103 protein-coding genes, 1 tRNA gene and 3 pseudogenes (1 of these 107 only partly in view) are annotated in these 115,343 nt (G+C 45.8%); 60 read left to right on the top strand and 47 right to left on the bottom strand.

All coding sequences use genetic code 11. From position 1 onward, the window contains the following. A protein-coding gene (locus tag EAE30_RS02190; RefSeq protein ID WP_162841035.1) for a cold-shock protein crosses the window boundary here: on the bottom strand, positions 1-49 show its start. 152 nt of this gene lie to the left of the window's left edge; the window shows 49 of its 201 coding nt (coding positions 1-49); its start codon is at positions 47-49; its stop codon lies off the left edge, out of view. Positions 50-361: 312 nt separating this feature from the next. Continuing rightward, on the bottom strand, positions 362-1,702 hold the full coding sequence (locus tag EAE30_RS19115; RefSeq protein ID WP_123014460.1) for a methyl-accepting chemotaxis protein: 1,341 nt from the start codon (positions 1,700-1,702) through the stop codon (positions 362-364). 327 nt (positions 1,703-2,029) lie between these two features. On the opposite strand from EAE30_RS19115, the pseudogene ompW reads away from it, so the two are divergent. Continuing rightward, positions 2,030-2,671, top strand: a pseudogene (gene ompW / locus EAE30_RS02175) (outer membrane protein OmpW); the annotation flags it as partial. 182 nt (positions 2,672-2,853) lie between these two features. Then, positions 2,854-3,765, top strand: a complete 912-nt coding sequence (locus EAE30_RS02170; RefSeq protein WP_123014457.1) for an aldo/keto reductase — start codon at positions 2,854-2,856, stop codon at positions 3,763-3,765. A gap of 65 nt (positions 3,766-3,830) precedes the next feature. On the opposite strand, the pseudogene EAE30_RS02165 reads toward EAE30_RS02170, so the two are convergent. The 4 genes and pseudogenes from EAE30_RS02165 to nadE all read right to left on the bottom strand — a co-directional run. Further along, a pseudogene (locus EAE30_RS02165) lies at positions 3,831-4,586 on the bottom strand (anaerobic C4-dicarboxylate transporter family protein); the annotation flags it as partial. A 13-nt stretch (positions 4,587-4,599) separates the two neighbouring features. After that, on the bottom strand, positions 4,600-5,799 hold the full coding sequence (locus tag EAE30_RS02160) for an IS4 family transposase (RefSeq protein WP_123014377.1): 1,200 nt from the start codon (positions 5,797-5,799) through the stop codon (positions 4,600-4,602). A 121-nt stretch (positions 5,800-5,920) separates the two neighbouring features. Beyond that, positions 5,921-6,499, bottom strand: a pseudogene (locus EAE30_RS02155) (anaerobic C4-dicarboxylate transporter family protein); the annotation flags it as partial. 291 nt (positions 6,500-6,790) lie between these two features. Then, positions 6,791-7,621, bottom strand: a complete 831-nt coding sequence (gene nadE, locus EAE30_RS02150) for an ammonia-dependent NAD(+) synthetase (RefSeq protein WP_123014456.1) — start codon at positions 7,619-7,621, stop codon at positions 6,791-6,793. Positions 7,622-7,729: 108 nt separating this feature from the next. On the opposite strand from nadE, the gene EAE30_RS02145 reads away from it, so the two are divergent. Continuing rightward, complete coding sequence (locus EAE30_RS02145) at positions 7,730-8,251, top strand: nicotinate-nicotinamide nucleotide adenylyltransferase (protein ID WP_123014455.1); 522 nt, start codon at positions 7,730-7,732, stop codon at positions 8,249-8,251. A gap of 55 nt (positions 8,252-8,306) precedes the next feature. Here EAE30_RS02145 and EAE30_RS02140 read toward each other — a convergent pair whose 3' ends face one another. Genes EAE30_RS02140 through EAE30_RS02130 form a run of 3 tightly spaced genes read right to left on the bottom strand, consistent with a single transcriptional unit; the run spans position 8,307 to position 10,744 of the window. Continuing rightward, positions 8,307-8,939, bottom strand: a complete 633-nt coding sequence (locus EAE30_RS02140) for a response regulator (protein ID WP_123014454.1) — start codon at positions 8,937-8,939, stop codon at positions 8,307-8,309. Further along, positions 8,936-10,315 carry a sensor histidine kinase gene (locus tag EAE30_RS02135; protein WP_123014453.1) on the bottom strand — a complete coding sequence of 460 codons (1,380 nt, stop codon included), beginning with the start codon at positions 10,313-10,315 and terminating at the stop codon, positions 8,936-8,938. The genes EAE30_RS02140 and EAE30_RS02135 overlap by 4 nt, the downstream gene beginning before the upstream one ends. Positions 10,316-10,363: 48 nt before the next feature. Then, positions 10,364-10,744 (bottom strand): hypothetical protein, encoded by a 381-nt coding sequence (locus tag EAE30_RS02130; RefSeq protein ID WP_123014452.1) that lies wholly within the window; start codon positions 10,742-10,744, stop codon positions 10,364-10,366. A 315-nt stretch (positions 10,745-11,059) separates the two neighbouring features. Between EAE30_RS02130 and EAE30_RS02125 the strand changes: the two genes are divergently transcribed. After that, the gene (locus EAE30_RS02125) at positions 11,060-11,881 is read left to right on the top strand and encodes a transporter substrate-binding domain-containing protein (protein WP_123014451.1); all 822 of its coding nucleotides are present in this window, start codon (positions 11,060-11,062) and stop codon (positions 11,879-11,881) included. A 96-nt stretch (positions 11,882-11,977) separates the two neighbouring features. Here the strand turns inward: EAE30_RS02125 and EAE30_RS02120 are convergent, their stop codons facing one another. Together EAE30_RS02120 and EAE30_RS02115 are read right to left on the bottom strand one after the other, a co-directional pair. After that, positions 11,978-12,886, bottom strand: a complete 909-nt coding sequence (locus tag EAE30_RS02120) for an EamA family transporter (protein WP_123014450.1) — start codon at positions 12,884-12,886, stop codon at positions 11,978-11,980. A 429-nt stretch (positions 12,887-13,315) separates the two neighbouring features. Continuing rightward, on the bottom strand, positions 13,316-13,909 hold the full coding sequence (locus EAE30_RS02115) for a hypothetical protein (protein WP_123014449.1): 594 nt from the start codon (positions 13,907-13,909) through the stop codon (positions 13,316-13,318). A gap of 274 nt (positions 13,910-14,183) precedes the next feature. Here EAE30_RS02115 and EAE30_RS02110 point away from each other — a divergent pair, with 274 nt between their 5' ends. Continuing rightward, the gene (locus EAE30_RS02110; RefSeq protein WP_123014448.1) at positions 14,184-14,447 is read left to right on the top strand and encodes a hypothetical protein; all 264 of its coding nucleotides are present in this window, start codon (positions 14,184-14,186) and stop codon (positions 14,445-14,447) included. Positions 14,448-14,703: 256 nt separating this feature from the next. Continuing rightward, positions 14,704-16,326 (top strand): methyl-accepting chemotaxis protein, encoded by a 1,623-nt coding sequence (locus EAE30_RS02105; RefSeq protein WP_123014447.1) that lies wholly within the window; start codon positions 14,704-14,706, stop codon positions 16,324-16,326. A gap of 137 nt (positions 16,327-16,463) precedes the next feature. On the opposite strand, the gene EAE30_RS02100 is transcribed toward EAE30_RS02105, so the two are convergent. Next, positions 16,464-17,663: an IS4 family transposase gene (locus EAE30_RS02100; protein ID WP_123014377.1), complete on the bottom strand. Its 1,200-nt coding sequence runs from the start codon at positions 17,661-17,663 to the stop codon at positions 16,464-16,466. 271 nt (positions 17,664-17,934) lie between these two features. Here EAE30_RS02100 and EAE30_RS18930 point away from each other — a divergent pair, with 271 nt between their 5' ends. The 4 genes from EAE30_RS18930 to EAE30_RS02090 all read left to right on the top strand — a co-directional run bounded on the left by EAE30_RS18930 (position 17,935) and on the right by EAE30_RS02090 (position 21,761). Next, the gene (locus tag EAE30_RS18930) at positions 17,935-18,261 is read left to right on the top strand and encodes a hypothetical protein (protein WP_241967596.1); all 327 of its coding nucleotides are present in this window, start codon (positions 17,935-17,937) and stop codon (positions 18,259-18,261) included. A 21-nt stretch (positions 18,262-18,282) separates the two neighbouring features. Further along, a complete protein-coding gene (locus EAE30_RS02095; RefSeq protein ID WP_241967594.1) occupies positions 18,283-19,578 on the top strand; it encodes a methyl-accepting chemotaxis protein in 1,296 nt (431 codons plus the stop codon). Between the two features lie 30 nt (positions 19,579-19,608). After that, the gene (locus tag EAE30_RS18925) at positions 19,609-19,851 is read left to right on the top strand and encodes a hypothetical protein (RefSeq protein WP_241967593.1); all 243 of its coding nucleotides are present in this window, start codon (positions 19,609-19,611) and stop codon (positions 19,849-19,851) included. 662 nt (positions 19,852-20,513) lie between these two features. Continuing rightward, on the top strand, positions 20,514-21,761 hold the full coding sequence (locus EAE30_RS02090; RefSeq protein ID WP_123014446.1) for an MFS transporter: 1,248 nt from the start codon (positions 20,514-20,516) through the stop codon (positions 21,759-21,761). Between the two features lie 7 nt (positions 21,762-21,768). On the opposite strand, the gene EAE30_RS02085 is transcribed toward EAE30_RS02090, so the two are convergent. Continuing rightward, a complete protein-coding gene (locus EAE30_RS02085) occupies positions 21,769-22,080 on the bottom strand; it encodes a cysteine-rich CWC family protein (protein WP_241967591.1) in 312 nt (103 codons plus the stop codon). 188 nt (positions 22,081-22,268) lie between these two features. Here EAE30_RS02085 and EAE30_RS02080 point away from each other — a divergent pair, with 188 nt between their 5' ends. The 7 genes from EAE30_RS02080 to EAE30_RS02050 all read left to right on the top strand — a co-directional run bounded on the left by EAE30_RS02080 (position 22,269) and on the right by EAE30_RS02050 (position 28,712). Beyond that, positions 22,269-22,565: a hypothetical protein gene (locus tag EAE30_RS02080; RefSeq protein WP_123014445.1), complete on the top strand. Its 297-nt coding sequence runs from the start codon at positions 22,269-22,271 to the stop codon at positions 22,563-22,565. Between the two features lie 110 nt (positions 22,566-22,675). Beyond that, a complete protein-coding gene (locus EAE30_RS02075; protein ID WP_123014444.1) occupies positions 22,676-23,458 on the top strand; it encodes a class II glutamine amidotransferase in 783 nt (260 codons plus the stop codon). A gap of 170 nt (positions 23,459-23,628) precedes the next feature. Next, complete coding sequence (locus EAE30_RS02070; protein ID WP_123014443.1) at positions 23,629-24,534, top strand: siderophore ABC transporter substrate-binding protein; 906 nt, start codon at positions 23,629-23,631, stop codon at positions 24,532-24,534. Between the two features lie 59 nt (positions 24,535-24,593). Further along, positions 24,594-25,532 (top strand): iron chelate uptake ABC transporter permease subunit VctD, encoded by a 939-nt coding sequence (gene vctD, locus EAE30_RS02065; RefSeq protein ID WP_123014982.1) that lies wholly within the window; start codon positions 24,594-24,596, stop codon positions 25,530-25,532. After that, positions 25,522-26,472, top strand: coding sequence for an iron chelate uptake ABC transporter family permease subunit (locus tag EAE30_RS02060; protein WP_123014442.1), 951 nt, complete (start codon positions 25,522-25,524; stop codon positions 26,470-26,472). Before vctD ends, EAE30_RS02060 begins: the two co-directional genes overlap by 11 nt. A 2-nt stretch (positions 26,473-26,474) precedes the next feature. Beyond that, positions 26,475-27,233: an iron chelate ABC transporter ATP-binding protein VctC gene (gene vctC / locus EAE30_RS02055; protein ID WP_123014441.1), complete on the top strand. Its 759-nt coding sequence runs from the start codon at positions 26,475-26,477 to the stop codon at positions 27,231-27,233. Between the two features lie 282 nt (positions 27,234-27,515). Beyond that, positions 27,516-28,712 carry an acetate/propionate family kinase gene (locus tag EAE30_RS02050; protein ID WP_123014440.1) on the top strand — a complete coding sequence of 399 codons (1,197 nt, stop codon included), beginning with the start codon at positions 27,516-27,518 and terminating at the stop codon, positions 28,710-28,712. A 123-nt stretch (positions 28,713-28,835) separates the two neighbouring features. Here the strand turns inward: EAE30_RS02050 and EAE30_RS02045 are convergent, their stop codons facing one another. Continuing rightward, entirely contained in the window at positions 28,836-29,783 is a 948-nt protein-coding gene (locus tag EAE30_RS02045) for an IS30 family transposase (protein ID WP_123014135.1), read from the bottom strand. Positions 29,784-29,902: 119 nt separating this feature from the next. Next, positions 29,903-30,592: a DNA-3-methyladenine glycosylase I gene (locus tag EAE30_RS02040; protein WP_123014439.1), complete on the bottom strand. Its 690-nt coding sequence runs from the start codon at positions 30,590-30,592 to the stop codon at positions 29,903-29,905. A gap of 352 nt (positions 30,593-30,944) precedes the next feature. Between EAE30_RS02040 and EAE30_RS02035 the strand changes: the two genes are divergently transcribed. Continuing rightward, positions 30,945-32,654 (top strand): methyl-accepting chemotaxis protein, encoded by a 1,710-nt coding sequence (locus EAE30_RS02035; RefSeq protein ID WP_123014438.1) that lies wholly within the window; start codon positions 30,945-30,947, stop codon positions 32,652-32,654. A gap of 133 nt (positions 32,655-32,787) precedes the next feature. Here EAE30_RS02035 and EAE30_RS02030 read toward each other — a convergent pair whose 3' ends face one another. Beyond that, positions 32,788-33,558: an MBL fold metallo-hydrolase gene (locus EAE30_RS02030; RefSeq protein ID WP_123014437.1), complete on the bottom strand. Its 771-nt coding sequence runs from the start codon at positions 33,556-33,558 to the stop codon at positions 32,788-32,790. Between the two features lie 421 nt (positions 33,559-33,979). On the opposite strand from EAE30_RS02030, the gene EAE30_RS02025 reads away from it, so the two are divergent. After that, a complete protein-coding gene (locus EAE30_RS02025) occupies positions 33,980-35,389 on the top strand; it encodes a DEAD/DEAH box helicase (protein WP_123014436.1) in 1,410 nt (469 codons plus the stop codon). A gap of 120 nt (positions 35,390-35,509) precedes the next feature. After that, entirely contained in the window at positions 35,510-35,740 is a 231-nt protein-coding gene (locus EAE30_RS02020; protein WP_123014435.1) for a GNAT family N-acetyltransferase, read from the top strand. Here the strand turns inward: EAE30_RS02020 and EAE30_RS02015 are convergent. Next, positions 35,701-36,900, bottom strand: a complete 1,200-nt coding sequence (locus EAE30_RS02015) for an IS4 family transposase (RefSeq protein WP_123014377.1) — start codon at positions 36,898-36,900, stop codon at positions 35,701-35,703. The genes EAE30_RS02020 and EAE30_RS02015 overlap by 40 nt on opposite strands. Before the next feature lie 575 nt (positions 36,901-37,475). On the opposite strand from EAE30_RS02015, the gene EAE30_RS02010 reads away from it, so the two are divergent. The 3 genes from EAE30_RS02010 to EAE30_RS02000 all read left to right on the top strand — a co-directional run bounded on the left by EAE30_RS02010 (position 37,476) and on the right by EAE30_RS02000 (position 40,298). Then, positions 37,476-37,931, top strand: a complete 456-nt coding sequence (locus EAE30_RS02010; RefSeq protein WP_123014434.1) for a TM2 domain-containing protein — start codon at positions 37,476-37,478, stop codon at positions 37,929-37,931. A 646-nt stretch (positions 37,932-38,577) separates the two neighbouring features. Beyond that, positions 38,578-39,486 carry a DMT family transporter gene (locus EAE30_RS02005; protein WP_123014433.1) on the top strand — a complete coding sequence of 303 codons (909 nt, stop codon included), beginning with the start codon at positions 38,578-38,580 and terminating at the stop codon, positions 39,484-39,486. 212 nt (positions 39,487-39,698) lie between these two features. Beyond that, entirely contained in the window at positions 39,699-40,298 is a 600-nt protein-coding gene (locus EAE30_RS02000; protein WP_123014432.1) for a glutathione S-transferase family protein, read from the top strand. 46 nt (positions 40,299-40,344) lie between these two features. Here EAE30_RS02000 and EAE30_RS01995 read toward each other — a convergent pair whose 3' ends face one another. Beyond that, complete coding sequence (locus tag EAE30_RS01995) at positions 40,345-41,052, bottom strand: SDR family NAD(P)-dependent oxidoreductase (RefSeq protein WP_123014431.1); 708 nt, start codon at positions 41,050-41,052, stop codon at positions 40,345-40,347. Between the two features lie 206 nt (positions 41,053-41,258). Between EAE30_RS01995 and EAE30_RS01990 the strand changes: the two genes are divergently transcribed. Together EAE30_RS01990 and EAE30_RS01985 are read left to right on the top strand one after the other, a co-directional pair. Continuing rightward, entirely contained in the window at positions 41,259-42,131 is an 873-nt protein-coding gene (locus tag EAE30_RS01990; RefSeq protein WP_123014430.1) for an alpha/beta hydrolase, read from the top strand. Between the two features lie 477 nt (positions 42,132-42,608). After that, on the top strand, positions 42,609-44,732 hold the full coding sequence (locus EAE30_RS01985) for a methyl-accepting chemotaxis protein (protein WP_123014429.1): 2,124 nt from the start codon (positions 42,609-42,611) through the stop codon (positions 44,730-44,732). 41 nt (positions 44,733-44,773) lie between these two features. Here the strand turns inward: EAE30_RS01985 and EAE30_RS01980 are convergent, their stop codons facing one another. Next, the gene (locus EAE30_RS01980; RefSeq protein WP_123014428.1) at positions 44,774-45,757 is read right to left on the bottom strand and encodes an NAD(P)-dependent oxidoreductase; all 984 of its coding nucleotides are present in this window, start codon (positions 45,755-45,757) and stop codon (positions 44,774-44,776) included. Between the two features lie 310 nt (positions 45,758-46,067). Between EAE30_RS01980 and EAE30_RS01975 the strand changes: the two genes are divergently transcribed. The 4 genes from EAE30_RS01975 (at position 46,068) to EAE30_RS01960 (ending at position 48,372) form a co-directional block, all read left to right on the top strand. Next, positions 46,068-47,141, top strand: coding sequence for a DKNYY domain-containing protein (locus tag EAE30_RS01975; RefSeq protein ID WP_123014427.1), 1,074 nt, complete (start codon positions 46,068-46,070; stop codon positions 47,139-47,141). Positions 47,142-47,287: 146 nt separating this feature from the next. Beyond that, positions 47,288-47,731 carry a YeeE/YedE family protein gene (locus EAE30_RS01970; protein WP_390258188.1) on the top strand — a complete coding sequence of 148 codons (444 nt, stop codon included), beginning with the start codon at positions 47,288-47,290 and terminating at the stop codon, positions 47,729-47,731. Next, positions 47,728-48,159 carry a YeeE/YedE family protein gene (locus tag EAE30_RS01965; RefSeq protein WP_123014425.1) on the top strand — a complete coding sequence of 144 codons (432 nt, stop codon included), beginning with the start codon at positions 47,728-47,730 and terminating at the stop codon, positions 48,157-48,159. Before EAE30_RS01970 ends, EAE30_RS01965 begins: the two co-directional genes overlap by 4 nt. Before the next feature lie 24 nt (positions 48,160-48,183). Beyond that, positions 48,184-48,372, top strand: a complete 189-nt coding sequence (locus EAE30_RS01960; RefSeq protein ID WP_123014424.1) for a CPXCG motif-containing cysteine-rich protein — start codon at positions 48,184-48,186, stop codon at positions 48,370-48,372. A 630-nt stretch (positions 48,373-49,002) separates the two neighbouring features. Here EAE30_RS01960 and EAE30_RS01955 read toward each other — a convergent pair. The 3 genes from EAE30_RS01955 to EAE30_RS01945 all read right to left on the bottom strand — a co-directional run bounded on the left by EAE30_RS01955 (position 49,003) and on the right by EAE30_RS01945 (position 54,249). Further along, entirely contained in the window at positions 49,003-50,115 is a 1,113-nt protein-coding gene (locus EAE30_RS01955; RefSeq protein ID WP_123014423.1) for a hypothetical protein, read from the bottom strand. Positions 50,116-50,322: 207 nt separating this feature from the next. After that, entirely contained in the window at positions 50,323-50,787 is a 465-nt protein-coding gene (locus tag EAE30_RS01950) for a hypothetical protein (RefSeq protein ID WP_123014422.1), read from the bottom strand. 159 nt (positions 50,788-50,946) lie between these two features. Further along, positions 50,947-54,249: a S41 family peptidase gene (locus EAE30_RS01945; RefSeq protein ID WP_164711769.1), complete on the bottom strand. Its 3,303-nt coding sequence runs from the start codon at positions 54,247-54,249 to the stop codon at positions 50,947-50,949. A gap of 526 nt (positions 54,250-54,775) precedes the next feature. On the opposite strand from EAE30_RS01945, the gene EAE30_RS01940 reads away from it, so the two are divergent. From EAE30_RS01940 to EAE30_RS01930, 3 genes are read left to right on the top strand one after another with little or no spacing between them, the layout of a single operon-like run. After that, positions 54,776-54,991, top strand: a complete 216-nt coding sequence (locus tag EAE30_RS01940) for a DUF4177 domain-containing protein (RefSeq protein WP_123014420.1) — start codon at positions 54,776-54,778, stop codon at positions 54,989-54,991. A gap of 1 nt (position 54,992) precedes the next feature. After that, positions 54,993-55,217: a membrane protein insertion efficiency factor YidD gene (gene yidD, locus EAE30_RS01935; protein WP_123014419.1), complete on the top strand. Its 225-nt coding sequence runs from the start codon at positions 54,993-54,995 to the stop codon at positions 55,215-55,217. Further along, a complete protein-coding gene (locus tag EAE30_RS01930) occupies positions 55,217-55,609 on the top strand; it encodes a hypothetical protein (RefSeq protein ID WP_123014418.1) in 393 nt (130 codons plus the stop codon). Before yidD ends, EAE30_RS01930 begins: the two co-directional genes overlap by 1 nt. Before the next feature lie 247 nt (positions 55,610-55,856). On the opposite strand, the gene EAE30_RS01925 is transcribed toward EAE30_RS01930, so the two are convergent. After that, positions 55,857-56,732 (bottom strand): MalM family protein, encoded by an 876-nt coding sequence (locus EAE30_RS01925; protein WP_123014417.1) that lies wholly within the window; start codon positions 56,730-56,732, stop codon positions 55,857-55,859. 69 nt (positions 56,733-56,801) lie between these two features. Beyond that, positions 56,802-58,043 (bottom strand): carbohydrate porin, encoded by a 1,242-nt coding sequence (locus EAE30_RS01920; RefSeq protein WP_123014416.1) that lies wholly within the window; start codon positions 58,041-58,043, stop codon positions 56,802-56,804. Positions 58,044-58,404: 361 nt separating this feature from the next. Between EAE30_RS01920 and EAE30_RS01915 the strand changes: the two genes are divergently transcribed. The 5 genes from EAE30_RS01915 to EAE30_RS01895 all read left to right on the top strand — a co-directional run bounded on the left by EAE30_RS01915 (position 58,405) and on the right by EAE30_RS01895 (position 63,655). After that, the gene (locus EAE30_RS01915) at positions 58,405-58,869 is read left to right on the top strand and encodes a hypothetical protein (protein ID WP_123014415.1); all 465 of its coding nucleotides are present in this window, start codon (positions 58,405-58,407) and stop codon (positions 58,867-58,869) included. A 206-nt stretch (positions 58,870-59,075) separates the two neighbouring features. Next, positions 59,076-61,916 (top strand): aconitate hydratase AcnA, encoded by a 2,841-nt coding sequence (acnA, locus tag EAE30_RS01910; protein WP_123014414.1) that lies wholly within the window; start codon positions 59,076-59,078, stop codon positions 61,914-61,916. 192 nt (positions 61,917-62,108) lie between these two features. Beyond that, positions 62,109-62,468, top strand: coding sequence for a MerR family transcriptional regulator (locus EAE30_RS01905; protein WP_241967589.1), 360 nt, complete (start codon positions 62,109-62,111; stop codon positions 62,466-62,468). 44 nt (positions 62,469-62,512) lie between these two features. Continuing rightward, the gene (locus EAE30_RS01900) at positions 62,513-63,085 is read left to right on the top strand and encodes an NAD(P)H-dependent oxidoreductase (RefSeq protein WP_123014413.1); all 573 of its coding nucleotides are present in this window, start codon (positions 62,513-62,515) and stop codon (positions 63,083-63,085) included. A gap of 156 nt (positions 63,086-63,241) precedes the next feature. Further along, entirely contained in the window at positions 63,242-63,655 is a 414-nt protein-coding gene (locus EAE30_RS01895; protein WP_123014412.1) for an ACT domain-containing protein, read from the top strand. A gap of 69 nt (positions 63,656-63,724) precedes the next feature. Here EAE30_RS01895 and uxaC read toward each other — a convergent pair whose 3' ends face one another. Genes uxaC through EAE30_RS01880 form a run of 3 tightly spaced genes read right to left on the bottom strand, consistent with a single transcriptional unit; the run spans position 63,725 to position 68,642 of the window. Beyond that, positions 63,725-65,137, bottom strand: coding sequence for a glucuronate isomerase (gene uxaC / locus EAE30_RS01890; protein ID WP_123014411.1), 1,413 nt, complete (start codon positions 65,135-65,137; stop codon positions 63,725-63,727). Further along, a complete protein-coding gene (locus EAE30_RS01885) occupies positions 65,134-66,609 on the bottom strand; it encodes a mannitol dehydrogenase family protein (RefSeq protein WP_123014410.1) in 1,476 nt (491 codons plus the stop codon). Before EAE30_RS01885 ends, uxaC begins: the two co-directional genes overlap by 4 nt. Next, positions 66,606-68,642 carry a glycoside hydrolase family 31 protein gene (locus tag EAE30_RS01880; protein WP_390258190.1) on the bottom strand — a complete coding sequence of 679 codons (2,037 nt, stop codon included), beginning with the start codon at positions 68,640-68,642 and terminating at the stop codon, positions 66,606-66,608. Before EAE30_RS01880 ends, EAE30_RS01885 begins: the two co-directional genes overlap by 4 nt. 66 nt (positions 68,643-68,708) lie before the next feature. Between EAE30_RS01880 and EAE30_RS01875 the strand changes: the two genes are divergently transcribed. Continuing rightward, positions 68,709-70,243 (top strand): IS3 family transposase gene (locus tag EAE30_RS01875; protein WP_479685937.1). Its coding sequence is split into 2 segments (ribosomal slippage): positions 68,709-69,171 and positions 69,171-70,243, totalling 1,536 coding nucleotides; the frame shifts between segments, so codons are not numbered across the junction. A 147-nt stretch (positions 70,244-70,390) separates the two neighbouring features. On the opposite strand, the gene EAE30_RS01870 is transcribed toward EAE30_RS01875, so the two are convergent. The 7 genes from EAE30_RS01870 to EAE30_RS01840 all read right to left on the bottom strand — a co-directional run bounded on the left by EAE30_RS01870 (position 70,391) and on the right by EAE30_RS01840 (position 79,030). Then, the gene (locus EAE30_RS01870) at positions 70,391-71,827 is read right to left on the bottom strand and encodes an MFS transporter (protein ID WP_123014407.1); all 1,437 of its coding nucleotides are present in this window, start codon (positions 71,825-71,827) and stop codon (positions 70,391-70,393) included. Positions 71,828-72,022: 195 nt separating this feature from the next. Next, the gene (locus tag EAE30_RS01865; RefSeq protein WP_241967588.1) at positions 72,023-72,724 is read right to left on the bottom strand and encodes an ABC transporter ATP-binding protein; all 702 of its coding nucleotides are present in this window, start codon (positions 72,722-72,724) and stop codon (positions 72,023-72,025) included. After that, a complete protein-coding gene (locus tag EAE30_RS01860; protein ID WP_123014406.1) occupies positions 72,711-73,553 on the bottom strand; it encodes an ABC transporter ATP-binding protein in 843 nt (280 codons plus the stop codon). The genes EAE30_RS01865 and EAE30_RS01860 overlap by 14 nt, the downstream gene beginning before the upstream one ends. Beyond that, the gene (locus EAE30_RS01855) at positions 73,543-74,400 is read right to left on the bottom strand and encodes an ABC transporter permease (RefSeq protein ID WP_123014405.1); all 858 of its coding nucleotides are present in this window, start codon (positions 74,398-74,400) and stop codon (positions 73,543-73,545) included. The genes EAE30_RS01860 and EAE30_RS01855 overlap by 11 nt, the downstream gene beginning before the upstream one ends. After that, positions 74,397-75,455 (bottom strand): ABC transporter permease, encoded by a 1,059-nt coding sequence (locus EAE30_RS01850; RefSeq protein WP_123014404.1) that lies wholly within the window; start codon positions 75,453-75,455, stop codon positions 74,397-74,399. The genes EAE30_RS01855 and EAE30_RS01850 overlap by 4 nt, the downstream gene beginning before the upstream one ends. Further along, positions 75,455-77,038, bottom strand: a complete 1,584-nt coding sequence (locus EAE30_RS01845; RefSeq protein ID WP_123014403.1) for an ABC transporter substrate-binding protein — start codon at positions 77,036-77,038, stop codon at positions 75,455-75,457. The genes EAE30_RS01850 and EAE30_RS01845 overlap by 1 nt, the downstream gene beginning before the upstream one ends. Before the next feature lie 222 nt (positions 77,039-77,260). Then, complete coding sequence (locus tag EAE30_RS01840; RefSeq protein ID WP_123014402.1) at positions 77,261-79,030, bottom strand: alkaline phosphatase D family protein; 1,770 nt, start codon at positions 79,028-79,030, stop codon at positions 77,261-77,263. 235 nt (positions 79,031-79,265) lie between these two features. On the opposite strand from EAE30_RS01840, the gene zigA reads away from it, so the two are divergent. Beyond that, positions 79,266-80,477 carry a zinc metallochaperone GTPase ZigA gene (gene zigA, locus EAE30_RS01835; protein WP_199287039.1) on the top strand — a complete coding sequence of 404 codons (1,212 nt, stop codon included), beginning with the start codon at positions 79,266-79,268 and terminating at the stop codon, positions 80,475-80,477. 84 nt (positions 80,478-80,561) lie between these two features. Here zigA and EAE30_RS01830 read toward each other — a convergent pair whose 3' ends face one another. Beyond that, positions 80,562-81,050 (bottom strand): GNAT family N-acetyltransferase, encoded by a 489-nt coding sequence (locus EAE30_RS01830; RefSeq protein ID WP_123014400.1) that lies wholly within the window; start codon positions 81,048-81,050, stop codon positions 80,562-80,564. A 356-nt stretch (positions 81,051-81,406) separates the two neighbouring features. On the opposite strand from EAE30_RS01830, the gene EAE30_RS01825 reads away from it, so the two are divergent. The 6 genes from EAE30_RS01825 to EAE30_RS01800 all read left to right on the top strand — a co-directional run bounded on the left by EAE30_RS01825 (position 81,407) and on the right by EAE30_RS01800 (position 88,527). Further along, the gene (locus EAE30_RS01825; protein WP_123014399.1) at positions 81,407-81,832 is read left to right on the top strand and encodes an MAPEG family protein; all 426 of its coding nucleotides are present in this window, start codon (positions 81,407-81,409) and stop codon (positions 81,830-81,832) included. Between the two features lie 211 nt (positions 81,833-82,043). Next, positions 82,044-83,093, top strand: a complete 1,050-nt coding sequence (locus EAE30_RS01820) for an NAD(P)-dependent alcohol dehydrogenase (RefSeq protein ID WP_123014398.1) — start codon at positions 82,044-82,046, stop codon at positions 83,091-83,093. Positions 83,094-83,221: 128 nt separating this feature from the next. Continuing rightward, the gene (locus EAE30_RS01815) at positions 83,222-83,794 is read left to right on the top strand and encodes a histidine phosphatase family protein (RefSeq protein WP_123014397.1); all 573 of its coding nucleotides are present in this window, start codon (positions 83,222-83,224) and stop codon (positions 83,792-83,794) included. Between the two features lie 197 nt (positions 83,795-83,991). Next, positions 83,992-85,521, top strand: a complete 1,530-nt coding sequence (nhaC, locus tag EAE30_RS01810; protein ID WP_123014396.1) for a Na+/H+ antiporter NhaC — start codon at positions 83,992-83,994, stop codon at positions 85,519-85,521. A 283-nt stretch (positions 85,522-85,804) separates the two neighbouring features. After that, a complete protein-coding gene (locus EAE30_RS01805) occupies positions 85,805-87,193 on the top strand; it encodes a TldD/PmbA family protein (RefSeq protein ID WP_123014395.1) in 1,389 nt (462 codons plus the stop codon). After that, positions 87,190-88,527: a TldD/PmbA family protein gene (locus EAE30_RS01800; protein ID WP_123014394.1), complete on the top strand. Its 1,338-nt coding sequence runs from the start codon at positions 87,190-87,192 to the stop codon at positions 88,525-88,527. The genes EAE30_RS01805 and EAE30_RS01800 overlap by 4 nt, the downstream gene beginning before the upstream one ends. 204 nt (positions 88,528-88,731) lie before the next feature. Here EAE30_RS01800 and EAE30_RS01795 read toward each other — a convergent pair whose 3' ends face one another. Further along, a complete protein-coding gene (locus EAE30_RS01795; RefSeq protein WP_123014393.1) occupies positions 88,732-90,156 on the bottom strand; it encodes an alanine/glycine:cation symporter family protein in 1,425 nt (474 codons plus the stop codon). A gap of 490 nt (positions 90,157-90,646) precedes the next feature. On the opposite strand from EAE30_RS01795, the gene EAE30_RS01790 reads away from it, so the two are divergent. The 6 genes from EAE30_RS01790 to nosR are packed head-to-tail and all read left to right on the top strand — an operon-like array spanning position 90,647 to position 97,088. Beyond that, complete coding sequence (locus tag EAE30_RS01790) at positions 90,647-91,792, top strand: HDOD domain-containing protein (RefSeq protein WP_123014392.1); 1,146 nt, start codon at positions 90,647-90,649, stop codon at positions 91,790-91,792. Between the two features lie 10 nt (positions 91,793-91,802). Then, positions 91,803-92,168 (top strand): response regulator, encoded by a 366-nt coding sequence (locus EAE30_RS01785; protein WP_123014391.1) that lies wholly within the window; start codon positions 91,803-91,805, stop codon positions 92,166-92,168. Continuing rightward, on the top strand, positions 92,165-92,755 hold the full coding sequence (locus EAE30_RS01780) for a chemotaxis protein CheC (RefSeq protein ID WP_123014390.1): 591 nt from the start codon (positions 92,165-92,167) through the stop codon (positions 92,753-92,755). Before EAE30_RS01785 ends, EAE30_RS01780 begins: the two co-directional genes overlap by 4 nt. A gap of 19 nt (positions 92,756-92,774) precedes the next feature. Further along, positions 92,775-94,082: a sensor histidine kinase gene (locus EAE30_RS01775; RefSeq protein WP_241967586.1), complete on the top strand. Its 1,308-nt coding sequence runs from the start codon at positions 92,775-92,777 to the stop codon at positions 94,080-94,082. 13 nt (positions 94,083-94,095) lie between these two features. Continuing rightward, positions 94,096-95,736 carry an EAL domain-containing protein gene (locus EAE30_RS01770; RefSeq protein WP_123014389.1) on the top strand — a complete coding sequence of 547 codons (1,641 nt, stop codon included), beginning with the start codon at positions 94,096-94,098 and terminating at the stop codon, positions 95,734-95,736. After that, on the top strand, positions 95,733-97,088 hold the full coding sequence (gene nosR / locus EAE30_RS01765) for a response regulator c-di-GMP phosphodiesterase, NosR family (protein ID WP_241967563.1): 1,356 nt from the start codon (positions 95,733-95,735) through the stop codon (positions 97,086-97,088). Before EAE30_RS01770 ends, nosR begins: the two co-directional genes overlap by 4 nt. A gap of 31 nt (positions 97,089-97,119) precedes the next feature. On the opposite strand, the gene EAE30_RS01760 is transcribed toward nosR, so the two are convergent. Next, positions 97,120-98,742, bottom strand: coding sequence for an ATP-binding protein (locus tag EAE30_RS01760; protein WP_164711768.1), 1,623 nt, complete (start codon positions 98,740-98,742; stop codon positions 97,120-97,122). Positions 98,743-98,753: 11 nt separating this feature from the next. Next, a complete protein-coding gene (locus tag EAE30_RS01755) occupies positions 98,754-99,566 on the bottom strand; it encodes a phosphate/phosphite/phosphonate ABC transporter substrate-binding protein (RefSeq protein WP_123014387.1) in 813 nt (270 codons plus the stop codon). Between the two features lie 465 nt (positions 99,567-100,031). Here EAE30_RS01755 and EAE30_RS01750 point away from each other — a divergent pair, with 465 nt between their 5' ends. From EAE30_RS01750 to EAE30_RS01740, 3 genes are all read left to right on the top strand, one after another. Beyond that, a complete protein-coding gene (locus EAE30_RS01750; protein ID WP_123014386.1) occupies positions 100,032-100,844 on the top strand; it encodes a Cof-type HAD-IIB family hydrolase in 813 nt (270 codons plus the stop codon). A gap of 337 nt (positions 100,845-101,181) precedes the next feature. Beyond that, positions 101,182-101,739, top strand: coding sequence for a phosphatase PAP2 family protein (locus tag EAE30_RS01745; protein ID WP_164711767.1), 558 nt, complete (start codon positions 101,182-101,184; stop codon positions 101,737-101,739). Between the two features lie 44 nt (positions 101,740-101,783). Continuing rightward, positions 101,784-102,278 (top strand): outer membrane beta-barrel protein, encoded by a 495-nt coding sequence (locus EAE30_RS01740; protein WP_123014385.1) that lies wholly within the window; start codon positions 101,784-101,786, stop codon positions 102,276-102,278. Between the two features lie 48 nt (positions 102,279-102,326). Here the strand turns inward: EAE30_RS01740 and EAE30_RS01735 are convergent, their stop codons facing one another. Together EAE30_RS01735 and map are read right to left on the bottom strand one after the other, a co-directional pair. After that, positions 102,327-102,602 (bottom strand): YrhK family protein, encoded by a 276-nt coding sequence (locus EAE30_RS01735; protein WP_123014384.1) that lies wholly within the window; start codon positions 102,600-102,602, stop codon positions 102,327-102,329. Between the two features lie 69 nt (positions 102,603-102,671). Then, positions 102,672-103,469, bottom strand: a complete 798-nt coding sequence (gene map, locus EAE30_RS01730) for a type I methionyl aminopeptidase (RefSeq protein WP_123014383.1) — start codon at positions 103,467-103,469, stop codon at positions 102,672-102,674. 141 nt (positions 103,470-103,610) lie between these two features. Here map and EAE30_RS01725 point away from each other — a divergent pair, with 141 nt between their 5' ends. Further along, on the top strand, positions 103,611-103,811 hold the full coding sequence (locus EAE30_RS01725) for a DUF1289 domain-containing protein (protein WP_123014382.1): 201 nt from the start codon (positions 103,611-103,613) through the stop codon (positions 103,809-103,811). Between the two features lie 264 nt (positions 103,812-104,075). Continuing rightward, positions 104,076-105,047: an acyltransferase family protein gene (locus EAE30_RS01720; protein ID WP_164711766.1), complete on the top strand. Its 972-nt coding sequence runs from the start codon at positions 104,076-104,078 to the stop codon at positions 105,045-105,047. Positions 105,048-105,137: 90 nt separating this feature from the next. Here EAE30_RS01720 and EAE30_RS01715 read toward each other — a convergent pair whose 3' ends face one another. From EAE30_RS01715 to EAE30_RS01700, 4 genes are all read right to left on the bottom strand, one after another. Continuing rightward, a complete protein-coding gene (locus EAE30_RS01715; protein WP_123014380.1) occupies positions 105,138-105,701 on the bottom strand; it encodes a YrbL family protein in 564 nt (187 codons plus the stop codon). Between the two features lie 425 nt (positions 105,702-106,126). Next, the gene (locus tag EAE30_RS01710; protein WP_123014379.1) at positions 106,127-107,662 is read right to left on the bottom strand and encodes a BCCT family transporter; all 1,536 of its coding nucleotides are present in this window, start codon (positions 107,660-107,662) and stop codon (positions 106,127-106,129) included. Beyond that, the gene (locus EAE30_RS01705) at positions 107,655-108,551 is read right to left on the bottom strand and encodes a homocysteine S-methyltransferase family protein (RefSeq protein ID WP_123014378.1); all 897 of its coding nucleotides are present in this window, start codon (positions 108,549-108,551) and stop codon (positions 107,655-107,657) included. Before EAE30_RS01705 ends, EAE30_RS01710 begins: the two co-directional genes overlap by 8 nt. 391 nt (positions 108,552-108,942) lie before the next feature. Then, positions 108,943-110,142: an IS4 family transposase gene (locus tag EAE30_RS01700; protein WP_123014377.1), complete on the bottom strand. Its 1,200-nt coding sequence runs from the start codon at positions 110,140-110,142 to the stop codon at positions 108,943-108,945. Positions 110,143-110,341: 199 nt separating this feature from the next. Here EAE30_RS01700 and EAE30_RS01695 point away from each other — a divergent pair, with 199 nt between their 5' ends. From EAE30_RS01695 to EAE30_RS01685, 3 genes are all read left to right on the top strand, one after another. Beyond that, positions 110,342-110,845 carry a GNAT family N-acetyltransferase gene (locus EAE30_RS01695; protein ID WP_123014376.1) on the top strand — a complete coding sequence of 168 codons (504 nt, stop codon included), beginning with the start codon at positions 110,342-110,344 and terminating at the stop codon, positions 110,843-110,845. A 411-nt stretch (positions 110,846-111,256) separates the two neighbouring features. Beyond that, positions 111,257-112,204: an IS30 family transposase gene (locus EAE30_RS01690; RefSeq protein ID WP_123014135.1), complete on the top strand. Its 948-nt coding sequence runs from the start codon at positions 111,257-111,259 to the stop codon at positions 112,202-112,204. Between the two features lie 76 nt (positions 112,205-112,280). Next, on the top strand, positions 112,281-112,583 hold the full coding sequence (locus EAE30_RS01685; protein ID WP_123014976.1) for a GNAT family N-acetyltransferase: 303 nt from the start codon (positions 112,281-112,283) through the stop codon (positions 112,581-112,583). Here EAE30_RS01685 and EAE30_RS01680 read toward each other — a convergent pair. Then, positions 112,578-112,997: a GNAT family N-acetyltransferase gene (locus EAE30_RS01680; RefSeq protein WP_123014375.1), complete on the bottom strand. Its 420-nt coding sequence runs from the start codon at positions 112,995-112,997 to the stop codon at positions 112,578-112,580. The two genes, EAE30_RS01685 and EAE30_RS01680, sit on opposite strands and share 6 nt — an antisense overlap. A gap of 234 nt (positions 112,998-113,231) precedes the next feature. Then, positions 113,232-113,322: transfer RNA gene (locus EAE30_RS01675), tRNA-Ser, on the bottom strand. A 325-nt stretch (positions 113,323-113,647) separates the two neighbouring features. Between EAE30_RS01675 and EAE30_RS01670 the strand changes: the two genes are divergently transcribed. Then, the gene (locus EAE30_RS01670; protein ID WP_123014374.1) at positions 113,648-114,310 is read left to right on the top strand and encodes a MaoC family dehydratase; all 663 of its coding nucleotides are present in this window, start codon (positions 113,648-113,650) and stop codon (positions 114,308-114,310) included. Positions 114,311-114,406: 96 nt separating this feature from the next. Here EAE30_RS01670 and EAE30_RS01665 read toward each other — a convergent pair whose 3' ends face one another. Continuing rightward, the gene (locus EAE30_RS01665; RefSeq protein ID WP_123014373.1) at positions 114,407-115,234 is read right to left on the bottom strand and encodes a phosphate ABC transporter substrate-binding protein; all 828 of its coding nucleotides are present in this window, start codon (positions 115,232-115,234) and stop codon (positions 114,407-114,409) included. Positions 115,235-115,343 lie beyond the last annotated feature (109 nt).

Below are 115,343 nucleotides of genomic sequence, written 5' to 3'. Positions count from 1 at the left end.
TGAAACCGAAACCTTTAGTTTCGTTGAACCATTTTACTGAACCAGTCATTTTAGACATAGGTAATACCTCGATATATTGTAATTTACATGTGTGCTGTGACAAACGCTATTATCTGGATCATGAAGAAGAAGCAATCGCCGAAGCATCGATATACATCGAAGTAACACTGGGATAACACTTGTACTTAATTTTCACTTTCTAATAGCTCATTTGTAAGAGCTGGTAGTAACTATACAGGCTGCGTTAGAAATTACCAGCGTTATTTTTCTTTTTTATGAAATCGTCCGTGCGGTAGTTTAGCCTCGGTCTCTTCGCTGGGCGCAAGCCTATTATCAGGGTGAGTTTCTTGCCCTAGAAAGATCATTCTTGACGTAAACGGTCAACGATTTCAACAAAACGAGCGACCCCTTGGCTGACGTCATTGAGTCCATGCTGCACAGTATGAATATCCCCTTCTCCTTGTAGTGCGACATTATTAACGGACTCTAAATTCAGCCCCATGTTTTTGATGAGTTGGGTGTTGTCATTGACCACATTCGAGATCTCTTCTGTTGCGGTAGAAGTGCGAGAAGCCAGCTTACGCACTTCATCGGCCACCACGGCGAATCCTCGGCCTGTTTCTCCAGCGCGAGCCGCTTCAATCGCGGCATTCAAAGCCAACAGATTCGTTTGTCCGGCAATCCCGTTAATGGTCGTGACAATGTCGTTGATATTTTTGGATTGTTCCATCAGCTCTTTACCGAGTCCACTGGCGCCTTTGACTTTCTCTGCGACGGTATGTGAGGTGGCGACTGCATCATTTAACACTTTAATCGCTGAATCGGTGATGTGAGAGGTTTCTTCAGAAATGGCTGCGGCCATTTCGACAGCTTGGGTGGAGAGGTTGACGCTTTTACTGATATCAGAGGCAAATTTAATGACTTTATACACATGACCGTGGCGATCTAAGATGGGATTATAGGTCGCTTCCAGCCAGATCGCATCACCATTGGCGTGTTTGCGTTTAAAACGTCCAGTAAAGTGCTCTCCTCGCTTTAATCGGATCCAAAAATCTGGGTTTTCTTGATAGAAATCATCAAAGCAAAACAGCTTATGGTGCTGGTGTTGAATCTCGTTTAAAGCGTAGCCAACGGTATCGAGAAAGTTCTGATTGGCGGTCAGAATCACACCATCCGTTGTAAACTCGATGACCGCAAGGGATTTATCGAGTGCCTGTAACACCGCATTTTTGGCACGTAAATCGTTGGCTGACTCGGTGACGTCACTGCAAATTTTGATGACCTTGATGACTTTATTATCGTGATCGGTCACAGGGAAATAATTGGCTTGTAAAATGAGCGGTTCTCCGTTTTTACGAAACCGTTTGAAGGTGCCGCTATGAGCCTGTCCACTGGCGAGTTTATCCCAAAAGGCGCGGTAGTCAGAGGAGGCGACGTACGAGCTATCACAAAATATTTTATGGTGTTGACCGACAATGTCTGTCAATTGATAACCGCTTGTATCGAGGAAGTGCTGATTGGCATCAAGGATAGTACCGTCGGGGTGGAACTCGATATATGCCGTGTGCTGTTTAATGGCCTTGAGTTCATCGTGCTGATTAGCATTGTCTGTTTGCTTTGTTTGCTTTGTTTGCTTTGTTTGCTTTGTTTGCTTTGTTTGCTTTGTTTGTTTGTCTGACGATGTTTTTTGCGTAAACCACATAGATAAGTCTTCCTTAACTCTATATTTCGGTAATTGCTCAACACGAAAAAAATCGTGACATATATTGTGTAAAGGGCACTACCGCTTTGCATTAAATAATATATAGCCGAAATTCCCTTAAAAACAAATTGTGGCACCGTGCGCGGCGAAAGCATAAGAGTGCTGTCGTTCATAATTTCTCATTTAATGTGGCGTGCTCTCATAAATCCTCTTTTTCTTTCATAATTTGACACAAATTGATTTCCATCAAAATAGTGTGGTTTTTATGTGTTAGTCTCATTCGTGTAAAAACAATTATCCTGAGTCCAAAAAAGGAAAGGAAATCATGAAAAAACATTATGTGGGTTAGCCGTAATTTCTGCTTTATTTTCAGCCAATGTTCTTGCTCACCAACAAGGCGATGTATTCGTTCGTGCTGGTATCGCATCGGTTGTGCCATTAGATTCTAGTGATGACATTTTGGGTTCGAATGATGGCCTTAAAGTCAACACAGCGACACAACTTGGTTTAACCATTGATTACATGCTAACAGACCACATCAGCCTTGAATTGCTCGGAGCGACCCCTTTTGAACACGATATTTCGACCAATTTTGGCGGGTTAGGTGAAGTAGCAACAACAAAACAATTGCCACCAACATTAATGGTGAATTACTACTTCAATGAGCCAGCGGCAAAATGGCAGCCATATGCCGGTATTGGTGTCAATTTCACCAACTTCTATGATAATAGCTTCAACGATACAGGTAAAAATGCAGGCTTGAGCGATCTTGATATCGATAACTCTTGGGGCGCAGCTGTCGATGTGGGTGTTGATTATCAAGTTAACGAACATTGGTTAGTCAACGCCGCGGTTTGGTATACTGACATTCGCACTACCGCTCACTATAAAGTGGCTGGTGATGAGCACAGCACCAATATCGATATTAACCCTCTTGTCTTTATGGCATCAGTGGGTTACAAATTTTAATCGATATATTTCTCCACTATGATTGAACAAAAAGCATGCGTATAACGCATGCTTTTTTTGTGTATATAGTATTTTTGACGCCACACGGATTGCGAATGTGATAGTGAAAACAGTTTGGGTCAGAGAGCATTGTTTAGCACGATGAGGCTCTTTACTATGAGTGTAAATAAAAGGAGTTTTCAATGGTAAATAAAGTAGTGATGGCGCCGAACGGCCCGGAGTTATCAGAATTAATACAAGGGTATTGGCGCTTAATCGATTGGGATATGACCGCCCAAGAGCAACTGACCTTTTTGCAACAGCACATGGAGCTGGGAATAACGACTGTCGATCATGCCGATATTTATGGGTTGTATGAGTGTGAAAAACGCTTTGGTGAAGCCTTAGCGATGAAACCAGCATTACGAGAGCAATTACAAATTGTGACAAAATGCGATATCCAGTTATTGAGTGAACACTTTCCCCACCGTCATATCAAACATTACGATACCAGTGCTGCTCATATTCAACAATCGGTTGATAATTCACTGCGTTTACTCGGCGTAGAAAAGCTCGATGTCTTATTAATTCATCGTCCTGACGTGTTAATGGAGGCTGACGAAGTGGCTCAGACCTTCCATCATCTTTACCAGAGTGGCAAAGTCGCGTCATTTGGTGTCTCCAATTTTCAACCATCGCAATTTGCATTGTTGCAGTCTCGTTTGGATTTACCTTTGGTGACCAACCAGGTTGAAATTAACCCACTGAATTTCGATGTCGCCCATGATGGTACGCTGGATCAATTGCAACAAGCTCGTGTCCGTCCGATGGCTTGGTCTTGTTTGGCGCAGGGTGAGTTGTTCGCCAACAGTTATGACGCCAGAACACGTCGAGTTGTGAATGCGTTAAATGAGGTCGGCGAGGCGATTGGAGCGGACAACATTTCTCAGGTGATTTATGCGTGGATTCGACGCTTGCCTTCGCAGCCGCTGCCGATTTTAGGGTCTGGTAAAATTGAACGTGTCAAAAATGCGGTTGAGTCGTTATTGTTGTCATTAACGCGCGAGCAATGGTATGCCATCTGGACGGCATCCATGGGGCAAGAAGTGCCGTAACCGATAACCAAAAATAAAAAAGGCGAAGTCTGACTTCGCCTTTTTTATTTTAAGCCTGTATGACGTTAGCCAATAATCAATTGGCCCAGCACGTAACCCATGCACGAGCCGCTGACTACCGCGATTAAACCGACACTCATAAAGGAGTGATTGAAATACCATTTACCAATTTTCGTGGTACCTGTGGTATCAAAGTTAACGGTGGCGATATCCGATGGATAGTTGGGAATAAAGAAATAGCCGTACAATGCTGGCATTAGGCCAATCACGAGCGCGGGAGGTAAACCGAGCCCGAGACCGACGGGTAACATCATACGTGCAACCGCCGCTTGTGAATTCACCACAACGGAGACGATGAAGAGTGCGAGCGCAAATGTCCATGGGTAATCGGTGACCATATCGATGATCCCTGCTTTAAACTGAGGCATGGCATACTGGAAGTAGGTGTCTGACATCCACGCAATCCCATAAATAGCAATCGCTGCCACCATTCCCGATTTAAACACCACGCCATTTGGGACTTTTTTCGGATCGGTTTTGGTGACCAATAAAATAATCCCACCAAAACATAGCATCATCATTTGAATAATGACGGTCATTTTAATGGGTTTGCCATCGACTATCGTCCGCACATCTGGCCACATCGCCACAAACACAATGGCTAAGAGTGACAATATAAACAGGATCACCGCGTTACGGGCAGAGGTCGGGAGCACTTCATTTAACGTGGTCGCTGTGGTGGTTTCAATACGAGCTCTGAACTGAGGATCGTTCAGTTTTTCTTGATATTGAGGATCATCATCTAAGTCTTTGCCACGGCGCTGGCGGATCCCCTCATAATTCCCCCAACCCACAGGTATGCGTAAGGCGTTGATATTCGACCATTGCCCAATGATATTGGGACTCTTGTATTCGGTATCTTCGGTGGCAACGTACTTCCTTACCAAGTCTAGGAATGGAGAGCACACGGCGATGCTTGATGGTGTTGGCTTGGAAGTCATAATGCCATTTGGCTTGCATGGCGATTAAGCCATTCCACCACATGATGATTTCGGCCATCAATGCCATGAGCAACAAGATATCAATACGTTTGGTGCAACGTGTTCGGTTATGGCGAAGCGCCAACCCGTAGGCTGGACTTTTTAGATCTCGGAACGACTCTTCAATTTGCATTCTTTTGGCGTACAAACGGGTAATTTTAATGCCGTTAAGTACATGGTTGGGGATGTTAGTGACCAGAAGCCAAGGCTCTTTCGCTCCTTTATGGAACACTTTTCCAGCCGAGTGTTTCTGACAGGTTCGACTATGCCGATGGGCTTTTCTGCCTTTGGGATGACTCTTGTATAAGTAAGCAAAGCACTGAAGCGGTGAGCGCTTAGCCAGTTGGCTTTCTCCTAAAAACAGCGGCTTATCAGTCGCTTGAGGGTAAAAGGCTTTATTCCATTGCCAAGCGCTCTCGCCACACTTAATCGAGACTTCGCCCCGTACACGCCCAAGCCAGAACCAACCTTTGTTGGCGACTTGCCTGAACCACGTATTTCTAAAGCCAGCGTCGGAGATAATGATAGGGGTGCAACCTTGGGGGAGCAAGGATTGAAGCTTATCGAGAAAGTGCTGATGGCTCTTGGGTGAGTTGTAGTTTTTGTACTCAAATGCCTGTTCATAAAGCGTGACGGCGCGACCTTTAACGGATATCGAAGCTCGCAATGTCATATAGCGCAGTTGCTCACGAACATCCGACCAATCAACCAGTAGTACAGGAAAAGGATTGGCTCGGGTAATAAGGGACGCATGCCATTTATATATGGACTCTTTTTCACGATGTAGACTGCGATTACCAAGCAATCGGTCAATACGTTTGATGGCATGTTTCACCGTGGTATCAGTGTCGAGAGCTCGTCCAATTTTAGTGAGGGTGAGATCAGAGCCGCCCAGTACCGCTCTGGTTGCAAGCATAAGAGATCTAAGTCGTTTTTTGTGAATACCAGGGCATTGGTTTTCAAGAGTTTGCTGTAGAATTTGAACATCGCGCATCGTTAGGGCTCCCTATTAAATTCATTGAATCAAGTGTGTTTTTGGCGAAATTCATTAGATCAGAATGAGCGATGTGCGTCTACTCATTGTTTTATATAGAAATTATGAGGGGATTCGTAAGGCCACGGCGTAGACTGTAGAGTGACATTAACAGCACACCGAATAATGTCGACGGAATGGTCACCATCAAGATAGACAATAACGTAATGTTCGGGTTGATATCGGAGAGCTGTGCCAGGTAATACACGACTGCGGCAGAAATCGGGGAAGCGGTAATCCCGACTTGCGATGCCACAGAAGCGGCCGCCATGGGTCTTTCTGGGCGAATATTATTTTTCAGTGCCACGTCGCCAATAATGGGCATGATCGAGTAAACCGCGTGGCCAGTCCCTAACATAAACGTCATAAAGTAAGTGACAAAAGGGGCGATGAGAGTGACTCGCTTAGGGTTTTTCCGCAATAAGCGCTCCGCGATTTGTAGCATGTACTTAAGTCCGCCGGCGGCTTCTAAAATAGAGGCACAGGTTACGACGGCAAGAATGATCAGCATGACGGTAATGGGAGGAGAGGTTGGAGGCATGTGGAAGACAAACACCTCAATGACTAATCCTATCCCGGATACGACGCCAAGCCCAATACCGCCATAGCGCGAGCCGATATAAAGCATTAAAAGTAGAAATATGAACTGCATATATAACATAAGTGTGCTCTCTCAAAAAAAGCCGGATGTGAGCAGGATTATCTAATGGCTTAATGAGAAAATACCTTTTCAAAATCAAAGTTTATGCGGATTGGCACAGGTATGTTCTAAAATCGAAACCAGTTCACAATATAAAAGCCGAATGCTGCGTGACTGTTACGCGAATTTTAGGTATTTGCATTGATTGGGTAATCGGGGTGAAAAAGCCAATGCGTATCGTGTTGATAATGCATTGGCTTGGTAGGCTGATTGGCGTAAATCGGTGTATTTAATACATCGAAAGCCAATTAATCAGTCATAAATGGTAGGAATAGGTTGGCGTTTGTGCTGTGTTGCTGTATAGATTGCCACGATACGCTCGACAACCGATGATGGAACGGATTTGCCTTCCAAGAAATCATCGATTTGATCGTAAGTTAGGCTCAACGCGTCTTCGTCCGCTTTTTGCGGAGCGAGTTCTTCTAAATCCGCTGTTGGGGTTTTATTGACCAGAACTTCTGGCGCGCCCAAGGTGGCTCCAACTAGACGAACTTGGCGTTTATTGAGCCCAAATAAAGGCGCAATATCACAGGCCCCGTCCCCGTATTTAGTATAAAAACCCGTCACGTTCTCAGCGGAGTGATCGGTACCAATGACCAGTCCACCCGTGTAGCCAGCGATTTCATATTGTGCGACCATGCGTGCTCGAGCTTTGACGTTGCCTTTGACAAAATCGACTTTGGATTCATCGCTCGGCAGCAAGCCAGTATCGGCTAATGCAGTGCGGGTGGAGGCATGGATACCATCGACACCTGGTTGGACATTCACCGCAACAGAGTGAGTAGGCTTGATGAAAGAGAGGGCTAATTGCGCTTCATCTTCGTCTTTTTGTTCACCATAAGGCAGGCGCACGGCCACAAACTGATAGTCGTTGCTATTGGTTTCTTGATTTAATTCATCCACGGCTAGCTGAGCAAGACGACCACATGTGGTTGAATCGATGCCACCGCTGATGCCAAGAACTAAGGTACGACACCCGGCTTCTTGCAGTTTGTGTTTGATGAAAGCAACACGACGTTCAATCTCAAATTTAGGTTCGATGCTTGCTAGTACATGCATCTCTTCGCGTATAATTTGTTCCATTACTCTTCCTTTTCTTCCTGCATGTCATACAAAACTATCGTATTATCATACCTTAATCACTGAATTAGAAAATAGAGAAAACTGCATTCTCATTGTTTAGGATAAACTATGTCAACAATTGCTGTATTTGGTAGTGCCTTTAATCCACCTTCGCTCGGGCATAAAAGTGTCATTGACTTATTAGGGCACTTTGATCGGGTGTTACTGGTGCCGAGTATTTCTCATGCTTGGGGAAAGCACATGCTTGACTATGAGATTCGCTGTAACTTGATTGAAGCATTCATTCACGATCTCGGGCTCAGTCATGTGGTCCTGTCGAAAATTGAGCAAACCTTATTCGAACCGGGAAAAAGCGTGACCACACATGCGCTACTTTCGGCATTGCAGCAGCAACATCCTGACGATGTTTTCACCTTTATCATGGGCCCGGATAACTTGTTTAACTTTGGTAAATTCACCCAGGCTGAAGCGATTTTAAGTCAGTGGAGTGTAATGGCTTGCCCTCAGACGTTAGCCATCCGCAGTACCGATATCCGAGAACGTTTGGCGCAAGGCTTGTCCGTTGACGATTTAACCACGCCAAGCGTTGCTCAGTTATTGCAACAACACGCGTGGTATTCCGTCTCGTGAATTTGTTGTCAGGCAGGGGAAGCATGGCGAGTGCCTTCCCCGTTATAGCCTGATATTACTGAAGTAAGGTTGAATAAATTTGCAAACCTTGGCTGGTTAATGAATACACTCGGCCATCTTCTTTGGCAACCAAACCACTATTGACTAATTGACGTAAATGGAAGTTGAATTTGGTGTGATCTTCTATGCCGACTACCCGGCATAAGTCCATGAATTTGAGTTTACGATGGATTTTCAGTTGTTTTACCACGGAGCGGCGGATCGGATTGGACAGCGCGCTAAAAATCGAATCGTGCTCACTTTCATCAATCGTCGCTTTGGGACCATGCTCGGCATGAACGCGCTTTAACGTCACCGATAGCGCTTCTAAATTAAAGGGCTTCGTGAGAAATTCATCGGCACCTTTTTTCATGGCATCGACCGCGAGATTGACAGTGGCAAACGCGGTGGTAACAATGACGCCGATGTTCGGTTGCAAGCGGCGTAGCTGCGATAAGGCATCAATCCCTGTCATGCCACCCATCACCACATCAAACAGAGCAAGATCAAACGGCTGCTCAGCCGCTTTGTCCAATGCATCTTCTGCATTACTGCAGGCAACCACCTCAAACCCTTCTATGGTTAACGCTTCCAGTAACACTTCGCGTAATTGAGGGTCGTCTTCCGCTAAAAGCAGGTGTAATGTCATACTGTGTTCCTCGGTAAGCGCACTTCGACAACCAATCCAAACTGATTATTGTAGAGTTTCAGCTCACCATTATGCTGCAAAATCGTTTGTTTACATAGCGCTAAGCCCATGCCCGTTCCTTCGCCTTTTTCTTTGGTAGTAAAAAAGGGTTGTGTGGCTTTGGCTAATACGGAGTCAGGCATACCGCCACCGTGGTCAGACAGTTTGACCGTGGCAAATAATTTATCCTGATAGCCATAGATATGTAGGATCTTATCCTCTTTACTGGCATCGACCGCATTACTGATAATATTACTAAATACCTCTTCAAGTAAGCCCGCATCGCCCGAAACTTCCAGTTTATCGTCTAACGCGACGTCTAAGCTAAAGGCTTCAAGGCGGAACTGATTGAGTGAAATGGCGGATTCAACCACTTTATGCAAAGACACAGGTAAGCGCTTAATCTGTTTATGGTGCGCGTAGTTCAAGACTTCTTGGCTAATGTCTGAAGCGCGAGTTAATCCATAACGAATACGATTAATCTGGCGAGAATATTGTTCATTATTGCTCAGTTGCCGTTCGAGTAAATCGCAGCTCATCAAGGCACTGCTTAACGGGGTTTTGATTTCATGAGCAACGGCAGAGGTCAGTTCACCTAACTCCATTAACTTGGCATCTTGTTGCGAGATTTGTACACGGGTTTGCAGTTGTTTATCACGTTCGACATCGAAGACGCGCAGGGCATACCACAAGGCGATAAGCATGCCATAAGCACACACTAGCCGCAGACTTTGCAACCATATGCTCATGGAGTCGCTAATGAAACCGACACTGAAGCCGTAGCAAATAAGGGCGATCCCTAACCACTGAAAAGGCGGGGCATTACCATAACCGTCTTCTTCGATGTGCTTAGCGTAGGTGTAGACTGTGGCACCGGCGAGCACACTTGAGCCCATACCAAAAATCCAACGAATCTGGTTGAGGGTTTGCTGGATAAAGACTGGATAATCAAGCTGGGTATAGCGATATAGTAAACCGATAGTAAAGACCAACAGCACAAATAACATGGTGTTACGGATAAAGCGTACCCGTTGCCAATGGGTATAATCCATCATGCACCAAGCAAAGGAACTCAGTGTTAAAAATGAACCCCACACCTTGATGGCGCGAAAGGTGTCGATATTTTCTGTCTTGTGATATTCGTGTTGATAGAGCAGCAGATAAAAATCAGACCAAACGTGAAAGCCTTGTAACAGTCCAAAAATCGCGAACATTGGCAGGTAGCGCGCAATACGAATGCGGCTATTTTTCAAATTACGAAAGAAAATCGCGAAAAAAATCGCAAAGAAGGCGAGCCCAAAGATTAAGTAAAACTTAAAAAGAAGTAACATATCCATGGCATGAGTCTACTGTAGGGCTGAGGGACAAGCAATCGTTTTGCTTGCTTATCTCTGGAATCCCTTTTTAGACAGGGCGATCGACTCGATTTCTGAAATACGAGCGATGATACCGTCGATGAAAAAACACAGGTTTTCACGTTGATATTCATATAGGCCGTCACCGTTCGGTTTCAATTGTAAACGTTGAAACATCGATTCTTCTTCACCAAAGCCTATGGTTAATCGCGTACGTTTTTCATCAAACCAAGACGTTAAGGATAAGCATGATCCATCCGCACGAATGATATCGAGGTCAAATAATTCGGGGTATTGAGGGCTAGCGGAAAAGTGAAAGTGAGCTTGTTCAAAAAACTGACAGGTATCTTCGCCAATTCTCTTTAAAATCGAGTGGTGTGTATCGATCATTAAGGTTGCTTCTAGGCTCATACCATTTATTCCGTGTCAGGAGAGATTCTTTAATCATACAACGCTTCCTTCTGATGTGCTCATTTTTTAGTCAGTAATGGTCGTATTCAGACCGAGGGTGAGTCGATGACACTGGACTGAGCCGTATGGGAAAGACGTTGGGCGAGACTTTTTCAATGATAATACAGCCACTTGAGCTGGTGGGCATAATATATAAGGAATATGTATGGGGTGAACGGGGAGTAAACCGGTGTCTGATGGTTTATTTACCCTGTATTTTCCGCTACCTTATTAGGCCTCTACAGGAACTCTGTATATAAATGGATTAAAATTGATATGACAGCACGAACATTACAACAATATTGTCGACATTTTCTCGTAGGCTCCGCACTGGCTGGTGCTGCGCTTGCGAGCTTTTCTGCTTCTGCTAAGGTTGATACCATCAATCATATTCAAAAGACGGGGGAACTCAGACTGTGTTTTGAAGCTGGGTACATTCCTTTTGAAATGACCGCAAAGGATGGTCGTTATGTGGGGTTTGATATCGATTTAGCGAAACATTTGGCGCGTTCATTAGGGGTAAAATTTGTGCCAGTGAATACGGCATGGGATGGCATTGTCCCAGCCTTAAAAACGGGGAAGTGTGATTTTATTGCTGGGATGACGGTCACCCCGAAACGTAACTTGAATGTGTTATTTGCCGATGCTTACATTAAGATGGGTCAAACGGTTCTTATCTCGCCGAAACTGAAAGATAAAATTCACAGTTACCGTGACTTGAACGATCCTAAATATACCATTGCTACACAAATGGGAACGACGGGGGCACAAGGGGCCAAAAAATACCTTTATAAAGCCAAAGTGGATTTGTTTGATACGTCAGCCGATGCCGTTCTGCAAGTCATGAATCATAAAGCCGATGCCTTTGTTTACGATCTGCCCTACAACGCAATGTATGCGGCTCAACATAAAGGCAAAGTGATTCACCTAGATCAACCGTTTACCTATGAACCGATGGGATGGGCGATTCGCCGTGGTGATCAAGACTTTTTGAATTTATTAAATAACTACATGAAGCAAGTGCGTGGCGACGGGACTTACGATCGTATTTATCATAAATGGTTTAAAACGGATGCCTGGGTCTCGCAGGTGCAATAATCTCAATCCGCGAGCGGTCGTTCAGACCATTGAATAAGTAAAACCCAGCATTTGGCTGGGTTTTTCATTATATGGACAGGTGTCTTTGCGGCTGAGTTATGACTCCACGGTGGCCGCTTTTACCGAAGGTACTGTCTTGGCACCAAATGTATTATATACCAAGCCTGCTGCGACAATCACGGCCCCAATCCATTGTTGTAGACTTAATGTTTCACCTAATAGCAGCCATGCGGATAGTAATCCAAATACTGGAACAAGCAGCGATAGTGGCGCAATCAGTGAGGTTTGATAGCGGCTCAATAAATAACTCCAACCACCGTAACCGACAATTGTGGCCATTAAGGAAAGATACACTAATGCGCCGATATTATGCCATTGAATATGTTGTAATGCGGCTACGATGAGATCTGGCCCCTCAATATAATAAGAGCAAATAAAGAACGCCATCATTGGGAAAATGGCACTCCATACAATCAAAGACATCGTTGGGACGGTGTAATTCGAGAGAATCACTTTATTGTTAATGTTGCCTAACGCCCACGAACAGGCAGCGCCCAGAACGAGTGCCAATGTCAACCATGTGATGGAGGTTTTCCCCACTTCTGGCGCGGTTGCTAATAACACAATACCGATGGTCGCGACGAGCATCGCAATGCCATTATGCTTACGAATGCGTTCTTTAAATAACAGGGCGCTAAGTAAAATGGTGACAAAGGCTTGGACTTGCAAAAGTAATGACGCTAACCCCGCGGATAGTCCGGCACTTAAGGCCCAAAAGAGCAAAGCAAACTGGCCAAAACTGATGGTCATACCATAAAGAAACATCCATTTTAGTGGTAACTTCGGGCGCGCGAAGAAACATATCGCCGGAAAAGCCACTAAGAGAAAACGTAACCCTGCGAGCAGCAATGGGGGAACACCTTGTAGCCCCACTTTGATGACCACAAAATTGACGCCCCAGACCAAAATAATGGTGAGGGCAAGCAGACGATCGCGAACTGACATTGGGTATCCTTATTCCTATATGGCGTCTTATGATTGAGGCAATTGGGGGCGAGCGATTCTCTAGTGCCGTACCAATATGAGACAGATTGCAATAAAAGTGTGCCGTTGACAAGCCGTTCAGACTTGGAGGCGAGCTAACCATTCTCTGATTCATCCAGTGACTCTTGGTGCTTTGAGCGCTGGGACCTGATTATGATGACAGGGTGGGAGCTGCTCATTACGCAAGTTAAAAAATCATCGCGGAGAGTGTTCACTAAAGCGCGCAGTATTCGGGCTTTTATTGACAAAACTCTCACAAAAAAGAGAGGGAATGTGCTATGTTGGTTCGGCTTCACAGCGTGAATTCATCGATGTTCACTAAAAGCAAAATGACTTAGAAAAATAAAAGGGTAAACGCAGGTTTACCCTTTTTTATTGGTCAGTGGTCAATCAGCACAGTTTGAGTGACCAACCTTGGTCATTGATGAGTGCTTTTAACTGCTTTTGGACCATATTGGCACTTAAAGATACATCTTGTTGACGTTCATCGAAGAGGGTGAATTTACTATAGGTACAGCGAGCAGGCTCACTAAAACACCGTTCCAAGGTTTCGAAGGTGACGATGTCAGACGTACGAATAAATCGGTCGCTACAGTGAACCACTTTACGATGTTTATCCATGGTCAATTGCAAGACGTAAATATGCGACTTTTCTGAGGGGGCGGCGACTTGATCCAAGAAAAAGTGCTTCGGGACCAACATCATTATATCGCCTTTGAATATGGCTTTGAAGGGGACATGCTGAACACATAAATGACGCAATGCCCATTGTATATCTCGTTGTGATGATTGACGAGATGACACATGTAGGTAGCGAGAATCGATGTGATCGAACAGCCCATAACAGAGAATGCCAATGCTGGGCATAAACGCCAAAAGGGATAAGTGATCCGCGTAACGTGTGAGGATGTCGATATCGAGCGTGGTGGTTAACAACAAACACACGAGCACGGAACTGGTGATGAAAAACAGTGGATTCGTCATATTCTCTGCATTTAACCTAAGTGATACGTTATCTTATCATAGTGATAAATAATGACACTTTTATGGATAAGTATTAATTAATTTTGTGAACTTACCTTTAATTGGACCTAAGACACCGCGTTGTGTTAAAAATATCGCCCAACCAATGGATAGTCATGAGACAACGTGCAGTTAAGATTAGTTCACTTGTCTGTTGTGATGAAAGGTCTGGAGCTTCGGCTCTTTAGTGAGTAACCACTGATGGGTTACCAAGAATACAGTGTTAGGAGTATGTATGTCCCAAGCGATGCAAACCCGCTTAGAAAAAATCGTCAATATGGGGAAATGGCGCTACACATTTATTGATGGGGGATTGAAGTTTGGTTTATTGACCGCAGTGCTATTTATCGCGTTAACTAAGTTTACCGATGAAATGACAACACACGATATGATCTTACCCATCATTGTGTTTCCCTTAGTAATGAGCGTGTCTCATTTCGTCAAATGGCATTTTTTTCGTAAGAAATTGTTAGAAATTCGCAGCCAGTCATCTAAATAGTCAGTGAATACACGTGCTATTGCGTCATCATAATACGTGTGTTCATGCTGTGCATTTCATTTATCTATCTAATAAATAGAGTAAAATTATATTTTACTCTATTGAACCTACCCATTGGTAATCCCTGCATAATAGTAACGAAAGCCCACATTTCATGAGCGTATTTTTCGTTGGCAAAGTCGAGTCCGACAATCTACTCTAATTGATAGCCTTATAAATGGTATTAGGCAAGATCAATGCTGAATTGGAGACAAGCATGATTAGAAACATAAAAATAGGAGTCAGGACGTCGTTATTGTTTGGCATTATTGGACTGATAACGGTGGGACTCGGGGTTTTTGCTGCTTCGCAATTATCAAAACTTAATGATACGACGGACGTGCTCACTCTGCACCGGATGCCAGCGATCATGACCGTGTCCGAGATGTCGAATGCCGTGTTGTTGATGCAGGTGCGTATTAACACCATTTCCGATGCGAAAGATTTGCAGACGGTTGATAATTTGATTGGTCAGGTCGAGCAAATAGTGAAACGATACGATGCCAGTGAAAAGACCATGGAAAAGTATTCAGATAGCGCGGAATCTCAAAAGCTATTTGAGGATGTGAAATCGTTCAATGATCAAATGATGGACGATTTACCTCAGCTATTTGCATTAGCACGTGACAATAAGATGGACGAATTCATTCAGTACCGTGATCAATCCGTGATGCCCGCCGCCGTCAATTTAAGAAAAGCGCTGGATGAGTATATGGCGTTTCAAAAACAACGTTCAGACGATGATAATAATGGTGCCACGCGAAGTTATGAGCAATCGAAAAACGCGTTGATTATTGGTATTGCTGTCACGTTAGTTTTAATGGGTTTTATGGGGCTATTTTATACCCGCAGTTTGACGATACCATTAAACCGCTCGGTGGAAATCGCCAAGACCATTGCTTCTGGTGATCTGACGGAAAAATTCGCAGACGACAGCAAAGATGAAGCCGCGCAAATGATCAAAGCGCTTGCTGATATGCAGGCCCAATTGCAAAATGCGCTGTCATTGATTTCGGATTCATCTCAGCAGTTGGCGGCGACCTCTGAAGAATTAAGTGCTGTGACCGCTCAATCATCGCAATACATTACACAACAAAGTGATGAAGTGAACTATGCCGCGACCGCGGTGAGTGAGTTAACCACGGCGATCGATGAAGTGGCGCGCAGTGCTAACTCGGCACGCGATAATTCAGAAGTGGTGGATGAAAAGTCACAACAAGGCCGAGTGAAGATTGGCGAAACCATCAAAACCGTGGATCTCTTGAAACATGAGATTGGCGCATCAGAGCAAGGTGTGGTTTCTCTTGCAAAAGAAATACAAAATATTGGTAAAGTGCTGGGAGTGATTCGGGAAATTGCCGAACAAACTAACTTATTAGCATTAAATGCCGCCATTGAAGCCGCGCGAGCAGGGGAAAACGGCCGTGGGTTTGCGGTGGTGGCCGATGAAGTGAGAGCGCTCGCGCATCGCACGCAAACCTCTACGACAGACATCGAAGAGATGATGAATACGGTCAGCTCTGAAACCGATAAAGCCGTGCAAAGCATGAACAAGAGTAACGCCATGGCTGGTACCACGCTCGATATCGCTCGAGAAGCCGGTGAAGCTTTTGAAGAAATCTCATCATTGGTCTCGGGAATTAATGATCAGAATGCCACCATTGCGAGTGCTGCAGAAGAGCAAGCGACGGTCGCACAGAGTGTGGATAAAAATATTACCCATATTCGCGATCTGTCCGTTCAGACATCAGAAGGGTCAGAGCAGACGACGATATCCAGTAAAGAGCTTGCTAAATTGGCGGAACACCTTCATCAATTGGTCAAACGATTTACGCTGTAGTCACCACGTTGAGAGAAAACCAAAAGGGAAGCCATTGTGCTTCCCTTTTTTACGCCTGTTAGCTTGATAACGCTAGACGGTGATTGCTCCATACTTCATATTGCCCGATCGGGTATGCGACGCGCTGGCGGATCCCCTCATAATTCCCCCAACCCACAGGTATGCGTAAGGCGTTGATATTCGACCATTGCCCAATGATATTGGGACTCTTGTATTCGGTATCTTCGGTGGCAACGTACTTCCTTACCAAGTCTAGGAATGGAGAGCACACGGCGATGCTTGATGGTGTTGGCTTGGAAGTCATAATGCCATTTGGCTTGCATGGCGATTAAGCCATTCCACCACATGATGATTTCGGCCATCAATGCCATGAGCAACAAGATATCAATACGTTTGGTGCAACGTGTTCGGTTATGGCGAAGCGCCAACCCGTAGGCTGGACTTTTTAGATCTCGGAACGACTCTTCAATTTGCATTCTTTTGGCGTACAAACGGGTAATTTTAATGCCGTTAAGTACATGGTTGGGGATGTTAGTGACCAGAAGCCAAGGCTCTTTCGCTCCTTTATGGAACACTTTTCCAGCCGAGTGTTTCTGACAGGTTCGACTATGCCGATGGGCTTTTCTGCCTTTGGGATGACTCTTGTATAAGTAAGCAAAGCACTGAAGCGGTGAGCGCTTAGCCAGTTGGCTTTCTCCTAAAAACAGCGGCTTATCAGTCGCTTGAGGGTAAAAGGCTTTATTCCATTGCCAAGCGCTCTCGCCACACTTAATCGAGACTTCGCCCCGTACACGCCCAAGCCAGAACCAACCTTTGTTGGCGACTTGCCTGAACCACGTATTTCTAAAGCCAGCGTCGGAGATAATGATAGGGGTGCAACCTTGGGGGAGCAAGGATTGAAGCTTATCGAGAAAGTGCTGATGGCTCTTGGGTGAGTTGTAGTTTTTGTACTCAAATGCCTGTTCATAAAGCGTGACGGCGCGACCTTTAACGGATATCGAAGCTCGCAATGTCATATAGCGCAGTTGCTCACGAACATCCGACCAATCAACCAGTAGTACAGGAAAAGGATTGGCTCGGGTAATAAGGGACGCATGCCATTTATATATGGACTCTTTTTCACGATGTAGACTGCGATTACCAAGCAATCGGTCAATACGTTTGATGGCATGTTTCACCGTGGTATCAGTGTCGAGAGCTCGTCCAATTTTAGTGAGGGTGAGATCAGAGCCGCCCAGTACCGCTCTGGTTGCAAGCATAAGAGATCTAAGTCGTTTTTTGTGAATACCAGGGCATTGGTTTTCAAGAGTTTGCTGTAGAATTTGAACATCGCGCATCGTTAGGGCTCCCTATTAAATTCATTGAATCAAGTGTGTTTTTGGCGAAATTCATTAGATCAGAATGAGCGATGTGCGTCTACTCATTGTTTTATATAGAAATTATGAGGGGATTCGTAAGTGCGACGCGTTACCTATCGGTGGGCCACTGTGCAACTCGTTATGCAACATCGCATAAAATAACAAGAAATTAAACTTTATATTAAAGCGGTCGATATATCTGTATATACTCGCCGGAAATGATTTTTTATCTTTGTAGTAGGGACGTAATATGAAGAAACTCGGACTTAAATTAATATTGATGATGTCCATACTCTTATTAGTGAGTGTGTCGGTCACCATTTCAAATTATCTTTCTTATCGAAATCAAGAGAAGGACCTGAAAACGCAAATATTGCACGAAAATAAATTGTTGGTTGCGGATCAAGCAGCATTAGTTCAACAGTTTATTCACGAAAAGGTCATGGGGCTGAAAGGCATTGGCGAAAAATATAAATCTGCGGATTTACCAGCGAATAGCCCACAAGACTTTATCGAATTAAGTTCGATTTTTGCGACCACACTGAATACGGGCAGTTCTTTTATTGGTCTTGAGTAAAGCGGCGATGCTTATTGGAACTTGACCAGTGCCAGCTGGCCGGATCATAAATTTGAAGGGGATATTCGCACGCGCAGTTACTATAAAGATGGCCGTAATGCACAGACCCCCGCGATCACTGAGCCGTATCCTGACGAAGCGAACGCCAATATTTATTGGATCAGTATGGTACAGCGCATTCAACAAGGCATGATTGGCGCTGATATGAAATTGGGCTTTTTAAATAAATTGGTTGTGGATGTGGCTAAGCAACAAGGCACCATGGCGTTTATTGTCAATAAAGATACTACTGTTTTGGCCTCGTCGGATTTAAATACGTTAAAACCGGGCGCAAAAGGTAATGAGGTTGCTTGGTTAAAGCCATTAGCCAATACCTTGGTGAATCAAACCGCGATGACAAAAGAGTTTACTCAAGGAACAGAAAAAATTCTTTTTTCTCATCAAATTAATGTTGCTAACAAGCAATGGTATTTTGTGATTACCGTCAATAAAGCCGATGTATTTGCGAGTTTGGTCTCTGCCCGCAATGCTGCGAGCGTCACCACTTTGATCTTGGTGTTTATTAGCGTGATCATTGCCTTCTTTGTTATTCAAGTGGTTTATCGTCCAATTTTATCGTTGAAATCGATGATAGAGGGGCTCTCGAGTGGGGAGGCGGATCTGACTCAGCGCCTAGATGTCACCACCAATGATGATTTAGGACAGATCGCGCAAAGTGTGAACGTCTTTGTCGACAAACTCCAAACCATGATGATTGAGATTCGTAGTGCGACGCTAACGTTACAAGACAATGTCGGACAAATGGAGCAATTATCACAAGAAAACGCGCAGATGCTTAATAACCATGTGATTGAAACTGAGCAAGTCGTCACCGCAATTGATGAAATGAGTGCGACGGCCGCGGCGATGGCCAATGACATTTCAAACGCGGCGGATCTGGCTCAACGTACCAATGATGAGAGTTACGAATCGAGTAAATTAGTCGCCAAATCACAGAATAATATCTCTTTGCTCATCAATGGCGTCGAGCATTCGTCTGAGCGTGTGCACGAAATGAATGACGAAACCCAAAACATCAGCTCTATTTTAAGTGTGATTGGTGATATTTCAGAGCAGACGAACTTATTAGCACTCAATGCGGCGATTGAAGCTGCGCGTGCCGGTGAGCAAGGTCGAGGATTCGCCGTGGTGGCCGATGAAGTGCGTAAGTTGGCCAATCGGACCAAAGAGAGCACGGAACAAATTAGCGAGGTGCTGCAAAAATTAGTGAGCGGTAGTCACGATGTGGTGCTCTCGATGGATAAAACGAAATCTTAATGTGAGCAAACCGCACAAGAATCACAAAGTGTGCATGCTGGGCTGGAGAAAGTGATCCAATCGATTTCTGAAATTAATGACATCAGTGCGCAAATTGCTACAGCAGCTGAAGAGCAAACCAGTGTGACGCAAGATGTGAGTCGCAATATGAATGCGCTGAATGACATTGTGAATAATTTGGCCAGTAATGGTGATAAAACCGTCTCAGGCATGAGGACCGTCGCCGACGTGAATCATCAGTTAACTGAAATTATTCAAAGATTTAAAATCTAACTTACTGTTATAAACACCCGCTTTGCCTCTAGTAAGGCGGGTCGTTGCTTATGAGAACGGCCGATTGTTTACTGCCCATGCGATCTGCTTAACGAGCGGAACGTGATGTGCGTGTCGTTAATTCTCGTGAGCCCAATTCACAATCTCGTTAAGGTATGCTATCGTCTTTCGCTCATTGAGATCGTAGTGTATAAGGAGATTTTCCCATGTCAAAAGCCCGCCTATTTCATCATTTACTGTCGTTGATTCCTCTTTATTGGTTGAAATCTGAATGTACTCTGTTGCTGGGTAAATAACGTTATTTTCTCAATGCGTTACTGCCAGTGTTCATTGTTATTGATATGCATTGCGCTCTTAGGTGAGTGAGTGTCTTGTTCAATAGCTGCGCCTACGATGACATGCCCATATCGTTGTACGCGTACGCCTTCCTATTTCCTCCCCATTTAGAGACGGTCGGTTTGACTTCTGTCATTCCCAATGATGTTGGTGCTTAACCCATATTCTTACGCCCAACGTATGACCGTTACCGGATCACGATTATCGTTTCCTACTATCGGTAAAGCACCGATAGAGCATCAGTGACACGTCCTCTTTCTTGCTTTCGAGCAAGGCGACGATGCTTTATTAGAGCACTCTGATGTACTCGTTTAATCAGGATACTTATGATTCAGAAGCTGGTTGTTTCACTCTCGATTTACCGAGGGCTTCCTCGCAATATCTACTTCTTAGCTCTGGCCCGTATTATTTTAGGTCTGGGCAATTTTATTATTCCTTTTTTAGTGTTGTTGTTGACCGATAAGCTGGGGTATTCCGCCACAGCAGCCGGAACATGGGCAATGGGGATCACCGCGACCTATTTTTTAGGGGGATTGATCGGTGGTAAATTGTCCGATGTCTGGGGGCATAAATCGGTCATGGTGACCGGTGAGCTCCTAGGAGCCGGGGTGATTATTGCCTGCGGCTGGGTGGCACAAGCGCCCATACTTGTGCCGGTCGGATTAGTCATCGCGTATTTCTTTATTGGCATTGCCGTGCCAGCGAGTAATGCGCTGGTGGCCGATTTCTCACAGCCTCATAACCGTGATGCCATTATGTCATTGAGTTACCTCGCATATAATTTTGGCTCAGCGGTTGGCCCCATTATCGCGGGGTATTTGTTTTGGCATCACACGCAATGGATATTCTTTGGCAATGGCGGTGCGGTGTTATGTGGCATCGTCATTGTGGCGCTGTTTATTAATGTGCCCAGCGAGACGAGTGAATGTCATATCAATGAGCTTGAACGACCGGTAGAAGGCAGTGTGTGGCGGGTACTCAAAGCTCGCCCGCGTTTGCTGGTTTTTACGTTTCTCTGCGGCTTGTTGTGGTATGCCTTAAATCAAATGACGATGATGAGCCCTTTATATTTAAGTGCTCTGTATGATGAGCAAGGACCGTTGATTTTTGGTCAGCTAATGACATTTGCCTGTATTGCTGTTGTCATACTTACCCCTTTACTGATGAGACTCACGCGCCATCAAATAGAAACCATCAGTCTCGCTTATGCTGGGGGATTATTTATGCTTGGCTATGGGGTGATCGTACTATGGCCAACCATTCCGGCTCATTTCATCGCATGGTTATTCCTTTCGGCTGGTGAAGTTTTACTGTTGACCAAAGAGGGCATTTATTTAGCCAACCATTCGCCAGCGAGTCATCGAGGGCGTATTCAAGGTGTATTGGTAACGTTGCGCAGTGTGTTGGTGATGCCCAGTTTTATGGTTATCGGCTTTCTGATTGACCGCTTTGGTTACCACACAACTTGGCTGAGCATCATCGCGGTTGCACTGATTGCAATGTTTGGCTTTTATGTGATGTCTCACCAATCGAGGGCGAGGTCTCAGCGGGTCGATGAGAGGGTGAGCGAATAAATCGCCATTAACGCTCTGGCTGTTGGCTCAAGCAGGCTCGACAGAGGCAAGCCTGACTCGTCAGAGTTAATGGCTCGCGTTCTTCTACGGACAGGCACCAACAGCTGTCTTGACCAGCCGCACGCCCACAGAACGTGAGTTGCTGACAAGCTGGGCAGCTATGCGTGTGCTTTATGCCGTTAAGCTCATTCATTATGGCTTGTCGCTCTGCTGAGGAATAGTGCTGCCAAGCCAAGATTTCAGGCATGGTTCGGTAGCAGCCAGAGCATAAACCGCCGTCATTTTTGCATGCCGCTCGGCACGGCGTTTGGATAGTCACAATACAGGCCACCATAGAGATTGGTTAAAGCAAGACTGTCATCTGGCAGTCATTGCAAAATACGGCACATTTTAACGTGATCTCACCTATAAGCAAAAGACCTACTTAAATCCACTTGCATTGTGGGGTAAATCTTCTTATTATTAAACGCAAATGAGAATGATTTCTATTAAAGTTTAGGTGAAAGTATGATGGCAATATTAGTAATTACGGCGGTGTTTATCGTGGCACTTGGCAAGCGATTACGTCTTCCTATGAGATGGGGTATCACTACAGCGGTTATGGTCGTGGCAGTATTTGCGCCGCAGCCAACTCATGCAATCGCGGTATTATTAGGACTATTTGTGATGGCTCCTTTTCTCACTCGTCTGCGGATTTTTACCTGTGACCAACGCGTATTTCCTAGTGTCGTATTGAGTTTGTGTGTCCTGAGCATGTGGTTACCTGTGCCCATCAGCACAGTATTGGGGGGATTTGGGCACTGATTGTCGACAAAACCCACAAACCTCTGCAATACTGATAGCTTATCGTGTCAAACGCGTGGGATCAGGCTTTTGGCATGGAGTCAGTCTGGGGCGGATAGTGAGGTGCAGCGATGTGTCGGTGGTTAGCTTATCAAGGTAAGGCCATGTATCTTGATCAACTCATTTACGAACCAGAATACTCGTTGGTTCATCAAAGCTTGGAAGCGCGAAAATCGCCCAGTCGGGTCAATGGTGATGGCTTTGGCCTTGGATGGTACACCCCTGAGCGTGACACTCCTGGACAATTTCATGAGGTGTCACCCGCATGGAGTGATGAAAATCTTCGATCACTCACTCATCATATTACCTCTCACCGATTTATGGCGCACGTGCGTGCGTCAACCGGAACGCAAGTATCGCGCTCCAATTGTCATCCCTTCATTCACCAGCGATGGATGTTTTTACATAATGGGCAAATCGGTGAATATGAGCGGCTACGTTGGGGATTGGATCGTTTACTCCCTGAATATCTCTATGTGCAGCGCAAAGGGACGACAGACAGTGAGCTCATTTTTTTATTGATGCTGTCCTATGGGTTAGAAGATACGCCGTTAATGGCCATTCAAGAGACCATTCATCATATCGAACACTTACGTCACACAAAGGGAGTCGAAGAACCTTTTAAAGCCTCGATGTGTTTGTCGGACGGTGACAGTTTGTGGGTGGTTCGCTATAGCAGTGATGATAAGCCTCCTACCGTGTTTCTCTCCTATCAAGAGCAGGGGATGATTGTCGCCTCTGAACCACTGAACAGTGATAATTCATGGGTGCTTTTACCTAAACAGTCAATTCATCATCTTAAATGTGGTGAACAGACACTAACCCCACTCAGTTGTACGCCCACCATGTGTTAAGTGTGGATTGCTCTGCATGCCCCTGTCTTTTTGTTAATACTCTCACTTTTATAACGATTTAACGCCTTTTTAGTCGCTACATGCTTGCGACCAACGCAGAGCTTGAGTATATTGCTTGAATTCAAATGATAATAAATATCAATATCTTTCGTATTTAAAAAGGGAAAACTATGAAGGTTTCAACTGGCTGTGCACTGTTAGGTTTAGTGGTAGCATGCGCTGCACAGGCAAGTCCGGTGACAGTGCAACACAAATTGGGAAAAACAACGGTAGCACAGGTGCCCAAACGAGTGGTTGTGATTGGTTTTGGCGCGTTAGATGCGGTCACCAGTTTTGGTATTGAGCCGGTTGCAGTATCGAAAACGCAATTTATGCCCGCGTATTTATCTCAATATGCGGGTGACCAATACCGAGATGCTGGGTCATTGTTTGAACCGGATTTTGAGGCCATCTACAATGCCAAACCGGATGTGATCATCATCGGCCCGCGAGCAGAAAAGGCCTATGATGAATTGACTAAGATTGCACCCACCTTTGTATTCGGCTCTCGCTACAACACAGACTATTGGCAGCATACTCAAGAAGAGTGGCATAAGCTTGGTAAAATTTTTGATATTGAACCGAAAGTCGACGCGGCTATCGCCAAATTAGACAAACAGTTTCAAGCCGTGCATGACTATAACCAGCAGCATAGTAGTAATGCGTTAGTAGTGATGGCTTCTGGAGGGAACATAAGCACGTTTGGCACGTCTTCCCGTTTCTCATCGGTGTTTCATGAGTTTGGCTTTAAAACCGCGGCTCAGGTTGACAACAAAGGGCAGCATGGTGACCTCATTTCTTACGAATATATTCGACAGCACAACCCAGATAACTTGTTCATCATTGATCGCGACAAGTTAGTCAATCCCAAAGACAGCCACACTCATGAAAATTTTGAGAATAAATTGGTGCAAGCCACCAAAGCCTATCAAGACGGTCATATGTATTATCTCGATTTAAATGCGTGGTATCTAGGTATCTCAGGGGTTCATGCGACAGAACAAATGATTCAAGACGTTCAACAAGCGACACAATAATAAGACAGTTTCAAGCCGTCAGCATGACTGTGCTGGCGGCTTTTTTCGTTGAGGTTTATGTGAAAAAATTAGTGTTTTTTCTGGTTATTCTGAGCTTAAGCTCTGTCTTTGTTGGTGTCGGTAACTTGTCCGTTGGTCGCTTACTACAAGGAGATCCTCTCGCGTGGCAATTGCTTTCAACCAGCCGTATTCCAAGGTTGTTGGCCATTCTGCTCTCGGGGGCTGGCTTAAGTATTGCCGGGCTTATCATGCAACAAGTGAGTCAAAATCGCTTCGCCGCTCCGTCCACATCGGGCACCATTGAGTGTGCGATGCTAGGGTATGTTGTGAGCCTGGTTGTTTTTGGTAATGGCGATAATGTTGTAATGATTTTTGCGTTTGCCATTGCGGGCACGCTTGTTTTCGTACAGTTTATTCATCGAATTCAATTTAAAAATGCCATTTTTGTCCCATTGGTCGGCCTTATTTTTGGCAATGTCGTGTCTTCTGCCGCCAGTTTTATTGCGTATCAATTTGATGCGGTACAGAACTTAATGGGCTGGACCGTCGCCAATTTTGCCAATCTCTTGGAGGGCGATTATGAACTATTGTATATCGCTGTACCGATCTCACTGATTGGGTATGCATTTGCCAAGCGTATCTCCGCGGTAGGGATGGGCAAAGAGTTTGCCTTAAATCTGGGGTTGAACTACCAGCAGGTTGTCATCGTGGGGGTGTGTTTGGTGTCGATTATGTCGGCCACCGTTGTCATGATTGTGGGTCAATTGCCATTTCTGGGATTGATCGTTCCAAATTTAGTCAGCGCCTTTTATGGCGATAATATGCGCCACAATATTCCAATCACGGCCTTGTGGGGCGCGTTGATGGTGCTATTGTGCGATGTCGTTGGTCGGCTGATTATTTTTCCGTACGAAATGCCAGTTTCAATGATCATCAGTATCTTAGGTGGTGTCGTGTTTGTGGTTATGATTCTACGAGGGCAACGTCGTGCAGGATAAAACCAAACTGTATCTCTTAGTCATGCTCTCTGTCTGCGTGGCAGGATTATTCATTGGCGTTGGATTAAACGCCGATAACTACCAATATTTTTTATCACGCCGGATACCGAAAGTACTCGCGATGATCCTCGCTGGGGTCGCTATCGCTCAGTCATCTGTGGCGTTTCAAACCATCACTCATAATCGAATTCTCACGCCAAGTATTATGGGCTTCGATGCGTTGTATTTACTGGCGCAGGTCTTAGTTGTGGTCACATTGGGGACTACGAGCTATTTCACTGTCAATGCGTATGCCAACTTTGCGTTAAGCACCACGGTGATGGTGGGAGCCTCTGGGGTATTGTTCTGGCTGTATTTTCGTAGGGACAGACCTAACTTGATGGTGTTGCTGCTGGTTGGCATTGTGATTGGTGCCGTCCTTGGCAATATCGCGTCTTTTTTTACCATGCTTATGAGTCCAAATGATTTCGCGGCGCTGCAATCGATGATGTTTGCCAGTTTCAATAACGTTAAGACCTCATTGGTCTACGTCACTACACCGTTGATGTTATTCATTACATGGCGGCTATTTCGTTACCATCGTGTATTGGATGTGTTCTGGTTGGATCAAGATAATGCCACAAGCTTAGGGGTCGATGTCTTCCGTATTACACGTAATGTTTTGTTATTGAGCGCGATTATGATCGCCATATCCACAGCCATCGTGGGGCCAGTGCTCTTTTTTGGACTCCTCATTAGCAACTTAACACGTGAGTGGTTCCGTACCTTTCAACACCGCATTTTACTGTTCGCCAGTTCGGCGATGGCGGTATGCACATTGCTAAGCGGTCAATGGGTTGTGGAGAAGGTGTTTGCGTTCAATACCACACTGAGTGTGATTATTAATTTTATCGGTGGCATCTATTTTCTTTCTTTGCTGCTGCGTAACAAAGTGGTGTAACTATGATTGTTCTTGATAACCTGACTAAGCACTTTGGATCTCATACTGTCGTCAAGAGGGCCAGTGCCGAATTCAAATTGGGTAAAGTGACGTCAATTATTGGGCCGAATGGGGCAGGGAAGAGTACCCTGTTATCGATGGCCAGTCGTTTGATGAGTCGTGATGGCGGGCAGGTGTGGATCGACAGTAAAGAGCTGGTGGACTGGGATACCAAAGCGTTGGCAAAACGCTTAGCGGTGTTGCGTCAATCGAACTCAATCACGATGCGTTTTACCATTCGCGAGCTGGTGGAATTTGGGCGATTCCCTCATTCTCAAGGGGCACTGAACTCCGATGATCGCCGTGTGATTGACCGTTCGATTCACTATTTGGATCTGAGTGAGATTCAGCATCAGTACTTAGATGAACTGAGTGGTGGGCAACGTCAAATGGCGTTCATTGCGATGGTCATGGCGCAAGATACGGATTACGTTTTCTTAGATGAGCCATTGAACAACCTTGATATTAAACATTCGATAAAAATCATGTCGACCATTCGCCGCTTGGCGCAAGAACTGAATAAGGCCGTGGTGATTGTCATTCATGACATTAATTTTGCGTCATGTTATTCGGATTACATTATCGCCCTCAAGCAGGGCGAAGTGGTCGCCAATGGGTGCGTGAGCGAGGTGATTGACGAGTCAATCCTCAGCGAAATCTATGAAACGCCTTTTAACATCATTGAGCATGATGGAAATCGGGTGTGCTTATACTATTCTTAACTTCCTATTTATGAATAATTACATTCCATTAATGAAATCATGATCGCATAAAAACGCCACTTTTTCTATGATGTGGCGTTTTTTTGTACAAAATGATAGGGTTCACATTTATTTTTTAGAGTAAATAAAATGTTCGCTTGTTAAAGATCAACAAAAGAAACAGCGGACTAAGAGAAAATACTAAAACAAAGTTGAAAGATTCAAAAATTATTGAATAATGGGACAACTAAATGGAGAAGCGCAAGCTTCACACCCCCTGCTCAGAATATAGGATATAGCACCATGTCAAATTCTTACGTGTTGGTTATCAACTCTGGTAGCTCTTCGCTAAAATTTGCTGTCATTGACCCAGCAACAGGTGATGCAGTCATTAGTGGTCTCGGCGAATGTTTTGGTCTACCAGAAGCGATGATCAGTTGGAAATATAACGGGGAAAAAACAGAGGAAGCGATTCCAGCAGGCGGTGATCATCATCAGTACGCTTTTACTCGTATTGTGAAACTATTGGATGCACTGCACCTCAGTGATAAGTTTGTCGCTATAGGTCACCGTGTTGTTGCGGGGGGAGAATCGTTTAAAGGCACTGTACGTGTGACCGAAGACGTCGTGAACGAAGTTGAGAAGTTGGCGGAATTGGCGCCATTGCACAACAAAGCCAATGGCTATGGTATGCGCGCTGCGATGGAGGTTTTCCCATCATTGCCACAGTTTGCCACGTTTGATACGGCTTTTCACCAAACCATGCCAGCTAAAGCGTTTATGTACGCCTTACCGAAAAAAATCTACGACGATTACCGAGTTCGTCGTTATGGCGCTCATGGTACCAGCCATTATTTTGTCAGCCGTGAAGCGGCCAAGGTATTAGGTAAAGCCGCAACTGAATGTAATTTGATCACCGTGCATTTAGGCAATGGAGCCTCGGTGAGTGCCATCAAAAATGGCGAATGTGTTGATACCAGCATGGGGCTGACTCCTCTGGCTGGATTGGCGATGGGGACCCGCTGTGGCGATCTTGACCCGAGCGTGATTGAATTCCTTATCCGCAAAGGTTGGGATCATGACACCATTTTTAATACCTTGAACAAAAAATCAGGCTTACTGGGATTGTCTGGAAAAACCAGTGATATGCGTGGTTTGATTGAAGCCATGGATCAAGGCGATAAAGACGCTCAATTGGCGTTTGAAGTGTTTACCTATCGTGTGGCTAAATACATCGCTTCCTACCTTGTCGCGGTCGGCGAAGGATTGGATGCCATTGTATTCACTGGCGGCATTGGTGAAAACTCATTACCCGTGCGCAGCGCGGTATTGAACGACTTAAAAGTCTTTGGTTTTGTCGAAGACAAGCAAGGCAATGAAGCCGCTCGTTTTGGTCAGTCAGGTCAAATCGCCAAATCGGACCTGTTCAATGCGGTTGCTTTGGTGATTCCGACGAATGAAGAGCTCGTTATTGCACAAGATTGCGTGAATTTACTGTAATTGCTCCACAACGACAGTAATAACGCCGCTTCCCAAACAATGTCGAGAAGCGGCGTTTTTTTATGTCGAGTTTTAGGCGTGGTTGGCCCCGAATTCAACTGCGAAGTGCGACACTCTCCAATATCAAGAAGCTAAAGCCATCTCCTCAAATATAATGGCTGCCTGCTTGAAGCCTAAACACTTTCTCGGACGGTAATTTATCCGCGATAAAGCGAACTCTATATCGATGTCCGTCACTGTCGTTAGATCGGTTCCTTTCTTCACATATTGCCTTAAAAGACCGTTCGCATTCTCATTAGCACCACGCTCCCAAGAACTGTACGGATGAGCAAAGTACACATCAGCCTTTAATTCTTTTGCGATGGTTTCATGACCTGCAAACTCTCGCCCGTTATCTGCCGTAATGGTATGGACATGTTTCTTATAGGGCTTCAGTAGCTCTATTGTCGCTTTGGTGACATCATCCGCTGACTTAGATGGCACTTTCTTTACCACGTAAAATCGAGTCTTACGCTCTAAAATAGTCACCATTGCACCTGTACCATGCTTACCTAGCACAGTGTCGATTTCCCAGTCACCAAACCGCTCCTTACTGTCAACGATGCTTGGTCTATCATCAATCGAAACGGCATTTTTTATCGCTGGAGCTTTCTCTTGTTTACCTCGGCGATACCGCTTATGACCTTGTCTCAAGTGACGATATAACTTACCGCCCAAGCGTTTATCTTGAGCAACAAAGCGATAGATCCACTCATGACTGACAGATGCACCAATTTTCGTTAATACATTAGAAATCTGCTCTGGACTCCAATCTGTTTCTAAAAGAAGGCGGATAAAATCGACACGTTCCTTTGGTATTCGGTATTTACGTGCTGTTTTGCGCTTTTTGGTAGACGACATCTGGGCTTCGTTAGGGCAATAATGCTCTCCCTTCCGACCGCGTTTAAGCTCACGGTATACCGTCGAGCGGTGGCACTGAACTGTTTTAGCTATTTCAGGAACCGAAATTCCCCGTTCCAAAAGAGCAGAAATCTGGTATCTTCTGCCTTCGGTCAACTGTTGATAATTCATGGTAGTACTGCTTGTTTCTTTGGCGAGAAGAGCGTACCACTTTCAGCAGTTGGCTTCCTCTTCTACATATTTCCATGAATGTCGCACTTATTATCTGAAATCGGGGCTTACCTTAGCTATTAATGATCGTGCAGATCACCACTGGAATAGGCAATGATTTGGCTTATCTCGGTAAAACTGCGTCCAGACTCGGCATGCCACTGGTTAAAGGCATCATTGGCCGCGTATAAGGCGCGTTTAGTCTCTTTACCACTGTCGATAATCTTGGTGGCGCGTAAATAGGCTTCTACATCGTAGGTCATCAAAAAAGTATCCACCCCCATTTGTCGCAATGCATAAGGCCCGGTATTGCCACCGAGGCGCTTGCCATGCTTTTTCAAATGCAGCCATAAATCGACAATTCGCGCTTTGGGCCATTGCGCGACCCATTCTCCGAATGAACCGTGATCCACACGGACATCAAATATCATTTGCGCATTCGCAGGAATCGTCATCACTTTGGGCAAATAACGAATGATGCCAGGATCGCGAGCTTTTTCTTCCCACGCCTCGTCGGGCTGCATGAGTATCGGCTCAAGGCGAAATTGAAAAAAGAGCGACTCAAAATTCGGCCATTTATCACGGACAACCTTCCACTGTATACCACATTGAAATACTTTCATGGTAAACGCAGCTAACCAGCGGTCATCTGGAATAGCAGCGATCTCATCTTGGTGTAAAGGCTTTTGCAAGAGAGACTCCAGAGCTTGTTTGCCGCCTTTGCGTTGGCAAGCTCGATGATAGATATCCTCGAAATGTTCTATGGTCATAGGGATCGTACACGTCAAAATGAAAAGCACTAGCTTATCATAGACCTAGCCATCAAGTGGCGAGTTTCTTGACGAGAATGAGGAGGGGGCGCTGTCATCATCGCGTTCTCCGTATTGTTTGCCATGTTAACAGTCGCTCTCACGGTAGTGTATCGTTACTGGTGTGTGATGTACGACACAAGCATTGCTGTAAATGAGCGTATCTGACGTGCACTTTATTGCACTATAGGGAGTTCGTGACTATTAGTAATGAGTTAAATACAAATTTAGTACGAGAGCGTAGTGCTTGGCGTACTGATTAGGTATTTCCACACAAATTACAATATTGTTGTTTACTCTATAGGGTAAAAATATGCAATTTTTTAAAAACGTCTCTATCGCTAAGAAGCTGATTGGCACGATTGTGGTTATGCTTCTTTGCCTGGTTGGTGTGTCGACATTCGCGATTTACAAGATGTCCTTGGTCGCCACTGAAATTGATGTCATCGCGGAAGAAAATATTCCCTTATCCAAATTAGCGACTGATGTCACTGTCAAACAGCTGCATGGGGCCATTTTATTAGAAAAAGCATTTCGAATTGCGGGTATCGAGACCAAAGAACAGACCCAAGCCTTAACGGGGTACGATGCGAAAATTCGGCAAATCGCGCACGATTTCAATCAACAAGTGCACACCGCCCAGACGTTGTTAAAAACGTCGATTGAGCACGCCTTCCACCCGAAAGTAAAAGCACGCTTAGTCGCCTTGAATGCCAAACTAGACACGATCATCGCGAATCATCATGGCTATGAACGCTTGCTCGTTGAGGTCCTCGATGGGTTGAAAGCAGGGCGCGGGCCTGAGGAACTCAGCGACGTGGCATTTACCTTAGAGCAACAGCAAACCAAGTTTGATGAAGACTTACAGCAATTCTTATCTCATTTAGAAAGGGCGACACAATCAGCCGTTAACATGACGAAAAAAGAAGAGCATCAAGCGCTTACCTATATGGTGGGGGTTTCAGTCGCTTCGATTATTGTTGGTGTGATGCTTGGTATTATTTTGAGTCGTTATCTAGTGAAAGGCATTGCGGTGGCGTGCGACATGGCGAAAGAGATGGCAAAAGGCAACTTTAATCAATCCAGCCCAGTGCACTCGAAAGATGAAACCGGTATGTTGATTGAGAATATGAATAACGTGTGCCTGTCGCTCAGTACCATGGTAGGGCAAGTGATTGACCGTGCTGATAATATCGCAGCAACGGTGGTGGAATTATCCAGCGTCGCGGATACCAACCGTCGAGCGATGGCGACTCAGCAAGATAACACCACCCAAGTGGCATCAGCGATGACCGAAATGGCTGCCACCATTCATGAAGTCGCGAATAATGCCACCAGTTCCTCAGATGCCACAGATCAATTGGATCAGTCGGCTAAAAAAGGCACGCATGTGATTTCTGAAGCCCAAGCCTTGTCTGAAAAATTACAACAACAAGGCGAAGCATTCCGTGCGATTGTGAACGTCATTCAAGATAGTACCAGGGAAATTCAGAACTTTATTCAAGTGGTCGATGGTATTTCTGAGCAAACGAATTTATTGGCATTGAATGCGTCGATAGAAGCGGCACGTGCGGGGGAACAAGGGCGCGGCTTTGCTGTGGTTGCTGACGAAGTGCGGCATCTTGCTTCTCGCAGTCAAAAGGCGACAAAAGAAATAGAATCTCTTATTAATCAACTGGTTGGTAATACTAAAGAAGCCTCTGATGTGGTTGATAATAGTGCAGCGACCATTGAAAAAACCACATTTAATATTCATCAAGTGCAAGACGTATTTGGCTATATCGCCCAATCCATCACTGAGTTAGCCGAAGCGAATGTGCAAGTTGCGACGGCCAGTGAACAACAATCGGTCGCTTCACTACAAATTAGCTCAAATTTAGAAAGTATTCAGCATTCAGGCGAGAATGTCTTATTGAGTACCAGTGAAACAGCACAAGCGAGCGAAGACTTGTCGGTTCAAGCGAACGGATTAAAAGAACTCATGCATCAATTTCAGGTCGCTAATATCGCTACCCCGACGTAGTGCTGAGCAGTGGTTGGGTAATTTACAATGTAAACTGAAATTATTTCAATGCGTTACCTGTTATAGTTGTTCGTTCTGGCGCTTTGCTTTCTGAGAGCCTTAGTGGCGCCATGGTTTTTGCCCGAAAGACCGTTTAGCGAAGTTGATCATCCAATTGATGGCCAATGTTTTTGTCTAAATCGATCACGAGATTATCTTGGCTGACATACAGGTGGGGGAGAGCGGCACAGCGGGCTTGTATGTCTTCTAGGTATTCATCCCAACAGTGATACACACACAGATAGTCTAGATTTAACGCCTCACTAAGCTCTATGCATTGTGGTAGATCGCCATGTGAGTCACCTTCGGGCAAGGAGTCGAACGAGGCACATTCTTGAAAAGCAATCGTCGCGTTTTTCATTAAGGCGATAGAGGCATCCGTTGGTCGGCCGTCGTCACTATAAAATAAGGCATGCTGGTGGTTTGCAATGCGTATGGCTCGATTAGGCACGTCATGATCGGTTGGAGCGGTGTGAATTGTCCAGGTGCCCCAATGCATTGTCGGCAGAGTATGACACCAGTGCTGTTCAAAGCGCATCTCGGACTTGGGCCAGATTGACAGCGTAACCAAGGATTCGAGCATCACTTGTTGCTCTGGTTGACAGACAATAGTTAACGGTTTAACACGACCAAAACTGTTCCATTGGTTTAATAACGCCGGTAATCCTGCGCAATGATCGGGATGAATGTGAGTGAAGTAAATCACATCGATAGCGTTAACCGTTAATGAACGCTGCCACAACGCACGTGGTATCGTTGGACCACAATCAATGAGCCAGCATTGGTCATTTTCCGTCACTAACATCGCTGAAGTATTCGCGTGTGTTGCGAACGCGCTCCCGCTGCCAATCACGTCAATTTTCATTGTTCCTCCACAGAATCAGGTGTCATTCATTGGTTACCTTTTACAGAGACGGTATCCAGTCATTACCCGCGATACCGAGACTGGTCACTTTTACAGCATATTGAACATATTTTCGAGCTTGGCAGGTGATCTTTGTATATTCTGGATGGCAGTGAGGCGCATCATCTAAAGGCATAAGCGCCAAGCTCTACGGGTTTCAATGAGAAGATACCCTGTAACAGACAATTTGCCTAGACGTTCAAGCGGCAATGCGGTTGTGAATGAGTGCGCACATATTCAATCTAATCGCAATGCAGCAGACAGAAATAAATGAAAAAATCAGGAATTAATGGTTGCCACGTGGCCGACAAAGGCTCAGAATGGCGGACTTTTCACGTGTCACCAATACACGAGTATTTTATAATTTTAGTTGAGAATATATATGGGTTTTACCTCGTTAGGTCTTTCTGCTCCAATACTTAAAGCAATAAAGGAAAAGGGTTACACAACACCTTCTCCAATTCAGGAACAAGCAATACCCGCTGTGTTAACGGGTCAAGATATTATGGCAGCAGCGCAGACAGGAACGGGGAAAACCGCCGGCTTTACATTGCCAATTTTAGAACTGCTTTCTAATGGTCCAAGAGTGCGCAGTAACCAAGTGCGTGCGTTAATTTTAACGCCTACGCGCGAGCTTGCGGCGCAAATTCAAGAAAATGTCGAAACCTACAGTCGTCACTTATCGCTGAGTAATACCGTGGTGTTTGGGGGTGTGAAGGTCAATCCGCAAATGCAGCGCATGCGTAAAGGCGCGGATATTCTAGTGGCAACGCCAGGACGATTATTGGATCTTTTTAATCAGAACGCCATTAAGTTTGACCAACTTGAAGTGTTAGTGCTCGATGAAGCTGACCGCATGTTGGACATGGGTTTTATTCGCGATATTCGTAAAATCCTGCGGGTATTACCGGAAAAACGTCAGAACTTGCTCTTTTCTGCGACTTTCTCAGAAAGTATTCGCGAGCTTGCGAAAGACCTAGTGAACAACCCTGTGCAGATTTCAGTCGCTCCAGCCAATTCAACCGCCACACTGGTTGAACAACAAGTTTATACGGCAGACGTGAAAAAGCGCGCGCCGATGTTGTTAAAGCTGATTAAAGAGGGCAACTGGCATCAAGTTTTGGTGTTTACGAGTACCAAACGTGGTGCGAATCGTCTGTCCGAATATCTTACGGAAAACGGCATCATGGCAGCAGCCATTCATGGCAACAAGAGCCAAGGGGCTCGAACCAAGGCGCTTGCTAACTTTAAATCGAACGACGTGCGTGTATTAGTGGCGACGGACATTGCGGCACGCGGTATTGATATTCCTCAGTTGCCTCAAGTGGTCAATTTTGATTTACCGAAAGTAGCAGAAGATTATGTACACCGTATTGGCCGTACTGGCCGAGCGGGTGAAGTCGGCAAAGCCATCTCGTTTGTAACGGCGGCTGATGTCAGCGAGCTTTCTGCGATTGAACGTTTGATTCAGAAAAAACTGCCACGTTTCGAGTTAGAAGGCTATCCGGCCACCAACAAGGTGCCAGAAACCAAACTGGATACTCGTCCAATTAAGCCCAAGAAACCGAAAAAGCCGAAGAAACCGAGTGTCAATGCCGATCATAGTGATTCGAAGCCGACTGAAGGTGGTGAAGCACGCCGCAAGCAACCCAAACGCAGTTCAAACAGCAAGGGGAGTTACCGAGGTCAATCGAGCTCAGCAGCAAAATCCACGAGCAATGATAAAGGTACGACTACCCGCGCCCCACGCCGTAGAAAACCACAAGCTAAACCTGCAACGTCACACTCATAACGGACGAATTAAGGTCGCGATGGTCGTCGGTGACTAAGAATTTTATAGCCCTTGCAGCTTCGCCTGCAGGGGCTTTTTTATATTGCCTATTTATTATCATTCTGTGATTTTTAATCATATATTGCTTATTGGATTGGTACACCTTATTGGGATTATCGCTGCGCGACGGAGGCTTGCCGCTGCTTGATCGCTTTTGCAAAAGAGTATTGCAGTTTAACTACACTGCAAGTTATGCACTTAGTGGGTAATGAACGCTCAAAATCGGTGATTACTAAGCTTGGAATAGGTTATTTGGGCGCTGGCGGATCCCCTCATAATTCCCCCAACCCACAGGTATGCGTAAGGCGTTGATATTCGACCATTGCCCAATGATATTGGGACTCTTGTATTCGGTATCTTCGGTGGCAACGTACTTCCTTACCAAGTCTAGGAATGGAGAGCACACGGCGATGCTTGATGGTGTTGGCTTGGAAGTCATAATGCCATTTGGCTTGCATGGCGATTAAGCCATTCCACCACATGATGATTTCGGCCATCAATGCCATGAGCAACAAGATATCAATACGTTTGGTGCAACGTGTTCGGTTATGGCGAAGCGCCAACCCGTAGGCTGGACTTTTTAGATCTCGGAACGACTCTTCAATTTGCATTCTTTTGGCGTACAAACGGGTAATTTTAATGCCGTTAAGTACATGGTTGGGGATGTTAGTGACCAGAAGCCAAGGCTCTTTCGCTCCTTTATGGAACACTTTTCCAGCCGAGTGTTTCTGACAGGTTCGACTATGCCGATGGGCTTTTCTGCCTTTGGGATGACTCTTGTATAAGTAAGCAAAGCACTGAAGCGGTGAGCGCTTAGCCAGTTGGCTTTCTCCTAAAAACAGCGGCTTATCAGTCGCTTGAGGGTAAAAGGCTTTATTCCATTGCCAAGCGCTCTCGCCACACTTAATCGAGACTTCGCCCCGTACACGCCCAAGCCAGAACCAACCTTTGTTGGCGACTTGCCTGAACCACGTATTTCTAAAGCCAGCGTCGGAGATAATGATAGGGGTGCAACCTTGGGGGAGCAAGGATTGAAGCTTATCGAGAAAGTGCTGATGGCTCTTGGGTGAGTTGTAGTTTTTGTACTCAAATGCCTGTTCATAAAGCGTGACGGCGCGACCTTTAACGGATATCGAAGCTCGCAATGTCATATAGCGCAGTTGCTCACGAACATCCGACCAATCAACCAGTAGTACAGGAAAAGGATTGGCTCGGGTAATAAGGGACGCATGCCATTTATATATGGACTCTTTTTCACGATGTAGACTGCGATTACCAAGCAATCGGTCAATACGTTTGATGGCATGTTTCACCGTGGTATCAGTGTCGAGAGCTCGTCCAATTTTAGTGAGGGTGAGATCAGAGCCGCCCAGTACCGCTCTGGTTGCAAGCATAAGAGATCTAAGTCGTTTTTTGTGAATACCAGGGCATTGGTTTTCAAGAGTTTGCTGTAGAATTTGAACATCGCGCATCGTTAGGGCTCCCTATTAAATTCATTGAATCAAGTGTGTTTTTGGCGAAATTCATTAGATCAGAATGAGCGATGTGCGTCTACTCATTGTTTTATATAGAAATTATGAGGGGATTCGTAAGATTTGGGCGAGATGACAAACCGCATGAAGGGAAAAGCACGAGAAGTAAGCGTGTATCGATTGGAGGTTTAATAGAAGGAGTATGAATGACTGGTTTTATTTTTTATGGAATACAATTCTATTTTTTGATTTATTAATAGCGGTAATGGATAACTTTAAAATAAGAGGTATATTTTTAAGTTGAGTGGAAGGTAGACATTGAAGCGCCATTAACGAATGATTTTTCTCCCAAGCATGAAAGCTTTACCGTGTATCGTGCAGTGGAAACCAGTATAAAGTCTGTTTGCATGCGTTAACGGATTTATTGCTCTGATAAGGGTGTTTAATTACCGACAATAAAATGATTGGATAAATAGAAACATTTCTATATTATCGACTTTTCAAAGTTATCACTAAAGTTTTCTGTTTGAGTGAACTTTAGTGATAATTAAATAAATAAAAAAGGCGAGGTAAATATGAAAGGTACAATTCTCGATTATAATGATGTAGATCGAGTTGGCATTATTTCTGGTGATGATGGGCAACGATACAATTTCGATATTCAAGAATGGAAAGCGGCAACATTACCGAAAGCCGGTACTAAAGTGGATTTTTCAGCAGTAGAACAACAGGCAAGTGCAATCTATGTGGATGCAAGTGCGAGTGCAGGTCTCTCGCAAGCGGGATCAAAGAAAATCGCTGCCGCTTTATTTGCTTTCTTCCTTGGCGCATTTGGTGCACATAAATTTTATTTAGGTTACACCAAGCAAGGCGTTATTATGCTATTGCTGTTTTTATTCGGGTTTATCTTACTCGGCATTCCATCTATGATTATTGGAATTATCGCCTTTGTTGAGTTTGTTCTTTATTTAGTCAAATCCGATGAAGAGTTTGAACAAACCTACGTGGTCGGCCATAAGCCTTGGTTTTAATCCATTAGTGTAATATTCGTGGAGTAGCGTCATAGATTGACTTTGGCGCTACTCTGCAACGCGAACCCGTTTACTGATATAGACTGCTTTCTCCCTCCTAGTGATGCTCCATTCGTCGACACTTGTCTTGTTTTCTTTTTCTCTATCGCGCCACGGTAAAGTATGGTGGTATTAACTTTGGCTACGCTTTGGTATACAATCCCGCTCGCATCCTCCGAAATAAGACGTGTGAGTCGCAAACCTGACTTTCTCGGTTCTTGAACGGTGAAATACGCTTGTCCACTTTGTGCTTCATAAAGTGCGACGGCAGCGTGAGAGCGATAAAATCATCTCCCTAACAGTATTGTATGCCTAACTATTACCTTTCTTATCAACGGTCCAATCCAGCTTGCATTGGCTCGCGATGTCGTATCGCTTTGCCCTTTGTAATGATGGGCATTTGATCGCTGAGAAAGCGTAACAATCATAAAAACGATTCACTTGTTCGACCCGACATGTTGGGAATTGCCGTTTATCGCGGTAACAACCAGCCGCTACCTTCGCGAGGAATCACACCCAGATTGATGAGGGTGATGGAGCTCGCCAAGCTTTCGTTGTCGCGGATAAGTGCTCTCATTTGAAATTTAGAGGAGTTAAGTTACTTACTATGAATAAGTCATTTGCTATTTTTATTCTGTTGTTGATCTCTGCGTTATGGGGATCCCAGTTTCCTGTGATCAAGTATTTAATCAATCATGATATGTCCGCGGAATCCATCACATTTTTCCGTATTTTTATCGGCTTTTTCGTCCTACTTGTGTGTATGTTCTGGAAGAAAGACCGATTTTCCACTGATATAAAATTCTGGGTATTAGCCGCTTTGTTGGGTGTTTCCGGTGATTTCTTAGCGCAGTACTTGATTGCGAATGGTCAGCAAACCGTCACTGCAGGATTCTCTTCCATTTTAATTGCTAGCTCGCCATTTTTTACTTTTTTGCTTCCTTACTTGATTCCGGGCCGAGAGTTGAAAAAACCACAGCTGTATCAGTTGGTATCACTGGGTTTTGGCTTGTCGGGGATTGTTGTGATGAGCTATCAAAGCTTGAAAATTACCGCGGACGTTTTTGGAGTGGCCTGTATTATCGGTGCGGCATTTATGTTTGCTGTGGTGAATGTGGTTGCCGAGTATGCACGTAATTACTCGGGGCTTTCTATCAGTACGGCAGCATTGATGATCATGGTGATCCTGCTACTACCGCTTAATTATCAGCACTTATCTTTGCTCCAAACCTCCTCACTACCGGTGCTGTCAGGCGTTGTCTACTTAGCTGTGTTCTGTACAGCAATCGCCTTTTTGCTGATGTTGCTTTTAGCGCAAGGAACGAATGCGGTGTATTTGTCTTATAGCAATTTCCTCGTGCCTCTTTTCGGCATTGGGTTTGCTGTTATGTTGTTGGGAGAGACAGTGAGATTAGATATGCTGGTGTCTATCGCCCTTATTCTGTTGGGTATTACGCTATTGAATCTTCCGCGTAAAGACAAAGACGCGCTGACGGAGCTAACGGACAACGGATAAGGCCTATTGCAAGATAGGTCATACTGGCTATCTCATCGTGTGACAAAGCCAATACCGCACCGTGACAGCGTCCCTGTGCAAGAGAGACGGCGATGATGTAATGGTGCCGGCTACGTTCGCGAGTGTCAGAGTCTGATCTCAGTTTTATGGTGGCAGGAATGCTAGTGTCTGTAGGAGCGGTGTTTCAGCCACCATTACTAAGTTGAGATGATATGGATATTATTTTGTATAGCGCAAAAGGCTCGAATAGCTCTGAGCGGGTAGAGTGGGCGCTGAATTTTAAGCGCATTGCTTACCAAAGAATTGGGGTCACATCCGCAGAACTGTCCACGACCTATCGAGAGATTAATCCGTACGGTTACGTGCCATCACTGTCTGTTGATGGCACGGTATTTTCTGAATCCATGGCCATTCTTGAGTATCTTGAAGAACGGTTTCCTTCCTCTTCACTCTTGGGGCAAGACCTCAATGAAAAAACAGCCATCCGCCGCGTCTGTGAATATGTTAATTCCAGTATTCATGCGCCGCAAAACCGCACGGTCTTGGGGTTTTTACGTCCAGAACTCGATGAGGTATCCAAGCGTGAATTGCGTGGCGCGTGGATCCTACGCTGCCTTGACATCTTACGTCCCACGATCTGTCTTCAATCGAATTATGCGATTGGGCAAGCATTCAGTTTGGCGGATATATTCGTCGCTTCCATCTATAAAAAAGCCATACAGCATGGTGCTGCGAGCCAGCCTTTTTACGAGCAACACCTCACTCATATTCGGCAGAATCAACGTGTTCTCGAGGCCGAGCCTAATACGTAACTGAATACGATAGCGTCACACCGAGGTATGCCAATAAGCGCTTCCTTTACCAAGGGATCTCTTCACCGCTGTAACTGTAAAAGCGACCGGTGTTCTCGGGTGTGAGATTGTGTATCACATCTAATAAACAGTGAGCGACATAGCGGGGCGAAAACAGTTGCTGTGGTGCGACATTCTTTTGAAATGGTTTGGATAATTCGGTATCGGTGGTACCTGGGTGAAACGCGATAATACAACAGTTGGGTTGTTTGACTTTCCATTCCACACTGATTGTTTTAATGGCCATGTTTAAGGCCGCTTTTGAACAGCGATAACTGACCCAGCCACCGATACGATTATCCTCGATACTGCCAATTCTGGCAGAAAGCGCAATGAAATAAGTGGGGTATTTCGCTTTAAGATGAAGGGCAAAATGTTTGCTTAATAACAGCGTCGGGACAGTATTCGCGTTGAAGTTGTGTTGAAAAAAATCGAGGTCAAACTCATTAATGGATTTCTCTGGCCTGTGATCGGGCGAATGTAAGGTTCCAACCGCATTAATCAGTAGGTCGAACTTAGTGAGGCGCAGTGATAACGCAAACACATCCGCTTCTGAGCTGACATCGGTTTTATACCAAGTGACACGCTCATGGTCGATTGAGGGCGGTGTGCAATGATAGGTGGCATACACAGTGGTATGTTCGTCATTGCTCAGGCAGTATTCGATGATAGCGCGGCCAATTCCGCCTGTTCCACCAATGATCAGTATCTTCATAGGCCAATATTCCATGCATGTTTTCATCTAAGCATAGAGGATCGAGAGCCAAACAGCGATGGTCGTTTTTGCCCACTTTGCTGGTACGAACATTGGTGTCATGAGCACAATGATTTATAGTGGCTTATCTGGTTGCTTATCGCTAGCAACCTAGGAAAGATCAGAGTGTTGATGACAATGTATTTATTGGTTAGGGCGGAAACAGTATGAAATCACTTTTTATTGCGATGGGCAGTCTCTTATTATCCGCTTGCACAACATTGGGGCTAGAGGTCGCCAATATTCCTGCGAAATGGAGTCACAACACCATCGTGAAAAATATTGCGTTTGGTGATGATCCTCTGCAAAAACTGGATGTGTATGAGCCAGCAAAGCAGAAAGATACCTCAAAACCCGTGATCGTGTTTTTTTATGGTGGGCGCTGGGAGTCTGGCTCAAAAGACATGTACGCGTTTATTGGTAACAAGCTCGCCAACCAAGGCTTTGTTACGGTGATCGCCGATTATCGCAAATATCCGCAAGTGCGTTTTCCTGTGTTTGTGCAAGATGGGGCGAAAGCGTTAGCTTGGGTCGATGAGCATATTCAAGCCTATGGTGGGGATCCTCATCGAATCTTTGTGGCTGGTCACTCTGCTGGGGCGCATATCGGTGCATTGCTGACGGCCGATGAGCGGTATCTAAATGCGGTTGGAAAAGACCGAAGCCTGATCAAAGCCTTCGTTGGTTTAGCTGGCCCTTATGATTTTGTGCCACAAGCTAATGATTTAAAAAAGATGTTTGCGCCGCCAGAACGTTATTCACAAATGCAAGTGACTACGTTTATCGATGGTAGTGAACCACCGATGTTATTGCTTTGGGGAAGCGATGATGAGGAAGTCGCGCGTAGTAACCTCGATGCACTGGTCGCGACGTGCCATCAAAAAGGTGTGCCCGTCGAGAGTAAAATATACCCAGGGGTCGGGCATGTCGATATTTTAGCGAACCAGATTTGGTTTTATCCGGGCAGTGCAACGGCACTGCAAGATATGACGCAATTTTTCCGTTCGGTCAATAAAGCGAAGGGCCCGTCGCATCAATAAAGCGCGCCGTTGGCACGATGCTAGGAGGATCGTGCCAACGACGGGCGAGTGTCATGATGATTAGTGCCACAGTGCCAGTAAAAAAATCAGCACACCGAGGCCTAGCACCACCTTCAAAAATACGCCCAGTGGCGCCCCACCTTTTGGTGATTGATTACAACACCCCATTTTATTTGCCCCATTGTTGATGACGGTTGAGAGACTCTACACCTTCCCCCTAGAGGAAGGTCAAGACTAAGTGTTTGATTTCTAGGAATGGTTTTTGCATGGTTTTATCGATGACGGGCTGGACGCGATGATAGCCATGAAATCATGGGTAAGAAACAACGCCGATATGTGGCTTTCAAACCCTACGAAACGACGATGAAAAAAGATCTCGTATCTTTTAGATACAATTATAAATAAGTCACAACGCGCAAATTTGTGCTTAACTAACATAAGGGTTAAGACGCACTTTACAAAATTTGAAGGTATATTATGTCGAGAGTCTCTCTGAAGAACAAATTACTGCTTATTAGTATCGGATCTATCTTATTTATTTCTTTGTTATTTACATGGCAGACCTATTCCAAGATCTCTTCTTTGAGTGACCAACTGAAGCATGATGCTGCAGCTGATCTTAAAGAATCAGCGATATCAAAGCTTGAGCTCAATACTCGTATTGCTGGCGAACAAATCCAAGCGTATGTTGAGCAAAACCTAGATGTCGCGAAAGTGGTTGCCGCTCAACTGTCGGATAATTTAACGTTATCGAACCCTTTGTCGAGAGAGCAAATCTCACGTTTGATCGAGTCGGCAAAGAAAATGGCTCCGCATAGCAGTGTCTTATATACCTTTTTTGAGCCCAATGCTTTTGATAATAACGACAGTGAATACGCCGGTAAAGAGACCAATGTGAGTGCCCAAGATGACGGTTCTTTCGCCGTGACAGTGGCCTTAAACGAAAAGGGTGACACCACTTACTACCCGATTGAAAGTGCAAAAATTAAATACATCTCTGAGAAAGACGATCACGGACAACGTATTTCCGAGTGGTATTTATGCCCCAAAGAAACCAAGAAAGCGTGTATTGTGGAACCTTACTTATTTGATTTACCGAATGGCAGCCAAATGTTGATGACGAGCCTGACCGTGCCTATTATCAAGTCCGGAGTGTTCAAAGGCATTGTTGGTGCTGACATAGACTTACCAGTGATGCAAGAGTTTGCCAATGAATTGTCCAAAGGGCTATATGATGGGCAAGGGTCAGTGACGATCATCAGTAAAAAAGGCCTGATCGTCGCATCGAGTCAATACACTGGGAGCTTAGGTAAGCCTTTTAAAACGGTGGATACTGAGAATGGTCAAGCCTTGCTAGATTTAGCCAATAAAGGTGGGGTCATGGAGCAAAACGGTCAATTGATGGTTGCTCAGCCCTTGAGTCTTGGCAAGACCAGCACCCAGTGGAACTTCTTGATTAGCCTACCGATATCGGTTGCCATGGCTAAGTTAGACGCGAAATTGGATCTGATGGAAAACGTCAAGCAACGAGCCCTTATTGAACAGTTGACGCTCGCTGTAGTTGTATCCATTGTCGCGACGTTGCTCATGTTATTAATCGTGCGTTCGATTATTCGTCCACTGCAATTACTCAATGAACAAGTTGGTCAGTTATCGGGCAATGATGGTGACCTAACTCAGACACTTAACCTGAACGCGCATGCGGAGTTAAATGAATTAAGTGCTGGCTTTAATGTGTTTTTACAAAAGCTACGCGATATGGTGAATTCGCTTAAATCGATTGGTATTCGGGTTCGTGAATCTTCTGGTAAGAACGTGGATGCTAGCCATAGTTCATTAGAAGAGACCGCACAACAAAAAGCAGAGCTCGCCAACGTGGTGGTGTCGACTCAAGAAATGTCGAAAGCCGCCCATGAAGTGGCTCAAATTACAGCCGAGTTAGCAGAAAAAATGAAATTGATGAATGGTACCGTTCGTCAATCTCAAAGTAGTATCGTGACGTCAACCAATACGGTGCAAGAACTTAGCAGTAGTATGGAAAGTGCCAAAGACTCGATTGATAAAGTCTCTGCTCGTTCTGATGATATTAACCAAATTCTTGAAGTGATTCGTAGTGTTGCAGAACAGACTAACTTATTGGCACTCAATGCAGCCATTGAAGCGGCTCGTGCGGGAGAGCAAGGTCGAGGTTTTGCGGTGGTGGCTGACGAAGTACGCAGTCTCGCGTCTAAAACGCAAAATTCCACTGAGGAAATTGATAAATTAATTAATAATCTACAACAAGAAGTCAAAGTTGCGGTCAGCAGTATTGCCGACAGTGGCGAAAAAGTGGCGTTATCGGTTCAGTCCACGGAAGAGGTGAATACCAGTCTTTCTTCTATCGTGAATGACATTGACCTCATCAATGATCATATCCAACAAGTCGCTTCAGCCGCTGAAGAGCAAAGCCAAGTGAGTGTTGATATCACAGGCATGCTCAGAAAAATTGAAGATGCCGCGGAGATATTGGCACAGTTTGCTCATCAAACCAATGACAGTAGTGAGCAGGTCACCCAGCAATTGGATGAATTGGACAATCAATTAAGCAAATTGAAAAGTTAAACCAGAACCACGCAACATCGATTGAAAATGGGTAGCCAAGGCTACCCATTTTTATTGAATACATGTTGGTTGGCGCAGTTTTTTGAAATATCGCCGTTCAGAGCACAGATAAGATTGTCTACTGCACAGGATACCATCGCGAGACGAGTCTCGGCAGTGGCGGAACCAATATGCGGAAACAAGACGGCATTATCGAGTGTGCATAGCGGCGAATCACCGGGTAGGGGTTCTACTTCGAAGACATCCAAACCCGCAGCACGAATCGAGCCTGTGCGCAGCGCCTCGATCAGAGCCGCTTCGTCAATAACCTGACCGCGCGAGCCGTTGATGAAAATGGCAGTATCTTTCATCATGGCGAATTCTCTTGCACCGATTAATCGCTGTGTTTGCTCGGTTAACGGCGTCATCACACAGACAAAGTCCGATGTTTTCAGCAGAGTGTCCAGATCCGTATACGTTGCGTTTAGGGTGTGTTCTGCGTCCGGCTTACGGTGGCGGTTACTGTATTGAATGGTCATATTGAAGCCAAAATGCCCACGTTTGGCAATGGCATAGCCAATGCGTCCCATGCCGATTATCCCCAGCGTTTTGCCGTGGACATCAGTACCATAATATTCTTTGCCTATGGGTTGGTGCCAGTTCCCTGCGCGCACCATATTGGATAATTCAATGGCTCGGCGCGCGGTACACATAAGCAGCATGAATAGTGTGTCTGCGGTGGTTTCGTCCAGCACGCTCGGTGTGTGCATCAAAGGAATATTGCGCTTGGCAAGGTAGCGTAAATCATAGTGATCCGTACCAACGGAAATGGTTGAGGCGGCTTTCAGTTTCGGCGCATGATCGAGCCACTCAGGCGTCATCTTGACACTAGAGCCAATCAAGCCTTCTGCTGTTGAAAGGGCGGTGAGAAACGTGTCTTGATTGGTTTCATTGATGCCATTGAAGAAAGTAACGTCGAATTCGTCCTCTAAGCGTTGACGTTCTTGATCTGGAATCTCTGTGTATAATATGACTTTTTTCTTCATTGTAACGCTCCGTTCTATGGGGTGTTTTTCGTTAGTCCGTTATTTTGTCTATTGAATTGCTTATGAGTGCGCAGCCTGACAGTGACCACGAATTGGGATTGTTCATGAGCCGCGATTGCGACACCTTGTAACTGACTCCCTGTTTTATCATTTACTAGGGGAGATAACATGCCAAGAGCAACGCTATAGCCAGTACCTTTGCATGAGTTTAACCACTATTGCAGCAAGAAACGTATTATAATTTGAAACGACAGCCGTAAGGTCCTGCATAACTTTGAGCGATCGAGGGATCGCACTCACAAGGAATACCATGAAACTTGCTATTAATATTATCGTCACGTTCGCACTTTGCTGGTGGCCCCTTATTTTAATGATGTCGCCGATGATGTTTGATGCGCCAGATTCCGAAAACGACAAAAGTATTGTGATCGGTGGATTATTGTTTATGAGTTACCCGGTCATACTGTTCCTGTTATTAGGACTATTCGGGGCCGAGTTCTATGGTATCAACAGCTGGCGATTGGCCATCATCAGTGCGGTGATTCTTGCGCTGATATTTACCGTGTTTGGTTATGCATCGATGGTCAGTAATGTAATGCGAGGCATCCCTAACTCAGGCTACGGCGTGGTCGATGGTCAGGTGTACTATAATGCTCGCCCGATAAAGCAGGCCGATGCTGCCAGCTTTCATGCTTTTCAACGCGAAGAATTCGGTTACCTTCACAGCGCGCAATCGTACGCCAAAGATCATCAGCATTTGTATTATCAAGGCAACGTGGTGGCGAATGTGGATATCACGAACGTAGAAGGCAAAGTGCTCGGCTCTAACCTGTATTGGTTAACGGATCATACGGTCATTTATCAAGGTACCGTCATCAATGGGGCCGATCCTCAGTCATTTCAGCCGTTTAAACAGTATACCAGTTGGGCGTCATCTGGGACGGGTGATGACAAGCACATTTTCTACCAGCATCAGAGGCTCGAACAGGCAGACGCGGCGACGTTTGAAATTCTCGATCATTCTTATGCCAAAGATCGTCAGCACATTTATTATGGCCTTACGCCCATTCTTGAAGAGGCGGATCCGATCCATTTTATGTTGCTCGATGAGTATGTTGCCCGTGATGAGGATGCGGTGTACTTTCTTAATGGTACAGACAGTCATCGTATTGCACTCGCAACGCCGCAAGAATTTACCGCGTTAGGCCGCAATTATTACAAGAGTCAAGACCGCATCTTTTACATTGAAGCCTATCAAGCGGTGCACGTATTAGAAGGGGTTGATGCGCAAACATTCGAAGTCACCGATTATGACAGTGAGACAGGTTCGGATGCGCGTGATGCCCAGCATTGGTATCTTTCTGGTGAACGGATTGCGAGATAGCGTACAGGCAGGGTGGGCGTCTGAACACCAATCGTGAACCAGACCGTGATGATGCGATATTGACTAGCTATCAATACAATTAAATGCTAATTAAGCTTTCACTTAATTAATGTGGGCGGTATGATTTCTTTCTTATTTGTGAAGGGATTAAGGAGTATGTAATGACGATACCTTGGTATTCGCTTGGTGGTGGCGTGTTATTGGGGATGTCCGCCGTATTATTACTGTTATTTAACGGTAAGGTCGCCGGGATCAGCGGAATCGTGACACGTGCTATTTCGACAACGAAAGGGGATGTGCTCTGGCGTTATCTCTTTTTGTTTGGTCTTATCGCGGGTGGTTGGCTCGCGGCGCAAAGTGCTTGGGCTGAAATGCCGACGGCCTTTACTGGTCACTCAGGGTGGTACTACGCCGTCGCTGGTCTGCTGGTGGGAGTCGGAACACGCTTAGGTAATGGTTGTACCAGCGGGCATGGTATTTGTGGGATGGGGCGTTTTTCACCTCGCTCAATCGTCGCCACACTGATTTTTATGCTGGTTGCTGCAGTGACCGTATTTTGCACCGTTCATGTATTAGGGAGTGGACAATGAATAAGCTAGCTTTTGCATTGGTGGCGTTGATTTCTGGTTTATTGTTTGGTGTGGGTATGGCCATTTCAGGTATGGCAAACCCGCAAATTGTACTCGGTTTTTTAGATGTATTTGGTGATTGGGATCCACGCTTAATTTTTGTGATGGGCGGTGCACTTGCGGTTTTCATCCCCGGTTATCGCTGGTTAATTCTCCCTAGAACCACCCCAGTCAATAGTGACGAATTCTGTTTATCGACCAATACACACATTGATCGAACGCTTATCAGCGGTGCGGTGATTTTTGGCCTTGGCTGGGGATTAGCGGGGATTTGTCCGGGACCGGCTATGGCCAGTTTAACGATGGGCAATCCAGATGTATGGATATTTGTGATTGCGATGGTGTCTGGTTTAACCTTGACTCATCGACGGCTTACCCGTTATCAATAAATACGAAGCCAGTAGGAGCGCACTGTGTATCAATTAACCGAAACCACCATCCATTGCCCGTATTGTGGCGAGCCTATCGATGTATTATTGGATCCTGCCGATATTGACCAGCAATATATCGAAGACTGCCAAGTATGTTGTAAGCCCATTAACTTTTTTGTCTTTGATGAGGGCAATGAGGAATTATCGGTGACGGTTTCCAGTGATGACTAGTGATAACGCTCATAAGTAAACGGTCATTCCTTGGCATAGATGCGGTTTCTATGCGCTATTTTAAAACCCTCACATGGTGGATAAATGAGCAAGACACCATTGGAAGTTTGCGATAGCGTCATTGCAGCCCGTCAGGGTTTTATTAACAATGTTAGTGGTTTATCGTTCGAATAGTTTGAGAGAGCCCCGTTTTTTCAAAGGCCATAGTAATGGTCGTTTACTGCTAAATAAGCGTATTGCTAAAGTGAAATCGCGAGGGCTTCTGTCTCTTACTCTCCATGCCTCATAGATGGTGATGGTCGCAAAGCGTGGTCTTGAACTTATCGCGGCGATAACGGGTTTATACTTCGTCTCATTAGCTAGCCAGCGATTAAGTGGAGTTGTCAGAGTATGGTAGTGTTACACACTGCTTAACTACTCTGGTTATCCAAGTTTTTTGACTTATATACTCACACCGAAAGTCGTTCTGTGCTTTGTCGCGTTTGTTGCTTAATTTCATTGAGAGTGAGTATAACAATTTAAGAAACCTCGCAACTTAACAAAACAAAGAACGTTTGGAGCGGCAGCATTCAATCAAGCGCACTGGTTAAAGAGGTGTGCTGATGCGCGCTTCTTAGGAGCCTACTTATGTCATTTGCCTTCCAGCATGTCAGTTATCGTTTCGTAGAGCTCATTGACTTCCCATGCTTTCAACTGCGCTAAAACATTGACAGCGTAATTATCCAGATGGAATTGAAAGAAGGTCGAATAATTAGGGAAGTTTTCCAATTCTCCGTCCTGATTTTGCGTGAGATCTTTGATTAAATCAGGATCTGTAATTTGATTTTGCCAACTAGCGACGGGCGTGTTGTATACCCATATGACTTCAACGTTTCTGCCAGCTGTTATGGCGGCGACGGGGTTCGTTACTGTCGTAAGCTGTTGTTTAGCCCAAGCGATGTTATGACCTAATTGGTTGTCTTTACTTGAATGCTTGGCGAGTTGTGAGAGTAAATCAGCAAATTCACCTTGTTCATCGGAAAAGAGTTGCGCATAACTCATCGGCTCACTAGGAGACATGCCATTGTAGCTGGGATACCGTCCTTTCAGTTCGCTATAGCCCTTATATCCGAATAAACGAGAGAGCTGATCATCGGCAATGACGGTATTGTTCTCAGCCAATGAAAGGGGCATTTCACAGTTAATGAAGGCTACGGCCTTGATATCACCAGTTGTTTGCGCCAGTAGGCCAAGCAAGCCAGTATTTTCAAAGGTTCCACCATCACTGAATCCATAATTTTGACTTTTTTCGTTTGAGCCAACCGCAGTCAATGGCCAGTACAAATATTGTGGCACTAGTGCTGCGTAGCCTTGGTCATTAAGGTTTTTTCTCAATTGAATGAGTTTGTTTTGTACTTTGGGAATGTTGTGGCGATGACGTAACGCGTACTTTCTAACTAAGCGATCTTCATCTTGAGGTTGCAAGAAGTCTTGCTCGGCACTGTCTAGAAAATCCAACACGATTTTTTGCAGATCATAAGCATAAAACGCACTTGAGCATGCTGCCGTATCACATAGTGAATAGCGGCGAGTGATATCCACCGTGGCAGTCTGTTTTGTGCCTTCTATCAACGTGCTAGCGAACCCAAAACTTTCACAGGCTCCACCGCCTATGATGCTACCGTCTGGGCTTTGACCAGCAATACCCGTATTGACGGGTGTTGCTTGTACCGGTATTTGTGGTGCCTTGTCGATACTTTGCATCAGATTGTAGTTCGCGATATGTATTGGTCGACCTTGGCGAGGGTAATAAAAGTCGCTGCACTTCAGCGTTGGATTTTGGGGCGTTATGTGTTTCTCTACATAATCAGCGGATACACTGTAGAATTTATCGGGTAAGTTGGTGCCCGTTTCATAGTTAAGCGACGACAGTTTAAACGGAGCAAGAATAAAATGACTGATGATCTCTGTTCACAACTGAGATAAAGGCAAATCGTGCTCGGCGGCATCTTCAATCCATAGTTTTATAAACCTGTAGATTTTGAGCTTACTGAAATTATCCGGAGCAGTGCCCAAGCAGGTTTTCGCCATATGATTCATGTTTGCAGCATGATCATCGCTTTTAGTCCCTTTATATAGCTCTTCTGGGGACTGTGGTGACACTAATATATCCGCATCGCTCAGCGGCTTCTCGGGTAAGTACACATACGGAAGAGAGCCCCATGTCCCGCCAGAGACTGATGAAATAAAATCAGCTCGCTCCATCAGACTTTGGTTGTTATTGGCTGGGTCGCGCAGTGTATTCAGGGCGGATATCTGTCCCAGTGTACATGACATGGATCGTGTTCCACCACCAGAGAAACAAATCCCAAAAACTGGATCGGCGTTGTCATGCATGCTGTCTAAATCCGGGTATAGCTTTACGGTATAAGTCATGATTGCTTCCTTGCATTATATAGTGGGTTGTTTATTTATTGGACAATCTCCATCGGCGACATAAGTATAGGGTAAAATTCGCCCATAATAATTTACTTAGATGGGCTGTAATAAAAGAGCCTTGTGCAAGACAAGGCTCCTTTTTTAACCATTTCAATACTATGAACGGTGATGGTGATCTAAGGGAAGAATCGGGTCCGTTTTTGCTTTATTTTGCAAATAGTGGATGGCTTTTTCTAATTGTGCATCCTGTCCCATAAACGTGGCATAAGGAAGATTACTCACTTTTATGGTCGGTGATACTCCTTTTTGTTCTACCAATTGTTTTCCGGTCGCGACGGAATAGGTCGGGATATCGGCGACACGAATACTGCCCCCGTCGGTTAGTCTATTGGCATCATCAAGCCATACACCGGCACCAAAGGTTCTACGGCCAATGACTGGACCAAGGTTTAACGCTTTGAAGCCAGCTGTAAACGTTTCGCCGTCAGAATAGGTGAGCTGATTGGCAAGGACGGTTACATGGCCGCGAAATGCTTGTTGCATGCCACTTTCTGGTGAACCATGGCGTGGTTTCCAATACATCCAAGCTTTTCTAAGCAGTGCATTGAGGATCCACGGATCGATATTACCGCCGTAATTATTCCGAACATCAATAATGAGTCCCTCTTTATCGAGATCCGCGTAAAACTCTCGTGCAAAGACTTCATAGTCCTCAGTCCCCATGGCTTGTAGGTACACATACCCGATCTTGTTGTCGCTTAACTTCGCGACTTTTCTACGATTTTGTTCCGCCCAATCTTGGGTATTGAGTTGCCGACATTGCGACGTACTGGTTGGTGTCACTATGGTTGAATGCTCTTTCTCCCCACGTCGTAACGTCAATAAGACTTTTTGTCCTGCCTGGTTATTCAGTGCTTGATTGACATCCTTTAGGCTATGGATAGCATCATGATTAATCGCAACCACCGTATCGCCATCTTTCGCATCGACGCCGGGTTTATTTAGTGGGCTGGCGAAATCTGGCACTTCGGGATCCGAGCGATAGATATGACCGAGTTCGATGCCATCTTGAGTGTGTTTGAGAGTTGCACCAAGGCATGAAGGGGTCGCGGTATCTTTGGGCTCCAACGCCGGAAGATCAGATCCAAATATCAGTTGTGAATGCATGGTATTGAGTCCACCGACCATCTGTGCAAGTAAGATGCCTAACTCATAACGGTCGGACACGCGTGAGATATATGGGGTCATCGTCGTTTTGACTTGCTCCCAATCCACGCCTTTCATTGTTGGGTCATAAAACATATCACGGTGCATTAACCAAGCATTGTGAAGCATTTGTCGCCATTCATCGCGAGGGTTAATTTGCATCACCCAGTGTTTGGTGTCGACTTTAAATTCACTCATGTCTTTTGGCAGTGACAGTTTTGCTGGCGTGATGAAGTACTCTTCACCGGATTGAATAAGCAGATGGCGATGATCGTCGGAAATATCAAACCCTTGAATATCAGCAACCAAAGGCTTAATTTTCGCTTTTTTATGCGTATATTTTAGGCTGATTAAGCGCCTTTCCCCTTCATTATTCCACTCTTCAAGGATGAGGCCGTTTTTGATGCTGATGACTTTGGAATACTGCCCTGCAGCAACGGGCACTTGCCAAAGTCTATCCTTGAGGCCATTCCAGACGATATGAGTGGCAGGTGCTGCTTGAGGTTTCGTGGCCGTCTCATTATCAGAATGCGTTTTGTTGGATTTTTTCGGTTTCTCTTGCCCTTTTTTGGCTAACTGTAATTCGTCTATCGGTTCAAATGGGAAGAGTGAATTGGGTTCTAACGCCAACGCAAATATTTCCGATTGGTTTTCCATGCTGGGGGATGGAGAGCGAGGGTCCCAAGGAGAATTCGAGGTGACTTTCAATGCACGGTCGGATAAGAAATACAACCAGTGCCCATCCTGACTAAAGCTCGGTGAATAAGAATCATAACGAGGAGACATGAGTCGTTGATGCTTATCCGTTGTGACATCGTATAAGATGACGGTTGCGTGGCGGTCGGTATCAAGTTGCGTTGCGATAGCGACATAACGGCTATCATTCGACCATGTGTACTCGCCAAAAGATTGTCTATTGGGACCGTGTTTAAGCAGTACTTTCATTTTGCCTGTTTTGACATTAACGAGCCAGAGTTGACCTTTAACATCATCAGTTAATAAGTATTTGCCATCTGGAGACTCATCTAAACTCCAGCGAATCGAGTGCCCTTGATGGGTGATTTGTTTCATCGTATCGCTACCGTCTGCTGAGAAGCGCCAAATTTGTTCTTCTCCAGAGGCATCACATAACGCGTAAACCCATTGTTTGTTTTTACTTAAAATCGCATTTTTGATGCGACTGTGTGGGGGCGTGGTGATTTTGACCAGTCGAGTGCCATCACTTGCCGCAATCACCACTTTACCTCTTGCCGTAATGACGGCTTTTTCACCCTCATGAGAAAGACGGGCACTACTGATGTAGTCGGTTGGATTTTTTATCCACCGTTCTTGTACGTAAGGTTTATCCGAGATTAAATGGATAGGCAGTGTGCGGGTTTTTGGGGATGAGCTTGCCGTATCATTGATCGTATAGATAACAATATCCGCCCCTAATTGAAAGGCGATTTTGCCATCACTTAATGTGGGTGAATAGACGGGCCATTGCTTATAAAAAGTCAGCTGTTTGGGATGACGGCCATCGGTGTCCATCGACCAAAGGTTTTTATTCCCGCTTTTATCCGACACATAATAAATTTTATCATGGTAATACATAGGGTGACTTGATGAGCCACTGTCAGCATGGGTTAACAACGACGCTTCATGATGGCTACCCATCTTATATTTCCATATTCTTCCTTGCCCGCCACCATGATAAGCATGAACATTATCACCACTGGTCGAGAGTCCGAAACGTTTAAAATACAATTCTCCGTTTTTCTCATCAAGACTCGCTGAATTGGCGCCATATAAGGGAATATCTTGGCTGATACCAGTATCAAGGTTGAGGGTTTTGAGGTGATAGGAACCGCCAGGCCCAGAGGTATTGCGAGTTGAGTAAATGAGATGATTGTTCTGGGTCCACTGCATGAGTGAGACCGAGCTATTTTCAAACGTGACTTGCTTAGGTACGCCCCCATTGATTGGCATGATATAGGCTTCAGACGCGCCTTTAGTATAATTGGCGACAAAAGCGATTTGTTGACCATCGGGAGAAATAATCGTGCCGACTTCATGACCGACTCGCGAGGTTAGGCGTTCAGCGTTTTTTTCATTGAGTTTCATCCGCCATAGGTCGCCTTCTGAGGAGAAAACTAACTGATTGCCATGTAATGCGGGGGAATAGTAGTAACCTTGGTGTTCTTGATTAACAGAAGCTTGAGAAAAGCCACTCAAACTTGATAACAGTGCGCAATAGAGCAAATTCCTTTTCATGTTTGTGTCCATATTTGTGAATGAGTCATTGAGAGATAACTAAAGTGATGCATACAAAATTCACTACCGTGTCAATCATCTCTATTTGAACGTCTGAACGAAGCGGTAAGACCAAGCCAATAGACAACATATTGTACTTGCGAGCCATTCTTGTTCGGTTCTAGAGTCGTAGCATCATACTGAAAATTGTATAAAAATCAGATGAAAAAGGCTTGGTTTATATCACTTTTATGTAGGTTAAAGTCTGTTGGAAGTGATGTTTTTTAGATCTTAATAGGTAATTATGGTGCCAAACCACAAGAACGGTCTGTGGTCATTCATCAATGGCGTTGGGTGATACGCACAGAGAATGCATAAAACTCGGCAATGCACTTAGAGGACGACAGTGATTGTCTGTATTGCTCAAGCGACTGGTTTGAACTTGATGGCTCAATACCACCGTATTTGTGACAGTTGTTATTCATCTTGATGCATTGGTTTGGCCATTGTAATATCAAGTTTTTATTCCTATGAGTGGTAGATCATCATGACAAAATTTACAGAATATAAAGTGGTGCCGATTGTGGAAGGCGGATGCGGAACGATTTTATTAGGGGCGAGTGGTCTGCCGCTCCAAAAGATGGAAGCTGAGCTTAACAGATACGCACAAGATGGCTGGCAGGTTGTCTTTCAGGTCGTTGAGAAAAAACGCTTTATGCTGTTTTGGGTTCGAGAAGCGGTGATTGTGACGCTGGGCCGTTAACGTGTTGAAGTTCTTATCTTTGGCGCTGATCCATCGCTATCAAGTGCGCGGTGGTTCAAAAAAACTGCTCAATATTGACTGTAATTTTGAGCCTACTTGCTCGGAATACACCAAACAATGCATTGTCAAATACGGGGCAATAAAAGGCTGGAAATTGGGGTTGGCAAGAATCAAACGCTGTAATCAACCTGACCTCATTGAAAAAATACACGATGAGGTACCCTAATGCGTTTATTGGAACCCATTGAACAGTTAGAAAACAAGGAAGAACACTTGAGAAAACAGGTGAATGCGTTGCATGAGAATCAAAAAAGAGAATTCTACCATCGCCAGTCAAAACAGCTTAAAGATCCTGATACCTATGCAGCGTTGAATTGGTTTTTTCTCGGGGGATTTCATCACTGTTACTTGGGCAAATATGGGTTATTTGCATTGGAGCTCACTCTGCTCACCATCAGTATTGTGGGCTTTATTCTCGGCCATTCCGGCGCACTGTTTATCGTGGTATTCCTCATCATTTATGAATTACCGCAACTGTTTTTTTCGCAGAAAATAGCCAGGCAGTACAATTACCAGTTATCGTGTGACATTTTTGAAGATATCACACACCGTCATTAACCACCGCTGCGTGTTAGACCGTTCCAATGTTTACTCTGCGCGCGACACTCCCTAATCATCAATGATAGGTGTTAAACCACTTGATGTGAGAAGGCCGCTATGCCGCTTAGTTTGACGTTAAAGGCTGGTTGAGCCTCGTTCGCCTTGTCACTGAATGAAAAGCAGCGCAACGGGCCAACCGACTCAAATGCCGGTTGACGACCCGTTGCTATTGTCCAATGGCGTACTGCGCGTTTTTTTGGGGGCGCTATTTTGCCAATTGTTTAACTAAATAATCTTTTGCTTGAGTAAAGCCTTGCTGCGCCGCTTGGTTGGCAATCTTGGCCGCTTGTTTGAAGTCTTGCGCTTTGAGCGCTGAATCGATTTGAGATTGATAAAGTTCCCATTGGTCTTGCGCTTGCGGAGAGGCGGCGCGTGTTGTTTCTGTTACGCTGCCTTCGCCAGTTTGAGCGCTCAATTCATTGAGTAGTGTCAATATCGCATTGTTATGTAAAGCGCTAGCGGTGATATCGATCACGCCAAACGGTTGGAACTTCGCGGTCAGCGGCAGCTGTTTATTTCCGATGACATGCTGCGACTCTGCGTAAACTTTTTCTTGAGGCGTGCGGCTTAGCTCAGTGCCCAACTGGGTCGGGTCGGCCGTAATAATAAGATATTTCGCACCATTAAGCTGTGGGTTGATAGTCATGACGTTTTCAATACGCTCATGGCCGCGCATCCCCGTTGTATGATAGGTAAAATCGTCGGCGGAGTATTCGGAAAGAGGTTGCCAATGCTGATCGTAAACGAGCACATTCACCGCAAATAATGCATCGTTATTAACGTAAGAGCGAACCAATAGTGAGATAGGATCTTTAGAGGTGATTTGGTAGCTCATGACGGGGAGCGGTTGGGCGGCTCCTTTATAAGATGGAAATAACACGGCGCTGCTTAAACTCGGTAAGCTTGCATCCATTACCATTTGCTGGTGGAAGGGCAGTGATAGGGATGTGAGTGGCAATGCGTTTAATGTCACGCAGCAGGATGGCTCTTGAAAATCGGTGTTGAAGGTGTGCTCAGGCACGCTACTGCATGCGCCCAAAAACAGTGTGACGGTGAGTGTTGCTAGCAATTTTAGTTTCATCTGCGTAATCCTTGATGGGGTGAACAGACGATTCACCCCATGGTATTTAAAAAGAGTGCTCAGTGTGGGTTACCACCAGGTTTCGACATTAAAGCCAAAGGTCACTTCATCGACGTTTTTCGTGCTCATGCCTTGTGCGTGACCGTAGACTTCGCCGCCACGGCTCCACTCATCGCTTTTCTCTGAGTAAGTGACGAACACACGCAGTGAGGGACGCGCCCAGACTCCTTTGCCTGCTTGGAACATTTGTGCCATGGTCACTTTAAACATGTCGTTGGTGCCCGCTCCATTTTGAGCTTCAACCGATTCATAGCCGACTTCAAGTGCCGTCGCGATGAATTCCGTCCAGCTGTATTGAGGACGAGCGCCAACGCTAAACCATTTTTCACCTTCATTATTATCAAGGTGATTGTCTTGGTAAGCGATGGAATACATCACTTGAAAATCGTCACTCACGTTCAGATCGCCCGAGTTGAAAATACGCCAACTGTTGCCATCGTGCTCAACTCCAGTACTGTAATTACGATTCGAGCCACCTTCGGCACTCATCAAACCACCAGCAAGCGCGTCGGTACCATATTGGAAAGCGAAAGTGTTTGAACCGTAGTCCCACGCTTGACGATAAAGGGCAGAGAACATCGCGCCAGAAGTGGTGATGTTATTGTCCTCATAACTGGAGTTTTGAGTGAACACATAGTTTAAACCCAGCGTCAGGTCGGCGCGCTCGCTCAGTTTGATGTCGCTTAAACGAGCGTCGATATTATGGAGACTGCGTCCATCGGCGCTTGAATCGGGGGCCATCCACGCGATATGGCCTTTGGCAAAACCCAGATCCCAGTTTTCAATACCAATACCGGTACTTGAGGTATCCCAGTATTTAATATCGATCATGTGGACTTCATGACGGCGGTAAAAACGCTTACCCGCCCAGACGGTAGCGTCCTCTTGGCCTGCAAAGAGCCCATGACCTGCTGACCACATTTGGATTAAGCTGACATCCCCCCAGCTTTCACCGCTGCCAAGGTAAAGAGTGGTGTCAAAATAGGCGTCGTTTTGTTGCCAAACATCGGCTTTGACGCCCGCTTCCCACCAATTCATTTCGTTACCCAACCGGTAGTTACCGTAACCTTGGCCGGCACGAATGACATCATTGCGTTCGCCTTTTCCATCATTATGTTCATCGTTATCAGTGTAGATATTGCCCCATTTGGCATAGCCAAAGTAAGTCACGTTATCTACCGCTGCAGTCGCAGCAAGTGGTGTCAGGGCGAGGGTTAATCCCAGTGCACTGATCAGCGTCTTTTGTTTCATGAAAGAGTCTCCATTCTATTTTATGGATTTATTGTTATTGGTCTGAGTCGCCACTCGCTGCGCAGTGTAAATAATAGTGGAAACGTTTTCATGATGAGGTTGGCATTTTTGTCGTCACTCATGATTTTATGTGATTTTATGTGGAATTCATCACTAAAATTATGCGTTTTAGGTGGTTGTTTGCTGATTTGTTACTGAATGTAAATGGTAACGTTTACCTTTATAGGCGGGAGGATAAGACTTGCGGTTCATTTGCATTTAACGCTTGGCTTTTTTTGAGGGGGGAGTAAATTGAGTATTTATGGTGTTATTTCAATAGGTTCGTTTGGCTGGCACACACCGTAGCAGGAGGTATCGTTTTATGAGAGATAGCAATAAGCGGATGGTCTGGATTGAGTCTAATGCACTCCATACTCGCAAAAGTCCGTTGCCCATCGCCGTGTCTAGAATTGAAAATATACGAGTCAAAGAGTACAACATAACGGAAACCTTTAAGCGCTCAGCGCTGATTGCCCTAGTATTCAGCTTTCCTTTCATCGGTATAGTGTTAAGTGTTTCTCACTATCTTTTAACGTTAATGCTCAGTGGTTCTTTTATTGCGCCCGTGTTAAGCGTTCCTTTTTTATTTTTTAAGCTAATTTTAATCGCTTTGATTTTTGCATTGATATTTGGTGTGGCTTACCTAAGGACAAAAAAATATGAATTGCTAGTGACACTGTTTAATAACTCAGATATCGGCAGTGTAGAGTCTGGAGTCTGTCTTTCTAACGACCGTGACGAATTCGATGATGTGGTGACTCAGATAAAAGCGCGACAGAATTCTTAGAGAAAAGGGGGATTCTACGACAATCAGCATGACTGATTTTCATCAGCAACTGTTGATATCTCGCGCTCTATCACGCTTTAAATAAGGATATTCGCGTTAGAATGGTTCAATAAAAACGGGATTCATCCTCTTTTTAGTCTCCCGTTCTTTGCATAGGCGTCCTATGGTCTATGTTTAGATTCAATAACATTGATAAGGAAGTGACCATGAGTGACATTTTTAATGTGAAAAATACGATCTCAATCGATGGCAAGGAGCATACTTACTACAGTTTGCCAAAACTGACCGATACCTATAACAACATCAGTAGCTTGCCATATTGCATGAAAATCGTCTTAGAAAACCTATTGCGTAACGAAGACGGTGGTCAGTCTGTGGGCAAAAACCACATTGAAGCGGTCGCCAATTGGGATGCAGGTGCCGAAGCGTCACAAGAGATCGCATTTATGCCAGCGCGTGTCGTGCTGCAAGATTTTACTGGGGTGCCATCGGTGGTGGATCTGGCCGCGATGCGTGATGCCGTGGTCGCGCTTGGTGGTAAAGCGGAGCAAATCAATCCATTTATCCCGAGTGAGTTGGTTGTCGACCACTCGGTACAAGTCGATGCTTATGGCCGCGGCGATTCGCTCGACTTAAATGAAAAAATCGAATTTAAGCGTAACCAAGAGCGTTATGAGTTTTTGCATTGGGGTCGGCATGCCTTTGAAAACTTCGTTGTTGTGCCACCTGCGACGGGGATTGTGCATCAGGTCAATCTGGAATATCTCGCACGCGTAGTCATGGCAACCGAGGTCGATGGCCAGTTGACGGCTTACCCTGATACGGTGTTTGGTACTGACAGTCATACAACAATGATCAATGGTATTGGCGTGCTTGGCTGGGGGGTTGGTGGTATCGAAGCTGAAGCCGCAATGCTCGGTCAACCGTCTTCCATGCTCATTCCACAAGTCGTTGGGTTTGAGTTGACCGGTGAGTTGACAGAAGGCGTGACCGCGACCGATTTGGTATTGCGTGTGGTTGAAATGCTACGTGCGCACGGTGTGGTTGGAAAATTCGTTGAGTTCTACGGTGAAGGCTTGCACAGCATGCCGCTGGCCGATCGCGCCACCATTGCCAATATGGCACCAGAATATGGCGCGACTTGTGGCATTTTCCCAATTGATCAAATGGCGATTGATTATCTGCGCCTGTCCGGTCGTGACGAAGCCCAAATTGAGCTGGTTGAACAATACGCCAAAGCACAAGGTTTGTGGCATGATGCCGACACGCCTGCGGCAACTTATTCTAGTAAACTTGAGCTGAATTTATCGTCGGTACAACCCGCACTCGCTGGGCCTAACTTACCACAGCAACGCATCAATCTCGCAGATATGCATGAGAAGTTCAGCGAAACCGTGGCGAAGATGGCCAAAAACCGCGACGCTGAGAGTGATGCCAAGGGGCGTTTTGACCAAGAAGGCGGTGAGAAAGAGCAGGCCAGTCAATTAGCGGCTCAACCCAAAATAGATGTCGATACTCAAACAGAACACAGTAAAACCCATCAACCGGTAAATACGGTGTTCTCTAGCGTCAATATTGATAACAAAGCGCATAAATTACGTGATGGCTCCGTGGTCATTGCGGCGATCACCTCTTGTACCAATACCTCCAACCCTGCGGTGATGATTGGGGCTGGGCTGGTGGCCAAAAAAGCGGCGGCAAAAGGTCTCAAAGCCAAACCATGGGTGAAAACCTCTCTCGCGCCTGGGTCTAAAGTGGTCACAGATTATCTCGAAAAAACGCACCTGATGGAGGAGCTGGAAAAAACCGGTTTTTATTTGGTTGGTTACGGCTGTACCACGTGTATTGGTAACTCAGGGCCACTGCCTGATGCAATTGAAAAAGGCATAGAAGAAAACGACTTAGTGGCGGCGGCGGTGTTATCCGGGAACCGTAATTTTGAAGGACGCATTCATTCACACGTCAAAGCCAGCTATTTGGCGTCACCCCCGCTGGTCGTCGCCTATGCGTTAGCAGGGACGGTGGATATCGACCTGACCACCCATCCTATTGGCGAAGATCAAAACGGGGAGGATGTGTACCTGAAAGATATCTGGCCAACGTCGGATGAAATCAATGAGCTAATCGCCAACAACATCGACGCCGATATGTTCCGTAAGAACTACGGCGAAGTGTTCGCAGGGAGCCAAGCCTGGAATGACATTAGCTCAGCGGACAGTCAGCTCTATCCGTGGAGCGAGGAATCGACCTACATTAAAAACCCACCGTTCTTTGATGGTATGTCCATCGAGCCAGAAGGGATCCCTGATATTGAAGGTGCGCGCATCTTAGGCTTGTTCGGCGACTCTATTACTACCGATCACATCTCGCCTGCGGGTAACATCGCTCCTGATTCCCCCGCGGGTCAGTATTTACAAGAACGGGGTGTGAAGAAAGCGGACTTTAATAGCTATGGTTCGCGCCGTGGTAACGATGCCGTCATGACTCGTGGCACCTTTGCCAATATCCGTATCAAAAATACCATGATGGGCGGTAAAGAAGGGGGTTATACCTATTACTTCAAAGGTGACAACGCCAAGATAGAAGATGGCGAAGCGATGCCAATCTACGATGCGGCGATGAAATACAAAGCAGACGAACGTCCTCTAGTGATCCTTGGCGGTGCTGAGTATGGCTCAGGGTCTAGCCGCGACTGGGCGGCGAAAGGGACCAGCTTGCTGGGCGTAAAAGCGGTACTGACCAGCTCGTTTGAGCGTATTCACCGCTCGAACCTTGTGGGGATGGGCGTGTTGCCGTTGACCTTTAAAAACGGTGAAAACGCCGCGAGTTACCAGCTTGATGGCTCAGAAGTGCTTAGCATTACCGGGCTTGATAATGGTGAAAGTCAGACCGCAACCGTCACGGCCACACGTGCTGATGGTTCCTCTGAAGTCTTTGAGGTGAATGTGATGCTACAGACGCCAAAAGAGCGCGAGTATGTGCGTCATGGTGGCGTATTGCATTATGTGCTACGTCAATTGGCACGCGAGCATCAAGGCGCCGCGTAAAGCCGTCAATGATCTTACTATGCGTAAAGCCCAATCCCAGTAAAGGGTTGGGCTTTTTTGTTATCATGAGTGTTCTGTTGTCGTGCTCCGAGAAATTCAGACAGTGATAGCAAGAAACGAGAGGATGTCGTGGCCCATGACTGGGATCCATTCGATGTTGGGGTGGTTAGGCCCCGGAATATTGGAGGTAGTGTGTTTATTAAGGAAGCATCAGAGCGTTCAGGTGCGACTCAAAGGGCAATTAGATTGTATGAATCTTTGGGATTGCTGACTGTTGCCCGTTCAGGAAAGTATCGAGTGTATACCCCCACAAATATTCAGTTGATTAAAGTAATCAAAGAAGCACAGACGCTGGGGATACGCCTTTCTGAATTGGTTGCTCTTAAAGGCAGCCAAGAGGACTTTGATTGGCAGAGCGTGTTAGATTTTCTAAAAGACAAGCAACATGAGGTTGAAGGCCAGATTAACCAGTTGGAAAGACAAAAAGAGCGCATTGAGCAATATCGAGAATCGATAGATTTGTGCCTTCGCGGGGTTGACTCTGACCTATAGGTCAGACTGTAGACTGTCTTTTTTTCAGCGTGGACAGTCATCAAATGAAGAAAGTATTAGTGATTAACGCCAATCCCAAGAAGAACAGTTTTTGTGGGGCTTTATCGGGTTATTATGTACAGGCGGCGATTGATAAGCATGAAGTAAAACAAATTCACCTCAGCGACATGCATTTCGAAACCAGCTTAGATGCGGGTTACGAGACTGAAACCGCCTTGGAGCCCGACTTAGTGCGGTTTCAAGAACTCATCACATGGTCTGAACATATCGTGATTATCACGCCTGTCTGGTGGGGCTCGGTTCCTGCAAAATTTAAAGGGTTAGTAGACCGAGTATTTTTGCCGAATTTTGCATTTCGCTACGTTAAGGGGAAAGCGATGCCTGACAAGTTGTTAGTCGGGCGCAGTGCCGAGATCATTGTGACGTTAGATACACCGCCACTGTGGTATAAGTACATTCAAGGCAATATTATTTATAAACAATTAAAAATCGCCATACTCGACTTTGCTGGGATTAAAAATCGCAAGACCACCTATTTGGGACCGATTATCGGCTCAACAGTTCAAAAAAGAAAGGAATGGCTCGATAAAGTCTCAGCACTCGCCAAGCAGATTTGAGTGTTGACGGGACACATTGAATGAACGGATATCGCGAGTTCGAGAATCGCGCCGCATAACTGGCGTTATTGGTGCTCACTGCTGGATGTGTGAGTTTCAGGTAATATTCGCCACGAGATATGGTATTCACGAGAAATTATTAAGGAAAGGAATATAGTGTCAGGAATCACAGAGTTAGATGAATTATTGCGTTCCATGCGGCCCAAGCTGATTGAAGGGGAGTTCGTATTTTGTACGGTGTCAGGCCATATTGCGGATTATGTTGAGTTAGCCCCATTAGCCCCATTAGCGCTATTTAGGGAGTCTGAAGGTCTTACGCTCGTCCTTGATAAGTCAGTTGCGGAATCTGCAGGATTATCGTTTGAAGGCGTGTACCGTCAAATTACGCTGACGGTACATTCTAGTTTGGAAGCGGTCGGTTTGACGGCCGCTGTCGCCAAGCAATTAGCGTCACAAGGGATTAGCACCAATGTGATTGCGGCGTATTACCATGATCATATTTTTGTGCCAGCAAACAAAGCATCTGCGGCGTTGTCAGCGCTGGAGGCGTTTCATAGCGATGAATGCTAGGCAATCAGGCCTTTTTTGAACATCGCGCCTTATTCACTCCCCCGAGCGGTAAAACTCGGGGGAAGCTCGTTAAGATGTGATGTCGAAGTAGTGTTTGGCGTTGTGATAACAGATGTTTTGCAGCATGGTGCCAATGTAATTGATGTCATTGGGCAGTTCGCCCGCTTCTATCCATTGGCCGAGTAAGTTGGCAAGGATCCGCCGGAAATATTCGTGGCGCGTGTACGATAAAAAGCTACGCGAGTCAGTCAGCATGCCCACAAATTGACTCAGTAATCCGAGTTGAGACAGTTGTGTTAGCTGACGTTGCATGCCATCTTTTTGATCATTGAACCACCACCCCGAGCCAAATTGAATTTTACCGGCGATACCGCCGCCCTGAAAGTTACCTGCCATGGTCGCAATGACTTCGTTATCTCTGGGGTTTAAACAATAGAGTATGGTTTTGGGTAATTCGTTGGTTTTATCCATGTCATTGAGTAGGCGCGAGAGCGGATAAGCGATTAAGCGATCGCCAATGGAATCATAGCCACTGTCAGGGCCGAGCTTTTCAAACATGCGGGTATTATTATTGCGTATTGCGCCAATATGCATTTGCATGACCCAGTGGCGTTTGGCGTATTGTTTACCGAGCCAAACTTGTACTGCGGTGCTAAATTGGGCGATTTCTTGTTCACTCAATGGCTGTTCATTACGGCGTTTTTCCATAATGGTAGTCAACGTCGCCTCGCTGGGGATCTCATGATAACGCACGATTTCAATCCCATGGTCAGCCGCGACACAGCCGTGTTCGGCGAAGTGATCCAAGCGTATTTCCAGTGCTTGCAGTAGCGTCGGAAAGTTATGGATGGCCATGTCTGTGGTATGACTTAATGCGATGAGGTAATCGTTAAAGCCCGGTTGTTCAATTTTAAACACCTTATCAGGCCGCCAACTGGGTTTGACGTCAATCTTAAAGGTGGGATCGCTGGCAATCGCGGCATGGTGAGCGAGTGAGTCGATAGGATCGTCCGTGGTTCCCACCATGGTCACGTTCATTTGCTGCATAATGCCACGGGCAGAAAACTCAGGCTGAGAGAGCTGTTCTTGAGTCTGGTGCCAGATTTTATCCGCAGAGTCGGGGGTGAGCAGGGTATCGGTGATCCCAAACGGACGCTTGAGTTCCAGTGCTGTCCAGTGAAACAGAGGATTACCCATGGTGAGTGGAACCGTTTTTGCCCACGCATCGAACTTCTCTCGTTCAGAGGCGTGACCCGTAATCCGCGCTTCATCAATGCCGGCAGTGCGCATGGCGCGCCATTTATAGTGATCACCCGCAAGCCAAATTTGGGTTAGGTTATCAAATTGTCTGTCATGATGAATGTCGGCCGGCGGCAAATGGCAGTGATAATCGTAAATGGGTTGCTGGGCGGCAAAGTCATGAAAGAGACGCTTGCCCGTTTCGTTATGCAACATAAAATCGTCAGTTAAAAAGGGAATCATAGAGCCTCCGCAAGGTGTGCAATGGTCTGTTTCGCGCCATGGTCGATTAAGGATTGATAGGCTTGACTGACCGCGTCCAGAACGCTTGGGTGATGTCCGATGTCGCGCGGGAATATCGCGTCTAGAGCCAAGACATGAGGAATTACATCAACGCCCGTACCGTATTGTTGATAGATCTGATTGAGGCGGTCTTTTAAGGGATCGACGACGTCAATGGTGTTGCCACGGTCATCGGTCGCGGTGGTATAACGAATCCAAGCCGCGATGCCTGTTGCCAGCAGACGGATGTCGTTATGCTGGTCCAAGTGATAGCGCAGACTGTTGACCAAGCGATAGGCGATTTTTTGGCTACCATCCATGGCAATTTGCTGGGTACGATGATAAATACTGCGATTGCAGAATCGCTCAAGCAGTTGCTCGGCGTACGCGTTGAGGTCTAGCTCTGCCGTGACCGTCAGTGTCGGTGCTTGTACGTTCAGCATCAGCGCTTGTACACATCGGTAGATATCGGGGTTGTCCATGCAATCGGCAATGTATTGGTAACCCGCGAGCACACCCAGGTAGGCGAGAAAGGAATGACTGCCATTGAGCATGCGCAGTTTCATGGCTTCATAAACCGTGACATCGTCAACAAATTGCGCGCCGACCTTATCCCAGTCAGGACGTCCTTGCACAAAGTCATCTTCAATCACCCATTGCTTAAACGATTCGCAAGCAATGGCACACGGGTCATAGACACCGATCGCGCGTTCGACGAGGTGCAAACTGTCTTGGGTGGCCGCTGGAACAATGCGGTCAACCATGGTGCAGGGAAAGCTGGCATGTTGCTCAATCCACTGCGCCAGTTGGGGATCGATGGCCTTGGCGTACTGAAGAACGGCATGACGTAACACGTGTCCGTTTCCTTGAATGTTGTCGCAAGAGAGAACCGTGTAAGCCTCTAGACCTAATTGGCGCCGGTGAGCCAGTCCTTCGACGATGTAACCTATCGCTGAATCAGGGTCGTGCGGTGACTGTAAATCGTGCGCAATGGCGGCATTGGCGAGATCCAATTCACCGGAGGCGGCATCAATGCAGTAGCCTTTTTCAGTAATGGTCAGAGATACGATGCGCGTATCAACGTTGGCTAATTGCTCAATAATCGCCTGTGTTCCATCGCGCTTTTTACTCACTGACTTGACGATGGTTCCCACACACTGGGCGCTTTGTTGCTGATTATACTGCTCGAGCACTGTGTACAATTCATCTTGATTGGCGAGATCACTAAACAAAGGGTCGCCACTGAATAAAGACACTTCACAGATCCCCCAGTCACAGGAGGTTTGCTCAGCCAATAAGTGGGTGTACAACGCTTGATGAGCACGATGAAAGGCGCCGCAGCCAATGTGGACAATGTGAGGCTTCAACTTAGAACGATCGTAGCGAGGCCGTTGAACGAGCGGGTTGAGTGAGGTATTGGCAATGGTATTCATAGGTCATCTCGTAGTGGGTAGCGTAGGGATTGGCTGTAGTCGGTTTGTTGATTAACGACGAGGTAGCGCTGTTCCTGTTTGGCGAGCCGGATATTAAGGCAGTGATAGCTCGGTTGATAGGTTCCCTCAGTATGAAGCGTCACGTCGATCCGATCGGCGAACGATTGCACGGTAATATGCACTGTCAGGTGATGCCCATCGAGATAGCGAGTTGATTCGCCGTCGTCATCAAAAAGCGTGTCGCTAAAGCAATGTTGGCCTTTCGCCGGAAAGATCCACAGCGCGCGTTGATGATCCTTTTGGGTGTTCATCACGCTCGTATCCGGATTCATGGCGAGGATGGAGCCCGCTTTGACCAACAACGGCAGTTGTTCGAGTGGGGCAGGCACCGTGATGGTTTGCCCAGCGCTAAACCATTGATGGGTATAAAAGTCATACCAACCTAAGTGATTATTAGGTAGATACACCGTTCTTTCTCGCTGATCTGGGTGGACCACCGAGGCAACCAAGAGATTGGGGCCTAAAAGAAAATCATCGTTTTCTGCGAGTGTCTGCTCATCGTGTTCGTGGTCAAGAAACGTTGGGCGTAGCATTGGTTGATTGTCATGATGGGCTCTCCATAACAAGGTATAGAGATACGGCATCAGTTGGTAGCGCTGTTGTATGGTCGCGCGAATAATGTCGGTGACCTCAGGGTACATCCAAGGTTCATTGACGGTACCATCATCATTCCAAGAATGAATGGTGAAGCGTGGATGCATAATGCCATTTTGTACCCAGCGAACAAACAACTCAGGATCCGGTTTATCCCCTGAAAAGCCCCCCACATCGTGGCCGACATTGTATAAGCCGGATAAGCTCATGCCTAAGCCCATTTTGATGTTATAGCGCAAACTGTTCCAATTGGTGCGGTTATCGCCACTCCACGTCTGCACGTAGCGGTTCATTCCCGGACATCCAGAGCGCGAAATTAAATAAGGCCGTAGATGCGGGGCGAAATCGGTTTGCGCTTCATAAGAGGCTTTCATCATCAGCAAGGGTTGCAGAGGACGAATGAGGCGGATCGGTATGGTGTTGCCAAACCCATCGCAGCGGGCATCGCGATCCCAGATCTCGTATTCGTTATTGTCATTCCATGTGGAGTCGATACCGTTTTCCAATAACTGTGTTGTGACCTGATCTTTCCACCATTGAATGGTCTTGGGATTGGTAAAATCGAGATGCGATCCTTCATCATCCCAAAAAACCGACATCTCTGGTGTATCGGATTGGGAATCTTGAACGAATAATTGTTGGTTTTTGGCGTCTTGATATAACGGATGGTTATGCAGCAAACACGGTTTGATGTTCGCGGCGAGTTTCATATTGTGAGAATGAAAATACGCAGACATACCTTGTGGATCCGGTACTTTACTGGTGTTCCAATGAAAGACATAGCGCTTGTCTTCAATGGACGTATACCCCGAAGACAGTTGGAATGAATCACAAGGCAGCTGGTGGTCATGGCATTGTTCAACAAACCCCTCAAGCAGCTCTTGTGCATTGGGGGAATCGGTATAACGCATTGTAGAGCCGCTATAGCCCAAGCTCCATTTCGGGCCGAATAACGTGCCGCCAGTCATCGCTGTAAAGGCTTGTGTGACCTCTAAGAGACGAGGCCCGAGAATAAAGTAGAAATCTAGATCACCATCTTCTGCGCGATAACTGCGATACGGCGCATGGTAGTTGTCTAGCTCATTGCCTAAATCAAACCAGCATGAGGCGAGGTTGTCATAAAATAAGCCATAACTGATCCCAGTCTCCGTACGCGTGATATAAAACGGAATATGTTTGTAAAGCGGATCGGTGGTTTGCGCGTTATAGCCCATCGCATCGAGATTACGCATTTCAAAGCGGCGATTTTTTCGATTGAGCGAGCCGGTTTTTTCTCCCAAGCCGTAATAGTTTTCACCGGGATCACGATGCATAAAGTGGGCGATGTCTTCACGCTGTGGAGAAAGCTGATAGGCGCCGGTTTTACGATCCTGAGCGATCCCCCTCTGGCAGGATAGTTGTCACTGTTAAAATTTAACCAGTTAGGGGCGGTAACAGAGTAAATCATGTCTCGTTATCCGCAGGAAAGAAAAGACGCTATATTGAAAAAACTATTACCTCCATACTCTCGCTCAGTGGCGGAAGTCGCAAAAGAAGAAGGCATCAGTGAAGCAACCCTGTATAATTGGCGTAACGCATTAAGACAGTCAGGAGCCGTTGTGCCAGATAGTAATACTTCCTCCGATCAGTGGTCAGCGCAAACTAAGTTAGCTGTGGTTGCTGAAACCTTTTCCATGACAGAGCATGAGCTAAGTCAGTATTGTCGTGAAAAGGGGCTTTATCCTGAGCAGCTCAAAGAGTGGCGCAGCGAATGTATGCACGGCTTCATGACTCAAAAAGAACGAGAAGCGGAAGCCAAGAAACAGGCAAAAGCGGACAAACATGAAATAAAAGAGTTGAAGAAAGAACTCCGTTACAAAGAAAAAGCGCTGGCAGAAACCACCGCGCTTCTGGTGCTGAGAAAAAAGCTCAGAGCCTTTTACGGGGAAGAGCCCGAGGACGATTAACCTCAACCGATGAAAGGCAAAGCTTGGTTGCACTCATCCATGAGGCTCGCCAAAACGGCTGTCGATTAGAGAGTGCCTGTCATGAAGCTGAGATCGATTTACGGACTTACCGTCGCTGCTATCAGAGCGGTGAAATACAGGAAGATCAACGGCCGATAGCGACACGACCAGAGCCAGTAAACAAGCTCTCAAAGCAAGAAAGACAGTTGATCGTTGAAGTCAGTAACGCGCCTGAATACGCGAGTCTACCACCGAGTCAAATCGTCCCAACCTTACTGGATAAAGGTGAATATATCGCATCGGAATCGAGTTTTTATCGGGTTTTGAAAGCAGAAGGTCAACTTAACCGTCGAGGTCGCCAACGTAGTCGAAAAAAGTCATCGAGACCAACAAGTTACACCGCTACAGGGCCGAATCAGGTTTTCACTTGGGATATTACGTACATGCCGTCTGGGGTTCGTGGTCAGCATTATTATCTGTACATGATCGAAGATATTTATAGCCGAAAAATCGTTGGGTATGACGTCTATGACCGAGAGTGCGGAGAGTTGGCCGCTCAGTTACTGCAACGAACCTTGATGCGAGAGCAATGCTTCAATCAGTCTCTGGTTTTGCATTCAGATAATGGCGCTCCAATGAAATCATTGATGTTCAAAGCCAAGATGGAAGAGCTGGGCATTATCTCATCCTACAGTCGCCCACGAGTCAGCGATGACAATCCGTATGTGGAATCCTTATTCCGCACATTGAAATACGTGCCGAATTGGCCATCGAAAGGCTTTAGTGGTCTAGACATATGTCGAGCTTGGGTAGCAGACTTCGTTGTCTGGTATAACACAGAACACAAACATAGCCGCTTAAACTTTGTCACACCGTCAGAGCGCCATAGTGGAAAAGACAAACAGATCTTGGAGCATCGGGCAAAGGTGTTGATAGAACATCGTCAGAAAAGACCAGAACGCTGGTCAGGGAAAATTAGGAACTGTGAGCCGATCGGAGAGGTTCATCTGAACCCAGAAAAAAAAGCTGCTTGATAATTAAGCAAGTAGTGACAACTAGCTTGAAAAACGCCGCCAGTTAAGGTTCAAAAGGGGCAAACCCTCTAGCTTTTTTGGTGCCGTTGGCGTTGGACGTTATAACAGATGGAAAATTGTGGTGCCAACGTGGCACCACTTTGCATGTTAATTAGATTGTGCTTTGTGAAGGCGTGTCGCGGCAAAAATATGAATAATGAGCAACAGACCAATAAATCCTGTGATCACCAATAAACCGGCTTTGAGCGCGGCAAGATTATAGCTGTGGTCGTTGGCCAAATTTTGAATATAAAATGCGGCGCACAGCGCCGTACCTAGCGCAATGGAGGTTTGCTGAATGGTCGTCATGAAGGCGCTGCCGACACCAGCAAATTTCGCGGGCATATCTGATAAGCCAATCCGCAAGGAACTGTTGACGCCAAACGAATTACCGACACCAATGATTAACATAGGCGCAAGCATCGTCCACGGCGTTAAGCTATCACGATAGATCGACATCAATTCGTATAACATTATGTAACCAATCATATTGAAGAGGCAACCGCAGGCGATAATACCGGTAAAGCCGAACCGAGTCATACGTTTAGCGAGTTTGCCGACATACAAAGAGCCGGCAAAATAGGCGATACCTAAACCGATAAACGCATTGCCAGAATCGAATGACGAAAAATGAAAGCCAGATTGTAGCGTTAGGGCGACAACAAACATAAAGCCACCGTAAGAGGCGACTTGTAGCATTAAGCTCACACAGCCAAGCACAACTTTGGGGCGAGTAAAGAGCGACGGTGGCATCAATGGCGTATCACCTTGTGACTCTTTGCGTCCTTCAAGGTGCCACAGTGCGATCATCAAGGGGATACACACGGCAAGCATTGCCCAAATCACAGCGTTCCAATCATATAATGGCCCCGCGGAAATCGATGTCAGGAGTAAGGTGACGATAATGCCCAGTAATGTGGTTCCTAGCCAATCGATTCCAGGGCTTGACTCTTCTTTGGTTTCCGGTATCCAGCGCTGTCCGCTATATAAAATGAGGGCACAAATGGGGAGGTTAATATAGAACACGCTGCGCCAGCCCAGCCCTAAAATATCAGCCGATACCAGCCAACCTCCGAGAATTTGTCCGATAATGAATGACAACCCGCCGACCGAACCATAAATACCGATCGCTTTTGAGTGTCTCTCGCCATGTAACGTGACATGAATGGTGGCGAGAATCTGTGGCATGAGCAGTGCTGCGGAGATACCTTGCAGAATTCGCGCCCCAATTAAGGTATAGATATTGGGAGCTAAGCCGCAGAAAAACGAGGCGACAGCAAAACTGGCGATCCCCGATAGAAACAGTTTTTTCCTGCCATAGCGATCGCCAAGACGACCACTCATGGCTAAGCTCACGGCAAAGGCGAGTCCGTACAGGGAAACGATCAGTCCTAATTGCGTTTTATTGGCGTGTAAGGAGTCGCTAATGGCATCGAGAGCGACATTGACAATAGAGAAATCCATTTGTGGCATCAGTTGTCCTGCGACTAGGAGGATTAACCCTGCTGCAGTGAGATCCTTGGTGGTTCGAGTATTTTGAGTCATGACTTTACCAAATACAGTGAAACGTCTTCGTTACGCGAGAGTAGAGGTGGATGCCGCTAAACCTAACAGCTATCGGGTTTAAAGGCTAGTAAGATAGAAGGGGAACGGATAATTCCTTATACCCTAACGTACGTCGAATAAAAAACGGCCTGTGATAGGCCGTTTTTCCTAGAAAACCAATGAACTTGGTGATCATTAGCGATCAAGCGGCTGTGAATAATCGACTAACCGATCAATGCGGCCATTGTCCATAAACGCCGCCGAATCACACATATAATCGATGGTATTCGAATCGTGACTGACCATGATCATGGTTAAGCCATGACCGCTTTTTAACTCATTGAGCAAGTTCAGGATTTCCGCTTGTACTGACATATCCAATGCAGAGGTGGGCTCATCGAGCAACAACAGCTTGGGTTCTAACAGTAGCGCCCGCACAATGGCAACACGTTGGCGTTGTCCACCGGAGAGTTGGTGTGGATAGCGGCTCATCATGTCGCTTGTCAGGCCGACTTGACGAAAGCCTTCTGCGATTCGATCATCAATATCGGACACTCCAAGGCGGCGTAACGGCTCGGCCAGGGTGCGACGCAGTCGATGCTTCGGATGGAGTGATGCATACGGGTCTTGGAAGACCATTTGCACCGCTTGGCGCAGGTGCCCCGTGAGTCCTTTTTCCGGTTGGAGTGGCGTATCCAATAAGGTGATGTTGCCCGTCCAATGAGGATTAAGGCCCGCCAGCACCCAAAGCAGTGTCGATTTCCCGCAGCCGGAAGGGCCGACCAAACCGAAGCACTCTCCCTCAGGAATGTCCAAATTAATGTCATGCACCACGGTATTGCTATGGTGTCCTTGCACATGGCTTACTGAGACATTGTCTAATTTAAGCAGCGTCATTATTGCCCTCCAAAGCGGCGCGATCGAGTACGGGAAGTGGTTGTCCCCGCTTTGAATAGTGTGGCTGACAAGACCAAAGCGTCTTGGTGTAGGGGTGGGTCGCATCTGCCAGTTCATTGGCTTGCAGTCTGTCTAGTACCTGCCCTTTGTACATCACGAGCACACGTTCACAGTATTGCGCGACTTGTTGTAGATCATGGCTGATGAGCAGCAAGCCCATGTCACGTTCATCCACCAATTTGGTAATAAGCGCCAACACTTGATCACGCATCGCGTGGTCTAACGCTGAGGTCGGTTCGTCAGCGATGAGCAGTTTGGGATCATTGATCAATGCAATGGCCAGCATGACACGTTGCCCCATACCACCAGAAAGTTGGTGAGGATATTGGCGACGTAACTGGCTTGGATTCGGTAATCCGACGGCATCAAGCATATGTTCGACTTTTTCAATGCGGGCTTTGCGATTGAGTTTGGTGTGCAACGTAAGCGGTTCTTCGACTTGCATCCCGATGGTACGTGACGGATTCAATGCATATTTGGGATCTTGCAGAACCATGGCAACATCGCTACCGCGCACTTGGCACCACTGTTTGGCGGAGAACTCTTGAATCGGTTGACCTAAGAGTTCCAATTGCGTCGCACTGGCATGGCAAGCGCTCGGTAACAATCCCATGAGCGTGCGTGCAGTCAACGATTTGCCTGAGCCAGATTCGCCCACTAAGGCGACGCGCTCCCGTCCCATTGTAAAGCTGAGATCGGAGACTAATGACTGTCCGTTATCGAGCTGGATGGTCAGTCCTTCGACTGAAATCAGAGCGTTATTTTGCATGACGAGGATCCATTTTATCGCGTAGGCCATCGCCTAATAGGTTGAATGCCAAGCTGGCAAAGAGAATCGCCACACCCGGTACGGCGGCCACCCACCATTGATCGAAAATGACGCGACTGCCGCTGGCGACCATTGAGCCCCATTCAGCGGCGGGCGGTTGAATGCCCATGCCTAAAAAGCCTAAACCGGCGGCAGAGAGAATGATGCCCCCCAAGTTGAGTGCCGCGCGTACGATGGCACTAGGCAAACACAAGGGAAGAATGTGTCCTGTGATTAACGCAAGGCCACCAATGCCTTGCATTTTGGCAGCGGCAAGGTAGTCACTGCGGCGCAGCGCTAAGGTTTCTGTTCTTGCTTGACGGGCAAAAGAAGGCCAACTGGTGAGAGCCAACGCTAATGCGCCGTTCATTAGGCTTGGGCCCATGATAGACACCAATGCGAGCGCGATGACTAAGCTGGGCAACGACATGATAATGTCGGTAAAGCGCATTAAGAGGCGCTCAGTCCAGCCACCGAAATAGCCAGCACAAATGCCAATGGCTAAGCCAACGGGCACGGTAATGATCACCACCAGTGAGACTAAGATCAGAGTCGGGCGCGAGCCGTACAATACGCGAGCGAGTAGGTCACGACCAAAGCGGTCGGTTCCAAACCAATGCTCGGCACTAGGCGCGGCAAGGCGCTGCGCCATATTTTGCGCATTGGGGTCATAATGAGTCAGCAGTGGTGCACCGATGGCGATGAGCAAAAGCACACCAACCAATACGAGACCAACGTTTAAGGTATTGAGCCACTGAGGCCAGTGAGAACGTGTCGGCTTTTCGGCCGCAAGAGGAATTTGTTTCATTTACGAGTCCTCGGATCGACCCAACGGGTCAGTGCGTCAGCTAAGGCATTGAGCGTTACAAAACACGTACCAATCAATAAAGTGGCACCTAATACAGCCGGTGTATCTGAGGCAAATAGGGCACTGGTTAAGTAACGACCTAATCCAGGCCACGCAAAGACGGTTTCTGTCAGCACCGCCCCTTCCAGCAAACTGGTGTAGCTGAGTGCTAAAATCGTGATCAAGGTGCCCAGCACATTGGGAAAAATATGGGATAAAAGAATGCGGCAACGTGTCGCTCCTTTCGCTTGCGCGAGGATCACATATTCTTTATTGCTTTCTTCCAACATGACGGCACGTAATAAACGAGTGATCGATGCCATGGACAGCAGCGCTAAAACGGTAACAGGAAGCCACAAGTGGCCAATTGCATTCCAGATGATGTCACTATCACCGGTACGGAAAGCATCAAACAGGACAAAGCCACTGTTATATTCCATGGTGTAAGTGTAAACATCATCTAAGCGCCCTGGGCCTGCTGACCAACCCAGGGTGGCATAAAAGAGCAGTAAGCCTAATAAGCCTAGCCAGAATACAGGTACTGAATATCCGAGTAATGAAATAAAGCGGGCCGCATGATCGAGCACACTTCCTGGTTTATACACGGCTAAAGACGCGAGAAGAATGCCGAATAAGGCGCCAAAAAACATCGCTAACGTCGCCAGCTCAATGGTCGCAGGAAACGCCTGTGCCAAATCATGAACCACTGGTTGCTGGGTAATCTGTGAGATGCCTAGATCACCATGTAGCAACTGATTGACATAGGATAAAAATTGAATGGGTAACGGTTTATCCAGCCCTAATTGCTCGCGGGCTTGTTGATAGGTCGCTTCACTGGCGTGATCGCCCACCATCTGCAAAGCCGGGTCAATCGGCGCAGAGCGAGAGAGGATAAACGTAAATATTAGTAGCCCAAATAGGGTGAACATTAAGGATAAAAACCCGCCAAGCAAAGGTTGCAGGCGGGTTATCCAAAACCGGCGCCATGCGCCGGTTGAAGAGGTCAAAGTACTCATTATTCTGCTTTTGATACGTCTTTATAGAAAACCATCTCTGGCGTAATACCTTGCACATACCCTTGTACATTGTCGCGGATTGCGACGAGCTTTTTATTCTGTAATCCAACCACAAATGGGGAAGATTCACGAACCTTACGTTGCAGCTCTTGATAAAGCTCAATACGTTTGTGGCTATCGGTTTCTGCGCGCGCTTTCAGTGTTAATTTATTCAGCTCAGGCGTTTTCCAATTCGCACGCCATGCTAAGGTTTTGCTGCCATTTTCTGGGTTATAAGCAAAGGCCGACGCATTGGTGTTTGGATCGAAATAGTCTGGTCCCCAAGAGGTCAGTGTCGCTTGATATTTATGCGACTTCACATTGGTCGCCACTTGGCTACTTACACCAGGAATTAACTCGACATTGATACCCGCACGTTTAAAGCTGGCTTGTAGCGCTTGGGCAATGTCTAAATACGGAGGCTGGTTAGACACAACCAACTTAAAGTGTGGGTTTTTAATGCCCGCTTCTTTTAAAATTTGTTGCGCTTTCTTTGGATCATACTTGAACGGCTGATCAGTGAGTGCGCCATTAAATCCAACCGGCAAGAAGTTTTGTTGAACGGCAAATTGACCTTTCATCAAATCTTGGGCAATACCTTTGTAGTCAAACGCATAGCGCGCCGCTTTCCAAAAAGCAGGTTTGCCAATATCCGGGTTGTTCTTGTTCTCGGCATTGAACATCAAGTAGTACAAAGAGGCATACGGCAGTTTGAGCGTTTTCACACCGGGTTTATCTTGCAATGAGAAGAACTGGTCGGTGCCAAGGTTACGCACGATATCCGCATCGCCTTTTTCTAGCAGTAATTGACGAGTGGCCGCATCGGGAACGTTTTTAAGCAGCACATATTTTAATTTCGGTGCGCCGGCTGGCGATGAGTCGTTTGCTTCCATCATCAAAATTTGATGCGCAACGTATTTGCGAATTTTGAAGGGACCGCTACCCGCAGAATGACTATTTAACCATTCATGACCGAAATCGTCATTTTTGGCATGGGGAGCCACGGTTTTTTCATCAATGATAGATGCCGCCGGTGCTGACAATAGGCTCAGTACGAAAGAAGGGCCAACGTTGACATCCCATGTGATTTTAACTTGGTTATCAGACACTTTTGTGATGTGACTGTTGACATTGCTTTTATCCCAGCCAAGCTGCGTCAATATAAAAGAAGGCGCAAGATTAAGTTTGACGACGCGGCTTAAGCTGTAAATAACATCTTCTGGGCGAACGGGATTGCCACTCGCAAAGGTCGCCCCTTCCTTCAATGTGAAAGTCAAACTGTGTTGCTCAGACTTCCAAGATGCCGCCAATGTCGGTTGCAGCTCCTGAGGATTTTTTGGGTTCGATTGTACCAAGCGTTGGTATAGGTTATTGAAGCTTTGTACTGAGGAAAGCTCAAAGCCTTGCGCAGGATCCAAACTGGTTACGTCATCTAACGATTGTGCGACGACAAGAGTATTGTCAGGCGTTTTTGCGAAAGTAGGGCCCGCGACGCCTAGGCTTAAAAGTAAGCTGGTTGCTAATAGAGTCTGTTTGACTTTCATGAGAGATTCCAATTGTTGTTATATTATCTCGTCCGGTCGAGACAAATATCATGCTTTATTTTGTTACTGATGAAATTATAGGAATCCCTGTGTGAGGACAAGCGAGTTTTGGCGTGACCCTTATAACAAAAAAGTATGACTTTAATCTTTTGGTAATATATCTAGTTGCTTTGCCAAGGGAAATGCCGGGCGGGCATTTCCCTTACATTATGCGTCATGATGCTATGCATCACGCGAATCGAACACTAATACTGGTTGATTGATATCAACGTGCGCCGTCATGCGGCGTGACGTGAACTCATTGAAGGTGCTTTGGCGAATGGTATCGACAAAATACCAAGTTGCGTTGGCACGATTGGGCGTAACCGTTAACAGTAAATAGCCTCGATCACGCATATTGGCGTACTGCAACCCATCAATCAAGTTGGTGACGGCTTGCTCATAGGTCGGTGCATCGATGGGTGCAAATCCGAGATATTGCTCCATTCCCGGCGAAGACACCGAGCTGGTAGCGAATTCAACCGCCACTGATTTACCATTGGCATCGGTCAGATTGTTGGCCCAGGCATTATGCGTATCACCCGCCAATACGATGGCATTACTGTTGAGTTCACTAAGCGTGTTTAAAATGACGTCTCGGTCGTGTCCATAGCCGTCCCATGCGTCTAGATTGTAGGGAATACTCGGCAATTGCAAAAGACGCATTACCTTGGCGGTCAGCTCATCACGTGACGACGTAACGTAATCTATCTCTTGTTGTGTTAAAGAGGGATCGTTGTTGTCAACGCGTTGAACGAGCACCGCTAGAGCGGCGAGGCGTGCGTAATCACTGATCGACATCTGTGAGGTGGCAATCGCTGCCGGTAATTGCATTCTTCCCATCAGAATTTGCTGACCAATCACTTGCCAACGACTCGTCGACGTTTGTAGCTGGTTCTGCAACCATGCCAATTGCGTTTGACCTAACAGCGTTCGGTTTTCATCGTTGATGGCTGCCGATAAAGCGTCTATATCTAGCTGACCGGTGCCATCGATAAAGTCTTTATAGTTCAGCTGTTTATCACGGGCGAGAAGACGGGTATCCAACATGTGCACATCCAATAAATCGCCGAACTGAAAGCTGCGATATATGTCGTCATGATTGCCTTCGCTCCATGGACGAATGGGTAACCATTCAAAGTACGCTTGAGTGGCGGCGTCTTTACGGGCATCAAAATCCCCTTCGCCTTCATTGTGATTTTCCGCGCCATTTTTCCACGTGTCGTTGGCCACCTCATGGTCATCCCAGATCGCAATAAACGGCACTTTGGCGTGTACATCCTGTAAGTTAGGGTCAGTATGATATTGCGCATAGCGCGTACGATAATCACTCAGGCTCAGTAACTCTGTTGCTGGTAATACTTCTCGGCCCATCTGCTCGGCATTTTGGCTGGCGTAGCCACCGCGTCCATATTCGTATATGTAATCACCAAGGTGCAGCAATGCGTCAAGATCATCGCGCTGCGCGGCTAAGGCATACACATTGAAAAAGCCTGCGGGATAATTGGAGCAAGACATTACGGCTAGGTTCACTGACTCGACATGACTTTTAGGCAAGGTTTTGGTTTGCCCAATTCTGGACGTTTGCTCTTTGGTCATAAAGCGATAGTAATAGGGCGTTCCGGATTCTAGTCCAATGGCATCAACTTTTACTGTGTAGTCACGATCCGCATTGGTGACGGTATCTCCTGACGTGACTAACTGAGTAAATTGGGGATCGATGGCGACTTCCCACGCCACGGTGACATTACCCTCGGTTTGTGGCGTCACTCGTGTCCATAAAATCACGGAGTCAGTCGCGGGATCGCCACTGGCAACACCATGCTCAAAGGTGGCGGGAACACTGTCATTGCTGTTGTGTTTACATCCCATTAATCCATAAGATACCACGGCGGCACCAAAGCCCTGGGCAGATAATTTTAAAAAGCGACGTCGCGACAAAGTATGCGTCATTTGGAACGTTCCTTGTTTATCAAATGATGAGAATGGGCATTGTCTGTGGGCGATATGACGGTGAGATGACGTATCGATGAACTATTTTTAACTGTCTGTATTTTAGTTATTTTCTCGATGTTTTCTTGCTATTGGCGCTCGGTTTTTTCGGCGTCGTGCTACAAGATAGTGCTACTCCATTTGTATTGTTATGTTATATTGTAACAATTGTTGTGTGGAGAGAATTGAGAAACGAATGAGTACAAAGAATCGTAAGCTGCCTGTTACTGTATTATCCGGTTTTCTCGGTGCCGGAAAAACCACTGTGCTGCGTCATCTGTTGTGTAATCGAGCGAATAAAAAAGTGGCCGTCATTGTGAATGATATGAGTGAAATCAACATTGATAGTATGACGATTTCGCAAGAGGTGACCTTGAGCCGCAGTGAAGAAACGTTGATCTCACTGAGTAATGGTTGCATCTGTTGTACATTGCGCGAGGATCTCCTCAAGGAAGTCAGTCAACTGGCGAAGACAGGGAAATTCGATTATTTAGTGATTGAATCGACGGGCATTGCCGAGCCTCTGCCTATTGCTGAAACCTTTACTTTTACCGATGATCAAGGTGTCTCGTTGTCGGATATTGCCGAGCTCGATACCATGGTAACGGTCGTCGATGGCGTCAATTTTCTACGCGATTATGACGAAGCGCTTGATTTACAAGACACGCAAGAAGCCATCGATGAAGAGGACGAGCGCTGCGTCACCGACCTATTGATAGAGCAGGTGGAATTTGCCGATGTGATTGCGATCAGTAAAACCGATGTGATTGACGAGCACGAGGTGCAACGTTTAACTCGGGTATTGCGCCGCTTGAATGCGCACGCCAAGATTTTGCCTATTGCTCATGGGCATATCGACTTAGATGAGGTCATAGGGACGCAACGCTTTAATTTTGCTACTGCGGAACAATCGCCAGGCTGGTTAAGCGTGCTACGTGGTGAGCAGCATTCTGAAGCGGATGAATACGGCATATCAAGCTTCACATTCACCGCAAGACGTCCCTTTCATCCTCAACGCTTTTTTACCGCCCTTCACTCGTTGGATGATTATGGCAAGTTGTTACGCTCGAAAGGGTTTTTCTGGTTAGCCAGTCGCCCGGATTTTGCGGGAAGCTGGAGTCAAGCGGGGGGTGTCGCAAGGCATGGTTTTGGTGGCGTCTTTTGGCACTCCGTCGATAAGGCTGAATGGCCAACCGATCGACAAAGTGTTGCTGATATTGAGGCAATGTGGGTCGCGCCTTATGGCGACAAACGCCAAGAGTTGGTGTTTATTGGTCAAGGGCTCGCCCAAGAAGCGCTCATGGAGCAGCTCAACCACTGTTTATTAAGTGATGATGAGTTGGCTCTGGGTGAGGATGTTTGGCGTCAGTGGCCGGATCCGTTCCCTGAGTGGGAAGAAAGTGCGTAAGCGTTGCGTTTTTGGTACTGGGAGAGGCTGACCGCCCCGCATCGTCATACTCTGTGGGGCGTTTTGCTAATGCGAACAATACCCTTAACGTAAGTCGTATTGGTAAAAGACCAAATCCAGCCATTGTTCAAATTTCTGAGCGCAACGTTGTATGGTGCCACTGTAGCGAAAGCCGATTTGCTCATGCAAGCGCATGCTTGCGTGATTATTGCCATCAATCTCGGCGACTAACGTGACAAAGTCGGCCTGTTTTGCTGCACTCACTAAAGTGTTTAATAATTGTTTACCGATCCCTTTGCCTTGCGATGCGGGGTGAATATAAATGCTATGCATCACGGTGTGACGATACGCGGGGTCGGGGCGGAATGGCTCCAACGCGGCATAGCCGAGAACCTGATCTTCTTCTTCAAACACGAATATAGGCATGCCGGCATGGGCTAAACGTTCAAACCAAGTGAATCGCTGCTCTATGGTGTAAGGCGCGTCATCATAAGTCGCGGTGGTATGCTCGACGGCGTGGTTATAAATGCTCACCATCGCTGCAACATCTTGGAGTGTGGCCTGTCTTATCAATTCTGTTCCCTCAAACTGATCCTAATGACGTGATTGGCGGATAGCATGGTGACGTCATATTGCCATGAAAACCATACATTAAAGCGTTCTTAAGCCTAAGAAACAACAACGGCGTTATATAAGCATGACTCTTAGGCTGGCGCAACTGAAAACCTTGTGTGAATTAGGCATTCAATCCGTTACCCATCGCACCGAAATCGACATTAGTAGCTATACAAACAAGATATTTGTATAACTTAGGTGTATGCTTGTTGCATATAATGAACGATGGCGGGGTGGATGACAGGGGATGACACAATCACTTTGTCATCTGCTCATTAGCCATCAATCATCCGCCAATACAATAAGGAGTTACAATGAATTATCTCGTCAGTGCTTATCACATATCGCTTATCGGTATTTGGATAGTGCTAGCCACATGGATGGTACAGTGGGCGGTCGCGACATTTGCGAAGGGCTCACAAAAAGACGCGATTCCTGGAAAAATTGACAGCGACCTCAGTCATGATTCCTTTGTTTTTCGTGCTCACCGCACCTTTATGAACTCGATAGAAAACGTGCCTGCCATGCTCGGCTTGTCGTTTTTAGCGATCTTCAGTGGTGCGACGCCGTATTGGTGCGGCATCTGGATTTGTGTTTTCGCCGTAGCTCGTATTATCCACATGGCGTTGTACTATGCGATTGCGACTGAAAAAAATCCGAGCCCACGTTCGTATTTTTTCCTTGTTGGGGTAGTGGCGATGGTCGCAATGCTCATTTTGACCTTCCAAGCCGTTATTTAACCTTGATAACACCAAGGTTAATGGTCATAAAAATTGTTATAACATCACATAGTTATGTGTTTTTTCTGTTAAAACTGTTGGTTCGTGCAGTTTTGTGCATGTTACACGGACGAATAGGCAAGACGTTTTCGCAAAAAGTAGGGTAGGCTAACTTCACTATTTACACAGTAGTTGGCTTAAATATTTTTGGAAGAAATAAGGATAGATGTTTATGAAAACAGTAGGTTATGCCGCTCATTCAGCAGATTCAGATCTCGTTCCTTATCATTTTGAACGACGAGAGCTGCGCGCCAATGACGTTGCCATTGAAATCACGTATTGTGGTGTTTGCCACTCCGATTTGCACACAGTGAATGGCGACTGGGGCCCTCAGCCTTATCCATTAGTTCCAGGCCATGAAATTGTTGGTATCGTTAAATCTATCGGTACTGACGTGAAACATTATAAAGTGGGTGACCACGTTGCGGTTGGCTGTATGGTGGATAGCTGTCAAGAGTGCGACCAGTGTCATCGCGGTGAAGAGCAATACTGTCGCCACGGTCTTACCGGTACTTACGGTTCACCGGATCGCATTGATGGTACAACAACTCAAGGTGGTTATTCTAAACACATCGTCGTCCGTGAAGAATTTGTGTTACGCATTCCTGAAAATATGGACACGTCACGTGCTGCACCGATTTTATGTGCCGGGATTACGACCTTTTCGCCATTGCGTGAATGGAACGTGAAACCGGGTTCTCGTGTCGGTGTGATTGGTCTTGGCGGTCTAGGCCATATGGCGGTGAAACTTGCGGTAGCGATGGGTGCTGAAGTGACGGTGATCAGTCGTTCTAAACGCAAAGAAGGCGAAGCTCAAGAGCTGGGAGCGAAAGGTATTCTTGCTTCTTCTGACGAAGATGAAATGAAAAACTACGCCAACGCGTTTGATTTAATCATTGATACGGTTCCTCAGAAACATGACATCGTACCGTACATGTCGCTGCTGGATGTGGATGGCACGCTTGTGATTGTTGGACAAGTCGGCCCGCTGGAAGAAGTGGTTACCTATCCAATGGTATTGGGTCGTCGTCGTGTGGCCGGTTCATTGATTGGTGGTATCGAGCAGACACAAGAAGTCTTGGATTTCTGTGCAGAACACAACATTTATCCAGAGTGTGAAATGATTGAGATGGATGAAATCAACGGGGCATTTGAACGTCTTGCTGAGGGCGATCTTTCTCACCGCTTTGTTATCAACATGACATCATTTAATGCAGACTAGTCACCCTATGCGGCGTTGTTTTCGTCGCTGATTGACAGTAAATGCTTTACTATGAACACACACCGAGTTATCGGTGTGTGTTTTTTTATGCATTACTGTCATGTTTTATAATGGAGAATCCAGCCCCCATGTCTGCCACCTTTTACCTTATGCGCCACGGACAAACCCTATTTAATCAGCGTCGAAAAATCCAAGGATGGTGTGATTCACCATTGACAGAGAAGGGCATTGCCCAAGCTAAAATGGCAGCCCAATTTTTTGATAATATAGCCTTAGACCATGCCTACAGTTCGTCTTCGGAGAGAGCTTGCGATACCCTCGAAATTGCCACTCATTCGCGCCTGCGTTACACACGCCTTAAGGGACTGAAAGAAATTAACTTTGGCCTGTACGAGTCGGAAAGTGAAGATCTGCATCCCAATTACGAGATGCGTGAAGATTACTATCTGCAATTTGGTGGGGAATCTAAACCGCAAGTGCGTCAACGTATGGTGGAAACTTGCACCGCTATCATGGAATCCGCCAATCATCACTGTGTATTAGCCGTGTCCCACTCCGGGTCGTGCAAACAGTTTTTGATGCACTGGCACGCTGATCATGCGCAGGTGTTAAAAAATGGCATTCCTAATTGTGCCATTTTTGAATATACCTATGCCGACGGTATTTTCGAGTTTGTGCAAATGATTGACGTGACGCGGTAACTAAAATAGCGGGATGTCGTAGTGAGAACAATAGAGCGCGCTTTGATAAAACTGCATCGGATAGAATGGCCTACTCTTGTGTTGATGGTGTATCACCTTGATGATGGTTGGCGCTGACTGCGCGCGACAATCAGGGCATACACTGAGTGATGATACCGAGATGTCTCAGGAAGAGACAGACCATGCAAGGAGGCTGTATGTCAGTACAGGAAGAACATCCGATCGCGCGTCCCGGGCTTTTATTAGCCATATTACCGATTGCGATTACCATCGCTTTATTGGGTATCCAACTGTTTTATTTTGGGGATTTTACCCCGCATACCCCGCTTGCCATTGGCATCGTGATAACCTGTGCGATTGCATGGTGTCGCGGCTATCGCTGGAAGCATATGGAAAAAGGCTTATTTCATGTGATTCAGGTGGCGACATCTGCCATCGTCATCATGCTGATCATTGGAATGATCATCGGCAGCTGGATTGCCAGTGGCACGGTTCCCATGATGATTTATTACGGATTTCAAGTCTTAACGCCCAAGACTTTCCTCGCGGCCGCAATGATTCTGTGTGCGATTATCTCCGTCTCGCTCGGAACGTCATGGACGACGGTCGCAACGGTCGGTTTGGCGCTCATGGGCGTCGGTGAAGGGTTTGGGATTCCCACCTATTGGACCGCAGGGGCGGTCGTCTCTGGGGCGTTTTTTGGGGATAAAATGTCGCCGTTGTCCGATACCACCAACTTAGCTCCGGCAGTGACTGGTACCCACCTGTTTGACCACATTCGTAATATGCTTCCGACGACCGTTCCAGCATTGTGCATTGCCTTTGCCGTCTATGCGGTGGTAGGGGTGACAGTGATTGATACCACGCAGGTCGATCACATTAAAATTCAAGCCATGACAGACGCATTAAGTCAGCACTTTCTCTTTAATGGATGGGTATTAATGCCCGCAATCGTGGTGTTTACCTTGGCGATTCTCAAGATGCCCGCCATCCCTAGCTTGATGACCAGCGTACTGGTCAGCTTAGGCATTGCCATTTTTGTGCAAGGTGTCCCAGTGCATGAAGCGCTCGGTTTTTTACAAAACGGTTTCAGTATCAACACGGGTAATAGCAATGCGGATGCGTTACTCAACCGAGGTGGTATACAGTCCATGGCATGGATTTTAACCTTGGTTCTCATTGCGCTGGCGCTCGGCGGCGTTCTGGAACAGACACGGTGTTTGGAAACCATTGTGTTGAGCATTATGAATCGGGTGCGCACCATTTTTGGGTTGCAGGTGGCGTCTACATTGACCGCGGCAGGTACCAACTTGGTGGCGGGCGACCCTTATTTATCCATTGCTCTACCGGGTAGAATGTACAGCCAAGCCTATCGCGGAATGGGTTACTCAACTTTGTGTCTATCTCGTTCAGTGGAAGAAGGTGGGACTCTTTTGTCGCCGTTGATTCCATGGAATGCTGGTGGCGCTTTGGTTATTCAAGCGCTGGGTTTGGGGATTGCGGAGGGAAATACGGAAAACCTGCTTTATATTGTGTGTGCGGTCGCATGTTGGATGTCGCCAGTATTGGGCATTTGTTATGCCTACTTTGGCAAGTTCTGCCCGCAAGCATCGGCTAAAGAGCGTCAGCAGTGGCGCGATAATCACGAATTGATTATGACGATGTCACCGCAAACGCAAAGCGAGGCAGAGACCAGTGCTCAGAAACTCCCGCCACTGCCCAGCTGAACAATGAGTATCAGTCAGACTCTGTCCATAGGATGTGACGTGCCCTCTAGCATATTGCGTTTACTCCGTCGTGGGAAAGCAAGGGGCAAGGGCGCGTTCTCATCCTTTTTCTGTGGAATCTAATTAGCGATATTTTTGTAAATAAAAAGGCGTTAAATTATGCGCTACCAAAGAAGTTATTGGTTTTATGTGCCTTTTTTACGGGAACAAACGCTCAAGTAATAAGCAAGCATGATAGTCTAGACGTTACGTTTTTCACGTGTTAATTAGACAAGGAGTTGTCATGCTGGATTCGGGAATAGCGAAATCCGTGATCGACCATGCTTTATTTCTAGGCGCTGATTTTGCTGAGTTATTCGTTGAGAATAAGCAAACCAGTCTCGTTGAGCTGTCGTCGTCCGAGGTTTCTGACATAAGCAGTAATATTGATAGCGGTATTGGTGTGCGCTTGTTTTTTGGTCATAACGTATTATATGGATTTACTTACAGTAGTGATGAACAGGCTTTAAAAAAGGTCGTGGATGTGTTGACCGCCAGAAGTGCGCGCGAGCAAATGGTAACGCCACACCCTTTACAACCTGTGGTGTATTCTGATCGACACCCCTGTCACAGACCATTAAGTCACTCTCCTTATTTATCCGAAAAAGTGTCCTTTCTCAATGATATGGATAGCGCTATTCGCGCTCAGAGCCCGCTGATCAATCAATTCATTGGCCGCGTGGTGCAGCAAGAACAGAATGTCATTATTTATAATTCAGAAGGACTGCATATTGAAGACACTCGGCATTGGTGTCGTGTCGTGGTTCAAGCCATCGCAGAGAAAAATGGCCAGCAAACTAAGGGCACAAAAAGTCCTGGCGCACTGTGTGGGTGGGAATTGATTGAGAACATCGACCAACAGGAAATGACACAAGCGGTGACCGAGAGTGCGATAAGAAAGCTGGATGCGGCGGTGTGTCCATCTGGCGAGTTGCCGGTGGTACTGGGTAACGGGTTTGGCGGCGTCATCTTCCATGAGGCATGCGGTCATTTATTAGAAACAACCGCAGTGGAAAAACAAGCCTCCGTTTTTTACGACAAAATGGGCGAGATGATCGCCAATCCTGTGGTCAATGCCGTTGATGATGGTACGCCCGCTAATCAATGGGGATCGCTCAATATTGACGATGAAGGAATGCCCGTTCAGCGCACACAATTGATTAAAGATGGCCGCTTAACTGGATTTATGGTCGATAAAATGGGCAGCATGAAAACCGGTTATGAACGTACGGGGTCGGGCCGTCGGGAAAGCTATAAGTACGCGCCAGCGTCAAGGATGCGCAACACTTATATCGAACCTGGCAATGCCGAATTTGACGATATGATTGGCAGCATTGACTATGGCATCTATGCCGTACAAATGGGCGGGGGGTCGGTACAACCCGGAACTGGGGAGTTTAACTTTGCCGTCAGTGATGCGTTTTTGATTGAAAATGGCAAAATCACACAGCCATTGAAGTCGGCGACCTTAATTGGCACCGGGCCCAAAGTTTTGCAAAACATTAGTATGGTCGGCAAGGATCTCGCATTGGCCGCTGGCATGTGTGGGTCTATAAGTGGCGCCGTTCCTGCCTCAGTCGGGCAGCCAAGTCTTAAAGTCGATCGCATTCTTGTCGGAGGAGGGAACCAATGAGTCAACACGAGACGATTCACCAAGCAATGGACGTACTGCTGGAAGAAGCGAGGAAACACGGCGCGGAGGCGGATATCGTCGTTCAAAGCCAAGAGGCGTTCGACCTCAGTAGTTATCAAGAAAAGATCGATCGCTATGAGGTGGCGAATACGCGTAAAGTAGGCATTCGCATTGTCAAAGACCAAAAAGTGGCGGCTGGATGTTCAGAATCGTTCGAAGTGAACGATCTTAAGCGAATGGTGAATACCCTGCTGGAAAGCTTGCCCTATACCAAAACCTCTGAGCATCAACGGATAGTGTGTACTAAGCCAGAAAAAATCGAGTTAGAGGAAGCGATTAACCAACCGGATGACGTGGATATTGAAGCCAAAGTGAACTTGGTTTTGTCCGTTGAAGAGGCATTGCGCCAACAGCGCCATGTTGACAATATTACTGCAAACTATTACAGCGAAGCGACGATTCAATATCACGTGGCGAATACCCTCGGGGTTTCTCGTGAGCATCACGAGCGCCAGTTATGTTATGGCGCAGAAGTGCTGTGTGCTCATGATGAGAAACAATCGATGCACTACAGCAGCTCGTTGGCACGCCACTTTGATGATTTGGATACAGAATTTGTCATTCGCCACAGTACAGAAGTCGCCCGTGATTTATTGGACGGTGCGCCCGTTGCAACGGGGCATTATGACATTATTTTCTCGGTAGAAGAATTAGGTGGCGTCTTCTCTGCATTCGCAGGGGCTTTCTCCGGTAAAGTGGCAATGCAGGGACTCAGTCCACTGACAAAGCGCATTGGACAGCAAGTGGGGTACGATGGACTGACGTTACGCGATGCGCCTTTCCAACCTGGGGGCATGCATATAAAGGCCTTCGACAGTGAAGGATTTACGACACGCAATACGACATTGATACAAAATGGGGTGCTCCTTTCACTGCTTCATAACAGTGAAACGGCAAGCTATTTTCATACCGAAACGACGGCAAATGCCGAGCGTATGACATCGTTAGGTATCGAAGCTTCGCATATTGTCATTGACGCTGGCCATCACTCGTTGAGTGATGTGCAATCAGGTGAGTATTTGGAGTTGGTTCAGTTACACGGTGTCCATTCAGGTGCTGATCTTGTGACGGGGGATTTTTCTTTTGGTGCCAGCGGATTTTTATGCCGAGATGGTGAGCGCATTCAACCCGTGCGTGGAGTGACGGTGGCAGGCAATTTCTATGCGATGTTACAGAACATTGTTGCGATAGGTCAGGAAGTCGAGTTTGATTTCTTGCGAGCTTTTTATGCCCCTAAAGTCCGCTTTGCCTCTTTGAGTATTGCGGGTAAATAACGTCCAGCGCTCATTGCTTGGGATGAGTCTAGGCTAAAGCCGTCCAGCATGGGCGGCTTTTTTGTTACGGACAGTGTGAAACGATGGCACTCGCGGGATGCGTTATTGATGATTGAAAATGAGGGATTTCGCAACGAATTGCATGAATAAGAAAAAGCCAGTCACGGTATGACTGGCTTTTTTATGGGGAAAGTGGTGGAGCACTTATTTAGACTTGGGTGCGATCCACGCATTGCGGTCAATATCCAAATCTGGGAATTCATTTGGATTAAAGACAGGCTCGTCAATGCCTTGTTTAAGTTGCTTGCGGTAGTCTTGCAACATTCTCATCGCCGTTGGGAAAAGCATAATCAACGCAAGTAAGTTGATGATGGCAAGGACACCCATTAATGGATCTGAGAAGAAGAACACGGACGTTGCCCCAGGAGCAATCGCGCCAATAAACACAATCGCAATAACGGCTAAACGCAATACATGTACGTAAGCTTTATTTTTTGACATAAAGCTTAGGGCATTTTCACCTAAGTAATAGTTGTAAACGACTGAACTGAATGAGAACAGTAGGATTGCAACGGTAAGGTAATATTTCGCCCAAACACCCAGGTGCGACACAAGCGATTGCTGCGTGAGAACGACGCCATCAATATTTTCTGCACCAGGTACATACACGGTACCCAATAAGATAATCATCGCCGTACAAGTACAGACAACGATCGTATCAATGAATACTGATAAAGATTGCGCAATACCTTGGCTAATTGGGTGCGGTACATCGGCGGTCGCGGCTACGTTCGGCGCTGAGCCCAAGCCTGCTTCGTTCGAGAACAGACCTCGACGCAGACCTTGAGCAATAGCGGCACCCATACCACCACTGACGGCTTCTTCGAAACCGAAGGCATTTTTAACGATGCTGGTCAGTACTTCCGGCACGTGACCAATATTCATGATAATCACAAGCGCTGCGAGTAGGACATAACCCACGGCCATGATAGGAACAATGACGTCGGCCACTTTGGCAATACGTTTAATACCGCCGTAGATGATGTAAGCCACCACAATAGCAAGGAAGAACGCCGTATATTCACGACCAATGCCTAAACTGTCTTGGATAGCGCCCGCTACTGTGTTTCCTTGGAAAGCGTTAAAACCTAGTGCAAAAGAGGCAATTAAACAGATGGCATAGGCAATGGCTAACCAACGATAGTTATTTCCTAAACCGTGAATAATGGAAAATGCCGCACCACCACGGAAATCTTTACCGTCTTTGCGTTTGAACAGCTGCGCCAGAGTACACTCGACTAAGCTTGTTGCCATGCCAACTAAGGCAATCGCCCACATCCAAAAGACGGCACCTGGACCACCTAATGTGATCGCAACGGCGACACCGGCGATATTACCACCACCGACACGGCCGCCGATTGACAGTAATAATGCTTCGCGACCAGAGATAGAATCTTTTGCCTTCTTATCCTTTTGCGACAACACATTAAACATACGTTTGAAAAAGCGGAACTGAACGAAGTTGGTCACGATCGTAAAGAACACGCCAAATATTACTAAGAACGGTATCAGTGACGCACCCCATGTTAGGTCACCGATTACTCCGAAAAAGGATTGTAAAAATTCCATTTGGTCTCCTCAAATTTATAAAAACTGTTTACGACACATCAAATACGGTTAGTTAGTATCGATATTATGCTGCAGTTGTAATTTCTCTAATCGACTGATATGAAATAAAAACTCACTATGTAACGTTTTGTTTCTAGCAAACAGTGAGAGAATCATACTGAAAAGTGCGTTTTTTTAAATGTAAATTTGGTCTCAAATGTTAAACAAAGGTAAATCCGGTGGTTTACTTCACATTTTTATTCATTTGCGTACGTCATTGTATTCATATGAAGAATAGCGATGCGATCTTGCTTGTCTTAATTGTGAGACAGGCTGGACATAATTGCGGTCCAATCGTCTTCTCGCGCGATCTGAGTCACCTAAATGACCATTAATATTAAGCATTAAATATTTAGAGCTATGCTGAAAAGGTATAGAACTATAATTCATCAAAGGTATACCGATGATTCGTACACCAACTTAATATTTTGCGAGAGTGCGGGAGAAGAGTATGGCAATAGGATTACATGTCTTATACATAGATGATGATCCTTTGATGTTAAAGGCAACCGCTCGAATGATTCGTCGTATTCAACCAGAGTGGTCAATTACGACCGTGAGTGATTCAGTGCATTGGGCCGAGAACCTCGCTTGTGAACCGTTATTGATTATCTCCGATTTATTAATGCCGCAAATACGAGGAGATTCACTCCTCATTGATGCAAAACAGCGTTTCCCTTTGGCTCTGAGGTGTTTAGTCACAGGAAATACCAACCAGGATGCGACCAGTGCATTGCATGATTACTCACATTTCGTGTTGCCCAAGCCGTTTTCGGAGGGGGATCTGGCCTCTGTATTGGCCGCCGCTTATCGCCTTAATTCCCCGCCATTTTCTCCTGAGTGCTTAAATAAACTGAATAAAATTAGTGCTTATATCCCCGTCATGCCAAAAGTGGTGAAGGACGTCCAAACACTGATGCAAAGTGAAGACGGGGATTTAAAAAAACTGGCTGAGATTATCAAGCAAGAGCCCTCTCTCACGGCACGGGTGATTCAATTAGCGAACTCTGCGTATTTTGGTTTTAGCAGCTCAACCTTGTTTCTCGAAGTGGCGATCAGCCGGCTTGGCAGCCGTATGATTGAGGCCATTACGTTATGCATGCTAAATACCGATCATAGCGGTCATTTGACGGATGAGCAGCACCAGATGATCGTCAATGAGTATCTAGAGGCATCACAAAAGGCGAAAAGCCTAACGCATGCGCTGCATTTATCACGAGAAGAGCAAGAAATGGCATTCATGATGACTTTGATGGTCTCGATCGGGGCTTTAACCATTGCGCAATCAGGATGCGATACAGATCACAATCCATTAGAGAGCCGTCATTTGGATGGTTCGCTCAACGACATTTTACTGATTACTGCCTACGTATTAACGCTTTGGGGGTATTCTGAAGAAATTACGCGTAAGATTTTAACTATCAGTTTTTCTTTGACTAATCTTAAAGAAGATAGAATAACAAATTGTGTATCTATCGCCTTTTTCATTCAGTTTGTAATGAATAAAGATGGTGTAACTCCGGAACAATTATTGGCACGCGTTCCTAGTGAGTATAAAAGCGCTATCACCAATGTATTGCAACTAAGTAGCCAATGAGGGTAAGCGTATGACCATTGCCGTGACAGTTTGTGATGATTCTAAGTTATCGAGAAAAGCCGTCATTAGAGCTCTTCCTGAAGATTGGGATATCGAGTTAACCGAAGCAACCAACGGCGAAGAGGCGGTTGAGTGTTATCGAGCGGGAAAGGCCGATGTTATGTTTCTGGACTTGATTATGCCAGTGATGGACGGGTTTGAAGTATTAAAAACGTTAAAAGCAGAAAGTGCACGTAATTATGTGTTTGTTATCAGTGCTGATATTCAGCCGGAATCGCAACGTCTCGTCAATGAGCTAGGCGCAGTTCGGTTCTTACAAAAGCCACTTGATATGAACTTACTCCGTTCCGTATTACATGAGGTAGGCTTGTTATGAGCAAAGAATTAAGCGCAGATCACACCGACACATTGAAAGAGCTATTGAACATTTCTATGGGGCAAGCGGCCGCGAAACTCGCTCGCTTACTTAATTTGCATGTAACTCTTACGGTTCCCGACATAAAATTCGTGGATAAAGCCGAGCTCGATAAAATTGAAGGGATGGAAGAGCTTTATCATTTTACACGACAGTCTTTTTACGGCGGTATGTCTGGGGAACTTGTCACGTTATTGTCCAAAAAAGGTGGGCGTGCCATCGCAGCTGAAATGAATCAGCTTGATTCTCAGCAAGCGGAAAATATGTCGAATATTCTGATCGATGACTGTTTGCTCGATATATCGAATATATTAAGTGGGGCGAGTTTAAAGGGTCTATGCCAACAAATTGATTTGAATTTGAAAATTCAACCGCCGTCAATCTTTAAACCGTCAGAGCAACAGCATCGTTTATCGGAATGGAAGACACCGATTTTAATGGAGGTGGATTTCATTATTGAAGTCGCCGAATTTCAAACCAAAACCATCATTTTATTTGCAGACAACGGGCTGGACCAAGTGCTTGTTCAGTTAGACGAATTGTTATAATGACTCAAAGGATAGGCGAATGAAAGCCAAACTCATGTTATCTGATTTATTGAATCAGTTATCCTTTGCTTTGTGTATTGTGCGGCGTGATTATCGCATCATGACAGCCAATGAATATTTTCAAACACGCGCAAAGGTTAACTGTGAGAATTTTGTCGGACAAAATATTCTTGAGCTTTTTCCTGACTCAGCGACGTTTTTAAAACGGAAAATTGATACGGCGTTTGTCATTGAATCCTCGAGTTTCTCTTCTTGGGAGCAACAGCCACATTTTCTCCCTTTTAAGAGTTCTCGGCCAGTTTCTGGTAAAGAGGATGACATGTATCAAGATATTGAAGTCATCCCTATTCACAATGACGATGGCTCACTCGAGCACGTGTGCGTGTGTGTTTATGATGTCACGACGCAGGCTTCACAGCAAAAAGCGTTGAAGTCGATGTCTGAGCTGTTAGAAGACAACAATCAAAACCTGAATGACACGTTAAAACAACTGAAAGATACCCAAGTTCAATTACTCCAGTCGGAAAAATTAGCGTCGATTGGACAACTATCGGCTGGGATCGCCCATGAAATTAATAATCCCATTGGTTTCATTACCTCCAACGTTCAAACCTTACAAGACTACTTTAGTAAGATCGTCAATTACTTCACGGATGTTGAACAATTACTGCAAGCGAACGTGAGCGAACAAGTTGTTCAAGACATTCAGAAAACGAAGGCGAAGTACCAGCTCGATTTTATCTTAGAAGATGTTGAAGATTTGATTAAAGAGTCACTAGAAGGCGCGGATCGCGTTGTTGCGATTGTGAAAAATCTTAAGGATTTCTCCCATCTTGATAACGCCGAGTGGAATCATTCCAATTTGGTTCAGGGTATGGAATCGACCCTGAAGATCATCAATAACGAAATTAAGTACAGCATCGAAGTTGAACGCAAATACGATGACGATTTTCCTTTAGTGTTATGCCAGCCAATGCAGCTTAATCAAGTGTTTCTTAATATTTTAGTCAATGCCAGCCAAGCGATTGATGGGGATGGCAAGATCATTGTTGAGATGAAACGAAGTGGCGATGATTGGGTGAGCATTGCCATTTGTGATACAGGGTGTGGTATACCGGAAGAAAAGTTAAATCGTATTTTTGAACCGTTTTTCACCACCAAACCAGTCGGTTCAGGCACAGGACTCGGTTTGTCCGTTTCTTATGGCATTATTAATGCCCATAAAGGAACGATTGACGTAACCAGCAAAGAAGGCGAAGGCACATGCTTTACTATTCTACTACCAACGGAAGGCCCGAATAGTATCCTTGAATCTTCCCAAGACTAGTGGGGATCAGCTGATGTATTACGAAAAAATTTTATTAGTGGATGATGAGCTACCGATTCTCAAATCACTGATTCGCACCTTGCGTATGGAGTTTGCTGAAATTTATAGCACAACGCATGTCGATGAAGCGATTGAGATCGTCAAGCAGCATCGCATTAGCCTCGTTATTTCTGATTTTCGCATGCCGAAAATGAACGGTGTTGAGCTATTGATGAAGCTCAAAGCGATTAATCCTCAGTTGTCGACGATTATGTTGTCTGGTCAAGCTGAACTCAGTGATGTCAGTAGAGCCTTGAATGTGGGCGCTCTGCATAAGTTCATCACCAAGCCTTGGGACTCGGTCGAACTGATTAAAGAAATTCATCACGCCCTAGAGAGCCAAGCCGATTTTGCGCATCAAGATATCTTGACTCAGTGTCAGTTACCCAATCGACTCAATGAACAATTACAAAAACTCTCTGACGCTCAACACTCGCTTCCCATGTTACTGTTGACGATAGATTTGCGTAATACCGCAACGCTCAATACCACCTATGGCGTCACCGCCGTGAATACGGTTATCGAAGAAGTGGCAGCGCAACTCAAGCAACATATCGCTTTGGATATCTATCGAGATGAGGACAAATTCTTCATCGTGTTAGATTGTGCGCCTGAAAGTGTCGACTTGCTTACCGATGTGCTCAGTCAGATTCATCTTGCTTGGCAAAATTTTGCTAAGCCAGACTCGCCTTATGGGTTTAATTTGTATATCAGCGAATTTAAAAGCTGGGACTCACTCAGTTCTGAGGCCGTGAATGAGCGCAAGTGTTATTTAGATAAGATTGGTGACTCGCCGTATTTTTGGCAAGGACAAGAACACGAAACACAGTCCGAATTAAAGCATTTAGTGCATTTGTTGCTCAATGAGGACGCTCAACCCTTTGTCGCCTTCTTTCAACCACAAATTAATGTAGAAACCAATACCATTGATGGGTGTGAGGCGTTAGTGCGTCGTCAGAATGAATTCGGCAGCTACGAAGCTCCGATGACATTCATTCCTTTGTTGACCAAATATAACTTTATTGATGACATGACGTTATCCATTTTTCAGCAAAGCATCGCGATGATAAATTGGCTCGAAGAAAAAGGCCGAACTGACATTCGTTGCGCTATTAATGTTGTCTCTAGCCAAGTAGAAAAGGGACTGATTCATCGTTTCTTAGAACGTTTCGCCGGTGAGAATGCTAAGGCTTTATTACGTCTAGATATAGAAATGACCGATACTCAATTGATCCAGAGTTATGAGAAAACTCGAGCCGAGATGAAGAGGCTTTCAGAATTTGGTGTCCGGCTCTCGATCGATGATTTCGGAACGGGATTTTCTGGGTTCGAAATGATTTCTGAGCTGCCCTTTGATGTGTTGAAAGTCGACGGCCGATTTATCCGTGCGCTGGGCCAATCAGCCGCTGACAATGCCATTTTTCATTCCATTGTCGAAAGTGCCAATTCATTGAATATGGGCGTCATTGCAGAATGTGTCGAAGATGAGACCCAGCTAGAAATATTGCGCGAACATGGCTGTCAGCATGTTCAAGGTTATTTGTTCAGTCCACCCTTATCAAAGGAGGCGTTTATCAAATATGTTAAGGATTATCAGCCGCAGGAGAGTAAATGATGACTGACTCAAAAATCACGCCTGACTCACCTGATACGCCCGTTGAAGAGGTGAGTGAGGCGGTCGAAACACCAGATACTGACTCGCAAAGGCTATCCCTTCTGCTTCTCGATGATGAAGCCGACATTGTTAAAACGTTGACACGAGTGTTGCGGCTTGATTATGACGTTGTCTCGTTTAATGAAGGTGAAGATGCGCTCGAGTATTTAAGTGATCACCCTGTCGCTATCATTATTTCTGATATGCGCATGCCCCAAATGGATGGAGCGAAGTTTTTATCCATCGCGAAAGAAATTTGCCCTGGCTCAGTGCGCATTTTATTGACCGGGTACAGTGATATGGAATCCACCATTCGTGCGGTTAATGAAGGGGGAATACATACATATTTATCAAAGCCTTGGGATAATCAATCCTTAAAGCTGACCGTTGCGAAAGCGGCAGAATTTTATGTATTACGCAAACAGCATGATCAATTGCTGGTCACACTCGAAGAAAAAAACGTCGAGCTTAAAAGCTTCAATCAACGTTTGGAAGAAAAAGTCTTGCAACGCACCCAAGCGTTAAAAGAAGCAAACAGTTCACTAGAAAAAGTGCTCAAAGCAAGAAATCAAACGTTTAATGATATTTTAGCGACGTTAAAAGCGATCATTGAATACAGTAGTGGTATGCCAGCTAACCACAGCGAACGGGTGGCAGAACAATCGAAAGTCGTCGCCAAGAAATTGGGTTTATCGGATGCGGAGATAAACCAAGTGTATCTTTGTGCGCTGTTGCACGAGATTGGTTTGGCCGCTAGAAAAGATAGCAAACCGACGTTGATGAAACGCAATGCTGGTATTCCGAGTACGCCCGATGCGAACTCGGTGTTAGGCGCGGAAATTGTAGGACGCATCAAGCGTTTTGCCCCGTTGATGTCGGTCATTAAACATCAGGATGAAAACTACAATGGGACCGGTGGTCCGTCTCATTTGAAAGGGGATGATATTCCGATTGGTTCGCGTATTATTCGTGTCCTTAAAAATTACGACTATTTTGTTGCCGCCGAAAATAACCGCAATCGCATGACCGCGACCAGTGCTCGACGTTTTTTAACCGACTACAGTGGTGTGCTGTATGATCCGAATGTGGTCAAAGCGTTCTTAGCTGTGATGAGTGATGTCGATCAGGCTGATGGTTTGGAACGGTGTGTCAGTGTCAATGAAGTGAAAGTGGGCACTGTGGTTAAGCGTGATGTGTATTTATCCAATGGCAGCCTAATGTTGACAGCGGGGCAAGAAATCAGTGAAGCCTTGCTTGAAAAGCTAAAACGCATCGAAAAAGACACTCAGTATCCTCTCGCCATTTTCATCTAACCGTCCGTGAATAGGCATTGCCTATTCATATTTAACTCGTCGGGAATGTCAGAGTCACCTCGGCTCCCGACGTCCAATTCTTAATTTCTATATTACCCCGTAAATGTTTGATGATGTCGTACGCGTACGTTAATCCCAATCCCATGCCTTCACCGACGGGAAGTGTGGTATAGAATGGGTCAAATAAATGCTTCATATTGAGCTCTGAGAGGCCCGGCCCGGTATCTTTGATCGAGAGTAGAATGTGTTTATCGAGCACTTGGCTGGAAATAATAACCCGCTTCTGACCCTCTACAACCTGTTGGCAGGCTTGAAAGGCATTTTGTAGAATTTCTTTAAGGAGGCGGTCCAGCTCATTAGGAATGCCGAGGATACGCGGCAAGACGTGCAGCTCTGGTGATAACACGAGTTCAATAGACTCGTCATGGTAGGTATGATCAATGGCTCGGTCTAGGCTGGGGAAGATATCAATGGGCTCAATGCCCTCGCGATTATTATGGCGTTCATTCGAGTAGTACTGCAATGCGGTGACGATACTATGAATACGGTCAATACATTTGACTGAATCGGTGAGAGAGTCGAGGATATCCTCATCAATAAAGCTGAAGTCGTTTAATTTTAACCATTGGTTTAGCGACTGGGTGTGTTTGTTATCGATATACTGATCAATCAAATCTTGCTGGCGCTTAAAACGTTCTTTATACAATTCTATGTAACTTTGACAAACGGTTAAATTGCCACTGATCACGCCTGCAGGGTTATTAATTTCATGAGCAAATCCAGATGCCATGATCCCCAGAGAGGCCATTTTTTCGCTTTCTATCAGCTGGTGTTGCGTGGTGATCAGCTCTTCATTGGCATCGGAAAGCTGTTGATTCACAGTGAGAAATTGCGATGTTCTTGCTTTCACTTTTTCTTCAAGTGAATTATTCATCTCTTGTAACTGTGCTTGATAATGCGCATTTTGCTCGGTGGTGTTTTTCAGTTGCGCGATCATCTGATTAAAGGCAAGTGTTAACTTAGAGACTTCATCATTGCCTTCTTGAGGGATATCCACATCCAAATCGCCTTGCGCGATTTTTGTTGTAGCAGCACTGAGTTTTGCCAATCGTTTAGTGAGGAAATACCCCAAAATATAAGAGAAAATAGCGACAAAGATAATATCCAATGCCACAATGATCACCGCCCATCTTGCCGCATTTGCGATGGTTTGGTTGATCTCTTTCATGCTAAAGCCGATCCAAATCGTACCAAAAGTGACCCCGGATTCTTCAATACGACGCGAAACATCATAAACAGAATCGGTGACCGCTTCCGCGTTCGCTTCCAACATACCTGGTGTAAAGCGACTCGGATAGTCGCCATCTTCGGCTAGGATCATGCCTGAGGTATTGAGGACCGCGATGTACTTCACGCCCTTGCTTTTCATCAAGGTTTCGGTGTAATGATTCAAAGTGGCCAAATCTGAACTTAAGACTGGGCTGGTAATGGCTCGAGTGTATAAATCCAAGGTTGATGAGACTCGTTGTTCCATTGCGTCATAACTGGTTTGATATAAATAGCATATGGTTATCGTGACCAACACCGAGAGCGTGACGATCTCGATAAGTGCGATACCTGCAATGGTTTTAAAACGTAAAGACAATGATTTCATAGCCATTAATATTATTGAATTCCAGGCAAGTTAGTTGACGACAGAGTACGAATCGAGTCCCAATCCCCATGTTGTGCGGAGACCAAAGGCGACAGTCCTAATGTGGTTAACTGATTGAGGCCTTCGACAGTATCAGACAATTGCAATAACGCCTTTTGAATTTCAGTCACGGTATCCGTTGATAACCGAGTATTATGAGCAAAAACGTACGTTGGGTAGTCTCGACTGGTCCACAAAACACGTAAATTTTCTTTGAGTTGCTCTGATGACGATTCCCATGTGGCTTGTATGCCAGCGCCGGCAGGGTAAAAGCCCTTGTTGACATTGAGATAGACGGATTCATCGGAAGATACGTAGCGTGAATAAACCTTGATGCCAGCCGCCTTGAGCTCTTGTTGGGTGATCCACGTTGACGCGGAGAGCTCTGAAGAACGAAAAGCAAGTGTCATGTATTTTAAATCCGTGAGCGTCTGAATGTCACTGTTTTTATTGACCACAATGAGTCCATTGATGGGGGAATCTGAGGCTTTTACAAAGGCCTCGTACTGCGTCTTTTTCGGCAGATTGATATATTGAAACGGCGTCATAAAGGCAATGTCATAATCCCCCAACAATAAATACTGTTCAAACGTGGGGACATCTTTCGCTGTACGAAATTGGATGTCGAGTGATGTCATGGACGAGAGTGAATGAAGAACCGGAGCCCATTTATGTGCTAATTCGACAGCCGAGTGTTGTGGTACGATACCAAAGGTAATCGGTTGAGCCCATCCATAACGACACAGAATGAGTGTTAGGCACACAACGCACAACGTCTGTTTCATTTAGCTCTCCCATCAGGCTGAAAAAATACGGTTACTATGTGAATAACAGTTAGGGAACAACAGTAAGCATAATGCAGTTTGAGCATTTGGCTCGTGACATCATCAAGGTTACGCTCATTTTTTCATAAACTTTAGAGCCGGTACTAAATTACAGTTTTGTTATTTCAGTGTAGTAAAAATCAGCAAGCGCGCTTGATAAAGTTGCAAAAACCTAGGGGCTTGAACCCGGTTCACACAAAATCATGAGATTCACTGAACGTTACCGCTAGACTTTAGTGGAACAATAACGGGCTTGAGGGCAAGTCTGTAAAAAGGATCACAGAAGCGTCAGCCAAATCACGATTGTGACAAGGTTCATGGTAGCCTAACATCGAGAACAATGCGGTATGACCCGCTAGAGTGGTCACTCTGTCGGCTTTGTGCAAGGCAAAACGACGCAAGTAGAGATTGAAAGGAGTACATTGCATGTCAGTTAAAGCGATTGCTGTCGACATGGACGGAACGTTTCTAAATTCGCATCATGATTATGATCGAGAGCGCTTTCGTGATTTATATCAGAGGTTAACCGAACAAGGCATTGAGTTCATTGTTGCCAGTGGTAATCAATATTATCAGTTAGCCAGTCACTTTCCCGAGATTCGTGATGACATTTCTTACGTCGCCGAGAACGGTGCACTAATTTATCTCCATGGTCGGGAATTATTTCATGGTGAAATGAGCCAGGATGCACTCACGAAAGTCTACGATTTATTAGATGACGACCCGTCAATCGAGTATGTGGCATGTGGCCTCAATAGTGCTTATATGTCGCCGCGCATTTCCGCCGAGTTTGCTGAAATTGCCAAGGAGCACTATCAACGGTTAGAGCGCGTTCACAATGTTCGTGAGGTGGAGGATGTGATTTTTAAATTTTCCATCAAAACCACGGTGGAACATGCTGAGATATTAGTGGTTGAACTGGCTGAGCAATTAGGTGAGGTGGTTCATACGGTAACCAGTGGTTTCGGATTCATTGATTTGATTATTCCGGGTTTACACAAAGCCAATGGATTGCAAAAAGTGTTGGATGAAATGGGGATTTCTCCCCAAGATTGTGTGGCCATTGGGGACAGCTTGAATGACAAAGAAATGCTGGAACTGGTTGGGTACTCGGTTGCCATGAGTAATGCCAACGACACAGTGAAATCCGTGAGCCGCTTCAGTACCGAATCGAATGATGAATCTGGGGCGCAAAATGTGATTGAACGCGTATTACAAAAAGAACCTCCGTTCGTTTGAGATTGTCGTCAATGACGAGGAAGTCGCGCTCAGCGGCCGTAACGATACCATCCACAAGGGTGGTATTTTTTTATCGGTTGGTGACTTCCATGTCTTTATTGTTGTTTCGCCCACCGTGCTTTTTTGTGCAATGTATTTCACAAAGTGTTATCTACATCAATTTTATGCATTTTATCGGTGAATTACTCGGTTGCCTGCCAATGAATGGCATATGCTTCTTATGATCATATCTGCATTACTAACCCGTTGTTTTAACGAGTTCTAATACGTAATGGTTAACGTTCATAGCTGGTCGCACTGCGCAGTCGGCTACGAATAATGAGTCATAAGGGGGAGCATGGTGAAACACCGTTTACGTCGAAGTGTCATTGGAATTGTCAGTCTTTGGGCATGGATGTCAGGAACCGCGGCCTACGCAGAAAGTGAAACGCTCTATCAAGTTGGCGACACGTTACAATGGGCCATTCCGGTCGGAGCTGGCTTTATTGCGGCAGGTAAGTTGGATGGAGAAGGGCTTGGCCAATTGGTGGAGGGCGCATTATGGACTTCAGTGACGACGCACGTGTTAAAAGTGGAAATTAACGCAACACGCCCCAACGGGCATGATTACAGCATGCCATCGGCCCACACGTCAGGTGCGGCACAAGGCGCGGCTTTTCTGCAATTTCGCTACGGTTGGCGTTACGGCGTGCCCGCTTATATGTTAACCGGCTTAGTCGGTTACTCACGCGTCGACAATAACTACCACTATTGGCGAGATGTCGTCGCAGGCGCTGCATTAGCCACAACGATTCAATACCTGATTACCGAACAAGGCGTCAGTGTGCAGAATTTAGCCATTACCCCTGTGATCAGCGATGAGCAGTTTGGGGTATATGCTTCAATGAAATTTTAATCGTCGATTTCGAGTCGAAAATGATGTGACAAGGAGACAGTTTAATGAAAGCTCGATTGTATGTGTTAGCCCTCAGTTTAGGAGCGTTATCATTTCCTACCATGGCGGATTCTTGGTTTTATGGTGGTGCCAGTGCTGGTGTGTCTGAATATAAACATGAAAATGCATTGGCGCATACCTTTTACCTCGGTACTAACATTATTCCTTGGATTGGTATTGAGGGCGGCTATGCCGACTTTGGCCGCTATAAACTCGAAGGCGGGCATGTGGAATTGGATTCGGTCTATGGTGCGATAAAACCGCATGTGGATTTTGGTCCGTTAGAGCTATACGCCAAAGGGGGAGTCCAGTCTTGGGTTCGCGAAGGTTTCGATGACACGCGGATAGAAGACGATGATGATCTCGATAGCTTTTGGGGGATCGGGGCGAATTACTCGTTCATGGGGCCGATTTCTCTTGGCCTTGAATATTCGAACTATAAAATAGGCAATGACAGCGTATCGATGCTCAATGCCACCGCGAGCATTAGCCTATTCTAGGTTCGTGACTCGAACGAGTTTATTAGTTTTAACGAATAAGGCACCCAGTTAAGGTTGCCATTTGGGGGCCTTTTTACGCACACGCGCAACGTGAACTAAGCCACTGAGTTTGAGGAAAGGTTTGATGATAAGCTGAGCACTGCCGACAATAAACAACCAAGTACCACTGGCTTCTAGTTGGGAATTTAAAAAGAAAAAAGAGCCGATTAAGAACCAAATGGCAATCAACAAATCGTTTAACGCGCCCAGCGCTTGGTAACGTTGTTGAATAATAATATGTTCACGTCCTAGATCAATCTCATAAGAGTTGGTTTTATCTTGCATTCGCCGCTCCTTGTTTTGATTATTTACACTAACATAAATAAGGGAGCGGGATACAGCGGCGCAGGCGAATTAAGAAACGAATGTGGGCACCGTCTCATTATCGCGCAGGGTTAAGACTTCAAAACCAGTGTCGGTCACTAATACAGTGTGTTCAAACTGTGCCGAAAGTTGATGGTCTTGCGTCACGACAGTCCAGCCATCCTCAAGCGTACGAACTTGAGCGTTGCCCTGATTGATGATGGGCTCAACGGTGAATACCATTCCTTCTTGTAACACAACCCCATGTTTTGGTAATCCGACCGATAAAATTTGTGGAGGCTCATGCAATTGTTTACCCACGCCGTGACCACAAAACTCCCGTACGACACTGCAACCTTGCTGCATTGCATACTGGTGAATCGCGTAGCCTAAATCCCCGCTGTGTGCTCCTGGCGCGATTTGTTGAATGCCTTGCCACATTGCGTGATAGGCCGTATCAACGAGCGTTTGTGAGGAGCGCGGTGCTTGCGGCATGACATACATTTTGCTGGAATCGACGATGAAATCGTCTTTTTTAAGCGTAATATCAATGTTGACGATGTCAGTGTCGGTAATGTGGGTGTGCTCGCAGGGCATACCATGACACGCCACGTGATTCGGTGACACATTGATACTGAACGGATACCCGTAAGCGCCTAACGATGCGGGAATCGCCTGTAAGGTATCACGAATGTACTCGTCCACTTGTTGATTGAGCCAAAGAGTGGAGACACCTGGGGTGATCCAAGTATCTAACATGGTAAATACCGTGGCGAGTAAGCGACCATTTCGTCGCATAATGTCAATTTCGTAAGGGGTCTTTATCGGAGTTGGTGCTCGGCCGTTCATGCATCACCCTTCTTTGACGTGATAATCACTGATGATTTTAGTGTAAAATCATTTCACAGCAAAGTGTAGTGATTTTTCTTACATTTAACCTAATATCAGTGCAGTTAACTGCACTTTTTGTAGGGGTATCAAGGAGGCGTTATGCGTCAGTCAGCAAGGATCGAATTACCGTGTTGTCGCCATTGCTGTTTAAATGATGACGATATCTGTATTGGGTGTTGGCGGACATTGTCTGAAATCTTGATGTGGAATCATGCCGATGATACGCAGCGCGCTGAGATTTTGGCGCTTTGCCAGCAGCGTTCACAGCAACAGAGCCGCCCCGATAATAACAAGCCATGATATTTTTGCGTGATTTTTACACTGTCTAATATTGGTTAGAAAGTCTCATTATTTTTTGGTAACAGGCTCATTTATGAGTGATACGTCAGTAACAGGTAAAGCTATCAACAGACTGATGTAAGCGTTCGGTGAGGCCGTCATTTGCAGGGTGACCAATCGTGCTGCTGCTGGCGGCCAGCATTCGCGCAGAACGCGTCAGTACGATAGAGTAAAGATGGGTGGGAGAGTATCACTCCTTAATATCCATTAACTGTGTTGATGATTATGCGTTTATATACTTTAGATAGTCTAAAAGCCGTTGCGGCCTTTTTTGTCATCACGTTGCATGTTGGCTTGTATCGCGATCTCTCGTCGTTCTATGGTGAAGTGATTCGTTTGACCGGTCGCTGGGCGGTGCCTTTTTTCTTCATGTCGACCGGGTATTTCATTGGTGTCAAACAGTTAGAAGCTCGTATGCCGCAACATGCGGTAAAAATCGCTAAAATCTTTGTCATTACCTCGCTCATCTATATCCCATATTCATACTTTAAGCATGACTTCAGTCTTGAGCATATTGCGGCACGAGTGACCTCGGATACGATCATCATGTCAGGCATGTCGTTCCACTTATGGTATTTGTCCTCGTTAATTTTTGGTTTAGTGACGTTTTATCTGCTTCACCATCGTTTAAGTCACCAAAGTATGCTTGTGCTCAGTGCGCTGATTGTCGGCGGCTATTTTATTGTGGATCTCTACCCCTCGATCACCGAGCATGAAAACTGGGTTCGTCATATGATTTCTCTGCCTTGTTTATTCTTTGGCTATCGTTTGAGCCAAGTGAAGGTCGAGTCCATCTCATTACCGTTAACGAGTGGGGTGGCCTTACTCAGTTTAGCGGGTATCTATCTTCTGCCGTATTGGCTTGATGGCGACCATACGCGTGACATCATGTTGCGTCAGTTTCCTATCTTCGTCATCCCGTTCTGTATCGCATTGCTGCTCGTTGCCATCAAACTCAATGCGAAAGACAACCCGGTTGCCAAAGTGGGGCGTGATTACTCATTGATGATTTATACCTGTCATCCGATTTTTATGTACGTCATTGGCAAGGCCTTAGCGGTACACGATATGGATAGCGACATTATGATTGCGTTGCTTACGTTTATTGTGGTGACGGGATTTGCGATTGGATTAAAAACAATGTGTCGACCCGCGTATCGAGTTCTTAATGGTGGGGCAATAAAGGCGCGGTCATAAACCAAAACATCGACATTCCTGATCCAATGATAGGGATGTCGATGTCATGTATTCATGTACCACAAATGGATATAACAGAATGAGCCGAGATTAGCCTTCCATCATGGTGGTGCGTTTCATCATGCCTTTGACGACTTGTTTGCTCTTATGTTTGGCTAACGGGCGCAACAGCATGCGGGTGATGGCTTTCAAGCTCATATCACGTGGGCCAAAACCATCAATCAAGACTGGCGTTAAACTGCCGTCCACTTCTTTACGCATCAGAATATTTTGGATGCCATCATCATGGAGTAACACACCGTACGTCAGCACTTGCTTTTGAAGATCCATTACATAAGCAAGCGCTTGTTCAATGGATAGCACCCCATCTCGAATATAGTCTTCGAGGCTTTTTGACACAGAGCCATCATGATCTTTGACGATTTCGGTGACAACCCCTTTACCTAAGTTCGTATCAATCGTGCCTTCGTAATGCGAAATGAAATCCAACGGTTGCTTACGATGGTTTTTAAAGAAGACGATTTCGGTAATATTACGGTCTTTATCTGGATTATGATTGACCTTAATGCATAAATTATCCGCACTTGGGTGTTGATACACGGTGCGACAACTGCCTTCTGCCAGGTATAATTTTTCACTAAGCGTTACGTACATAAATGCCACTGTATAGTTATCATTGAGTAATATTGGTGAAGGAGTCTTTGAACAACGGAGGTATGCTTGCGCTGAGTTGTTCTCTTCACTAAGCCTTTATGTGATGTGCTGACGATGCGAATATACTACTAACGCAGTATCCCATCACTTGCCTATTGTAACGAAAATAAGACAGTAAAGTGAAGCTTTTCTTAAGCATTTCTTAAGCTTTTTGTGAAACAGCTTACTTTTAAAACGATTTCAATCGGTTGCGATTTTCCCTTGGGTTTATTGAGATTGCACCTAAGACAGGGGGGCTTTGAGTGTGAAATACGCTGGTGGTTTGGCAGGAAAGGGGACGATCTTCTACGCGTTAGGTGAAGAGATGCCCCCTTATTCAGCGGTCTGAAGCTTATCTGTATAAGAGGGCGTCTATTATTGAGGTGTTAAGGGGTCACTTGTTGATATTCAAACGATTCTTCGGTGTTCTTCTCTTGAAGCGGGTCACCGGAAAGCTGCTTAATCAACTGCTTGGCCAAAATCGCATAGACAAACATCATCGGTAGCCCAGCGACGACACACAACGATTTGATCGTATCAATGCCGCCTCCGCATAAGAACACGCTGAAGCTAATCAGCGCGATAGCGCCTGCCCACAACAGTTTGACTCGGTTATCCGGATCGCCATTCAATGACAGTTGATTGGTGGTTAGCATGGCCGTTGCCACACTCGCACTCGACATCGTGGTGAGCATCAAGAAGAACTCAATGATCAAGAACACGGTTAAAGTGATGTTCTTTGCTGGCAACGTTTGGATAAGTGATACCACGGCAAAAGACAGCCCCCCTTCGCTCATCCAAGTTTGTACTGGGTATCCGCCAAAGAGCTGTGCCCAAACCGCATACCCCCCAAAAATAGAGATAAAGAACGCGCAGCCGAAAGACCCCATGAAAATGGTATACAAAATGACTTCACGTATCGTGCGGCCTCTGGAAATACGGGTAATAAACAATCCCATCATGATGAGATAGGCGTAGTACCAAAACCAGTAATACTGAGTCCAGCTCTGCGGAAAGCCACTGCGCTGTACCGGGTCGGTCCACAGGGACATACGGAAAAAGTTATCCAACATGACCCCAAGAGAATCCGTGACGTTGTTTAAAATGAAGGGGGTATTCGTGGCAAATAGCACGAGCAACGCGAAGCTAATGGCGGCGACGACAGTGTAATCAGAAATGCGATTAATGCCTTTGTTAAAGCCGAGCAGCATCACGGCAAATAACACCACCACAAACAGTAAAATAATGCTGCCTTGCAGCAACAAATTGTTCTCAACCGCAAACAGTTCAGAGACCCCAGAGCTTAGTAAACTCACCGTTAACGCCAAGGAACTGGCGAAAGCCGCTAAAGTGCCGAATATGGCAATCAGGTCGATACTTTTAGCCACGAGAGGGTGCTTACCTAATACCGGTTCACACAGCGTGGAAAGTTTTAAGGTGCGCTTTTTTTGGATATAAAACGCATATGAAAACGGAATCGCAGGAAAGCAGTAAATCGCCCAGCCTGTAATGCCCCAGTGGAACATCGAATAGGTAACAGACCAAGCCGCGGCGGCATAACTGTTGGCCGATGCAAATAAAGGCGGCGATTGCAGATCATACATGGGCTCACCGATGCCCCAATAGATGAGTGAGGCGCCCACACCTGCGGTAAAAATCATGCCGCCATAGGAAAAGTTGGAATATTCAGGTTTATCATCACCGAGGCGAATCGTCCCATATTTCGAGCACGCAAGCCAGAAGAGAAAAAACACTAAGGCTAAACTCCCCAACTGGACTAACCAACCGAACCAAGTGGTAACAAACGTCATGGCATTTCCCGCCATGGTTTGCGACAGCTCGGGGAAGAGCGACGAGACAATCAGTACCAACAATACCATCAAGATCGCAGGGATGGTGAGTCCAAAATTGAGGTTATTCAACGTTATCTCTCCATTGGGATAATGCTTGAATGTGGCGCGGCTCAATGCCACAGCAGCCACCGATAATACTGGCGCCTAACTGGTGCCAACGTTTCGCAAACGTTAGGTATTCTTGCGGCGATACATCGCGAACTGTTTGCAGCGTGCTATTGGCTTGATGAGTGGCTTGAATGGGCGTGAAACTGTTGGCGAATACACCAATGGTGAGTGTTTTACCCGTACGTTCAAGTACTTGATTTACATCTGCAATCGCTTGTTCAATGACTTCGGGAACTGAACAATTAAAAAAGATACCGGTTGCATGAGTGCGTAATACGGCCTCAACCGCCTCGGTAACCAGCTCGCCTGAACGAAGGCGTGACGTTTGGTCAGTGTCATCGCTCAAAGTGAAAGAAAGATACGTTGGCTTATCGGTTTGAGCCAATACTTCAGCAATCACTTCCACCTCGGCCAAACTCGCGATGGTTTCAGCCAGCCAGACATCAACATGCTTGTCTTGAGCATCAAATAGCGTCTGACTGATCTCGCGTGCTCGTTCGGCGTTAAAAAGATCCGGACGATAAGAGCCAAAAGCGGGCGGGATTGATCCAGCTACCAATACGTGATGGTCAGCGTGGCAAGCCACTTCCTGAGCGAGGCAGGCCGCTTTTTCGGCCAGCTGAGCGCCTTGCTCAGCAAACAGCGCTTCTCCTAAATGGAAAGGCACACATGCATAGCTATTGACGGTGATCATTTGCGCGCCAGCGTCAATAAAGCCTTGGTGAGCCAGCTTCACATGGTTGGGCGACTCAATGAGTGCTTGGGCGCTCCACAGGGGTTGAGAAAAAGGCGCACCAATGCGTTTGAGCTCACGCCCCATACCACCATCAAGAATTGTAATACCTGTCATTTTAGACTTCCATACTGCTAAACATCCATAAAAGCATTTAACCACAGATAGTAAGAAATCCTATTGAGAATGCTTCATTATCAACATGAAAAAAATTCATGTTGATAGTCGCTATATTTTTGAAGTGTTGTGGGAATTAATGTGGTGTACGTAATAAGCTACGAAAATAGAAACGGATTGAGTATGATTGACTCACGTATTTCTACCTCTCATTACATAACAATCGTCTTTACTCGGTTCTTCGAATGATGCCGGAGTCAAATACTTCTATGACTCTAAAGCCGGAGAGCGACGAGAACGGGCTTTTATACTAATCAAAGATGCACTAGGTAAAAATGTATAACAAGAAATGATAATGGATGCATATAACGTCAGGCACTGGCGGATCCCCTCATAATTCCCCCAACCCACAGGTATGCGTAAGGCGTTGATATTCGACCATTGCCCAATGATATTGGGACTCTTGTATTCGGTATCTTCGGTGGCAACGTACTTCCTTACCAAGTCTAGGAATGGAGAGCACACGGCGATGCTTGATGGTGTTGGCTTGGAAGTCATAATGCCATTTGGCTTGCATGGCGATTAAGCCATTCCACCACATGATGATTTCGGCCATCAATGCCATGAGCAACAAGATATCAATACGTTTGGTGCAACGTGTTCGGTTATGGCGAAGCGCCAACCCGTAGGCTGGACTTTTTAGATCTCGGAACGACTCTTCAATTTGCATTCTTTTGGCGTACAAACGGGTAATTTTAATGCCGTTAAGTACATGGTTGGGGATGTTAGTGACCAGAAGCCAAGGCTCTTTCGCTCCTTTATGGAACACTTTTCCAGCCGAGTGTTTCTGACAGGTTCGACTATGCCGATGGGCTTTTCTGCCTTTGGGATGACTCTTGTATAAGTAAGCAAAGCACTGAAGCGGTGAGCGCTTAGCCAGTTGGCTTTCTCCTAAAAACAGCGGCTTATCAGTCGCTTGAGGGTAAAAGGCTTTATTCCATTGCCAAGCGCTCTCGCCACACTTAATCGAGACTTCGCCCCGTACACGCCCAAGCCAGAACCAACCTTTGTTGGCGACTTGCCTGAACCACGTATTTCTAAAGCCAGCGTCGGAGATAATGATAGGGGTGCAACCTTGGGGGAGCAAGGATTGAAGCTTATCGAGAAAGTGCTGATGGCTCTTGGGTGAGTTGTAGTTTTTGTACTCAAATGCCTGTTCATAAAGCGTGACGGCGCGACCTTTAACGGATATCGAAGCTCGCAATGTCATATAGCGCAGTTGCTCACGAACATCCGACCAATCAACCAGTAGTACAGGAAAAGGATTGGCTCGGGTAATAAGGGACGCATGCCATTTATATATGGACTCTTTTTCACGATGTAGACTGCGATTACCAAGCAATCGGTCAATACGTTTGATGGCATGTTTCACCGTGGTATCAGTGTCGAGAGCTCGTCCAATTTTAGTGAGGGTGAGATCAGAGCCGCCCAGTACCGCTCTGGTTGCAAGCATAAGAGATCTAAGTCGTTTTTTGTGAATACCAGGGCATTGGTTTTCAAGAGTTTGCTGTAGAATTTGAACATCGCGCATCGTTAGGGCTCCCTATTAAATTCATTGAATCAAGTGTGTTTTTGGCGAAATTCATTAGATCAGAATGAGCGATGTGCGTCTACTCATTGTTTTATATAGAAATTATGAGGGGATTCGTAAGCGTCAGGCATTCTTGTTATGAAGTGACTTGTACTTTGTAAAAGCGGATGCACCATTGATTCGGGCATAGGAGTAATATTTGAATTTTTGCGAAGAATTTACGTGTTCTAAGTATATTTTTACTGCGGTCTGTATAGATGATGGAGCCGCATTATTCGATGCGGTAAGTTCTGATAAATTTCCTTCAGCTCTGCCTCTGGCAAAAATAGCCACTTTAGATGAAGCAAGGCAATGGTGTTCTGACCGCGCATCAGACTGGAATGCTGGAACGTATTTTGTTTGGACTTGCCGACGTCAGGGCGATTTGGCAACGATAGGTCAAGTAACCTTATACCCACAATCAAATTGTTTAGCTTTAGCGTATTGGGTTAATCCTAAATATTGGGGTAGAGGTATGGCAGTTGAAATATGTCAGTCCTTAATTTTCCAAATAAGTCGCTCAGGTTACCGCGGGAATATTTGGGCTGGTGTTCATAGCTGGAACAAGCGAAGTGAAGCCGTTTTACGCAAACTTGGCTTTACAAAACTCACAAATGCCAAAGAATTAGGTATATATGAGTTTAACTTGGCTATCGTGAGCTAACAACACGCGCCAATGAATGAATTTACATCGGCCACTTTTGGTTTTTATCAGCTTTTAGTGCCTATAGTAGAGCAACATTGAGCTTAACATTAGCATTCAAAGAGGAATTAATGGAATTAGTACAAGCTGCTGGTGATAAATATTGGGAAATAGCGTCAATGTTTCTAACTCAAACGGTCGAACGATGTAACAGAAATGGTTTACCTTTATGGACTCATAGCCAAGTTCGTATTTCTTCGTTGAAATCAGTGTATCCAAGTGAAAGTCTTTATCTCTTGAAAACTGCCGATAAGTTTATTGGTTGCGCCCGATTTCAGATAATAAGTGCGACATTCATGGAAATATGTAGAAGAGGAAGCCAACTGCTGAAAGTGGTACGCTCTTCTCGCCAAAGAAACAAGCAGTACTACCATGAATTATCAACAGTTGACCGAAGGCAGAAGATACCAGATTTCTGCTCTTTTGGAACGGGGAATTTCGGTTCCTGAAATAGCTAAAACAGTTCAGTGCCACCGCTCGACGGTATACCGTGAGCTTAAACGCGGTCGGAAGGGAGAGCATTATTGCCCTAACGAAGCCCAGATGTCGTCTACCAAAAAGCGCAAAACAGCACGTAAATACCGAATACCAAAGGAACGTGTCGATTTTATCCGCCTTCTTTTAGAAACAGATTGGAGTCCAGAGCAGATTTCTAATGTATTAACGAAAATTGGTGCATCTGTCAGTCATGAGTGGATCTATCGCTTTGTTGCTCAAGATAAACGCTTGGGCGGTAAGTTATATCGTCACTTGAGACAAGGTCATAAGCGGTATCGCCGAGGTAAACAAGAGAAAGCTCCAGCGATAAAAAATGCCGTTTCGATTGATGATAGACCAAGCATCGTTGACAGTAAGGAGCGGTTTGGTGACTGGGAAATCGACACTGTGCTAGGTAAGCATGGTACAGGTGCAATGGTGACTATTTTAGAGCGTAAGACTCGATTTTACGTGGTAAAGAAAGTGCCATCTAAGTCAGCGGATGATGTCACCAAAGCGACAATAGAGCTACTGAAGCCCTATAAGAAACATGTCCATACCATTACGGCAGATAACGGGCGAGAGTTTGCAGGTCATGAAACCATCGCAAAAGAATTAAAGGCTGATGTGTACTTTGCTCATCCGTACAGTTCTTGGGAGCGTGGTGCTAATGAGAATGCGAACGGTCTTTTAAGGCAATATGTGAAGAAAGGAACCGATCTAACGACAGTGACGGACATCGATATAGAGTTCGCTTTATCGCGGATAAATTACCGTCCGAGAAAGTGTTTAGGCTTCAAGCAGGCAGCCATTATATTTGAGGAGATGGCTTTAGCTTCTTGATATTGGAGAGTGTCGCACTTCGCAGTTGAATTCGGGCGTCTTTGTTAGCTTTGAAACTGATAATTTTTGGTCAGGAATGGATACAACTAATAGTCTCTTTTTTCATAAATTGGCTATTGGTGATGAACATAATGGGTTGGGATTTGGTGCAAGAGCTTTGAATGCTCTTTTAGAGCTAGCGAAAGATAATGGCTGTATTTGGCTAAGGTGTGATTGTCACGGTGGTCGAAAGCGTTTAAGGGTATTTTACGAACAATTTGGTTTTGAGCTTGTAGATAGGCAAGAGATGTTTGGCTTTGACGTTGCTCGATACCAAATGCGAACAAGCTGTCTAAGTAGATTCGGCACGCGTGGTGTTGTTGGTTTGTTAGGTTTATGATTTCCACTTCATTAGATGATAACTTTCCGCACCATTCTCCACCGTTTCGGCGATTGTAAAGCCTTGCGATAAATAAAAGTCAGTGGCATTACCATTTTGGCTAAGGCACTTGAGACTCAAATTTGGATATTTTTGTTTAGCGAGGTCTAGTAGTTTTAACCCCATACCGCCTCGTAAGTTATGAGGACTTACAAACAGGTGGTGGATGAAGTTTTCAGGCGCCCAAATTGAGATAAAACCGACGACTTCGCTTGAATCGATGACGACCCAAATACTTTCGCCGTCTGTATCCCGTTCAAAATCTGACAAGTCAAATTCACCTGTCCTCAACCACGTAAATGTTGCTAGTCGTGACTCTAAATAAAGCTTCTTTACAGCATTTAAATGATGAAATTGAAATTTTTTTATTTCCATAAGCTTATCAAAAAACCTAACGCTTTCTATACGGCAAAAAGCCGCTTTTCATAGCTCTATAATGGATGCTTTCTTTTTGACTATCAATAATCAATAGATTGCTGAACGCAGTAAGTTGTATGGCGGTCTTTGAGTAGGAACATGAGTGTATCACGTGTACATATCATGCCAAAAAAGTTTTCAGAACGAAAAAGCCCGAGCTCTTGTCTATCAAGGGCTCGGGCTTTCTAAATGTGGCGGAGAGATAGGGATTTGAACCCTAGAACCGCTATTAACGGTTGCCGGTTTTCAAGACCGGTGCTTTCGACCACTCAGCCATCTCTCCATGGGGCGTATATTATGTATTTCTCAGGGGGTTGTAAAGTGAAAAGCAGAGTCGGGCGTTTAAGTGCCGATTATTTCAACATAATCACGCCCTGACACGGAGTTGACATGGGATTGATGTGATTTTTACAGTAAAACGTATTTTTTATTAAACTTTCGTTTCATCTCGCTTATTAATAAAATAATGTTTTATTGATAACCTTTTGTTTTTTAAAATTAAAACAGTGTTCAGAATACGACTGTTCGCCCGAAAGTTATTGCGAAAAAATGAGATCTAGGACAAAATTACTCCATCGCATTTATTCCGAGTAGAGAATGAGGTTTTGATGAAAGTCGCGGATCTTTTGAAGCATCGTGCTGAAAACTTAGTGAAGCACACTGAATTCAAGCAATGGATGTCACCGTCAGTACGAGAGTATTGGGGAGAGTTTCTAAATAAAGCCAATAATCGTCCTTTGTTTGCCTGGGTTAGAGAATTTAGCCAACCTGCAAACGAAGAATCTGATCCGATTGTGATGAAGCCTGAAACTCAAGCCGTTTATGATGAGTTATCAACACAAATTGGTGAAGTGATTCACACGGGTGAATGGATGACGATTGATCAGGACAAAATCAATCAATTTGGCGAAGTCACGGAAGATATGCAATGGATTCATACGAATCCAGAGAAAGCCTCGGAACAGTCTCCTTTTAAAACAACCATTGCACATGGGTTCTTAACATTGGCTATGTTACCCAAGTTAACGGATAGCGTGGATCCTGAAAATCCACAATTCCCAACGGCGCGTATGGTGGTCAATATTGGGTTGAATTCGGTAAGATTTCCTTACCCAGTTAAATCTGGTAGTCGAGTACGAGCAGTGAGCACATTATCAAAGGTGACACCAATTCGTAAAGGCTTAGAAATTGAACGTGAAATTAAAGTTCAAATCGAAGGTATACGCCGCCCAGGTTGTGTGGTCACGTCAGTGATTCAATTACACTTTTAATGGCGTTTGCCCATCGAGAGTTTAAAAAGGAGAGCAATGATGCTCTCCTTTTTTATTGTCTCAAGAATGGTCAATCTCAACATCTTTGGGTATGAATCATTCAGCCGTGACGGTTTTTTGGTAGCCATATTTCGATAAGACGCGTTTGGCTTCTTTGCTATGGGTGTACTCAAGAAATTCTTTGACCCATTTTGAATCTTGCTTTGGGTAGTGCAGCATCAAAAAAGGCCGCGACAGTGGGTAATCGCGTTTGGCAATGTTTTCTGGGCTACTCGCAATATGGTCGATGGTCATGGCGTTGATGGAATGGTCGACTGCGCCCGTCGACACATAGCCAATGGCATGTGCATTATTATGAACGATGGATTTCATCATGGCAGGGCTATCAACCACCAGTGCTGTTGGGGTCATGGTCGATACTTGATGTTCGTTGAGCACCTTGTTGAGACCCATCAAGGTTTCAAAACTGTAGCGTGAATCTGAATCGGGCTCGCGGGTGATCACCGCGATGGGCTGATCGGCGCCGCCAAGTTGTTTCCAATTGCGAATATCACCACGATAGATATCGAATAGCTCGCGGCGTGATAAGTTTTTTACTGGGTTATTCAAGTTAGCAATAACGGCTAAGCCATCAATGGCTAACGTTTCGACCTTCAGTTGGGATTCCTGCTCAGAGAGCGCTAAATAGTGGGAGCTGAGAGCAATATCTGCGACGCCTTTTTTCAGCATGGTCATTCCAGCCACCGAGTTAATGCCTTGGACATCGACCCTCACTTGTGGGTGAGTCGTTTGAAACTGCGTCGCCAATACGTCCATCACCTCTGCAACCGATGAGGATCCTGAAATTTGGATGTCTTGCTGAGGCGCGGCCAAAGTGGGAAAAGACAAAAGTACAGCAAGGGTCGTTATGTAAATGCGTAACATACAGTGGCTCCTACTGATTTAGTTCATCGTCGACTATGGATTTTATTGTCATATATATAGTGTAGGATACTATTTTGAGACAGGGGCATGGGTTTTCTTTGCGATTATC

The organism is Vibrio zhugei, from assembly GCF_003716875.1.
GTDB lineage: Bacteria > Pseudomonadota > Gammaproteobacteria > Enterobacterales > Vibrionaceae > Vibrio > Vibrio zhugei.
This window is presented reverse-complemented; position numbering and strand designations above follow the sequence as displayed.

Coding starts and splice junctions, on each gene's coding strand:
- EAE30_RS02130 (WP_123014452.1), bottom strand. CDS start 10,744: ATGAGCCTAGAAGCAACCTTAATGATCGATACACACCACTCGATTTTA.
- EAE30_RS01820 (WP_123014398.1), top strand. CDS start 82,044: ATGAAAACAGTAGGTTATGCCGCTCATTCAGCAGATTCAGATCTCGTT.
- EAE30_RS01805 (WP_123014395.1), top strand. CDS start 85,805: ATGCTGGATTCGGGAATAGCGAAATCCGTGATCGACCATGCTTTATTT.
- map (WP_123014383.1), bottom strand. CDS start 103,469: ATGAACGGCCGAGCACCAACTCCGATAAAGACCCCTTACGAAATTGAC.
- EAE30_RS01985 (WP_123014429.1), top strand. CDS start 42,609: ATGTCGAGAGTCTCTCTGAAGAACAAATTACTGCTTATTAGTATCGGA.
- EAE30_RS02135 (WP_123014453.1), bottom strand. CDS start 10,315: ATGGATATGTTACTTCTTTTTAAGTTTTACTTAATCTTTGGGCTCGCC.
- EAE30_RS01865 (WP_241967588.1), bottom strand. CDS start 72,724: ATGACGCTGCTTAAATTAGACAATGTCTCAGTAAGCCATGTGCAAGGA.
- EAE30_RS01980 (WP_123014428.1), bottom strand. CDS start 45,757: ATGAAGAAAAAAGTCATATTATACACAGAGATTCCAGATCAAGAACGT.
- EAE30_RS02110 (WP_123014448.1), top strand. CDS start 14,184: ATGTCCCAAGCGATGCAAACCCGCTTAGAAAAAATCGTCAATATGGGG.
- EAE30_RS02000 (WP_123014432.1), top strand. CDS start 39,699: ATGGATATTATTTTGTATAGCGCAAAAGGCTCGAATAGCTCTGAGCGG.
- EAE30_RS02035 (WP_123014438.1), top strand. CDS start 30,945: ATGCAATTTTTTAAAAACGTCTCTATCGCTAAGAAGCTGATTGGCACG.
- EAE30_RS01750 (WP_123014386.1), top strand. CDS start 100,032: ATGTCAGTTAAAGCGATTGCTGTCGACATGGACGGAACGTTTCTAAAT.
- EAE30_RS01705 (WP_123014378.1), bottom strand. CDS start 108,551: ATGACAGGTATTACAATTCTTGATGGTGGTATGGGGCGTGAGCTCAAA.
- EAE30_RS01685 (WP_123014976.1), top strand. CDS start 112,281: ATGGATACAACTAATAGTCTCTTTTTTCATAAATTGGCTATTGGTGAT.
- EAE30_RS02005 (WP_123014433.1), top strand. CDS start 38,578: ATGAATAAGTCATTTGCTATTTTTATTCTGTTGTTGATCTCTGCGTTA.
- EAE30_RS02045 (WP_123014135.1), bottom strand. CDS start 29,783: ATGAATTATCAACAGTTGACCGAAGGCAGAAGATACCAGATTTCTGCT.
- zigA (WP_199287039.1), top strand. CDS start 79,266: ATGAGTACAAAGAATCGTAAGCTGCCTGTTACTGTATTATCCGGTTTT.
- EAE30_RS02125 (WP_123014451.1), top strand. CDS start 11,060: ATGACAGCACGAACATTACAACAATATTGTCGACATTTTCTCGTAGGC.
- EAE30_RS01775 (WP_241967586.1), top strand. CDS start 92,775: ATGAAAGCCAAACTCATGTTATCTGATTTATTGAATCAGTTATCCTTT.
- EAE30_RS01975 (WP_123014427.1), top strand. CDS start 46,068: ATGAAACTTGCTATTAATATTATCGTCACGTTCGCACTTTGCTGGTGG.
- EAE30_RS02070 (WP_123014443.1), top strand. CDS start 23,629: ATGAAGGTTTCAACTGGCTGTGCACTGTTAGGTTTAGTGGTAGCATGC.
- EAE30_RS01785 (WP_123014391.1), top strand. CDS start 91,803: ATGACCATTGCCGTGACAGTTTGTGATGATTCTAAGTTATCGAGAAAA.
- EAE30_RS01760 (WP_164711768.1), bottom strand. CDS start 98,742: ATGAAATCATTGTCTTTACGTTTTAAAACCATTGCAGGTATCGCACTT.
- EAE30_RS02075 (WP_123014444.1), top strand. CDS start 22,676: ATGTGTCGGTGGTTAGCTTATCAAGGTAAGGCCATGTATCTTGATCAA.
- EAE30_RS01860 (WP_123014406.1), bottom strand. CDS start 73,553: ATGCAAAATAACGCTCTGATTTCAGTCGAAGGACTGACCATCCAGCTC.
- EAE30_RS01995 (WP_123014431.1), bottom strand. CDS start 41,052: ATGAAGATACTGATCATTGGTGGAACAGGCGGAATTGGCCGCGCTATC.
- nosR (WP_241967563.1), top strand. CDS start 95,733: ATGATGACTGACTCAAAAATCACGCCTGACTCACCTGATACGCCCGTT.
- EAE30_RS02040 (WP_123014439.1), bottom strand. CDS start 30,592: ATGACCATAGAACATTTCGAGGATATCTATCATCGAGCTTGCCAACGC.
- EAE30_RS19115 (WP_123014460.1), bottom strand. CDS start 1,702: ATGTGGTTTACGCAAAAAACATCGTCAGACAAACAAACAAAGCAAACA.
- EAE30_RS02030 (WP_123014437.1), bottom strand. CDS start 33,558: ATGAAAATTGACGTGATTGGCAGCGGGAGCGCGTTCGCAACACACGCG.
- uxaC (WP_123014411.1), bottom strand. CDS start 65,137: ATGATTCCCTTTTTAACTGACGATTTTATGTTGCATAACGAAACGGGC.
- EAE30_RS01740 (WP_123014385.1), top strand. CDS start 101,784: ATGAAAGCTCGATTGTATGTGTTAGCCCTCAGTTTAGGAGCGTTATCA.
- EAE30_RS02160 (WP_123014377.1), bottom strand. CDS start 5,799: ATGCGCGATGTTCAAATTCTACAGCAAACTCTTGAAAACCAATGCCCT.
- EAE30_RS02015 (WP_123014377.1), bottom strand. CDS start 36,900: ATGCGCGATGTTCAAATTCTACAGCAAACTCTTGAAAACCAATGCCCT.
- EAE30_RS01990 (WP_123014430.1), top strand. CDS start 41,259: ATGAAATCACTTTTTATTGCGATGGGCAGTCTCTTATTATCCGCTTGC.
- EAE30_RS02050 (WP_123014440.1), top strand. CDS start 27,516: ATGTCAAATTCTTACGTGTTGGTTATCAACTCTGGTAGCTCTTCGCTA.
- EAE30_RS02120 (WP_123014450.1), bottom strand. CDS start 12,886: ATGTCAGTTCGCGATCGTCTGCTTGCCCTCACCATTATTTTGGTCTGG.
- acnA (WP_123014414.1), top strand. CDS start 59,076: ATGAGTGACATTTTTAATGTGAAAAATACGATCTCAATCGATGGCAAG.
- EAE30_RS01920 (WP_123014416.1), bottom strand. CDS start 58,043: ATGAAACAAAAGACGCTGATCAGTGCACTGGGATTAACCCTCGCCCTG.
- EAE30_RS02105 (WP_123014447.1), top strand. CDS start 14,704: ATGATTAGAAACATAAAAATAGGAGTCAGGACGTCGTTATTGTTTGGC.
- EAE30_RS01725 (WP_123014382.1), top strand. CDS start 103,611: ATGCGTCAGTCAGCAAGGATCGAATTACCGTGTTGTCGCCATTGCTGT.
- EAE30_RS01845 (WP_123014403.1), bottom strand. CDS start 77,038: ATGAAAGTCAAACAGACTCTATTAGCAACCAGCTTACTTTTAAGCCTA.
- EAE30_RS02090 (WP_123014446.1), top strand. CDS start 20,514: ATGATTCAGAAGCTGGTTGTTTCACTCTCGATTTACCGAGGGCTTCCT.
- EAE30_RS01870 (WP_123014407.1), bottom strand. CDS start 71,827: ATGACTCAAAATACTCGAACCACCAAGGATCTCACTGCAGCAGGGTTA.
- EAE30_RS02025 (WP_123014436.1), top strand. CDS start 33,980: ATGGGTTTTACCTCGTTAGGTCTTTCTGCTCCAATACTTAAAGCAATA.
- EAE30_RS01735 (WP_123014384.1), bottom strand. CDS start 102,602: ATGCAAGATAAAACCAACTCTTATGAGATTGATCTAGGACGTGAACAT.
- EAE30_RS01950 (WP_123014422.1), bottom strand. CDS start 50,787: ATGACTTATACCGTAAAGCTATACCCGGATTTAGACAGCATGCATGAC.
- EAE30_RS02145 (WP_123014455.1), top strand. CDS start 7,730: ATGTCAACAATTGCTGTATTTGGTAGTGCCTTTAATCCACCTTCGCTC.
- EAE30_RS01795 (WP_123014393.1), bottom strand. CDS start 90,156: ATGGAATTTTTACAATCCTTTTTCGGAGTAATCGGTGACCTAACATGG.
- EAE30_RS01745 (WP_164711767.1), top strand. CDS start 101,182: ATGGTGAAACACCGTTTACGTCGAAGTGTCATTGGAATTGTCAGTCTT.
- EAE30_RS01770 (WP_123014389.1), top strand. CDS start 94,096: ATGTATTACGAAAAAATTTTATTAGTGGATGATGAGCTACCGATTCTC.
- EAE30_RS01855 (WP_123014405.1), bottom strand. CDS start 74,400: ATGAAACAAATTCCTCTTGCGGCCGAAAAGCCGACACGTTCTCACTGG.
- EAE30_RS01665 (WP_123014373.1), bottom strand. CDS start 115,234: ATGTTACGCATTTACATAACGACCCTTGCTGTACTTTTGTCTTTTCCC.
- EAE30_RS02115 (WP_123014449.1), bottom strand. CDS start 13,909: ATGACGAATCCACTGTTTTTCATCACCAGTTCCGTGCTCGTGTGTTTG.
- EAE30_RS18930 (WP_241967596.1), top strand. CDS start 17,935: ATGAAGAAACTCGGACTTAAATTAATATTGATGATGTCCATACTCTTA.
- EAE30_RS01815 (WP_123014397.1), top strand. CDS start 83,222: ATGTCTGCCACCTTTTACCTTATGCGCCACGGACAAACCCTATTTAAT.
- EAE30_RS02010 (WP_123014434.1), top strand. CDS start 37,476: ATGAAAGGTACAATTCTCGATTATAATGATGTAGATCGAGTTGGCATT.
- EAE30_RS01915 (WP_123014415.1), top strand. CDS start 58,405: ATGAGAGATAGCAATAAGCGGATGGTCTGGATTGAGTCTAATGCACTC.
- EAE30_RS01955 (WP_123014423.1), bottom strand. CDS start 50,115: ATGCAAAGTATCGACAAGGCACCACAAATACCGGTACAAGCAACACCC.
- EAE30_RS01965 (WP_123014425.1), top strand. CDS start 47,728: ATGAATAAGCTAGCTTTTGCATTGGTGGCGTTGATTTCTGGTTTATTG.
- EAE30_RS01885 (WP_123014410.1), bottom strand. CDS start 66,609: ATGAATACCATTGCCAATACCTCACTCAACCCGCTCGTTCAACGGCCT.
- EAE30_RS01780 (WP_123014390.1), top strand. CDS start 92,165: ATGAGCAAAGAATTAAGCGCAGATCACACCGACACATTGAAAGAGCTA.
- EAE30_RS01800 (WP_123014394.1), top strand. CDS start 87,190: ATGAGTCAACACGAGACGATTCACCAAGCAATGGACGTACTGCTGGAA.
- nadE (WP_123014456.1), bottom strand. CDS start 7,621: ATGGAACAAATTATACGCGAAGAGATGCATGTACTAGCAAGCATCGAA.
- EAE30_RS02140 (WP_123014454.1), bottom strand. CDS start 8,939: ATGACATTACACCTGCTTTTAGCGGAAGACGACCCTCAATTACGCGAA.
- EAE30_RS01670 (WP_123014374.1), top strand. CDS start 113,648: ATGAAAGTCGCGGATCTTTTGAAGCATCGTGCTGAAAACTTAGTGAAG.
- EAE30_RS01825 (WP_123014399.1), top strand. CDS start 81,407: ATGAATTATCTCGTCAGTGCTTATCACATATCGCTTATCGGTATTTGG.
- EAE30_RS01900 (WP_123014413.1), top strand. CDS start 62,513: ATGAAGAAAGTATTAGTGATTAACGCCAATCCCAAGAAGAACAGTTTT.
- EAE30_RS02170 (WP_123014457.1), top strand. CDS start 2,854: ATGGTAAATAAAGTAGTGATGGCGCCGAACGGCCCGGAGTTATCAGAA.
- EAE30_RS01690 (WP_123014135.1), top strand. CDS start 111,257: ATGAATTATCAACAGTTGACCGAAGGCAGAAGATACCAGATTTCTGCT.
- EAE30_RS01700 (WP_123014377.1), bottom strand. CDS start 110,142: ATGCGCGATGTTCAAATTCTACAGCAAACTCTTGAAAACCAATGCCCT.
- EAE30_RS02080 (WP_123014445.1), top strand. CDS start 22,269: ATGATGGCAATATTAGTAATTACGGCGGTGTTTATCGTGGCACTTGGC.
- EAE30_RS01840 (WP_123014402.1), bottom strand. CDS start 79,030: ATGACGCATACTTTGTCGCGACGTCGCTTTTTAAAATTATCTGCCCAG.
- EAE30_RS01720 (WP_164711766.1), top strand. CDS start 104,076: ATGCGTTTATATACTTTAGATAGTCTAAAAGCCGTTGCGGCCTTTTTT.
- EAE30_RS01755 (WP_123014387.1), bottom strand. CDS start 99,566: ATGAAACAGACGTTGTGCGTTGTGTGCCTAACACTCATTCTGTGTCGT.
- nhaC (WP_123014396.1), top strand. CDS start 83,992: ATGTCAGTACAGGAAGAACATCCGATCGCGCGTCCCGGGCTTTTATTA.
- vctC (WP_123014441.1), top strand. CDS start 26,475: ATGATTGTTCTTGATAACCTGACTAAGCACTTTGGATCTCATACTGTC.
- EAE30_RS01925 (WP_123014417.1), bottom strand. CDS start 56,732: ATGAAACTAAAATTGCTAGCAACACTCACCGTCACACTGTTTTTGGGC.
- EAE30_RS01680 (WP_123014375.1), bottom strand. CDS start 112,997: ATGGAAATAAAAAAATTTCAATTTCATCATTTAAATGCTGTAAAGAAG.
- EAE30_RS01715 (WP_123014380.1), bottom strand. CDS start 105,701: ATGTACGTAACGCTTAGTGAAAAATTATACCTGGCAGAAGGCAGTTGT.
- EAE30_RS01940 (WP_123014420.1), top strand. CDS start 54,776: ATGACAAAATTTACAGAATATAAAGTGGTGCCGATTGTGGAAGGCGGA.
- EAE30_RS01930 (WP_123014418.1), top strand. CDS start 55,217: ATGCGTTTATTGGAACCCATTGAACAGTTAGAAAACAAGGAAGAACAC.
- EAE30_RS01850 (WP_123014404.1), bottom strand. CDS start 75,455: ATGAGTACTTTGACCTCTTCAACCGGCGCATGGCGCCGGTTTTGGATA.
- EAE30_RS01790 (WP_123014392.1), top strand. CDS start 90,647: ATGGCAATAGGATTACATGTCTTATACATAGATGATGATCCTTTGATG.
- EAE30_RS02100 (WP_123014377.1), bottom strand. CDS start 17,663: ATGCGCGATGTTCAAATTCTACAGCAAACTCTTGAAAACCAATGCCCT.
- EAE30_RS01945 (WP_164711769.1), bottom strand. CDS start 54,249: ATGAAAAGGAATTTGCTCTATTGCGCACTGTTATCAAGTTTGAGTGGC.